The sequence below is a fragment of the Streptomyces sp. DvalAA-43 genome, assembly GCF_900091725.1.
Taxonomy (GTDB): Bacteria; Actinomycetota; Actinomycetes; order Streptomycetales; family Streptomycetaceae; genus Streptomyces; species Streptomyces pulveraceus.
Genome location: NZ_FMBW01000071.1, coordinates 56,342 through 171,684, shown reverse-complemented (window position 1 = coordinate 171,684; position 115,343 = coordinate 56,342). Strand labels below are relative to the sequence as shown.

Annotated in this window: 89 protein-coding genes, 1 tRNA gene and 1 pseudogene (2 of these 91 running past the window's edge); 52 read left to right on the top strand and 39 right to left on the bottom strand. The window is 70.2% G+C overall.

What is annotated here, in order from left to right:
• On the bottom strand, window positions 1-48 hold the beginning of the coding sequence (locus GA0115234_RS28985; RefSeq protein WP_093547597.1) for a transglycosylase domain-containing protein. The gene continues 2,235 nt to the left of window position 1, outside the view; only the first 48 of its 2,283 coding nucleotides appear in the window; the start codon lies at window positions 46-48; the stop codon falls past the left edge of the window.
• A gap of 386 nt (window positions 49-434) precedes the next feature.
• On the opposite strand from GA0115234_RS28985, the gene GA0115234_RS28975 reads away from it, so the two are divergent.
• A complete protein-coding gene (locus GA0115234_RS28975; protein ID WP_176729316.1) occupies window positions 435-785 on the top strand; it encodes a WhiB family transcriptional regulator in 351 nt (116 codons plus the stop codon).
• A gap of 13 nt (window positions 786-798) precedes the next feature.
• Here GA0115234_RS28975 and GA0115234_RS28970 read toward each other — a convergent pair whose 3' ends face one another.
• Together GA0115234_RS28970 and GA0115234_RS28965 are read right to left on the bottom strand one after the other, a co-directional pair.
• On the bottom strand, window positions 799-2,253 hold the full coding sequence (locus GA0115234_RS28970; RefSeq protein ID WP_093548289.1) for an ArsA family ATPase: 1,455 nt from the start codon (window positions 2,251-2,253) through the stop codon (window positions 799-801).
• 50 nt (window positions 2,254-2,303) lie between these two features.
• Window positions 2,304-3,290: an ArsA family ATPase gene (locus GA0115234_RS28965; RefSeq protein ID WP_093547593.1), complete on the bottom strand. Its 987-nt coding sequence runs from the start codon at window positions 3,288-3,290 to the stop codon at window positions 2,304-2,306.
• Window positions 3,291-3,373: 83 nt separating this feature from the next.
• Between GA0115234_RS28965 and GA0115234_RS28960 the strand changes: the two genes are divergently transcribed.
• The 4 genes from GA0115234_RS28960 to GA0115234_RS28945 all read left to right on the top strand — a co-directional run bounded on the left by GA0115234_RS28960 (window position 3,374) and on the right by GA0115234_RS28945 (window position 5,847).
• A complete protein-coding gene (locus GA0115234_RS28960) occupies window positions 3,374-3,532 on the top strand; it encodes a DUF4177 domain-containing protein (protein ID WP_003967454.1) in 159 nt (52 codons plus the stop codon).
• Window positions 3,532-4,002, top strand: coding sequence for a RidA family protein (locus tag GA0115234_RS28955; protein WP_093547591.1), 471 nt, complete (start codon window positions 3,532-3,534; stop codon window positions 4,000-4,002). The genes GA0115234_RS28960 and GA0115234_RS28955 overlap by 1 nt, the downstream gene beginning before the upstream one ends.
• 124 nt (window positions 4,003-4,126) lie before the next feature.
• Window positions 4,127-5,020 carry an NUDIX hydrolase gene (locus tag GA0115234_RS28950; RefSeq protein ID WP_093547589.1) on the top strand — a complete coding sequence of 298 codons (894 nt, stop codon included), beginning with the start codon at window positions 4,127-4,129 and terminating at the stop codon, window positions 5,018-5,020.
• A complete protein-coding gene (locus GA0115234_RS28945; RefSeq protein WP_093547587.1) occupies window positions 5,017-5,847 on the top strand; it encodes an MBL fold metallo-hydrolase in 831 nt (276 codons plus the stop codon). The genes GA0115234_RS28950 and GA0115234_RS28945 overlap by 4 nt, the downstream gene beginning before the upstream one ends.
• A 118-nt stretch (window positions 5,848-5,965) precedes the next feature.
• Here the strand turns inward: GA0115234_RS28945 and GA0115234_RS28940 are convergent, their stop codons facing one another.
• Entirely contained in the window at window positions 5,966-6,640 is a 675-nt protein-coding gene (locus GA0115234_RS28940; protein WP_014046869.1) for a Crp/Fnr family transcriptional regulator, read from the bottom strand.
• 313 nt (window positions 6,641-6,953) lie between these two features.
• On the opposite strand from GA0115234_RS28940, the gene nth reads away from it, so the two are divergent.
• The 3 genes from nth to GA0115234_RS28925 all read left to right on the top strand — a co-directional run bounded on the left by nth (window position 6,954) and on the right by GA0115234_RS28925 (window position 9,983).
• Window positions 6,954-7,808: an endonuclease III gene (gene nth / locus GA0115234_RS28935; RefSeq protein ID WP_370804594.1), complete on the top strand. Its 855-nt coding sequence runs from the start codon at window positions 6,954-6,956 to the stop codon at window positions 7,806-7,808.
• A gap of 93 nt (window positions 7,809-7,901) precedes the next feature.
• Window positions 7,902-8,690, top strand: coding sequence for an NUDIX hydrolase (locus GA0115234_RS28930; RefSeq protein WP_237541831.1), 789 nt, complete (start codon window positions 7,902-7,904; stop codon window positions 8,688-8,690).
• 87 nt (window positions 8,691-8,777) lie between these two features.
• Entirely contained in the window at window positions 8,778-9,983 is a 1,206-nt protein-coding gene (locus GA0115234_RS28925; RefSeq protein WP_093547583.1) for a MarP family serine protease, read from the top strand.
• Window positions 9,984-10,089: 106 nt separating this feature from the next.
• Here GA0115234_RS28925 and GA0115234_RS43850 read toward each other — a convergent pair whose 3' ends face one another.
• The 6 genes from GA0115234_RS43850 to GA0115234_RS28895 form a co-directional block, all read right to left on the bottom strand.
• Window positions 10,090-10,293 carry a hypothetical protein gene (locus tag GA0115234_RS43850; RefSeq protein ID WP_093547581.1) on the bottom strand — a complete coding sequence of 68 codons (204 nt, stop codon included), beginning with the start codon at window positions 10,291-10,293 and terminating at the stop codon, window positions 10,090-10,092.
• Between the two features lie 106 nt (window positions 10,294-10,399).
• Window positions 10,400-11,524, bottom strand: a complete 1,125-nt coding sequence (locus GA0115234_RS28915; protein WP_093547579.1) for an alpha/beta fold hydrolase — start codon at window positions 11,522-11,524, stop codon at window positions 10,400-10,402.
• Complete coding sequence (locus GA0115234_RS28910; protein WP_093547577.1) at window positions 11,521-12,054, bottom strand: phage holin family protein; 534 nt, start codon at window positions 12,052-12,054, stop codon at window positions 11,521-11,523. The genes GA0115234_RS28915 and GA0115234_RS28910 overlap by 4 nt, the downstream gene beginning before the upstream one ends.
• Window positions 12,055-12,102: 48 nt before the next feature.
• Window positions 12,103-13,512, bottom strand: coding sequence for a Na+/H+ antiporter NhaA (gene nhaA, locus GA0115234_RS28905; protein WP_093547575.1), 1,410 nt, complete (start codon window positions 13,510-13,512; stop codon window positions 12,103-12,105).
• Between the two features lie 265 nt (window positions 13,513-13,777).
• Window positions 13,778-15,775, bottom strand: a complete 1,998-nt coding sequence (gene acs, locus GA0115234_RS28900) for an acetate--CoA ligase (RefSeq protein WP_093547573.1) — start codon at window positions 15,773-15,775, stop codon at window positions 13,778-13,780.
• A gap of 181 nt (window positions 15,776-15,956) precedes the next feature.
• Window positions 15,957-18,677: a SulP family inorganic anion transporter gene (locus tag GA0115234_RS28895; RefSeq protein WP_176729301.1), complete on the bottom strand. Its 2,721-nt coding sequence runs from the start codon at window positions 18,675-18,677 to the stop codon at window positions 15,957-15,959.
• A gap of 285 nt (window positions 18,678-18,962) precedes the next feature.
• On the opposite strand from GA0115234_RS28895, the gene GA0115234_RS28890 reads away from it, so the two are divergent.
• The gene (locus GA0115234_RS28890; RefSeq protein WP_093548285.1) at window positions 18,963-20,381 is read left to right on the top strand and encodes a hypothetical protein; all 1,419 of its coding nucleotides are present in this window, start codon (window positions 18,963-18,965) and stop codon (window positions 20,379-20,381) included.
• 171 nt (window positions 20,382-20,552) lie between these two features.
• On the opposite strand, the gene GA0115234_RS28885 is transcribed toward GA0115234_RS28890, so the two are convergent.
• Complete coding sequence (locus tag GA0115234_RS28885) at window positions 20,553-21,548, bottom strand: ATP-binding protein (RefSeq protein WP_093547569.1); 996 nt, start codon at window positions 21,546-21,548, stop codon at window positions 20,553-20,555.
• Window positions 21,549-21,650: 102 nt separating this feature from the next.
• Here GA0115234_RS28885 and GA0115234_RS28880 point away from each other — a divergent pair, with 102 nt between their 5' ends.
• Window positions 21,651-22,475: an oxidoreductase gene (locus tag GA0115234_RS28880; protein WP_093547567.1), complete on the top strand. Its 825-nt coding sequence runs from the start codon at window positions 21,651-21,653 to the stop codon at window positions 22,473-22,475.
• Between the two features lie 664 nt (window positions 22,476-23,139).
• Here GA0115234_RS28880 and GA0115234_RS28875 read toward each other — a convergent pair.
• On the bottom strand, window positions 23,140-23,979 hold the full coding sequence (locus GA0115234_RS28875) for an HAD family hydrolase (RefSeq protein ID WP_093547565.1): 840 nt from the start codon (window positions 23,977-23,979) through the stop codon (window positions 23,140-23,142).
• 566 nt (window positions 23,980-24,545) lie between these two features.
• Between GA0115234_RS28875 and ssd the strand changes: the two genes are divergently transcribed.
• The 7 genes and pseudogenes from ssd to GA0115234_RS44495 all read left to right on the top strand — a co-directional run.
• Window positions 24,546-25,607 (top strand): septum site-determining protein Ssd, encoded by a 1,062-nt coding sequence (gene ssd, locus GA0115234_RS28870; protein ID WP_256088864.1) that lies wholly within the window; start codon window positions 24,546-24,548, stop codon window positions 25,605-25,607.
• Window positions 25,604-26,752 carry a TadA family conjugal transfer-associated ATPase gene (locus GA0115234_RS28865; protein WP_093547561.1) on the top strand — a complete coding sequence of 383 codons (1,149 nt, stop codon included), beginning with the start codon at window positions 25,604-25,606 and terminating at the stop codon, window positions 26,750-26,752. Before ssd ends, GA0115234_RS28865 begins: the two co-directional genes overlap by 4 nt.
• Window positions 26,749-27,630, top strand: coding sequence for a type II secretion system F family protein (locus tag GA0115234_RS28860; RefSeq protein ID WP_365609409.1), 882 nt, complete (start codon window positions 26,749-26,751; stop codon window positions 27,628-27,630). Before GA0115234_RS28865 ends, GA0115234_RS28860 begins: the two co-directional genes overlap by 4 nt.
• Window positions 27,627-28,433 carry a type II secretion system F family protein gene (locus GA0115234_RS28855; protein ID WP_093547559.1) on the top strand — a complete coding sequence of 269 codons (807 nt, stop codon included), beginning with the start codon at window positions 27,627-27,629 and terminating at the stop codon, window positions 28,431-28,433. The genes GA0115234_RS28860 and GA0115234_RS28855 overlap by 4 nt, the downstream gene beginning before the upstream one ends.
• 82 nt (window positions 28,434-28,515) lie before the next feature.
• The gene (locus GA0115234_RS28850; protein WP_237541848.1) at window positions 28,516-28,716 is read left to right on the top strand and encodes a DUF4244 domain-containing protein; all 201 of its coding nucleotides are present in this window, start codon (window positions 28,516-28,518) and stop codon (window positions 28,714-28,716) included.
• Between the two features lie 79 nt (window positions 28,717-28,795).
• The gene (locus GA0115234_RS28845; protein WP_370804592.1) at window positions 28,796-29,125 is read left to right on the top strand and encodes a TadE family type IV pilus minor pilin; all 330 of its coding nucleotides are present in this window, start codon (window positions 28,796-28,798) and stop codon (window positions 29,123-29,125) included.
• A 182-nt stretch (window positions 29,126-29,307) separates the two neighbouring features.
• A pseudogene (locus GA0115234_RS44495) lies at window positions 29,308-29,529 on the top strand (Rv3654c family TadE-like protein); the annotation flags it as partial.
• A gap of 40 nt (window positions 29,530-29,569) precedes the next feature.
• Here GA0115234_RS44495 and GA0115234_RS28835 read toward each other — a convergent pair.
• A complete protein-coding gene (locus tag GA0115234_RS28835; RefSeq protein ID WP_237541830.1) occupies window positions 29,570-32,143 on the bottom strand; it encodes a DEAD/DEAH box helicase in 2,574 nt (857 codons plus the stop codon).
• 78 nt (window positions 32,144-32,221) lie between these two features.
• Between GA0115234_RS28835 and GA0115234_RS28830 the strand changes: the two genes are divergently transcribed.
• From GA0115234_RS28830 to GA0115234_RS28775, 11 genes are all read left to right on the top strand, one after another.
• The gene (locus GA0115234_RS28830) at window positions 32,222-32,575 is read left to right on the top strand and encodes an STAS domain-containing protein (RefSeq protein ID WP_003967428.1); all 354 of its coding nucleotides are present in this window, start codon (window positions 32,222-32,224) and stop codon (window positions 32,573-32,575) included.
• Window positions 32,576-33,239: 664 nt separating this feature from the next.
• Window positions 33,240-33,722 carry an ATP-binding protein gene (locus GA0115234_RS28825; RefSeq protein WP_093547553.1) on the top strand — a complete coding sequence of 161 codons (483 nt, stop codon included), beginning with the start codon at window positions 33,240-33,242 and terminating at the stop codon, window positions 33,720-33,722.
• A gap of 397 nt (window positions 33,723-34,119) precedes the next feature.
• A complete protein-coding gene (locus tag GA0115234_RS28820) occupies window positions 34,120-36,576 on the top strand; it encodes a sodium-translocating pyrophosphatase (RefSeq protein WP_176729299.1) in 2,457 nt (818 codons plus the stop codon).
• 308 nt (window positions 36,577-36,884) lie between these two features.
• Complete coding sequence (locus GA0115234_RS28815; protein ID WP_093548277.1) at window positions 36,885-37,490, top strand: small secreted protein; 606 nt, start codon at window positions 36,885-36,887, stop codon at window positions 37,488-37,490.
• 164 nt (window positions 37,491-37,654) lie between these two features.
• A complete protein-coding gene (locus GA0115234_RS28810) occupies window positions 37,655-39,169 on the top strand; it encodes a N5-glutamine methyltransferase family protein (protein WP_093547551.1) in 1,515 nt (504 codons plus the stop codon).
• A gap of 708 nt (window positions 39,170-39,877) precedes the next feature.
• Window positions 39,878-40,075, top strand: coding sequence for a hypothetical protein (locus GA0115234_RS28805; protein WP_093547549.1), 198 nt, complete (start codon window positions 39,878-39,880; stop codon window positions 40,073-40,075).
• Window positions 40,076-40,444: 369 nt separating this feature from the next.
• Entirely contained in the window at window positions 40,445-43,318 is a 2,874-nt protein-coding gene (topA, locus tag GA0115234_RS28795; protein ID WP_093547545.1) for a type I DNA topoisomerase, read from the top strand.
• A gap of 200 nt (window positions 43,319-43,518) precedes the next feature.
• Window positions 43,519-46,677 (top strand): dTMP kinase, encoded by a 3,159-nt coding sequence (gene tmk / locus GA0115234_RS28790; protein WP_093547543.1) that lies wholly within the window; start codon window positions 43,519-43,521, stop codon window positions 46,675-46,677.
• 267 nt (window positions 46,678-46,944) lie between these two features.
• Complete coding sequence (locus GA0115234_RS28785; RefSeq protein ID WP_093547541.1) at window positions 46,945-48,150, top strand: DNA polymerase III subunit delta'; 1,206 nt, start codon at window positions 46,945-46,947, stop codon at window positions 48,148-48,150.
• 180 nt (window positions 48,151-48,330) lie between these two features.
• A complete protein-coding gene (locus GA0115234_RS28780; RefSeq protein WP_093547539.1) occupies window positions 48,331-49,875 on the top strand; it encodes an alpha/beta hydrolase in 1,545 nt (514 codons plus the stop codon).
• A gap of 130 nt (window positions 49,876-50,005) precedes the next feature.
• A tRNA-Thr gene (locus GA0115234_RS28775) sits at window positions 50,006-50,082 on the top strand.
• A 706-nt stretch (window positions 50,083-50,788) separates the two neighbouring features.
• On the opposite strand, the gene GA0115234_RS28770 is transcribed toward GA0115234_RS28775, so the two are convergent.
• The 4 genes from GA0115234_RS28770 to GA0115234_RS28755 form a co-directional block, all read right to left on the bottom strand.
• A complete protein-coding gene (locus GA0115234_RS28770) occupies window positions 50,789-51,391 on the bottom strand; it encodes a hypothetical protein (protein ID WP_093547537.1) in 603 nt (200 codons plus the stop codon).
• A 6-nt stretch (window positions 51,392-51,397) separates the two neighbouring features.
• Window positions 51,398-53,071 carry a DEAD/DEAH box helicase family protein gene (locus GA0115234_RS28765; RefSeq protein ID WP_256088841.1) on the bottom strand — a complete coding sequence of 558 codons (1,674 nt, stop codon included), beginning with the start codon at window positions 53,069-53,071 and terminating at the stop codon, window positions 51,398-51,400.
• A 4-nt stretch (window positions 53,072-53,075) separates the two neighbouring features.
• Window positions 53,076-55,481, bottom strand: a complete 2,406-nt coding sequence (locus GA0115234_RS28760; RefSeq protein ID WP_093547535.1) for an ATP-binding protein — start codon at window positions 55,479-55,481, stop codon at window positions 53,076-53,078.
• A 625-nt stretch (window positions 55,482-56,106) separates the two neighbouring features.
• Window positions 56,107-56,760 carry an Eco29kI family restriction endonuclease gene (locus GA0115234_RS28755; protein WP_093547533.1) on the bottom strand — a complete coding sequence of 218 codons (654 nt, stop codon included), beginning with the start codon at window positions 56,758-56,760 and terminating at the stop codon, window positions 56,107-56,109.
• Window positions 56,761-56,974: 214 nt separating this feature from the next.
• Here GA0115234_RS28755 and GA0115234_RS28750 point away from each other — a divergent pair, with 214 nt between their 5' ends.
• Together GA0115234_RS28750 and GA0115234_RS28745 are read left to right on the top strand one after the other, a co-directional pair.
• Window positions 56,975-58,345 (top strand): DNA cytosine methyltransferase, encoded by a 1,371-nt coding sequence (locus tag GA0115234_RS28750; protein ID WP_093547531.1) that lies wholly within the window; start codon window positions 56,975-56,977, stop codon window positions 58,343-58,345.
• Between the two features lie 4 nt (window positions 58,346-58,349).
• Window positions 58,350-59,150: a very short patch repair endonuclease gene (locus GA0115234_RS28745; protein WP_093547529.1), complete on the top strand. Its 801-nt coding sequence runs from the start codon at window positions 58,350-58,352 to the stop codon at window positions 59,148-59,150.
• A 63-nt stretch (window positions 59,151-59,213) separates the two neighbouring features.
• Here the strand turns inward: GA0115234_RS28745 and GA0115234_RS28740 are convergent, their stop codons facing one another.
• On the bottom strand, window positions 59,214-60,089 hold the full coding sequence (locus tag GA0115234_RS28740) for a hypothetical protein (RefSeq protein WP_093547527.1): 876 nt from the start codon (window positions 60,087-60,089) through the stop codon (window positions 59,214-59,216).
• Between the two features lie 109 nt (window positions 60,090-60,198).
• Between GA0115234_RS28740 and GA0115234_RS28735 the strand changes: the two genes are divergently transcribed.
• The 4 genes from GA0115234_RS28735 (at window position 60,199) to GA0115234_RS28725 (ending at window position 73,348) form a co-directional block, all read left to right on the top strand.
• Window positions 60,199-64,662 (top strand): AAA family ATPase, encoded by a 4,464-nt coding sequence (locus tag GA0115234_RS28735; protein WP_093547525.1) that lies wholly within the window; start codon window positions 60,199-60,201, stop codon window positions 64,660-64,662.
• Between the two features lie 421 nt (window positions 64,663-65,083).
• A complete protein-coding gene (locus GA0115234_RS28730; protein WP_141718498.1) occupies window positions 65,084-67,027 on the top strand; it encodes a hypothetical protein in 1,944 nt (647 codons plus the stop codon).
• Window positions 67,020-67,979 (top strand): hypothetical protein, encoded by a 960-nt coding sequence (locus tag GA0115234_RS41940; protein WP_141718497.1) that lies wholly within the window; start codon window positions 67,020-67,022, stop codon window positions 67,977-67,979. The genes GA0115234_RS28730 and GA0115234_RS41940 overlap by 8 nt, the downstream gene beginning before the upstream one ends.
• Window positions 67,976-73,348: a DEAD/DEAH box helicase gene (locus GA0115234_RS28725; protein ID WP_161275691.1), complete on the top strand. Its 5,373-nt coding sequence runs from the start codon at window positions 67,976-67,978 to the stop codon at window positions 73,346-73,348. The genes GA0115234_RS41940 and GA0115234_RS28725 overlap by 4 nt, the downstream gene beginning before the upstream one ends.
• 48 nt (window positions 73,349-73,396) lie before the next feature.
• On the opposite strand, the gene GA0115234_RS43845 is transcribed toward GA0115234_RS28725, so the two are convergent.
• From GA0115234_RS43845 to GA0115234_RS28710, 4 genes are all read right to left on the bottom strand, one after another.
• Window positions 73,397-73,681, bottom strand: coding sequence for a DUF6444 domain-containing protein (locus GA0115234_RS43845; protein ID WP_370804591.1), 285 nt, complete (start codon window positions 73,679-73,681; stop codon window positions 73,397-73,399).
• Window positions 73,682-74,402: 721 nt separating this feature from the next.
• The gene (locus GA0115234_RS28720; protein WP_093547519.1) at window positions 74,403-74,612 is read right to left on the bottom strand and encodes a hypothetical protein; all 210 of its coding nucleotides are present in this window, start codon (window positions 74,610-74,612) and stop codon (window positions 74,403-74,405) included.
• Window positions 74,613-74,635: 23 nt separating this feature from the next.
• Window positions 74,636-76,546 carry a type I restriction-modification system subunit M/S gene (locus tag GA0115234_RS28715; protein ID WP_161275690.1) on the bottom strand — a complete coding sequence of 637 codons (1,911 nt, stop codon included), beginning with the start codon at window positions 76,544-76,546 and terminating at the stop codon, window positions 74,636-74,638.
• 722 nt (window positions 76,547-77,268) lie between these two features.
• Complete coding sequence (locus tag GA0115234_RS28710; RefSeq protein WP_176729298.1) at window positions 77,269-77,949, bottom strand: phosphotransferase; 681 nt, start codon at window positions 77,947-77,949, stop codon at window positions 77,269-77,271.
• A gap of 194 nt (window positions 77,950-78,143) precedes the next feature.
• Here GA0115234_RS28710 and GA0115234_RS28705 point away from each other — a divergent pair, with 194 nt between their 5' ends.
• The 3 genes from GA0115234_RS28705 to GA0115234_RS41935 all read left to right on the top strand — a co-directional run bounded on the left by GA0115234_RS28705 (window position 78,144) and on the right by GA0115234_RS41935 (window position 81,062).
• Window positions 78,144-79,505: an alpha-lytic protease prodomain-containing protein gene (locus tag GA0115234_RS28705; protein WP_093547514.1), complete on the top strand. Its 1,362-nt coding sequence runs from the start codon at window positions 78,144-78,146 to the stop codon at window positions 79,503-79,505.
• A 232-nt stretch (window positions 79,506-79,737) separates the two neighbouring features.
• Complete coding sequence (locus GA0115234_RS28700; protein WP_093547512.1) at window positions 79,738-80,580, top strand: dioxygenase family protein; 843 nt, start codon at window positions 79,738-79,740, stop codon at window positions 80,578-80,580.
• A 263-nt stretch (window positions 80,581-80,843) separates the two neighbouring features.
• Entirely contained in the window at window positions 80,844-81,062 is a 219-nt protein-coding gene (locus tag GA0115234_RS41935) for a hypothetical protein (RefSeq protein WP_141718496.1), read from the top strand.
• Here the strand turns inward: GA0115234_RS41935 and GA0115234_RS28695 are convergent.
• The 4 genes from GA0115234_RS28695 to GA0115234_RS28680 form a co-directional block, all read right to left on the bottom strand.
• Window positions 81,025-82,719 (bottom strand): bifunctional 3'-5' exonuclease/DNA polymerase, encoded by a 1,695-nt coding sequence (locus GA0115234_RS28695; protein WP_093547510.1) that lies wholly within the window; start codon window positions 82,717-82,719, stop codon window positions 81,025-81,027. The two genes, GA0115234_RS41935 and GA0115234_RS28695, sit on opposite strands and share 38 nt — an antisense overlap.
• Before the next feature lie 186 nt (window positions 82,720-82,905).
• Window positions 82,906-83,964, bottom strand: a complete 1,059-nt coding sequence (locus tag GA0115234_RS28690) for a type III polyketide synthase (RefSeq protein ID WP_093547508.1) — start codon at window positions 83,962-83,964, stop codon at window positions 82,906-82,908.
• Window positions 83,965-84,501: 537 nt separating this feature from the next.
• Window positions 84,502-85,707 (bottom strand): cytochrome P450, encoded by a 1,206-nt coding sequence (locus GA0115234_RS28685; RefSeq protein WP_093547506.1) that lies wholly within the window; start codon window positions 85,705-85,707, stop codon window positions 84,502-84,504.
• A gap of 252 nt (window positions 85,708-85,959) precedes the next feature.
• Window positions 85,960-86,976 carry a DUF1259 domain-containing protein gene (locus GA0115234_RS28680; RefSeq protein ID WP_093547504.1) on the bottom strand — a complete coding sequence of 339 codons (1,017 nt, stop codon included), beginning with the start codon at window positions 86,974-86,976 and terminating at the stop codon, window positions 85,960-85,962.
• Between the two features lie 326 nt (window positions 86,977-87,302).
• Here GA0115234_RS28680 and GA0115234_RS28675 point away from each other — a divergent pair, with 326 nt between their 5' ends.
• Both GA0115234_RS28675 and GA0115234_RS28670 read left to right on the top strand, forming a co-directional pair.
• Complete coding sequence (locus GA0115234_RS28675; RefSeq protein WP_093547502.1) at window positions 87,303-88,505, top strand: DUF2786 domain-containing protein; 1,203 nt, start codon at window positions 87,303-87,305, stop codon at window positions 88,503-88,505.
• Between the two features lie 184 nt (window positions 88,506-88,689).
• Entirely contained in the window at window positions 88,690-90,957 is a 2,268-nt protein-coding gene (locus GA0115234_RS28670; RefSeq protein ID WP_093547500.1) for an FUSC family protein, read from the top strand.
• Window positions 90,958-90,967: 10 nt separating this feature from the next.
• On the opposite strand, the gene GA0115234_RS28665 is transcribed toward GA0115234_RS28670, so the two are convergent.
• The gene (locus tag GA0115234_RS28665) at window positions 90,968-91,450 is read right to left on the bottom strand and encodes a hypothetical protein (RefSeq protein ID WP_093547498.1); all 483 of its coding nucleotides are present in this window, start codon (window positions 91,448-91,450) and stop codon (window positions 90,968-90,970) included.
• A gap of 272 nt (window positions 91,451-91,722) precedes the next feature.
• On the opposite strand from GA0115234_RS28665, the gene GA0115234_RS28660 reads away from it, so the two are divergent.
• Window positions 91,723-91,965 (top strand): DUF397 domain-containing protein, encoded by a 243-nt coding sequence (locus GA0115234_RS28660; RefSeq protein WP_037690973.1) that lies wholly within the window; start codon window positions 91,723-91,725, stop codon window positions 91,963-91,965.
• A 90-nt stretch (window positions 91,966-92,055) separates the two neighbouring features.
• On the opposite strand, the gene GA0115234_RS28655 is transcribed toward GA0115234_RS28660, so the two are convergent.
• Complete coding sequence (locus GA0115234_RS28655; protein WP_237541829.1) at window positions 92,056-92,574, bottom strand: ATP-binding protein; 519 nt, start codon at window positions 92,572-92,574, stop codon at window positions 92,056-92,058.
• 324 nt (window positions 92,575-92,898) lie between these two features.
• Here GA0115234_RS28655 and GA0115234_RS28650 point away from each other — a divergent pair, with 324 nt between their 5' ends.
• From GA0115234_RS28650 to GA0115234_RS28635, 4 genes are all read left to right on the top strand, one after another.
• On the top strand, window positions 92,899-93,762 hold the full coding sequence (locus GA0115234_RS28650; protein ID WP_093547494.1) for a helix-turn-helix domain-containing protein: 864 nt from the start codon (window positions 92,899-92,901) through the stop codon (window positions 93,760-93,762).
• A 53-nt stretch (window positions 93,763-93,815) separates the two neighbouring features.
• Window positions 93,816-95,273: an aldehyde dehydrogenase family protein gene (locus GA0115234_RS28645; protein WP_093547492.1), complete on the top strand. Its 1,458-nt coding sequence runs from the start codon at window positions 93,816-93,818 to the stop codon at window positions 95,271-95,273.
• A 90-nt stretch (window positions 95,274-95,363) separates the two neighbouring features.
• Window positions 95,364-95,915, top strand: a complete 552-nt coding sequence (locus GA0115234_RS28640; protein WP_093547490.1) for a DinB family protein — start codon at window positions 95,364-95,366, stop codon at window positions 95,913-95,915.
• Between the two features lie 18 nt (window positions 95,916-95,933).
• Complete coding sequence (locus tag GA0115234_RS28635; RefSeq protein ID WP_093547488.1) at window positions 95,934-96,575, top strand: PadR family transcriptional regulator; 642 nt, start codon at window positions 95,934-95,936, stop codon at window positions 96,573-96,575.
• 97 nt (window positions 96,576-96,672) lie between these two features.
• Here the strand turns inward: GA0115234_RS28635 and GA0115234_RS28630 are convergent, their stop codons facing one another.
• The 3 genes from GA0115234_RS28630 to GA0115234_RS28620 all read right to left on the bottom strand — a co-directional run bounded on the left by GA0115234_RS28630 (window position 96,673) and on the right by GA0115234_RS28620 (window position 100,196).
• Complete coding sequence (locus tag GA0115234_RS28630; RefSeq protein WP_093547487.1) at window positions 96,673-98,094, bottom strand: glutamate decarboxylase; 1,422 nt, start codon at window positions 98,092-98,094, stop codon at window positions 96,673-96,675.
• 90 nt (window positions 98,095-98,184) lie between these two features.
• Window positions 98,185-98,808, bottom strand: coding sequence for an NAD(P)H:quinone oxidoreductase (gene wrbA, locus GA0115234_RS28625; protein WP_093547485.1), 624 nt, complete (start codon window positions 98,806-98,808; stop codon window positions 98,185-98,187).
• Between the two features lie 101 nt (window positions 98,809-98,909).
• On the bottom strand, window positions 98,910-100,196 hold the full coding sequence (locus GA0115234_RS28620; protein ID WP_093547484.1) for an ion channel protein: 1,287 nt from the start codon (window positions 100,194-100,196) through the stop codon (window positions 98,910-98,912).
• A 136-nt stretch (window positions 100,197-100,332) separates the two neighbouring features.
• On the opposite strand from GA0115234_RS28620, the gene GA0115234_RS28615 reads away from it, so the two are divergent.
• The gene (locus GA0115234_RS28615) at window positions 100,333-101,091 is read left to right on the top strand and encodes a MerR family transcriptional regulator (protein WP_093547482.1); all 759 of its coding nucleotides are present in this window, start codon (window positions 100,333-100,335) and stop codon (window positions 101,089-101,091) included.
• Between the two features lie 64 nt (window positions 101,092-101,155).
• Here GA0115234_RS28615 and GA0115234_RS28610 read toward each other — a convergent pair whose 3' ends face one another.
• The gene (locus GA0115234_RS28610; protein WP_093547480.1) at window positions 101,156-101,521 is read right to left on the bottom strand and encodes a YbjQ family protein; all 366 of its coding nucleotides are present in this window, start codon (window positions 101,519-101,521) and stop codon (window positions 101,156-101,158) included.
• 170 nt (window positions 101,522-101,691) lie between these two features.
• Between GA0115234_RS28610 and GA0115234_RS28605 the strand changes: the two genes are divergently transcribed.
• Window positions 101,692-102,390, top strand: coding sequence for a DedA family protein (locus GA0115234_RS28605; RefSeq protein WP_093547478.1), 699 nt, complete (start codon window positions 101,692-101,694; stop codon window positions 102,388-102,390).
• A gap of 16 nt (window positions 102,391-102,406) precedes the next feature.
• On the opposite strand, the gene GA0115234_RS28600 is transcribed toward GA0115234_RS28605, so the two are convergent.
• Window positions 102,407-104,104 (bottom strand): threonine/serine ThrE exporter family protein, encoded by a 1,698-nt coding sequence (locus tag GA0115234_RS28600; RefSeq protein ID WP_093547476.1) that lies wholly within the window; start codon window positions 104,102-104,104, stop codon window positions 102,407-102,409.
• 181 nt (window positions 104,105-104,285) lie between these two features.
• Window positions 104,286-104,780: an inorganic diphosphatase gene (locus tag GA0115234_RS28595; protein WP_093547474.1), complete on the bottom strand. Its 495-nt coding sequence runs from the start codon at window positions 104,778-104,780 to the stop codon at window positions 104,286-104,288.
• 86 nt (window positions 104,781-104,866) lie between these two features.
• Here GA0115234_RS28595 and dacB point away from each other — a divergent pair, with 86 nt between their 5' ends.
• The 6 genes from dacB (at window position 104,867) to folE (ending at window position 112,520) form a co-directional block, all read left to right on the top strand.
• Window positions 104,867-106,360 (top strand): D-alanyl-D-alanine carboxypeptidase/D-alanyl-D-alanine endopeptidase, encoded by a 1,494-nt coding sequence (dacB, locus tag GA0115234_RS28590; protein WP_256088840.1) that lies wholly within the window; start codon window positions 104,867-104,869, stop codon window positions 106,358-106,360.
• 86 nt (window positions 106,361-106,446) lie between these two features.
• Complete coding sequence (locus tag GA0115234_RS28585) at window positions 106,447-107,580, top strand: zinc-dependent metalloprotease (protein ID WP_093547472.1); 1,134 nt, start codon at window positions 106,447-106,449, stop codon at window positions 107,578-107,580.
• 198 nt (window positions 107,581-107,778) lie between these two features.
• Window positions 107,779-108,861 (top strand): tRNA lysidine(34) synthetase TilS, encoded by a 1,083-nt coding sequence (gene tilS, locus GA0115234_RS28580; RefSeq protein ID WP_093547470.1) that lies wholly within the window; start codon window positions 107,779-107,781, stop codon window positions 108,859-108,861.
• Between the two features lie 100 nt (window positions 108,862-108,961).
• Window positions 108,962-109,501 (top strand): hypoxanthine phosphoribosyltransferase, encoded by a 540-nt coding sequence (hpt, locus tag GA0115234_RS28575; protein WP_072487175.1) that lies wholly within the window; start codon window positions 108,962-108,964, stop codon window positions 109,499-109,501.
• A 228-nt stretch (window positions 109,502-109,729) separates the two neighbouring features.
• Window positions 109,730-111,760 carry an ATP-dependent zinc metalloprotease FtsH gene (ftsH, locus tag GA0115234_RS28570; RefSeq protein ID WP_093547468.1) on the top strand — a complete coding sequence of 677 codons (2,031 nt, stop codon included), beginning with the start codon at window positions 109,730-109,732 and terminating at the stop codon, window positions 111,758-111,760.
• A gap of 154 nt (window positions 111,761-111,914) precedes the next feature.
• Window positions 111,915-112,520 carry a GTP cyclohydrolase I FolE gene (folE, locus tag GA0115234_RS28565; protein ID WP_093547466.1) on the top strand — a complete coding sequence of 202 codons (606 nt, stop codon included), beginning with the start codon at window positions 111,915-111,917 and terminating at the stop codon, window positions 112,518-112,520.
• A gap of 112 nt (window positions 112,521-112,632) precedes the next feature.
• On the opposite strand, the gene GA0115234_RS28560 is transcribed toward folE, so the two are convergent.
• The 5 genes from GA0115234_RS28560 to folP all read right to left on the bottom strand — a co-directional run.
• The gene (locus GA0115234_RS28560) at window positions 112,633-113,115 is read right to left on the bottom strand and encodes a DUF3180 domain-containing protein (protein WP_093547464.1); all 483 of its coding nucleotides are present in this window, start codon (window positions 113,113-113,115) and stop codon (window positions 112,633-112,635) included.
• Window positions 113,116-113,214: 99 nt separating this feature from the next.
• On the bottom strand, window positions 113,215-113,826 hold the full coding sequence (gene folK / locus GA0115234_RS28555) for a 2-amino-4-hydroxy-6-hydroxymethyldihydropteridine diphosphokinase (RefSeq protein ID WP_093547462.1): 612 nt from the start codon (window positions 113,824-113,826) through the stop codon (window positions 113,215-113,217).
• A complete protein-coding gene (gene folB / locus GA0115234_RS28550; RefSeq protein WP_093547460.1) occupies window positions 113,823-114,182 on the bottom strand; it encodes a dihydroneopterin aldolase in 360 nt (119 codons plus the stop codon). Before folB ends, folK begins: the two co-directional genes overlap by 4 nt.
• 204 nt (window positions 114,183-114,386) lie before the next feature.
• Window positions 114,387-114,866, bottom strand: coding sequence for a nuclear transport factor 2 family protein (locus tag GA0115234_RS28545; protein ID WP_093547458.1), 480 nt, complete (start codon window positions 114,864-114,866; stop codon window positions 114,387-114,389).
• Window positions 114,863-115,343, bottom strand: partial view of a dihydropteroate synthase gene (folP, locus tag GA0115234_RS28540; RefSeq protein WP_237541846.1) — the 3' portion only. 317 nt of this gene lie beyond the right edge of the window; the window shows 481 of its 798 coding nt (coding positions 318-798); its start codon lies off the right edge, out of view; the stop codon is at window positions 114,863-114,865. Before folP ends, GA0115234_RS28545 begins: the two co-directional genes overlap by 4 nt.

The window sequence follows — 115,343 nt, the reverse complement described above, 5'->3', positions numbered from 1 at the left end:
GGCCTGCTGGGTCGTCGAGAGACCCCCGCCCGAGCGCTTCTTTGGCATGGGGGCAGCCTACGTTCTCATTCGCCGGACACACGTATATGCCTTGGCCTAAGCTGCTCTCAACTGTCACAGCAGTCCGGTTCCGTATCAACCCCCGTGCATGACCCGGCCACGAGCTCAGGCGCTCCCGAATTCACCTCGTGTGTCATTGAACGTCCGTTGTGATCCAGGTGAACTGTCCCGATTGCGACGGGATAGTCGCGTATGCCCTCGCCTCACTCCCCTGGGTGATCTGCCGCATACGCATAGTCCGTTCGGGCCATTCAAGATTGGGCCCGAAGGGGGTGTTGTGCTGTCGCCACCTTCCGTAACGTCCTCAACTGGCAGCGGTGAATATGCCGCTGCCGCCGTGGGGGAGCCTCGATTCGGGAGAGGACGGCGCCGTGATGGGCTGGGTAACCGACTGGAGTGCGCAGGCAGCCTGCCGCACTACCGATCCGGATGAACTGTTCGTACAAGGGGCAGCGCAGAACAGGGCCAAGGCGGTGTGCACCGGATGCCCGGTGCGGACCGAGTGCCTGGCCGATGCGCTGGACAATCGCGTCGAATTCGGCGTGTGGGGCGGAATGACCGAGCGGGAGCGCCGCGCACTGCTGCGCAGGCGGCCCACCGTCACGTCCTGGCGCCGGCTGCTGGAGACCGCGCGCAGCGAGTACGAGCAGTCGACGGGCATCCTGCCCGTGGCGATCGGACTGGACGACGACGAACTGCACGAGAGGTTCGCCGCGGTGGGATAGGACGAACGGGCGGCTACACGACACCGGTCGGGGCGGACCCGGTCGCGAGCCGGTCTCCGACGGCTCGAAGTCCTTCGAGGTCATGTACATCACCGGGCAGCGCGACCACCTGGGCCATGGCGACCTCGGGGTGCAGCGCGGTGAAGCGGTCGCGTGTGCGCTGTTCGCGCGCGACGACCTGCATCCGTTCGGCATGCAGTCGCAGCAGGCCTGCGGTCAGCTCCTCGACGGAAGCGGTCCCGGATGCGTCGGGAGTGCGTACCGGCGTGGGCTCGCGGTCCTCGATGTCTTCGTGCGCGGGATGGTCGGGCGTGGCGTCGGGAGTGGGGTGCGGTGTGGCACCGGGAGCGTCAGTGGCTTCGGGGGAGGCGGCCGACCGTTCGGCCCGGTCACGAAGTCCAGCCTTCCCGGCCGTCTGATCCACAATGCCGACTCCGTCAAGATTTTCTGCGGCGGTCAGGGCCTGCTCGGCGGAGAGCCGGGCGGCATCGCTGCCGTGGACCCGGTTGAGCACCAGCCCGGCCAGCGGCATCTCCTCCGCTGCCAGCCGTTCCACGAAGTACGCCGCCTCGCGCAGCGCGTCCCGCTCCGGTGTCGCGACGACGAGGAACGCCGTGCCGGGGGCCTGGAGCAATTTGTACGTGGCATCGGCCCGAGTACGGAATCCGCCGAACATGGTGTCCATCGCCGCGACGAAGGTCTGTACGTCGCGCAGGAACTGACCGCCGAGCAGTTTGCCCAGGGTGCCGGTCATCATCGACATGCCGACGTTCAGGAATTTCATCCCGGCCCGGCCGCCCATCTTCGCCGGAGCCATCAGCAGCTTGATGAACTTCCCGTCCAGGAACGAACCGAGCCGCTTCGGCGCGTCCAGGAAGTCCAGCGCGGAGCGCGACGGAGGGGTGTCGACGATGATCAGGTCCCACTCGTTGCGCGCGCGCAGCTGCCCGAGCTTCTCCATCGCCATGTACTCCTGCGTGCCCGCGAATCCGGCCGACAGGGACTGGTAGAAGGGGTTCTCCAGGATCGCGCGGGCCCGCTCGCCGTCCGCGTGCGCCTCGACGATCTCGTCGAAGGTCCGCTTCATGTCGAGCATCATGGCGTGCAGTTCCCCGGCGCCCTCGCCCTCGATGCCCGGCACCCGGCGCGGGATGTTGTCCAGCGAGTCGATGCCCATGGACTGGGCGAGCCTGCGGGCCGGGTCGATGGTGAGGACGACGACCTTGCGGCCGCGCTCGGCGGCCCGTACGCCCAGGGCCGCCGCGGTCGTGGTCTTGCCGACGCCGCCCGAACCGCAGCACACGACGATCCGGATGTCCGGGTCGTCGAGCAGTGCGTCGGTGTCCAGGGCGGGAGCGGAAGCAGGGGAGGGGGAGGCGGGCGCGTCGGCCGAAGCGGAAGCGGTCGCTTTCGTCGTGGACTGCGCTTCCGCCGAGGCTGCCGCGTTCGTCGTGGACGCCGCTTTCATCGAGGTGGCCGTACCCGTCGTCGCGGCCGTGGCCGCGTCCGTGCGCTGTGTCATGCACCCACCCCTTGTGCCGCCGCTTCGCCCACGCCCTGCTTGCGGAGCTCGGTCGCCAGCTCGTAGAGACCGGCCGGGTCCATCCCCTCGCCGATCAGCGGGAGTTCGTACCCCGGAAGCTCCAGGTCCGCGAGCACGGCGCGCTGTTCGCGCTCCAGCTCGACCCGCTGGGCGTGCTCGGCCGCCTGCTCGACCAGGGGGCGCACGAGCCCCGCGGAGCCGGTCACCCCGGCCCTGGTCAGCGCCTTGGCGATCTCCTTGCGGCGGCCGCCCGCAGCGGTGCGCAGGGTGTCCTCGTCCAGCAGATGGGGGCGCACCATGTTCACGATGACCCGGCCCACCGGCAGTTCGGCGGCCCGCAGCTCGGCGATGCCGTCCGCGGTCTCCTGGACCGGCATCTCCTCCAGCAGCGTCACCAGATGGACCGCGGTCTCGGGGGACTTGAGCACCCGCATCACGGCCTGTGCCTGATTGTGTATCGGGCCGATCCTGGCCAGCCCCGCCACCTCGTCGTTCACATTGAGGAAGCGGGTGATGCGGCCGGTGGGCGGGGCATCCATGATCACGTGGTCGTAGACGTACCGGTTCTGCTTGTCCTTGCGGCGTACGGCTTCGCAGGCCTTGCCGGTCAGCAGTACGTCCCGCACGCCGGGCGCGATCGTGGTGGCGAAGTCGATCGCGCCGAGCTTCTTGAGCGCCCGGCCCGCGCTGCCCAGCTTGTAGAACATCTGGAGGTAGTCGAGAAGGGCGCGCTCGGCGTCGATCGCGAGGGCGTACACCTCGCCGCCGCCCGGTGCGACGGCGATCTTGCGCTCCTCGTACGGGAGGGACTCCGTATCGAAGAGCTGGGCGATGCCCTGCCTGCCCTCGACCTCCACGAGGAGGGTGCGCCTGCCCTCGGTCGCGAGGGCGAGCGCGAGGGCGGCGGCGACCGTGGTCTTACCGGTACCGCCCTTGCCGCTGACGACCTGGAACCTGCTCACGTATTCGAGCCTAACCAGTCACACCGCAGGCTACGCACGAGGCTGCGCGTGCCAGGGATTACGCAGGCGTTACAGTCGGGCCCATGACCAAGTGGGAATACGCGACCGTGCCCCTTCTCGTGCACGCGACCAAGCAGATTCTGGACACCTGGGGCGAGGACGGCTGGGAGCTGGTCCAGGTCGTTCCCGGCCCGAACAACCCCGAGCAGCTCGTGGCCTACCTGAAGCGGGAGAAGGCGTAGTGGCGGGCGCCGTCGAGGCGAAGCTCGCCGAGCTCGGGCTGACGCTGCCGGACGTCGTGCCGCCGCTGGCCTCGTACCAGCCGGCCGTGCGGTCGGGGGTGTACGTGTACACCTCCGGCCAGCTGCCGATGGTGGACGGCAAGCTCGCGGTCACCGGCAAGGTCGGTGCGGAGGTCACGCCCGACGAGGCCAAGGAGCTGGCGAAGACCTGCGCGCTCAACGCGCTGGCCGCCGTGAAGTCCGTCGCGGGCGACCTGGACCGGATCGCGCGCGTGGTGAAGGTCGTGGGCTTCGTCGCCTCGGCGTCCGACTTCACCGGGCAGCCCGCCGTGATCAACGGCGCCAGCGAGCTGCTGGGCGCGGTGCTCGGCGACAAGGGCGTGCACGCGCGCAGCGCGGTGGGCGTCGCGGTGCTGCCGCTGGACGCACCGGTCGAGGTCGAGGTCCAGGTCGAGCTGGTCGGGGCCTGAGCCTTCTCACCACGTTCTCCGATCCCGTCCGGTCCTGACGACCGGGCGGGATCATCTGTGTACGGGGCATGTACGGATCCCCGCACCTCTCGAACATCGGCGCGGTTCCGGATAGCCTCCGGCCATGTCCAATGGTCAGTGGTACCCACCGGAATGGCCCGACCGGATCCGGGCACTCGCCGCAGGTGAGCTGACGGCCGCGACCCCGAAGCGGGCCGCCACCGTGATGCTGCTCCGGGACTCCGCCACTGACACCGAGGGCGGTCCCACCGTCCACATGCTGCGCCGCCGCACCTCCATGGCCTTTGCCGGAGGGGCGTACGCCTATCCGGGTGGCGGGGTCGACCCGCGCGACGACGACCGGCTCGTCGGCTGGGCCGGACCCGCGCTGGAGATCTGGGCCGAGCGGCTGGGTGTCGGGACCCCGGCCGAGGCCCAGGCCATCGTCTGCGCGGCGGTCCGTGAGACCTACGAGGAGGCGGGCGTCCTCCTCGCCGGTCCGGGCGCGGACACCGTGGTCGGCGACACCACGGGGGCCGACTGGGAGGCCGACCGGGCGGCGCTGGTCGCCCGGGAACTGTCCTTCGCCGCGTTCCTGGACCGGCGCGGTCTGGTGCTGCGCTCGGACCTGCTGGGCGCCTGGGCACGCTGGATCACTCCCGAGTTCGAGCCCCGCCGCTACGACACCTGGTTCTTCGTCGCCGCGCTCCCCGAGGGCCAGCGCACCCGCAACGCCTCCACGGAGGCCGACCGCACGGTGTGGATCGAGCCGGGCGAGGCGGCCGACGGGTACGACCGGGGCGAGCTGCTGATGATGCCGCCGACCGTGTCCACCCTGCGGGCGCTGAGGCCGTACGGGACGGCCGCCGAGGCCCTGAAGGCGGCGGAGTCCCAGGACCTCGCCCCCGTACTGGCACAGGCGCGGCTGGAGGGTGACGCGTTGGTGCTGAGCTGGCCGGGACACGATGAGTTCACCAAGCACATCCCGAGCGGCGGCGCGGGGGGTGGGGCCGGATGAGCGAGGCCGCGGCCCTTCCGGGGCAGCCGCGCGGCGGGGTCCTGTCAGGCCCCGCCACCAGCCGTGCCGTCAACGTCCTCGCGCCCAACGCCTCGCCGATGACGCTGGACGGCACCAACACCTGGATCGTCGCGGAGCCCGATTCCGATCTCGCCGTCGTCATCGACCCGGGCCCGCTGGACGACACCCACCTGCGGGCCGTCATCGACACCGCCGAGCGGGCCGGCCGCCGGATCGCGCTCACCCTCCTCACCCACGGGCACCCCGACCACGCGGAGGGCGCGGCACGGTTCGCCGAGCTGACCCGTACGAAGGTGCGCGCCCTGGACCCGGCGCTGCGGCTGGGCGACGAGGGGCTGACCGCGGGCGATGTGGTCACCACCGGTGGCCTGGAGCTGCGGGTCGTGCCGACCCCCGGGCACACCGCGGACTCGCTCTCCTTCCATCTGCCCGCCGACCGGGCGGTGCTGACGGGGGACACGATCCTCGGGCGCGGCACCACGGTCGTGGCACATCCGGACGGGCGGCTCGGCGACTACCTCGACTCGCTGCGGAGGCTGCGCTCGCTGACCGTCGACGACGGCGTGCACACGGTGCTGCCGGGGCACGGGCCGGTGCTGGACGACGCGCAGGGCGCGGTCGAGTTCTACCTCGCGCACCGCGCCCACCGGCTGGCCCAGGTGGAGACGGCGGTCGAGGCCGGGCACCGCACGGCGTCGGAGGTGGTGGCGCAGGTGTACGCGGATGTGGACCGGTCCCTGTGGCCCGCGGCGGAACTCTCGGTGCTGGCCCAGCTGGAGTACCTGGGCGAGCACGGGCTGATCTGACGCGCGCGGGAGCGCGGCGCGCGGGACGCGGTCGTACGGGGCCGGTACGCGGTCCCCGTACACGTGGAAGGCCCCGCCGCCCGGCGGGGCCTTCCACGTGCGTGAGCGGACGGTCCGGCTAGCGGGACCGCTTCGCGAGGCGCTCCACGTCCAGCAGGATCACGGCGCGCGCCTCCAGGCGCAGCCAGCCGCGTCCGGCGAAGTCGGCGAGTGCCTTGTTGACCGTCTCGCGGGAGGCGCCGACCAGCTGGGCCAGCTCTTCCTGGGTCAGGTCGTGGACGACGTGGATGCCTTCCTCCGACTGGACGCCGAAGCGGCGCGACAGGTCGAGGAGGGCGCGGGCGACGCGGCCCGGTACGTCGGAGAAGACCAGGTCGGACATCTGGTCGTTGGTCTTGCGCAGGCGGCGGGCGACGGCGCGCAGCAGGGCCGTGGCCACCTCGGGGCGGGCGTTCAGCCAGGGCTGGAGGTCGCCGTGACCGAGGCCGAGGAGCTTGACCTCGGTCAGCGCGGTCGCGGTGGCGGTGCGGGGGCCCGGGTCGAAGAGCGACAGCTCACCGATCAGCTCGCCGGGGCCGAGGACCGCCAGCATGTTCTCGCGTCCGTCGGGGGAGGTGCGGTGGAGCTTCACCTTGCCCTCGGTGACCACGTAGAGGCGGTCGCCCGGGTCGCCCTCGTGGAAGAGCGCGTCGCCGCGTGCGAGGGTCACCTCACTCATCGAGGCGCGGAGCTCCGCGGCCTGCTCATCATCGAGCGCCGCGAAAAGCGGGGCGCGCCGCAGAACGTCGTCCACGAGATTTCTCCTTGTCGGCCTGTTCAGGGAACCGTGGTCCCCATCATGCCGGACGGTAAAACAGTGCGATCAATCACAAACCAGTTTGACGCACGGGCGTGCCGAACCGTGCGGCAGGGGGCCGATTGGGGGCTGATGCACGGTGACAGGGGCAGATGTCAGTGCGTGGCCCTAGGCTGGCCGGGTGTCCAAATCGCCGGTGAGAGCGCAGGCCAAGGGGGCTGATGGGGTGTCGGAAGGCCGTGATTCCGCTGTGGGCGAACAGGGTGCGATTCGCCCGAAAAAAGCGACAAAACGTCCTGCGGGGGAGTCGGTGAAACGCCCCGCGAAGGCGAAGCCCGCGGCGTCGGCGACGACGTCGGGAGCGGGAACGGGAACGGCGCGTCCTGGCGCGGTGTGGAAGCCGGAATCGCGGCTGGCGATGGTGCGCCGCGCCCGCAGGATCAACCGCGAGCTCGCCGAGCTCTACCCGTACGCCCACCCCGAGCTGGACTTCAGGAACCCCTTCGAGCTCCTGGTCGCCACGGTCCTCTCCGCGCAGACCACCGATCTGAGGGTCAACCAGACCACCCCCGCGCTCTTCGCCGCCTACCCCACCCCCGAGGACATGGCCGCGGCCGTCCCGGAGGAGATGGAGGAGCTCATCAGGCCGACCGGGTTCTTCCGGGCCAAGACCAAGTCGCTGATAGGCCTCTCCGTGGCGCTGCGGGACAGGTTCGGCGGTGAGGTACCGGGTCGGCTCGACGATCTCGTCACGCTTCCGGGGGTCGGCCGCAAGACGGCCAATGTCGTGCTGGGCAATGCCTTCGGCGTCCCGGGGATCACCGTCGACACCCATTTCGGCCGTCTGGTCCGCCGCTGGAAGTGGACGGAGCAGGAGGACCCGGAGAAGGTCGAGGCCGAGATCGCCACGATCTTCCCCAAGAGCGAGTGGACGATGCTCTCGCACCGGGTCGTCTTCCACGGCCGCCGCATCTGCCATGCCCGCAAGCCCGCCTGCGGCGCCTGCCCGATCGCCCCGCTCTGCCCGGCGTACGGCGAGGGCGAGACGGACCCGGAGAAGGCCAGGAAGCTGCTGAAGTACGAGATGGGCGGCAGGCCGGGGCAGCGGCTGAGCCCGCCCGCGGACTACCCCGGCATGCCCGCACCGCCGCTCGGGGCCGGCTGAGACAGGGCACCGCTCGGGGCCGCCGCACTCCGCCGGCTCCGGGACGGCGGAACGAAATGTGTGACCACAGGCGTTGTGAGACGAGGGGTGCCTATGAAGACGCACGAACAGAGCACGGAAGCGGGAGCGGAAGCCGCGCCCAGGGCGGGAAACCCGGCAGCGGTCAGCCCCGCGGCGGCGGTCGCGGCGGCCGCCGCAGGCGCCGGTGAGGACGCCGCGATCGCCGTCACGACCGAGGGGCTGCCCTCCTGGCTCGACCCCGTGGCCCACGCCGCGCGGACGGTCGAGCCCGACCAGCTCAGCCGCTTCCTGCCACCGGAGAGCGGCGCCGGGCGGCAGTCCGCCGTACTCGTACTCTTCGGCGAGGGCGAGCGCGGTCCCGAACTGCTTCTCATGGAGCGGTCCGGCAGCCTGCGTTCCCATGCCGGTCAGCCGTCCTTCCCCGGCGGCTCCCTCGACCCGGAGGACGGCGACCAGGCGACGACGGGGCCGCTCAGGGCGGCCCTGCGGGAGGCCAGGGAAGAGACCGGCCTCGATCCGCACGGCGTCCAGATCTTCGGCGTGCTGCCCCGGCTCTACATCCCCGTGAGCGGCTTCGTCGTGACGCCGGTCCTCGGCTGGTGGCGCTCGCCCAGTCCGGTCGGTGTCGTCGATCCGGGTGAGACGGCCCGGGTCTTCACCGTTCCCGTGGCGGATCTCACGGATCCGGCCAACCGCGCGACCACGGTCCATCCGAGTGGCCACCGAGGCCCGGCATTTCTGGTCGAATCCGCCCTGGTGTGGGGTTTCACGGCCGGAGTGATCGACCGCATTCTGCACTTCGCGGGCTGGGAGCGCCCCTGGGACGCGGCCAAGCAGGTGCCGCTGGACTGGCGCGCATGACAGGCTGACTTCCGTGCTGCGCTGTCCGGCCCCGCCCGGACCCAGCCTGGGAACGGGCCCGGCGACGAATCTGCGAGGCTATAGACGGTGAACGTGCTGGACATCCTGCTGCTGGCCGGCGCCGTGTGGTTCGCGGTCATCGGCTACCGACAGGGGTTCGTCGTCGGCATCCTGTCGGTGATCGGGTTCCTGGGCGGCGGCCTCATTGCCGTCTATCTGCTGCCGGTCCTGTGGGACCAGCTGACGAACGGCTCCGAGGTCTCCTCGACGGCCGCTGTCGTCGCCGTCGTCATCGTGATCGTCTGCGCCTCGGTGGGCCAGGCATTCACCACCCACCTCGGCAACAAGCTCCGCCGGTACATCACGTGGTCGCCCGCGCGCGCCCTCGACGCCACCGGCGGCTCCCTGGTCAATGTCGTCGCGATGCTGCTCGTGGCCTGGCTGATCGGCTCCGCGCTGGCCGGCACCTCGCTGCCGACGCTGGGCAAGGAGGTCCGCAGTTCCTCGGTCCTGCTCGGCATCTCCCGGGTGATGCCCGCGCAGGCCTCCACCTGGTTCACGGACTTCTCCTCGGTCCTCGCGCAGAACGGCTTCCCGCAGGTCTTCAGCCCGTTCGCCAACGAGCCGATCACCGAGGTCCAGGCACCGGACCCGGCGCTGGTGGGCAGCCCCGTCGCGGCCCGCGCCAGGCAGTCCATCGTCAAGGTGGTCGGTACGGCCCCGAGCTGCGGCAAGGTTCTCGAAGGCACCGGATTCGTCTTCTCCGACCGCCGGGTGATGACCAACGCGCATGTCGTCGGCGGCGTCGACGAGCCGACCGTCCAGATCGGCGGCCAGGGCCGGCTGTACGACGCGAAGGTCGTCCTGTACGACTGGCGCCGCGACATCGCCGTGCTCGACGTGCCGGACCTCGACGCGAAGCCGCTGAAGTTCGCCGGCCCCGACCACGACGCCCGGACGGGGAACGGCGCCATCGTCGCGGGCTTCCCGGAGAACGGCTCGTACGACGTACGCGCCGCGCGCGTCCGGGGCCGTATCAACGCCAAGGGCCCGGACATCTACCACCGGGGCACCGTCCGCCGCGATGTCTACTCGCTCTACGCGATGGTCCGTCAGGGCAACTCCGGCGGACCGCTGCTGACCCCCGGCGGAGAGGTGTACGGCGTCGTCTTCGCCAAGTCGCTCGACGACCCCGCCACGGGCTACGCGCTGACGGCCGACGAGATCCGCCAGGACATCGAGCACGGTCTCTCCGCCAACCAGCAGGTCGACAGCCAGGCCTGCGCGCTCTGACCGAGGCCCTGTCCGGCAGGAGCCGGGCACGGCCCGCCGGGGCGGGGAGAGTCGAGGTGAAGTCCCGCCCGGCCGGTGAGCCTTCACCGGCCGGGCGGGATGGAGATCATCCGCGCGGATGGCGCAGCCGCGCCGAGACCCAGCGGGCCCGACGGCGCAGAATGCGCGGAATCCCGAGCCGGGGATCATGCAGAACACGCATATCGTGCACCCGGCCCTGGGGGCCGTCCCCCTCATGAGTGCTCAGACCCGCCGTGGCGGTCGAGCGTCCGTTTCGTGCTGTGTCACCGAAGTCGTGCGTCCAGCCCATACCGGGACGTCTGCCCGTGCCTCATGGTCGGTAATCGCCCATCCGTCAGCCAATTGGCCTATGCGCCGGGCAATTGGCTGTTCGTCGGACAACTGTGCCCTTACCCCTACCGGTCGGGCTCGGGATCCTTGAGCCAACTGATGAGTTCGGCCGAGAAGCCGGCCGGATCCTCCTCGTGGGGGAAGTGCCCCAGACCGTCGAAAAGTCGCCAGCGGTACGGCGCTTCGACGTACTCGCCGGACCCGGCCGCGCTGCGCGTACGGATCGCTGGATCGAGTGAACCGTGCAGATGCAGCGTCGGTACCCGCACCGGCAGTTTCATCCGCCGGTTGAACTGGATTCCGTCCGGGCGGGCGAGGGAGCGCACCATCCAGCGGTACGGCTCGATCGAGCAGTGCGCCGTCGAGGGGATGCACATCGCGCGCCGGTAGACGTCCACCGTCGCGTCGTCGGGGAAGTCCGGGGTCCGGGGTCCGGCCCATTCGCGGATCAGTCGGCCGACCAACGCGGCGTCGTCCGCGACGAGCTGACGCTCCGGCACCCACGGGCGCTGGAAGCCCCAGACGTACGAGCCGGCCCGGGACTGTGCGAAGTCGGAGAGCATCGAGGAGCGCCAGCGGCGCGGGTGCGGCATCGAGGAGACCACGAGCCGGCGCACCAGCTTCGGTCGCATCACCGCGGCCGTCCAGGCGAGGTAGCCGCCCAGGTCGTGGCCGACCAGCGCCGCGTCCGGTTCGCCCAGCGAGCGGATCACGCCGGTGATGTCGAGCGCCAGGTTGGCGGGGTCGTAACCCCGGGGCGTACGGTCGCTGCCGCCGACCCCGCGCAGATCCATCGCGACGGCCCGGAAACCGGCGTCGGCCAGCGCGGTGAGCTGATGGCGCCAGGTCCACCAGAACTGCGGGAAGCCGTGCAGCAGCAGCACCAGCGGCCCCTCGCCGAGCTCGGCGATATGGAAGCGGGCGCCGTTGGCCGCCACGTCCCGGTGGGTCCACGGCCCCTCGATCCGCACGGGCCCGCCGGAGCCGGCCGGGGTGGTCGAGCCGTCCGGGAACGTCGGGCCCGGAGCGGCCGAGTCGTGCGACCCCGTCCGTTCCGTCCGTCCCGCCCGGTCGCCCGAGCCTGTCCGGCCGTCCCTGCCCGCAGGATCCGCCCGGCCTTCCGGGCCTGCGGGGTCTTCCGGGCCTACGGGGCCTACGGGGCCGAATGCGCTGGAATCGGGGACCGTCATGTGGACGAGCGTGCCACAGCGGAGGCCTTGTCCTGGACCGGAGCCTTCTCCATGGCCTTGCCCGCCAACGTGCTGCCCGAGACGGCCGGACGGCTCGTTCCCGCCCTGACGGCGGGCCGCGGGTGCGGCTTGACGCCCTGCAGCACGGCCGCCGTCTGCTTCGCCGAGGCGATGGACTTCTCCGGCGGCTTCAGCTTCCTGAACTTGAGCCAGCCGATCAGCCCCAGCAGGGCGGCCAGGAGGAAGAACCCGCCGGCCACGATCAGGAACGACCATGCCAGGCCCAGACCCAGGTTGTGGATCCCGTAGGCGGCCGCGAAGCTCAGCATCGGCATCATGAACAGAAGCAGCACGGCCGCGACGATCATCGCCACGCTGCCGATCGCCCCGCGCTTGACGTCCTGCCGTACCTCGGCCTTGGCCAGGGCGATCTCGTCGTGCACCAGTGCGGACATCTCGGCCGTCGCCGCGGCGACCAGCTGCCCGAGACTGCGGTCGGCGCTGCCCGCGTTGTTGCCGGGGTCGCTCATCCCTGACTCCCTCTCCTGCTTCTGCTGCTCAACACATCTGGTGTCAGATCATGCCGGACTGTCCGGCTCACTGCGCGCTGCCCCCGCCTGTTCGGCAAGGCGGCGGTGCTCGGCCGCCTTCTTCTCGTGGATCGCGGCCATCCTCAGGTGGTACTCCGGATCGTCCTGCTCGTAGACGTCGGGTACCCCGTCCTCGTCCTCGTCGAGCTCCTCCGCCTCGTACAGCGCCCGGTATCTGCGTACCCGGAGTTTGAGCAGGACACAGGCGAGCACGGCGGCCGTCAGGGAACCGATCAGCACGGCGGCCTTGATCTCGTTGATCATGTCCTCGTTGCCGACGAAGGCCAGCTCACCGATGAGCAGCGAGACGGTGAAGCCGATTCCGGCGAGCGTGGCGACCGCGAAGACATCCGCCCAGGCCAGGTCCTTGTTCAGCTCCGCCTTGGTGAAGCGGGTGGCCAGCCAGGTACCGCCGAAGATGCCTATCGCCTTGCCGACGACGAGGCCCAGGACGACACCGAGCGTCTCGGGCCGGGTGAAGACGTCCGCCAGCGCGCCGCCGGAGAGGGAGACACCGGCCGAGAAGAGGGCGAACAGCGGTACGGCGACACCGGCCGACAGCGGGCGGATCAGGTGCTCGATGTGCTCGCCGGGGGAGTGGGTCTCGCCCTCCCGACGCGTGCAGCGGAGCATCAGGCCCATGGCGACACCGGCGATGGTGGCGTGGATGCCGCTGTTGTACATCAGGCCCCAGATGACCAGGGCGAGCGGCAGGTAGATGTACCAGCCGCGCACATTCCTGCGCAGCAGCAGATAGAAGACGGCGAGGCCGATGAAGGCGCCGATGAGCGCCATGAAATCGATCTGCTCGGTGAAGAAGACCGCGATGATCAGGATCGCGAAGAGGTCGTCGACGACGGCGAGGGTCAGCAGGAAGGCGCGCAGGGCGTTCGGCAGCGAGGTGCCGATGACCGCGAGTACGGCGAGCGCGAAGGCGATGTCGGTGGCGGTGGGGACGGCCCAGCCGTCCGTCGAACCTCCGCCGACCACGTTCACCAGGGTGTAGACGAGCGCCGGAACCGCCATTCCGCACAGTGCGGCGACGACCGGGAGGGCGGCCGCCTTGGGGTCGCGCAGCTCGCCCGCGACCAGTTCCCGCTTGAGCTCGACGCCCGCGACGAAGAAGAAGACCGCGAGCAGGCCGTCGGCCGCCCAGTGCGCCACGGAGAGGTTGAGGCCCAGCGACTTTGGCCCGAAGTGGAAGTCGCTGACGGACGCGTAACTGGAACCGAAGGTGTTCGCCCACACCAGGGCGGCCACAGCGGCGACCAGCAGGATGACGCCGCCGACGGTCTCGGTGCGCAGGGCGTCGGCGAGGTAGTTCCGCTCGGGGAGGGAGAGCCGTCCGAGAAAGGTGCGGCGGGAGGGAGGTGCGGGGGCAGGGGTGGGCGCGGCCACGAGTGAAGACCTCCGGGTCGGTACGGCAGCGATGGCATGGCTGATGCACTTGCCGACCAGACTTCCCGGCACCCCTGTCAAGTTTTCTTATTGCTTTGTTGACGCAGCTGCCACTGTACCCGGGGTGCTCTGAGCTGTATCCGGTCTCGGGGCGGTATCCGGTGATCTTCACTTTAAATGCCCGAGGGGCATCCGGCGCGTTGCCGGATGCCCCTCGGGGACGTACGTACTGCTGCTCGCTGGTGCCAGCTCTCGGGTGCTGCGATCAGTCCTCGGAGGAGGACGACGGCAGCTGGGTCTGGATGAGGTCCATCACCGAGGAGTCGGTGAGGGTCGTGACATCGCCCAGCTCGCGGTTCTCGGCGACGTCGCGCAGCAGACGGCGCATGATCTTGCCCGAGCGGGTCTTCGGCAGCTCGGCGACCGGCAGGATCCGCTTCGGCTTGGCGATCGGGCCGAGGGTGGCACCGACGTGGTTGCGCAGTTCGGCGACGAGCTCGTCGGAGGACTCGGCCGTACCGCGCAGGATCACGAAGGCGACGATGGACTGGCCGGTCGTCTCATCGGCGGCACCGACCACGGCCGCCTCGGCGACCGAGGGGTGCGACACGAGCGCCGACTCGACCTCGGTGGTCGAGATGTTGTGCCCGGACACGAGCATCACGTCGTCGACCCGGCCGAGCAGCCAGATGTCGCCGTCCTCGTCCTTCTTGGCGCCGTCGCCCGCGAAGTACTTGCCCTGGAAGCGCGACCAGTAGGTGTCGATGAAGCGCTGGTCGTCGCCCCAGATGGTGCGGAGCATCGACGGCCACGGCTCGGTGAGGACGAGGTAGCCGCCCCCGCCGTTCGGAACCTCGTTGGCCTCGTCGTCGACGACCGTGGCCGCGATGCCGGGCAGGGCGCGCTGGGCGCTGCCCGGCTTGGTCTCCGTCACACCGGGCAGCGGCGCGATCATCATCGCGCCGGTCTCGGTCTGCCACCAGGTGTCCACGATCGGGCACTTGTCGGCGCCGATGTGCTTGCGGTACCACATCCACGCCTCGGGGTTGATCGGCTCACCGACCGAACCGAGGACCCGGAGACTGCTCAGGTCGAACTTGGCGGGGATGTCGTCACCCCACTTCATGAACGTGCGGATCGCGGTCGGCGCGGTGTAGAGGATCGTCACGCCGTACTTCTGCACGATCTCCCAGAAACGCCCCTGGTGCGGGGAGTCGGGCGTGCCCTCGTACATGACCTGCGTCGCGCCGTTGGCCAGCGGGCCGTAGACGATGTACGAGTGGCCGGTCACCCAGCCGATGTCGGCGGTGCACCAGAAGACATCGGTCTCCGGCTTGAGGTCGAAGACCGCGTGGTGGGTGTATGCCGCCTGGGTCAGGTAGCCGCCGGAGGTGTGCAGGATGCCCTTCGGCTTCCCCGTCGTGCCGGAGGTGTAGAGGATGAAGAGCGGCTGCTCCGCCTCGAAGGCCTCGGGGGTGTGCTCGGCGGACTGCCGGCCGGTGATCTCGTGCCACCAGACGTCACGGCCCTCGGTCCACGCGGTGTCCTGGCCGGTGCGCTGGACCACGAGGACGTGCTCGACGCTGTCGATGCGCGAGACGGCGTCGTCCACGGCGGGCTTGAGCGCGGACGGCTTGCCACGGCGGTAACCGCCGTCGGCGGTGATGACGACCTTGGCGTCCGCGTCCTGGATGCGGGCGGCGATGGCGTCGGCGGAGAAGCCGCCGAAGACCACCGAGTGCGCGGCGCCGATGCGGGCGCAGGCCAGCATCGCGATGGCGGCCTCGGGGATCATCGGCAGATAGACGGCGACCCGGTCGCCCTTGCCGACACCGAGCTCGGTGAGGGCGTTGGCGGCCCGGGAGACCTCGTCCTTGAGCTGTGCGTAGGTGATGGCGCGGCTGTCGCCGGGCTCGCCCTCGAAGTGGATGGCGACCCGGTCGCCGTTGCCGGCCTCGACGTGGCGGTCCACGCAGTTGTACGCGACGTTGAGCTTGCCGTCCGCGAACCACTTCGCGAAGGGCGGGTTGCTCCAGTCGAGCGTCTCGGTCGGCTCCGTGGCCCAGGTCAGGCGACGGGCCTGCTCGGCCCAGAAGCCCAGCCGGTCCGCCTCGGCCTGCTCGTACGCCTCCGCTTTGACGTTGGCGTTGGCGGCCAGCTCGGCAGGCGGAGCGAATTTCCGCTCTTCCCGAAGCAGGTTGGCCAGGCTTTCGTTGCTCACGACTTCTCCCAGTCCCAGGGTGTCCGTTGTGTCCCGGGGCATAGCTCATCAGGCCAAAGGCCGGGTGACAAGTGTCTGCCCGGAATTGGTTTAGACCTGTGTCTCGTGTATGGAGACACGGGTCCCGCCCTCCGCACGCGGTGCGGCGCGATGCCGGGCAGCGCGGTGCGGTGCAGTGCGGGGGCAGGACCACAAGGTCTCACGGACCCGGGGCGAGGGCGGTTCAGACTCCGGCGCGTTCCAACTCGCCGGAGCCTGCGGGATCGCCGGGGCCCACACGGTCGAAGACCTCGTCGAGCTCCAGCCCGCTGCTCGCCCCCTCGGTCAGGAGATAGGCCTGTGCCTCGCCGACATGGAAGTACATGCCGTGCAGCCGGAGCGTACCTTCGGCGAGCCGTCGCGCCACCGATTCGTGTGCCCGCAGATGGTCCAGCTGCTGCACCACATTGGTGAGGCAGAGCTGCTCCAGCGCATCGGTCGGCAGCCGTCCGGAGATCCGGGCCCAGGCGTGATGCCGGGATGCCATCCGCTCAAGGCTCGGCAGCCCATGTCTCAGCCACCGCCACAGGGACGTCGGCGGAGTCTGCGGGTCCGGTTTGGCGCCGAGCAGCGCCTGCATCGCACCGCAGCCGGAGTGTCCGCAGACGGTGATGGACTCCACCTTCAGTACGTCCACCGCGTACTCGATCGCCGCACCGACCGAGTCGTCACCCGACTCGGCGTTCGGCAGGGGCACCAGATTGCCGATGTTCCGCACGGTGAACAGGTCACCCGGACCGCTTGCCGTGATCATGCTGGTGACCAGGCGGGAGTCCGCGCAGGTGATGAACAGCTGGGACGGCCGTTGGCCCTCGGCGGCCAGGCGGGCCAGCTCCTCGCGCACCAAGGGAGCGGTGTTGCGCTGGAACGAGCTCAGGCCGCTGATCAGCCGATTGCCTCCGGCCGGGCGGGTGGCCTCGGCGGGTGGGCCGGCCGTGCGGGCGGGGGAGCGGTGGAGCGAGGGGGCCGGGTCCCGGCCCGGAGCGACGTCCGGGGAAGGGGCCGAGCCGGGGGTGGAGGCGGGCGCGGGAGTGGGGGTGAGGGCGTCGTGGGGCATGTCGTGGGGTGTCCCGATGGGGTCGGTCACGGGGCGGGCGTCGGTGAAGGGGATGCCGGGGCCATGACCGGCTTCGGGCGTACGGCCGGGCTCGTCGTGGCAGTGGTGGTTGCGCCAGGGCGTCCAGGGGCGGCAGCAGGAGTGCGCCGCCGAGGCGGGCTCGGCGATCCTGCCGCCGGACCTGCCGGTGAACACGATCCTGCCGCCGTGGGCGGCCTGGGCAGTGCTCCAGTCCTGGATCGCCTCGTACGCCGCATGGTCCATGAAGAAGCCGTCCAGCTCGACGACGGCGTTCCCGCCCTGGGGCAGCTGGCCGAGCGTACGGCTGAGCCGGGGCACCGCGAGGAACGTCAACTGTCCTCGTACGACGACCAGATGCTCGCCGCCCTGATCGGTGACCGTGATCCTGGTCCGGGCCAGCCGGTGAAGGGCGACCGCCACCGCCACCGCGATGCCGATCGTCACGCCCTTGAGCACGCCGAAGAGGACCACGCCGGTGATCGTCGCCCCGTACACCAGGAATTCGCGGTGCTTATGGACGTTGCGGATATGGGCGAGGTTCACCATCTGGATGCCGACCATCATCACCAGCGCGGCGAGCGCGGCCAACGGGATCCACTCCAGCACGGTGACCAGCAGCCCGGTGGCGAGCAGCACCCAGACGCCGTGCAGCACGGTGGAGGCGCGCCCCTGCGCCCCGGCGCGTACGTTCGCCGAACTGCGCACCGCGCCGCCGGACACGGCCAGCCCGCCCACCAGCCCGGACAAGGTGTTGGCGATGCCCTGGGCGCGCAGCTCGCGATCGAGATCGGCGCGTCTGACAGGGGGCGTGGGTGGGGAGGGCGGCGAGGGTGATGCGGACGGTGTGGGTGAGGTCGGTGTGGTGGGTACTCCGGGTGATGCGGGTGATGCGGCCGGAGGAGGGGGCGCGGCCGAGGTCCGAGCCGAGGGGGAGTGCGAAGGCGCGGCCGACAGCTTGTCCACGGCCATCGCGGCGAGCAGCGACTCCAGGCTGGCCACCAGCATCACCGTGAATACGGCGGTGGCCAGGGCGAGTACGGGGCCGTGCGGCATCTCCGGCAGGACGTGCGCGCGCCAGGACGGCAGGTCGACCCGGGCGATTCCGGGAGCGGCGAGCGTGGCCACCGTCGTAGCGGTCACCACCGCGACCAGGGCGGCCGGGACCCGTCGCGCCCCGCTGCCGATCCGGCCCGGAATCCGTGGCCACAGGACCAGGACGGTGATGGTCAGCACGCCGATGAGCGGAGCTGCCGGACTCAACCGTCCCAACTGGTCCGGCAGGGCGAGGGCGTTGGCGACGGCGGAGCTCTGCGGGGAGCCGCCGAGCACGATGTGCAGCTGGGCGAGCGCGATGGCCACGCCGATGCCGGCGAGGGTGCCGTGGACGATGGCGGGGCTGACGGCGAGGGCGCTGCGCGCCGCCCGCAGCGAGCCCAGCAGGATCTGAAGGAGCCCGGCGCCGATGGTGATCGCGCAGGTGGTGCGCCAGCCGTAGACCTGGATCAACTCGGCTGTGACCACGGTCAGCCCGGCGGACGGGCCGCTGACCTGGAGGGGGGTGCCGCCGAGCAGTCCGGCGACAATGCCGCCGATCGCGGCGGAGATGAGGCCGGCTTGCAACGGGGCGTCCATGGCGACGGCGAGGCCGAGCGACATGGGGACGGCGAGCAGGAAGACTGTGATCGATGCGGACACATCGGCGCCCGCGATGCGGAATCGTCCACCGCGCGGTGGCGGCGGGCTGTGTGGTCGTTTGACTCCCGAAGCGCGTGGTGGGCGCGAGCTACGGGATGTGCGGTTATGGCGAGTGGGGACGCAAGCAGACATGTTCCCGTCTCCTCCGGGGCAGCGCGGTCGCGGATTGTGGGGACGCGGCCGTGGGTCACGGCGTGCAGCGGCGGGATTTCTCAACTCTCAGTAAATAGATCGTAATGGAGAGTAAAGATCTGTGTCCATGCTTGGGGTCAAATGACCTGGTTGACCACCCATTCAAGTGAATAAGCATCTTTTCATTCGGCCTGTTGTGCTGATCCGGCGGAGCCGTGTGCGAACTTGGCCGCGCCGTGTCGGCACTTCAACGCAAATTACCTGCAAGGAAGAGGTGGGCGGATGATGGCCGCCACGACGAGAGTCGCCGCGAGGAGAGTCGTGGCGAAGAGGTGCATCGCGAAGAGGGCCGCCGCGGGCCGGGTCGTCCTCGGCGTCGTGGCCGTCGCGCTGACCGCGGGGGTGGCCGGCTGCTCCTCCGGTTCGGGGACCGGCCGCGGAGCCGGAGGATCGGGTGCGGCGAAGCCGGTTTCCGGGGCGAAGAAGAAGGCCCCGCGAGCCGCGCCCAAGAGTATCTTCCGGCTCATCGGTGACGGTTCCACCGCCTTCACCGGTGGACAGCCGAAGCAGCCGGTGGCCAAGCGCCTCGCACCCGGTCGGAAGCCCCCGCAGTTCGTGGTGTTCTCCTGGGACGGTGCGGGTGAGGACAGCCAGAAGCTGTTCTCGCACTTCCGCGAGGTCGGCAAGAAGTACCACGCGAACATGACGTACTTCCTCAGTGGCGTGTACATGCTCCCGGAGAACAAGCGGGAGCTCTACGACCCGCCGAAGCACAACGCCGGCAGCTCCGACATCGGCTTCAACGACACCGAGGGAATCCGGAACACCATCACCCAGGTGCGCGGGGCCTGGGAGGACGGCAACGAGATCGGCACCCACTTCAACGGCCACTTCTGCGGTCCCGAGGGCGGCGGCACCTGGTCCGTCGAGCAGTGGAAGAGCGAGATCGGCCAGGCCAAGTCCTTCGTGAAGCACTGGAAGACCAACGACCCCGGTCTCGACGGGGAGAAGCCGCTTCCGTTCGACTACGACAAGGAGCTCATCGGCGGTCGCACCCCCTGCCTGGAAGGGCGGAAGAACATGGTGGCCGCAGCGCGGACGATGGGCTTCCGCTACGACTCCAGCGGGGTCGACAACCAGGTCTGGCCGAAGAAGAAGGCCGGAGTCTGGGACCTCTCGATGCAACTGGTCCCCGTACCGGGCCGCGATTTCGAGACGCTCTCGATGGACTACAACTTCATGTTCAGCCAGTCCGGTACCACGACGCAGGGCGACCCGGACATGCACGAGTACTGGGGCAACCAGATGCGCGACGGCCTGCTCCAGGCCTTCGGCCGCTCGTACGACGGAAACCGCGCCCCGCTGATCATCGGCAACCACTTCGAGTCCTGGAACGGCGGCACCTATATGCGCGCCGTCGAGGACACCATCGCGACGGTCTGCACCAAGAAGGGTGTGCGCTGCGTGTCCTTCCGGCAGCTGGCCGACTGGCTGGACGTGCAGGACCCGGAGACGCTGGCGAAGCTCGGCACCCTCGATGTCGGCCAGGCACCCGAGAAGGGCTGGACCGCGTTCCTCGGCGGAGTGGGGGCTTCCGGGGTCGGTCGGACAGCGGGGGCCGACCAGGCCCACGCGGGGTCCGGCGCGGACACGGCCGGTCACAAGCCCGGCAGTCCCGGCCCGATGGCCGCGCCAGGTCGCTGAGCCGTGCGGCCTTCGGCCCTGGCCGACGCGTCATCCGCCGGGCGGGCCGGGCAGCGGGGCCGCGCGTCGAGCACCGGACGGGGCCGCAACGGCGAGCCCGTCCGGCGCTCCACGACGCAGTGGCAATGACTCCCGCACGGAGCGCGGAAGCCCTCCGGGGGCGCCCAGGGATCAGGCGGGCTGAGCGGCGCCGTCCTGCGCGTACTGCTCGTCGAGGACGAAGGCGGGGTCGACCTGGGCAGCCAGATCGGCGCCCGTCTTCTCGTTGCCCCAGCTCTCCGCGTTCTTCAGATGGAAGTGCACCATCTGCCGGGTGTAGCGCCCCCAGTCCCGCTGCTCGTAGGAATCCTCCGCGGCGTTCTGCAGCGCCTGCAGAGCCATCCGGTTGTCCGCCTCCAGCAGCTCGAAGCGGTGGGGGCGGCCCTTCTCCATCGCCCGTACCCAGTCGGAGTGCCCGACGCTGACCAGCAGGTCTTCGCCCACCTCGGCGCGCAGGAACTCCAGATCGTCCTCGCCCTGCACCTTGTTGCCGATGACCTTCAGCGCGACCCCGAAGTCCCGCGCGTACTCCTTGTACTGGCGGTAGACCGAGACGCCCTTGCGGGTCGGTTCGGCGACCAGGAACGTCATGTCGAAGCGGGTGAACATCCCCGAGGCGAAGGAGTCCGAACCCGCTGTCATGTCGACGACGACATAGTCGTCGGGGCCGTCGACGAGATGGTTGAGGCAGAGCTCGACCGCGCCGACCTTGGAGTGGTAGCAGGCCACGCCCAGATCCGACTCGGTGAACGGCCCGGTGGCCATCAGCCGGATCTCCCCGTCGTCGAGCCGGACCGTGCGGGCGCACGCGTCGTAGATCGGGTTGTCCTCGCGGACCCGCAGCAGCCGGGAGCCCTCGCCGGGCGGAGTCGTCTTGATCATCGTCTCGCTGGAGGAGATACGGGGATTGCTGCCGCGCAGATACTCCTTGATCAGAGGCAGGTGCGCTCCCATGGCGGGCAGCGCGGCGGCTTCCTGGTCGTCGAGGCCGAGCGCGGCCCCGAGGTGTTGGTTGATGTCGGCGTCCACCGCGACGACATGGGCTTCATTGGCTGCGAGGTGGCGGATGAAGAGCGAGGACAGCGTCGTCTTGCCGCTGCCGCCCTTCCCTACGAAAGCGATCTTCATGTTCACCTAGGGTAGTGGTGCGATCGCGGTCCGCTGTTGCACTTCGTGAAGAAGGCCACTCACGGGCGGTATCGGCGCAGGGGGCGCGTAGCCTCGCTACTTATGAGTACGACTGCCTCTGATCCGCTCTCCGCCCTCGGCGCCCTGCCGGGTGTCGCCGATGCGGTGGACTCCGTACGCAAGGCCGTCGACCGGGTCTACGGTCACCGCGTCATGCGGCGCCGCAGCAATGAGGTGACCGCGGAAGCGGCACTGCGCGGCGCCCGTGGCTCGGCGGCGTTGTCGGGCGCCGACTGGAATCTGGAGGAGGTGCGCCGACGCACCGACTTCAGCGGTGACGGTGAGGCGCATGTGATCGGGGCGGCTCTGAGGCTGACCGCCGAAGCGGGGCAACTGCTCTCCATCTGGCGGCAGTCACCGCTGCGGGTGCTGGCACGGCTGCATCTGGTCGCGGCCGGCGGGGCGGCGCCCGACGATGCGGTCGGCCGGCCGAGGCTGGCGGGTGAGCCGGTGGACGAGCCGTTGATCGAGGCGCCGCTGCCGGATGCCGACGAGGTGGCGGGGCGGCTGGAAGGGCTCTCCGGGCTGATTCTCTCGGGCACTTCGGCGCCCGCGCTGGTGACGGCGGCGGTCGTGCACGGTGAACTGCTGGCCCTGCGCCCGTTCGGCTCGTACAACGGCCTCGTCGCACGGACCGCCGAGCGGATCGTGTTGATCGGGAGCGGACTCGATCCCAAATCGATCTGCCCCGCCGAGGTGGGCCATGCAGAACAGGGGCGGGCGGCGTACGTCGCGGCGTTCGAGGGCTATCTGTCGGGGACGCCGGACGGGATGGCGGCCTGGATCGCGCACTGCGGACGCTCCGTGGAGCTGGGCGTCAGGGAGTCGACGGCGGTGTGCGAGGCGCTGCAGCGTGGAGCCGCGTAACAGGCGACGGGTCTGACTCCTGCGGCAAGTCCAGCCGGATCACTGAGGGGGCAGTGATGTCGGGCCGGTGCCGTGTGTGTCGAGGTATGCACTGAGGTGTGCATGGGGCTTGCGCCGAGGTATGGGTGGGGCTTCCGCCGAGGTGTGGGTGGGGCGTGCGTTTCTGTAAATCCACCGAAGTAACTTCATTGCGGTAACTTCGGCGAATTGTCGCCATCGCACCGTCTTTGTCGTGCGCTCTTTGCCGGGCAGTCTTCGTCGCGCCGCCTTCATCGCGTCGATCTCACTGCCAGACAAAAGGGTTGCGGCGGTACCGTTTTCGGTACCGCCGCTGGCATGTCCACCCAGTTACCATGCGTCCTCGGTATTTGCCCATCAGGCCGGGATGCTTTGCCCGTTTCCTGGTGCGGCTGGCCCGTAATCGACGGGTCGACGTCGCGTGGGTGCTCGGTTTTCATGCTTGGTCCGTGGGGCCGTCTCTGCGTTACAGGTAATCCTCTCGGATGTCCTTGGTCTCGCGGGCCGTTGAGTCCTTTGTACTCCAGAGCCGAGGTGAGCGGTAGTGCTGGCCCCACTTCTTTACTTTTAGGTTCAATTACGGGCGAGTTGGATAATTCCGACACCGGCCGTGCCGGAGTGCGCCGACCGCCGTCCAGGGTGTGCGTCAGGCGGAGCCCGCGGCGGCGCGGCGGCGGGAGGTGTACCAGACCAGTCCCGCCGTGACGGCGGCCGCGCCCACGGCTGCCGCCGCGACCAGTGCCGGACGCGGTGGCAGCGAGAACGCGGGCAGTCGCTGCTTGAGCCGGACCGGTCGGTCGAAGACGAGAATCGGCCACTCGCGCAGCGTCGCTTCACGGCGCAGCGCGCGATCGGGATTGACCGCGTGCGGGTGGCCGACCGACTCCAGCATCGGGACATCCGTGGCGGAGTCGCTGTAGGCGTAGCAGCGTGAGAGGTCGTACCCCTCCGACACCGCGAGAGCCCTGATCGCCTCGGCCTTGGTCGGCCCGTATGCGTAGTACTCGACTTCACCGGTGAAGCAGCCGTCGTCGCCGACGACCATTCGGGTGGCGACGACCCGGTCGGCGCCGAGCAGTTCGCCGATCGGTTCGACGACCTCGGCGCCCGAGGTCGAAACGATCACCACATCGCGACCGGCGGTGTGATGCTCCTCGATGAGCGTCGCGGCCTCGTCGTAGATGATGGGGTCGATCAGATCGTGCAGGGTCTCGGCGACGATTTCCTTCACCTGCTGGACGTTCCAGCCCTTGCAGAGTGCGGAGAGATATTCCCGCATCCGCTCCATCTGGTCGTGATCTGCACCCCCGGCAAGGAACACGAACTGTGCGTACGCGGTGCGCAGTACAGCGCGGCGGTTGATCAGTCCGCCTTGGTAGAAGGACTTGCTGAAGGTCAGCGTCGAAGACTTCGCAATGACCGTCTTGTCCAGGTCAAAGAAGGCGGCTGTGCGCGGCAAGAAGCGGTTTTCCACAAGGCAGAGCATAGGGGGACACCATTCGGCGTAAACTCTGGCGCGTGGGTTTGCCTGAGAAGGCTCTCGGGTACACCATGGAAGTCACGGATCGTTCGCGACCGTGCTAACCCGGTCCGGCTCCTCCCCCCCCCGAGTCGGCCGTGGGGACGACCCCCGCTCTCCCCCCCGGCGGGGGTCGTCGCATGTCCGGACGCGTTTCTGTCGTTCGGAATCAAGCATTCTGTCTCCATCCCGGCCGTGACGGCCCACTCCTCGCGCGGCCTCCATCACTCTGACTCGTCACAGTGTGTAGCGGAAGTGCTGCGCTCCGGAAGTCGCTGGTATGGGCGACGGAGTTATTCACAACGGTGGAGTTGTCCACAGTTTTCGAGCAAGATCCACACGATTTCCCGAACCGCTGCACGGTGATTCCAGCCGCGAAGTCCGCGGGTTGTGGAATCGCCGATCCCGGAACGCTCCGAGATCACCGCGAACCGCGATGAAGGTGCAGTGAGAAGGGGGCGGAGATCGTGGCCGAGTCCATCGCACGTGATCCCCTGCCGGCCGCCGGAGCGCGGCGGGGCGGACCGCTGATCGTGACCGAGGACGTGGAACTGCTCGATGATCTGCTGCGGCTGTGCGCGGCAGCCGGAGCGGAACCGGAAGTTCATCACTCGCTGCCCGAAAACAGGGGCAGTTGGGAGCAGGCTCCGATGGTTCTCGTGGGCGACGATGCCGCCCAGCGGTGCCGAGGGGCGGTGCGCAGACGGGGTGTGATGCTCGTAGGCCGGGACCGGGACGCCCCGGACGTCTGGCGCCGCGCTGTGGAGATCGGGGCCGAATACGTGCTGAGGCTGCCCGATTCGGAGAGCTGGCTCGTCGACCAGATCGCCAACGCGGCGGAAGGCGTGGGCCGGCCGGCGCTCACCGTGGGGGTGATCGGCGGCCGGGGCGGCTCGGGTGCGTCCACACTGGCCTGTGCCCTCGCGGTGACCGCGGCCAGGGCCGGGCGGCGGACCATGCTGATCGACGGTGACCCGCTCGGCGGCGGCATCGATGTGCTGCTCGGTGGCGAACGGGCCGAGGGGATGCGATGGCCGGATTTCGCCCATTCCAAGGGGCGGGTCGGCGGGGGAGCACTGGAGGAATCGCTGCCGGCGCTGCACGGGCTGCGGGTGCTCAGCTGGGGCCGCGACGACTGGGTGGTCATCCCGCCGCAGGCCATGCAGGCCGTGCTGGCCGCCGCACGTCGGCTCGGCGGGGTGGTGGTCGTCGATCTGCCGCGCCGGGTCGACGAATCGGTGGCCGAGGCGCTTGCGCAGCTGGATCTCGGGCTGCTGGTGGTTCCGGGTGAGCTCCGCGCGGTCGCGGCGGCGAAGCGCGTGGCGTCGATGGCCGGGATGATCCTTGACGACCTGCGGGTGGTCGCACGCGGGCCGTACGCGGCGGGCCTCGACGAACGGTGGGTGGCGCAGGCACTGGGGCTGCCGCTCGCCGGTGAACTCCCGCTCGACGCCGGGCTGCTGGCCGCTCAGGACGGCGGTGCGCCGCCGGGTGGCAGCGCGCGCGGTCCACTGGCCAGGTTCTGCACGGCGTTCTGGGAGCGGGCACTCGCACCGGAGGGCGCGGGGGGCCGCGCCGGTGGAGGTGCGTCATGACGGAGACGCTGCTCGACGCCGTACGGCAGCGGCTCGCGCAGAGCGGCACGGCGCCGACGCCGGCCGGGGTCGCGGCCGCGCTGCGGGCCCAGGGGCGGCTGCTCGGGGACGCCGAAGTGCTCGGAGTGGCCGATGAGCTGCGGGGCGAGCTGGTCGGGACCGGGGTGCTGGAGCCGCTGCTCGCCGATCCGGTGGTGACGGATGTGCTGGTCTCGGGGCCGGACCGGGTGTGGGTGGACCGGGGCGGCGGTCTCGAACTCACCGGGGTGACCTTCGCGGACGCCGCCGCGGTGCGCAGGCTGGCCCAGCGGCTGGCCGCCGTGGCGGGGCGACGGCTGGACGACGCCCGCCCCTGGGTGGACGCGAGACTGCCGGACGGCACCCGCATGCATGCCGTGCTGCCGCCGGTGTCCGTCGGCTCGACGTGCCTCTCGCTGCGGGTGGTGCGCCCCAGGGCCTTCTCGCTGGCGGAGCTGGTCGCGGCGGGGACCGTGCCGCCGGGCGGTGACCGGATGCTGCGGGCCCTGGTGGAAGCCCGGGTCTCGTATCTGATCAGTGGCGGGACGGGAGCCGGGAAGACGACCCTGCTGTCGAGTCTGCTGGGTGCGGTCGGGGAGCGGGAGCGGATCGTACTCGCCGAGGACTCCGCGGAGTTGCGGCCGGACCATCCCCATGTGGTGCGCCTGGAGTCGCGCCCCGCCAACCAGGAGGGAGCGGGGCGCGTGACGCTCAGGGACCTGGTGCGGCAGGCGCTGCGGATGCGGCCCGACCGGCTGGTGGTCGGAGAGGTACGAGGCGCCGAGGTCACCGAGCTCCTGGCCGCGCTGAACACCGGCCACGAAGGCGGTTGCGGGACGGTCCACGCCAACGCCGCCGAGCATGTACCGGCCCGTCTGGAGGCGCTGGGGACGGCGGCGGGGCTGGACCGGACGGCGCTCCACAGCCAGTTGGCGGCCGCCCTGTCGGTGGTGGTCCATCTGGTGCGGGACCGGGCCGGGCAGCGGCGGATCGCCGAGGTGCAGGTTCTGGAGCGGGACGCGGCGGGGCTGGTGGTGACCGTGCCCGCGCTGCGCTGGGGCGCCGACGGATTCGTACGGGAGCGGGGCTGGGAGAGGCTGCGGTCGCTGATCGGGCGTGCGTGGTGACCGGGGGCGCGCCGACGGGTCTGTCGGTGGGGGCGAGCTCGGCGGTGGCCCTGTGCGTCGGGGTGGCCGCCTGGCTGGTGATGGCGCAGGACCATGGGCGGCGCAGGGCCCGGGTGCTGTTCGTCGAAGGGGCGGTCCGGTCGCCGTTGCGGGTGCGCAGGGAGACGGCCGGGGCGTGGGTACGGGAGCGGTTGGGGGAGCGGCGGGAGTGGCTCTGCCTTCCGGTGGCACTGGTCGTCGCCGTGCTGGGGAAGTCGGTGCTGCCGCTGCTGGCCGGTGCGGTGGCGGTGCCGCTGGTGCGGCGGTGGCTGCGGAGGCGGGTCCGGGGCAAGGAGCGGGAACGCCGGGCGGCCGGGGTGGTCGCGCTGTGCGCCGCGGTCGTGGGTGAGCTGCGGGCCGGGCACGAACCGGGTCAGGCGTTGCTCGTCGCCGTCCGTGGCACGGGGGTGATGGGGTCGGCGGAGGCCGGGGTGTCCGCCGCGGCGCGATTCGGTGGCGACGTGCCGGGGGCGCTCGGGCAGGCGGCACGGGAGCCGGGGCTGGACGGGCTCGCCGGGGTCGCGGCCTGCTGGCGCGTGGCGGTCGATGGTGGGGCTGGACTCGCGGCGGGCCTGGACCGCCTGGAGGGTGCGTTGCGGGCCGAGCAGCGCAGACGGGAGGAGTTGCGGGCCCAACTGGCAGGCGCCTGGTCGACGGTGGCCGTGCTGGCGCTGCTCCCGGTGCTGGGCCTGGGGCTGGGGGCGGCGCTTGGGGCCGATCCTTTACGGGTGCTGTTGCACACCCCGGCCGGACTGGTCTGCCTGGCGACGGGCGGGCTGCTGGAGGCGGCCGGACTTGGCTGGGCCGCCCGGATCGTACGGGCGGGGGAGGAACCATGAGCGCGGTGGCCGGCGAAGCCGTCCACCAGGTGGCGGCGGCGTGCGCGGCGGTGAGTGCGGTCGTCTGCTCGGCGCTTGCCCTGGCAGGGCTGCGACGGAGGCGGGCGGTGCGCCGCCGGGGCGCGGCGCTGCTGGCGATCGGCTTGCGGAAGCGCCGGCGCGCGGCCGGACGTGGACAACGGGCACCCGGCGTCCGGACGAAGGAATTGGTCGCACCACTGGGCGCCGTGGCGGCGGGCTGGGTCCTGATCGGCGGCCTGCCGGGGTGCGTGGCAGGGCTGGCCGGGGCGTACGGCGCCTGGCGGTGGCAACGGACCCGACGCGGACCCGAATCGGGGGCCGGACTCGCGGAGATGACGGAGGCCGCACGGCAGCTCCCGCTGGCGGCTGACCTGTTGGCGGCCTGCGTCTCCGCCGGAGCCGGGCCCCTGGAGGCGGCGGAGGCGGTGGGGGAGTCGCTCGGCGGACCGGTCGGCAGGGGACTGGCACGGACGGCCATGGAGATCCGCCTCGGTGATGAACCCTCGGCGGCCTGGGGGCGGTTCGGGGAGATACCGGGTGCTCGTGCGCTGGCCCGCTGCCTGGACCGGGCGGGCTCGACCGGGGCTCCGGCGGCGGAGCCGGTGGCACGGCTGGCAGAGGCGATGCGGGCCGAGCGTGCGAGTGCGGCCGTGGCGCGGGCCCAGCGGGCGGGCGTGGCGGTGACCGCCCCCGTCGGGCTCTGCTTTCTGCCCGCGTTCCTGGCGGTCGGGGTGGCGCCGGTGGTGATCGGTCTGGCGACCGGACTGCTTTACACCGGATGACCGAAAAGCATGAGTAAAAATCCATTCAGTATGAATTAAGGGTTCCAAGGGGAATCCGATGGAGAATTCCACGGGGGTCGGAATGATGCAGCGAATCAAGGACTGGGTGCGGGGCATGGCGCGTCGAGTCCGGTCGGACAACGGGATGACGACATCCGAATACGCGGTGGGGACGATCGCGGCCTGCGCGTTCGCGGCGGTGCTCTACAAAGTGGTCACCAGCCAGCCGGTCATGTCCGCATTGCAGTCACTGTTGAAGGACGCGCTCGATGCGAAGTTCTGAGAGCGGTCCCGCGGCGAGTGCCGGAGGCCGTTCGCGTACCGGGGGCGGGAGAGCCGGGAGCGGAAGGGACCGGGGCGCGGTGACGGCGGAAGCAGCCATGGCGATTCCGGTGCTGGCGGTGTTCGCCCTGGCGCTGGTCTGGGCGCTGATGGCCGCCTCCGCCCAGATCCGGTGTGTGGACGCGGCGAGGGCCGGGGCGAGGGCGGCGGCCCGTTCCGAGCCGGAGCCGCAGGCGCTGGAGGCCGCCCGTTCGGCGGCACCCGACGGGTCCGAAGTGGCGATGGAACGGACCGGGGAGCTGTGGCGGGTACGTGTGGCGGCGTCGATGCCGGGGCCGGGCCCGCTGGCCCTGACGCTTCACGCGGAGGCGGCGGCGCTGGCCGAGGACACGGTGGGGGTGACGCGGTGAGTGGGACGGGTGAGCGGAGACGCGTGGGCGTCCTCACACGGTCGCGTACGGCCGTCCTCGTAAGGCGGCTGAGTGCGGCGACCCTTCTGCGGCTGGGTACGGCGGCGCTTGTGCGGCTACGCGGGGGCAAGGGGTCGCCGGATACGGAGGGGGACAGGGGGCTGGCCACGGTGTGGGTGGCGATGACCACGGCCACGTTGTGCGCGGTGTTCGCGGTGGTGCTGGCTCTCGGGCAGGTGGTGGTCGTCCGGCACCGGGCGGGGGGTGCGGCGGACCTGGCGGCCCTGGCCGCAGCCGATCGGGCCCTGCAAGGGCCTGGGAAGGCGTGCGGGGTCGCCGAGAAGGTGGCCGCGGCGCAGGGGGCCGTGGTGGTCCGGTGTGCGGTGCTCGGGGAGATCGCCGATGTGACGGCCCGGGTGGGTTTCGGGCCGTACGAACCGGTGGTCAGGTCCAGGGCCGGCCCTCCGGCGGCTGTTCCAGGCCCTCCCGAGCCGCTTCCGCCTCCGCTTCCGCCGGTTCAGGCTCCGCCGACGTCTCCTTCGGCTTCGCCTCCTTCGGTTCCCCCGGGTCCGGGGGTGCGGATCGCAGGAGTTCGGTGAGGAGGCGCACGGCGCCGCGCTTGTGCAGTGGTTCGTTGCCGTTGCCGCACTTGGGGGACTGGACGCAGGACGGGCAGCCCGCCTCGCATTCGCAGGACGCGATCGCCTGGCGGGTCGCGGCCAGCCAGGCACGGGCGGTGTGGAAGGCCCGCTCGGCGAATCCGGCACCGCCCGGGTGGCCGTCGTACACGAAGACCGTGGGCAGCAGGGTGTCCGGGTGCAGGGGCACGGAGACGCCGCCGATGTCCCACCGGTCGCAGGTGGCGAAGAGCGGCAGCATCCCGATCGACGCGTGCTCCGCGGCGTGCAGGGCGCCGCCCAGGATCTCCGGGTTGATGCGGGCGGCGTCGAGCTGGTCCTCGGTGACCGTCCACCAGACGGCACGGGTGCGCAGAGTGCGGGGCGGCAGGTCCAGCTTGGTCTCGCCGAGGACCTCGCCGGTGATCAGCCTGCGACGCAGGAAGGAGACGACCTGGCTGGTGACCTCGACCGAGCCGTAGCAGAGCCGCCCGTCACCCCACGGGATCTCGGTGTCGGTCTCCAGGACGGCGATGGAGGTGGTGTCGCGCGCGGTGGTCGAGTACGGCGGGACGGCCTCCTCGACCAGGGCCACCGAATCCTTCAGATCCAGTTTCCGGACCAGGTAGGTGCGGCCCTGATGGAGGTGGACGGCGCCCTCGTGGACGGCGGTGTGCGCGGCCGACTCGTCGACGGTGCCCAGCAGCCTGCCGGTGCCCTCCTCGACGATCTGGACGGGGCGGCCGCCCTCGCCACGGATGTCGGTGAGATCGGCGGCGCGCTCGCGGCGGGTCCAGTGCCAGCCCGACGCCCGTTTACGCAGCAGTTTCGCGGCTTCCAGCTGCGGCAGCAGTTCCGCCACGGCCGGGCCGAAGAGCTCCAGGTCCGCCTCGGTGAGAGGGAGCTCCGAGGCGGCGGCACACAGATGGGGGGCGAGGACGTACGGATTGTCCGGGTCGAGGACGGTCGACTCCACGGGCTGCTGGAACAGCGCCTCGGGATGGTGGACGAGGAAGGTGTCCAGCGGGTCGTCGCGAGCCACCAGGATGGCCAGGGCGCCCTGGCCGGAGCGCCCGGCACGGCCCGCCTGCTGCCACAGCGACGCCCTGGTGCCCGGGTAGCCGGCTATGACGACGGCATCCAGGCCGGAGACGTCGATGCCGAGTTCGAGGGCGGTGGTGGCGGCCAGCCCGAGCAGCTGCCCGGAGTGCAGGGCGCGTTCCAGGGCGCGGCGTTCCTCGGGGAGGTAGCCCCCGCGGTAGGCGGCGACCCGGGCGGGCAGGGAGCGGTCCACCTCGGCGAGGCGCTCCTTCGCGATGACGGAGATCAGCTCGGCGCCGCGCCGGGAGCGTACGAAGGCGACCGAGCGGACGCCCTGGACGATGAGATCGGTGAGGAGGTCGGCGGTCTCGGCGGTGGCGGTACGCCGGACCGGGGCGCCCTTCTCGCCGTGCAGGTCGGTCAGGGGCGGCTCCCACAGTGCGAAGACCAGCTCGCCGCGGGGCGAGGAGTCGTCGGCGACCTCCTTGACCGGGAGACCGGTGAGGCGGCCGGCCGCGACGGAGGGCTCCGCCGCGGTGGCGGAGGCGAGGAGGAAGACCGGATCGGCGCCGTAACGGGCGCAGAGGCGGCGGAGCCGGCGCACCACCTGGGCGACATGGGAGCCGAAGACGCCGCGGTAGGTGTGGCACTCGTCGATGACGACGAAGCGCAGGGCGCGCAGGAAGGAGGACCAGCGGGGGTGGGACGGGAGTATCCCGCGGTGCAGCATGTCGGGGTTGGTCAGGACGTAGTTGGCGTACTGGCGCACCCACTCGCGTTCCTCGACCGGTGTGTCGCCGTCGTAGACCGCGGGCCTGACGGCGTTGCCGAGCGGTGCCGCGAGCTGCTTCACGGCACGCCTCTGGTCGGCGGCCAGGGCCTTGGTGGGGGCCAGGTACAGCGCGGTGGCGCCGCGGCCGTTCGGGGCCTCGGAGCCGTCGAGCAGCGCGCTGAGGACCGGGGCGAGGTAGGCGAGCGACTTGCCGGACGCCGTGCCGGTGGCGATGACCACGGATTCGCCGTCCAGGGCGTGCTCGGCGGCGGCCGACTGGTGTGCCCACGGATGTTCGATTCCGGCCTTCTGGATCGCGGCGATGACTTCTGGCCGGATGCGATCGGGCCAGATGGCATGGGTTCCCGCACGCGGGGGCAAGTGCTCCGTATGAGTGATGCGCGCGGACCGGCCCGCCACTGCGGCGAGCCGGTCGAGGACCATGGCGGGAGAGTGACTGGTGTCGCTGTTCCCGGGTGGTCGACTGGGGCGGTGATTCTTGGCCATCGGCACCGAGTGTGTCACTGGCGTGACGGACAATGGTCCCAAGGCGTCGTGCATGGCTGCCGGTAAGTGATTGAATGCCATCGCGGCTGGCGATCCGTTCCCTGGCTCCGCCGGGGAGACCGAGGGGCGACCGCTCGATAGCAAGGTGCTGGAGGATCCGTGGACCTGTCCTTGTCGACTCGCAATGTGTCCGGCCCTGGTGGCGACCGTACGGTCGTCGAGGTCGGTGGCGAGATTGATGTGTATACCGCGCCCAAGCTGCGCGAGCAGTTGGTCGAGTTGGTGAATGACGGCAGCTACCACCTGGTTGTCGACATGGAAGGCGTCGACTTCCTCGACTCCACCGGCCTCGGCGTGCTCGTGGGTGGCCTGAAGCGTGTCCGGGCCCATGAGGGCTCGCTGCGCCTGGTCTGCAACCAGGAGCGCATTCTCAAGATCTTCCGGATCACTGGTCTGACCAAGGTGTTCCCGATTCACACCACGGTCGACGAGGCCGTGGCGGCCACCGACTGACGGTCGGCCCGCGGCCGGGCCGGCCGCAGGCCGGTTCGGCGCTCGGTCGGCGCACCAGCCGCCCGCCAGGCGGCCGGTGCGACGTGGCTGTGCCTGGTGGCCGATTGCCGTAGGCAGGCCGATCGGCCTGCCGGGCATCGACCGGTCGGGCGATCGGAGGCCGGGGAGCCGGGTGACCGGCGCCCTGAGTGGCCGGACGGTCGGCCGGACGGACCGGGTGGTGTTCGACGGGATGTCGGCCAGTCGTTCGGCGAGCCGTTCGGCGGCCGGCTGGCCCGAGGGTCGTCGTCCGGCCACCGTGAGCAGGGTGCGCCCGGCAGTCGGGCCGTCCGCTGGTCGGTTTATCCGTCGGCAACTCGGCAGGCCGGTGGCCGGTGGCCGCATGCCGGCCGTACGCCGGTCGGCTGTACGTCTGTACGCCGGTTCAGGTGGGCGGCTGTACGGCGGTCCTCGGCGGTCGGTGACGAGATCGGCGAGCCGAGGGGTTCGATCGATGGGACCGGCTGCCGGATCGTCGGTTCCGGAAGAAGACCCATCGCGGGTCCCGGAAGAAGACCCGAAGAGGACTTGAAGAAGAGCCGGAGAAGTCCGGAAGAAGAGCAGGGACGATGGGCAGTGTGCCCGGACCCCTGGGATGCACGCCCGTACGTCTGAGGGGGATTGCATGACCACCGTTGAACTCCGCTTCAGCGCCCAGCCCGAACACGTCAGGACGGCCCGCCTCGTGGCAGCCGCCGTGGCGCGCCGGGCAGGGGTTGACGAAGCCGTGCTCGACGAGGTCAGACTCGCTGTCGGCGAGGCCTGCAGCCGCGCGGTCGGGCTGCACCGCAGCCATGGCATCACCGCTCCCGTCTCCGTCGTCCTGATCGAGGAGGAGAAGTCCTTCTCCGTCGAGGTCGGCGACGAGGTGCCCGGACCGGGGGCCGACCCCGCTCTCGGCGGGCCCGTCGGAGCCTCCGCGACACGCGGCGCCACGCCCGGCGGGGGGCTCGACGAGCCGGATCATGAGAGTGACGCCGATGGCGAGGACGAGATGGGACTCGCGGTCATCAGCGGCCTCGTCGATGATGTGGAAGTCAGATCGGGAGCCAATGGCGGAGTGATCCGCATGAGCTGGCCGAAGACGCCCGTGACCGTGCTGCCGTAGCGATGTCTGCCCTTGCCCCCGGCTTCCCGTGCCCCTTGCTCCCCCTGCTTCCCTTGGTCCGCTGAGGCGCCACGGATGTGCTGGGGCGGCCCGGGTGCGCTGGGCGGCCCGCCCTGGAAACCGCCGTCCCGCCGGGACCCCTCCCCGACTCATTTCCTGATCTGCCTTTGAGGCCCTGCTGAGCAGGGCCTTTTTCATTTATTCCTGATCATTTATGCGTGATCAATGATCTACGGAAAATGTGCCTGCCCCATTACTGCATTTGGGTCGATCGAGGGCCTCGATCATTTACCGATCGACCGGTGAAGGTCAATTACATTTACCGCGCACTGTTTTGATCGGCTCCCGCTCCCTACAATCCGTCCACGTCTTGAGCGCTGAGCGTCAAGGAGGACGTATGGCGGAGTTCTTCAACATCCCACTGGCAGGACCGGCGCAAGAATCCGCATTTTCCGCACCTTCGGGCCGATCCACTTCTCTGGCGGCCGCGGTCCTCACCGATGACAATCGCGTCATCGTGATCGTCATCGCGGTCGTCGCCGTCGCCGCACTGGTCGTCGCCAGGTTGCTGGTGCGCCAGGTGCTGGCGGCCGGCGAGGGAACCGACCGCATGAAGGAGATCGCGGCCGCCGTCCAGGAAGGCGCGAATGCCTATCTGGCCCGGCAGTTGCGCACCGTCGGCATCTTTGCCGTCGTGGTCTTCTTCCTGCTTCTGCTGCTACCGGCCGACAACTGGTCGCAGCGCGCGGGCCGTTCGTTGTTCTTCCTGGTGGGTGCGCTTTTCTCGGCGGCCACCGGATACATCGGGATGCGGCTTGCCGTACGGAGCAATGTCCGTGTGGCCGCTGCTGCGCGTGAGGCCACTCCCACGGAAGGCGAGCCGGAAAAGGATCTCACCGCCGTTTCGCACAAGGCGATGAAGATCGCTTTTCGTACCGGTGGCGTGGTCGGCATGATCACCGTGGGCCTCGGCCTGCTCGGTGCGTCCTGTGTCGTGCTCGTCTATGCCGCCGATGCCCCGAAGGTGCTGGAGGGCTTCGGCCTCGGTGCCGCGCTGATCGCCATGTTCATGAGGGTCGGTGGCGGCATCTTCACCAAGGCGGCGGACGTCGGCGCCGACCTCGTCGGCAAGGTCGAGCAGGGCATCCCGGAGGACGATCCCCGCAATGCGGCCACCATCGCCGACAACGTGGGCGACAACGTCGGTGACTGCGCCGGAATGGCGGCCGACCTCTTCGAGTCGTACGCCGTGACGCTCGTCGCCGCGCTCATCCTCGGCAAGGCCGCCTTCGGCGACTCCGGACTGGCCTTCCCGCTGATCGTTCCGGCGATCGGCGTGATCACCGCGATGATCGGCATCTTCGCGGTCGCCCCGCGGCGCGCCGACCGCAGCGGAATGACCGCCATCAACCGCGGGTTCTTCGTCTCCGCGGTGATCTCGCTGGCGCTGGTGGCCGTGGCCGTCTTCGTCTACCTGCCGTCCTCGTACGCGGATCTGGACGGCGTCACCGACAGGGCCATCACCTCGCACGGCGGCGACCCGCGGGTCTTCGCCCTGGTCGCCGTGGCCATCGGCATCGTGCTGGCCGCCCTGATCCAGCAGTTGACCGGCTACTTCACCGAGACCGGCCGACGCCCTGTCAGGGACATCGGCAAGTCCTCGCTGACCGGTCCGGCCACGGTCGTACTCGCCGGTATCTCGATCGGTCTGGAGTCCGCCGTCTACACGGCGCTGCTGATCGGTCTGGGTGTCTACGGGGCGTTCCTGCTCGGCGGAACGTCGATCATGCTGGCGCTCTTCGCGGTGGCCCTGGCGGGGACCGGGCTGCTCACCACCGTCGGTGTCATCGTCGCCATGGACACCTTCGGCCCGGTCTCGGACAACGCGCAGGGCATCGCCGAGATGTCCGGTGATGTCACGGGCGCCGGTGCGCAGGTCCTCACCGACCTGGACGCCGTCGGCAACACCACCAAGGCCATCACCAAGGGCATCGCCATCGCCACCGCCGTGCTGGCGGCGTCGGCGCTCTTCGGTTCGTACCGCGACGCGATCGCCACGGCGGTCGACGACGTGGGGGCCAAGGCCGGGGAGATGACGCTCAGCCTGGACATCTCGCAGCCCAACAACCTGGTGGGCCTGATTCTCGGCGCCGCGGTCGTCTTCCTCTTCGCCGGCCTTGCGATCAACGCGGTGTCGCGGTCGGCCGGGGCCGTGGTCTACGAGGTGCGGCGGCAGTTCCGCGAGCATCCCGGGATCATGGATTACAGCGAGAAGCCGGAGTACGGGCGCGTCGTCGACATCTGCACCAAGGACGCCCTGCGCGAACTCGCCACGCCCGGCCTGCTGGCCGTCCTGGCGCCCATCGCCGTCGGGTTCACGCTCGGTGTCGGAGCGCTCGGTTCCTATCTCGCGGGCGCCATCGGCACCGGCACCCTGATGGCGGTCTTCCTCGCCAACTCCGGTGGCGCGTGGGACAACGCCAAGAAGCTCGTCGAGGACGGCCATTACGGCGGCAAGGGCAGCGAGGCCCATGCCGCGACCGTCATCGGCGACACGGTCGGTGACCCGTTCAAGGACACGGCGGGTCCGGCGATCAACCCTCTGCTCAAGGTGATGAACCTGGTCGCCCTGCTCATCGCCCCGGCGGTGGTGCAGTTCAGCTACGGGCAGGACGCGAGCGCCGGTGTGCGGACGGTGGTGGCGGTGCTCGCCGCCGCGGTCATCGTCGGCGCGGTCTACGTGTCCAAGCGGCGCGGGATCGCCGTGGGCGACGGGGAGGACTCCGGGGACGGGGACGGGGACGGGGGCGAGGACGGAGAAGGGCACAGGCCGTCCCAGGCCGCTGTTTCGTGAAGCCGGGGCCAGGCACTGAAGCCTGACCGGCACCGGTCCAGTGGCTGGGCGGGCGGCGCATTCTGATGTGCCGCCCGCCCGGTCGCACCTCGACAGCAACCGGCGGCCGCCGCCGACGCGTACGCCGATCGTGTATCTACTCGTTCAGGTGTTCCAGGATGTGGAGGGCTGTGTGGGTGAGTTGTATCTCCCTCATTTCCCTTGGTGCAAATGGCTGCAAATGGCCACTCATCGGATGCCTGGCACCCGGATGGAGGCCGCTCGCCGTGTAAGTTCCGGGGCCGAGAGCCTTGGAAGGGACCGATCCGGTGAACAAGAAGCTTGCGGCCGCGCTGTCCGGCGGTGCGGTACTGGTACTGACGCTGTCGGGCTGCAGCAGCGATGACAACAGCGACAAGGTGAACGACTGGGCCAAGAAGGTCTGCGACCAGGTCCAGCCCCAGCTCCAGAAGATCGCGAACGCCAACGCCGCCATCCAGCAGCAGACCGCGGACAACAGCAAGCCCGCCGACGTCCAGAAGACCGACTCGGCAGCCTTCCAGCAGATCTCGCAGGCGTACAAGGCACTGGGCGCGGCAGTCGACTCCGCGGGCCCCCCGCCGGTCGACGGCGGCGAGACCACGCAGAAGGAGGCCGTGAAGGAGCTCGACGCGTCCTCCGTGTCGTACGCGAACCTTCAGAAGAAGGTCGACGCACTGGAGACGAAGGACCAGGGGAAGTTCGCCGATGGGCTCAAGAGCATCGCGGACGAGCTGAACAAGATCAGCACCAGTGGTGACGAGGCGCTGAAGAAGCTTCAGTCCGGCGAGGTCGGTACCGCGATGGCGAAGCAGAAGGGCTGCCAGAAGCCGACGGCCTCGGTGCCGCCGAACACCGCCACGTCACCGACCGCCTCGCCCAGCAAGAAGTCCTGACCGTCCTGGTCGGCGATGATCGGCAACAAGTCGTGACCGGGCGGCAGCCGCGGATGTCGTGATGTGCGGCCGGTCGCGCCGTCGGCACGTCGCACGGACGGCCCGGCCGCCCCGATGGGTGCCGGGCCGCTGCCGTTGTCAGTGGGAGCGGCCACAATGGGTGGGTGAGTACGACCAGTCTCCCCGTGCCCGACCGTTCGCCCCGGCTCCGCGAAGCCCTGCTTGCCGCCGCCTTCACCGCCGACGGGCTCCTCGACCTGCTCGGTGCGCCCGCCTATGCCGCGCTCGCCCGCAGCGAGACGGTCCCGGCGCTGCGCGCCACCCGGGGCGATTCCCCGCTCGACACGCTGGTGCGCCTCTTCCTGCTCCAGCACCCCGTTCCGTACGAGCAGGCGCGTGCCGCGCTCCCGCTGGCCGAATGCGTCGAGGACGGCTGGGTGACCCGCGTCGGTGACGAGGTGCGGGCCACGGTCGACGTGCGGCCGTACAGCGGCCCCGAGGGGCAGGACTGGTACATCGTCTCCGACCTGGGCTGTGCGGTCGGTGGCGCGGGTGGCATCGGTTCGCGCGAGGAGGGCGTGGTCCTGGGTGTCGGAGGGGCGTCCACCACGCTCGCCGGGATCACCGTCCGTACGCCTGTCGCCTCGGCGCTCGATATCGGTACGGGCTCCGGCATCCAGGCGCTGCACGCCTCGCAGCACGCCACCCGGGTCACGGCCACCGACCTCAACCCCCGTGCGCTGGGCTTCACCCGGCTGACGCTCGCGCTGTCCGGCGCCGCCCCGGCCGAGCTGCGCCAGGGCTCGCTGTACGAGCCGGTCGGCGCCGAGACGTACGACCTGATCGTCTCCAACCCCCCGTTCGTCATCTCGCCCGGCGCCCGCCTCACCTACCGCGACGGCGGCATGGGCGGCGACGACCTGTGCCGGACCCTGGTGCAGCAGACGGGCGACCGGCTGAACGAGGGCGGATTCGCCCACTTCCTCGCCAACTGGCAGCACGTGGAGGGCGAGGAGTGGCAGAGCCGACTGGGTTCCTGGGTCCCGCACGGCTGTGACGCCTGGATCGTGCAGCGCGAGGTCCAGGACGTGACGCAGTACGTGGAGCTGTGGCTGCGCGACAGCGGCGACCACCGTACGGACCCCGCGGAGTACGCCGCGCGGTACGACGCCTGGCTGGACGAGTTCGAGGCCCACAAGACCAAGGGCGTCGGCTTCGGCTGGATCACCCTGCGCAAGTCCGCCGCGGCCGCCGCCGGTCATCCGTCCGTCGTCATCGAGGAGTGGCCGCACGCGGTGGAGCAGCCGCTCGGACCGGCGGTCGAGGCCCACTTCGCCCGTCAGGACTACCTCCGCGAGCAGGACGACGCGGCGCTCCTGGCCGGGCACTTCACCCTGGCCGCCGAGGTCGTGCAGGAGCAGGTCGGCCTGCCCGGCGCGGAGGACCCGGAGCATGTGGTACTCCGTCAGAACCGGGGCATGCGGCGGGCGACGAAGGTGGATGCCGTCGGCGCCGGCTTCGCGGGCGTCTGCGACGGGAGCCTGCCCGCGGGCCGGATCCTGGACGCGATCGCCCAGTTGATGAACGAGGACCCGGTACTGCTGCGCGACCGGACGCCGCAGGCGATCCGGCTGCTGGTCGAGGAGGGCTTCCTGGAACCGGCCCCTCCGGCCAGCTGACCGCGCCTGTCCGACCGCACCGGACTGGTCGGACTGACCGGCCTGACCGGCCTGGCCGGACCGCTCAGGCCGGTGCGTGCCGGCCTGTTCGGTTCGGTCCGCGCTGTGTTGTCCGGCCTGTTCGGTCGCGTCGCCTGGCTCGTTCGGTTCGCCCCGCCTGTTCGTCCGCTTTCGGTCCGGGCTGCCCGACCGAGCCGTACCGGTGGGGCCGGGCTGCCCGACCGGCCCGTGCCGTCCGCCTCGGTCCGGCAGGGCGGGGCCGGTGGCGTCGCAGGTCTTTCCGGCGGGCTCCGTTCTCGTTCAGGTGCCTACCGCCGTAAGTAAGGAAGGGCCTCGCCATCAGCGGCTTCGGGCTCGCACCGCCGACGCGTCGTGGAGCCCGCGGATTCCGGATGGCGCTCCGGCAGGTGCTTCGGGGCGGTGCTCCGGACAGTGCTCGCGGTGGCCCTCCGGCGGTTCGTGGGTCCGGTCCACGCCCGGTCCGCTTCGGTCCGCGTCCGGCTCACATCCGGTCCGCGCCCGGTCCGCATCCGGATCCGGCCCCCGCCCAAGGCGTCCGCCAGGCACATCCGCCCGGGTTCGTGAGCCGGAGGCGGGCGAATCCGGCCATTCACCCGGGGTTCGCATCGGCGACGCCCTGGGGTGGCAGCCTCCCCCTGACCGGACGGCACCCGCCCCGGCCGGACAGGGACAGGGAGGCGCACGGGCATGGAGAGCGGACCTGCGGTCTTCGCCGGAACGGCGTTCGCGTTGTTCGGCGCCGCGCTGCTGCTGTGGACGGGAGCGCGCGTGCTGCACCGCGCTCCGGTGGCGCACGGTGTGAGTCCCGTCGCCTCCGCCGTGCTCGCCACTGTGTTCGGCGTACTTTTTCTCGTCCTCGGCGTGTGGTGCTTCACCCGTATCTGATCCGCCTCTGATCCACTTCCCACCGGACCGGTCCGGACCCCTCAGGCCGCGGCGGACCCCGGACGGCGGCGGACAGCGGCGGCCAGTGGCCGGGAACACGCCCGGACCGCGAGCGGCCCGCCCCCGACGCCCGCGCCGCCGCAAACAGCACCCTGAAACCCGCAGGCAGCGGCCGCGCACAGGGCGTACCGGGCGGTCCGGGCGGCAGGAATGGCGGAAGTCGGGTTACCGTTCGAGTGGCCGTTGCGGGCTTTTGCCGTTTGACACGGGGGCGGGTTGTACCGTCACACTCCGCAGCGACAGCACCGTCGGCAGCGTCATCGCGCTGCCCGGATGCCCACCGAGCGTCGACCGGAGAGAAGAGCGAAGTTGTCCCCGACCAGCGAGACCGCACAGGGCGGCCGCCGACTCGTCATCGTCGAGTCGCCTGCCAAGGCGAAGACGATCAAGGGCTACCTCGGCCCCGGATACGTCGTCGAGGCGAGCGTCGGGCACATCCGCGACCTGCCGAACGGCGCCGCAGAGGTTCCGGACGAGTACACCGGCGAGGTCCGTCGGCTCGGCGTCGACGTCGAGCATGACTTCCAGCCCGTCTATGTCGTCAACGCGGACAAGAAAGCGCAGGTCAGGAAGCTCAAGCAGCTGCTGGCCGAGTCCGACGAACTCTTCCTCGCCACCGATGAGGACCGCGAGGGCGAAGCCATCGCGTGGCACCTGCAGGAAGTCCTGAAGCCCAAGGTCCCGGTCCACCGGATGGTGTTCCACGAGATCACCAAGGACGCGATCCGGGCCGCCGTCGCCAACCCGCGCGAGCTCAACCAGCGCATGGTCGACGCCCAGGAGACCCGCCGTATCCTCGACCGCCTCTACGGCTACGAGGTCTCGCCGGTCCTGTGGAAGAAGGTCATGCCGCGCCTGTCGGCCGGCCGCGTCCAGTCCGTGGCGACCCGTCTCGTCGTCGAACGGGAGCGCGAGCGCATCGCCTTCCGCTCCGCCGAGTACTGGGACCTCACCGGCACCTTCGCCACCGGTCGCTCCGGTGACGCCTCCGACCCGTCGACCCTCGTCGCCCGCCTCAGCGCGGTCGACGGCCGCCGTATCGCCCAGGGTCGCGACTTCGGTCCGGACGGGCAGCTGAAGCCCGGCTCCGCCCAGGTCCTGCACCTGGACGAGACGAACGCCCGCGCCCTGGCCGCCGCGCTCGCCGACGCCACGTTCGCCGTGCGGTCCGTCGAGTCGAAGCCGTACCGCCGCTCCCCGTACGCCCCGTTCCGTACGACGACCCTCCAGCAGGAGGCGAGCCGGAAGCTGGGCTTCGGGGCCAAGGCCACCATGCAGGTCGCGCAGAAGCTGTACGAGAACGGCTTCATCACCTATATGCGTACCGACTCCACGACCCTCTCGGACACCGCGGTCTCCGCGGCCCGTGCGCAGGTCACGCAGCTGTACGGCGCCGACTACCTGCCGGACAAGCCGCGCACGTACGCCGGGAAGGTCAAGAACGCGCAGGAGGCGCACGAGGCGATCCGCCCCTCCGGCGACCGCTTCCGCACCCCTGCCGAGACCGGTCTGACCGGTGACCAGTTCCGGCTCTACGAGCTGATCTGGAAGCGGACCGTCGCCTCCCAGATGAAGGACGCGGTCGGCAACTCGGTCACCGTCAAGATCGGCGGCCGGGCGAGCGACGGCCGGGACGCCGAGTTCTCCGCGTCCGGCAAGACGATCACCTTCCACGGCTTCATGAAGGCGTACGTCGAGGGCGCCGACGACCCGAACGCCGAGCTCGACGACCGCGAGCGGCGCCTCCCGCAGGTGGCCGAGGGCGACGCGCTGTCCGCCGAGGAGATCTCGGTCGACGGCCACGCCACCAAGCCGCCGGCCCGCTACACCGAGGCCTCGCTGGTCAAGGAGCTCGAAGAGCGCGAGATCGGCCGCCCGTCGACGTACGCGTCGATCATCGGCACGATCCTGGACCGCGGCTACGTCTTCAAGAAGGGCACGGCGCTCGTTCCCTCGTTCCTCTCCTTCGCCGTGGTCAACCTGCTGGAGAAGCACTTCGGCCGGCTCGTCGACTACGACTTCACCGCGAAGATGGAGGACGACCTCGACCGCATCGCGCGCGGCGAGGCCCAGTCCGTGCCGTGGCTCAAGCGCTTCTACTTCGGTGCGGGTGCCGGCGACACGACCGGCGCGGGCGCGGCCTCCGACGCGGGCAACGGCGACGGCGACCACCTCGGCGGTCTGAAGGAGCTCGTCACCGACCTCGGTGCGATCGACGCACGGGAGATCTCCTCCTTCCCCGTCGGCAACGACATCAAGCTCCGGGTCGGCCGCTACGGCCCGTACATCGAGCGCGGTGAGAAGGACTCCGAGGGCCACCAGCGCGCGGACGTGCCGGAGGACCTGGCGCCCGACGAGCTGTCCGTGGAGTACGCGGAGGAGCTGCTGGCCAAGCCGAGCGGCGACTTCGAGCTCGGCGCGGACCCGGTCAGCGGGAACCAGATCATCGCCAGGGACGGCCGCTACGGTCCGTACGTCACCGAGGTGCTGCCCGAGGGCACCCCGAAGACCGGCAAGAACGCGGTGAAGCCCCGGACCGCCTCGCTCTTCAAGTCCATGTCCCTGGACACGGTGACGCTGGCGGACGCGCTCAAGCTGATGTCGCTGCCGCGCGTCGTCGGCGAGGACGCCGAGGGTGTCGAGATCACCGCGCAGAACGGCCGCTACGGCCCGTACCTGAAGAAGGGCACGGACTCGCGTTCGCTCACCTCCGAGGACCAGCTGTTCGACATCACCCTCGAAGAGGCCCTCGCGATCTACGCCCAGCCCAAGCAGCGCGGCCGGGCCGCCGCCAAGCCGCCGCTGAAGGAACTGGGCACCGACCCGGTGAGCGGGGCTCCGGTCGTGGTCAAGGACGGCCGCTTCGGCGCGTACGTCACCGACGGTGAGACGAACGCGACGCTGCGGACCGGCGACAGCGTCGAGGACATCACCCCGGAGCGCGGCTACGAGCTGCTCGCCGAGAAGCGCGCCAAGGGGCCCGCCAAGAAGAAGACGGCGAAGAAGGCCCCGGCCAAGAAGACCGCGGCGACCGCGAAGAAGACCGCGGCCAAGAAGACCACGACGGCCAAGAAGACCGCCGCGAAGAAGACGACGGCCGCCAAGAAGACGACGACGGCCAAGACGACCACCAAGAAGACGACCGCGGCGAAGAAGACGGCCGCGGCGTCCGTGGAGGACTGAGCGGCGTCCTTGGAGGACTGGGCGGTACGCGTCTGAGTGCGCCTTACGCCGTACGCCGGAGGGGGCCGGGTGATTCCGGTCCCCTCCGGCGTTTTCGGGAGGGTCCGGGGCCGGGGCGTGGGGAGGGCCGGAACGGCTGGTGCGGGCGTATGTTCGGACGGGGCCTCCGGGGACCCCGCCGCTCCGGATAGGCTGGGCGGATGACGCGAGCCGAGCAGCCAACGGTCGTGAGCCCCACCTCCGACACACTTGCCGCAGACTCACGCGAGCGCGCCGTACGAGCCCTGTTGCGTGTTCCCCCGCTGAAGCGGTTGTGGAGCGCGCAGCTCGTCGGCAGTACCGGCGATGCACTCGCCCTTCTCGTGCTGGTGCTGATGTCGCTGCAAGCGGCGGTCCTGGAGGGCTCATTCGGAGCCGGGTACCGAGGCGCGGCCTTTGCCGTAGCCGCGGTGTTCGGTGCCCGGATCCTTGCCACCCTGCTCTTCGGAGCCGTACTCCTCGGGCCGCTGACGACGCTCACCGCGCCCGGAGGACCGCTGGACCGGCGGTGGCTGATGATCGGGACGGACGGGCTGCGGCTCGCGCTGCTGGTCGTCGCACCGCTGTGGATCGACTGGATGCCGGACAAGGCACTCATGATGATCCTCATCACCGTCTTCGTCGTCGGCGCGGCCGAACGCCTGTGGACGGTCGCCAAGGACGGTGCGGCCCCCGCGCTGCTGCCCGGCCCGCCCCCCGAGGGCGCCGCGGTACGCCCGCTGCCCGACCACCTCGACGCACTGCGCCGGCTCTCCATCCGTACCGACTTCGCCGCGATCCCGGTCGCGGCGGTCGTCCTGCTGATCGCCACCCTCGTCGGCAACCTGCTGGGCTCGGGCCTGGAGTGGTTCTCGATCCACCAGGCGGCCCTCGGCTCGTACGTCGCGGCCGGGCTCTTCTCGGCGTCGATCTCCACCCTGTACTTCCTGGAACTGCCCGGTACGCAGACCCCCCGCCCGCGCTCGCCTCTGGAGGGCCTGCGACGGCCGTCGGCCGGCGGCGGACCCGGCAAGGGCCGCACCGGAGCCGTCCCGCTGATCGTCGGCGCCTCGGCCGCGATCGCCGGGGCCATCGCCGCGGCCGCCGCGGTCTCGGTGCTGCACGCCGCCGACCTGGGCGGCGGACCCGCCACCTTCGCGCTGCTGATCCTCGCCCTGACCGGTGGCACGGGCGTCGGCATCCGGACCGCGGAGAAGGTGCTCCCCACCCTCTCGCGGCGCCGACTGCTCGCCCTGGCCACCGCCGTCACCGGCATCGCGCTGCTCGCCATGGGCCTCGTGCCGGACACGGCGACCGTGCTGATGCTCACGGTGCTCGCCGGTTACGCCGCGGGCGTCGCCGCCCACACCGGTCATGTCCTGGTCGACCAGGAGACCGAGGAGTTCCGCCGGGCCAGGACCACCGAGCACCTCCAGGCCGTCGTACGGGTCCTCATCGCGGTCGGCGCGCTCGCGGGCCCGCTGTTGGCCGCCGCGATCGGCGCCCACCGGCTGGGCTCGGGCGACTTCGTCTTCGAGCACGGTGGAGCGGCCTTCGCCCTGATGCTGATCGGCGCCCTGCTGCTGCCGGTCGCCGTGATCGTCCTCGCCAAGACGGACGACCGCTCCGGAGTGCCGCTGCGCCGCGATCTGCGTGAGGCGCTGCGCGGGGGCGACCCGGCGGTCGCCCCCGCCGCGACCGGATTCTTCATCGCCCTGGAGGGCGGCGACGGCGCGGGCAAGTCCACCCAGGTCGAGGCGCTCGCCGAGTGGATCCGCGCCAAGGGCCACGAGGTCGTCGTCACCCGCGAGCCGGGCGCGACGCCGGTCGGCAAGCGGCTGCGCTCGATCCTGCTGGACGTCTCGTCGGCCGGCCTGTCCAACCGGGCCGAGGCGCTGCTGTACGCCGCCGACCGCGCCGAGCACGTCGACTCGGTCGTCCGCCCGGCGCTGGAGCGCGGCGCGATCGTCATCTCCGACCGCTACATCGACTCGTCCGTGGCCTACCAGGGCGCGGGCCGCGACCTTTCCCCGACCGAGATCGCCCGGATCTCGCGCTGGGCGACGAGCGGGCTGGTCCCGCATCTGACGGTGCTGCTGGACGTCGATCCGGAGACCGCGAGGGAACGGTTCACCGAGGCCCCCGACCGGCTGGAGTCCGAGCCGCCGGAGTTCCACGCCCGGGTGCGGTCCGGCTTCCTGACGCTGGCCGCGGCCGACCCGACCCGCTACCTGATCGTGGACGCGGGCCAGGACCCGGAGTCGATCACCACGGTCGTACGTCACCGGCTCGACCGGCTCCTCCCGCTCTCCGAGGCCGAGATCAAGGCCCAGGAGGAGGCGCGCAAGGCCGCCGAGGAGGAGGCCAGGCGCAAGGCCGAGGAAGAGGCGGCCCGCAAGGCCGAGGAGGAGCGGCTGGAGCGCGAGCGACAGGAACAGCTCGCCAAGCTCCGCGCCGAGGAGGAGGAGCGCAAGGCCCGCGAGCTGGAGGAAGCCCGCAGGCGCGAGGCCGAACGACAGGCGGAGGAGGCCCGGCAGCGGGCCGAGGAAGCCCGCCGGGTGGCCGAGGAGGAGCGGGCCAGGCGCGAGGCCGAGGAAGCGGCCCGCGAGGCCGAACAGGCCAGGCTGCGCAGGCAGGCCGAGGAGGAGGCGCGGCTGCGCAAGGAGGCCGAGGCCCTGCGGCTGGAGAAGCAGCGCAAGGCCGAGGAGGCGCTGTTGCGGTCCGAGGAGGCCCGCAGGCGCGCTGAGGCCGAGGCCGCCGCCGCGGCGGAGAAGGCCCGTGCGGAGGCCGCTGCCGCGGCGTCCGTGCCGGAGAACGAGATCACGGTGCCGACGCCGATCGTCAACCCGAACGACGTGACGCAGCAGGTGCCCGCGCCGGACGGCTCGTCCTCGTCCACGTCCTCGTCCTCCGACGAGGCCGAGACGGCGATGATCCCCAAGATCCAGGACCGGTCCGACCGGGCCGGTGCGGCGGACGAGACGACGGTCCTTCCTCAGGTGCGGGACATCCGGGACGCGAATCCGGCGGACCGGGTTCCCCGGGGCATCTTCCGCGACGAGCGCCCGGCGGGCTCCGCGGCGGAGAGCGAGAACGAGCGCACCCGCGAGCTTCCGCAGATCGACGATCCGCACGCGGGCGCCCCGCGACCGGCCCAGAACCACTGGGACGGCCAGGAGCACCAGGAGCGCCCCGCCCGCCGTCCCCGTCCCGACTGGGCCGAGGAGACCCCGCTGGACGACCTGCCGACGCTGGCGGACGAGCTGCTGGGCGACCACCGCGACCAGCACGACGACGGGGACCCGGGCCGCTCGGGCCGGGGACGCCGCCCGCGCCGCTGATCCGTGACGGCTGTCGGGGGGTGGGTGGTCGGTCGTGGGCTGGCCCGGTCCGGCCCGGCAGTCGGGCCGGTCCGGGCCAGGCCACGACCGGCAGCTCGACAGCCTTGTTGCCGGGATTGTCAGACCCGTCCCCCACAATGGGAGTCGGATCGAGGAAGCCGGATCAGCAGCCAGTAGCTAGTGGCCAGTAGCCAGTGACATCGGAGCTGCGCGGCGGCACCGTACGACGGCCGCGCGGCGCGCACACCACCGGAAGGGCGGTGACTCATGACCGTATGGGACGACCTGGTCGGCCAGGACCGGGTGCAGGAGCAGCTCGGCGCCGCCGCCCGGGACGCCGATGCGCTGGTCACCGCCCACTCCGCGGGCGAGCCGGTCCCGACGGGGTCGAAGATGACCCATGCCTGGCTGTTCACGGGGCCGCCGGGCTCCGGCCGTTCCACCGCCGCCCGTGCCTTCGCCGCCGCCCTCCAGTGCACCAGCCCCGACCGCGCCCTGGGCGGCGCACCCGGCTGCGGATTCTGCGACGGCTGCCACACCAGCCTCATCGGCACCCACGCCGACGTCGAGGTGGTCCGTACGGATCTGCTCTCCATCGGTGTGAAGGAGACCCGCGAGCTGGTTCGCCGCGCCCAGCTCTCCCCGGCCGTCGGCCGCTGGCAGGTCATCGTCCTGGAGGACGCCGACCGCCTCACCGAAGGCGCGGGGAACGTACTGCTGAAGGCGGTCGAGGAGCCCGCGCCCCGCACGGTGTGGCTGCTCTGCGCGCCCTCCCTCGAAGACGTGCTGCCCACCATCCGCTCCCGCTGCCGCCACCTCACGCTGCGCACGCCCCCGGTGGACGCGGTCGCCGACGTCCTGATCCGGCGTGACGGCATCGATCCGGAGCGGGCCGCGTCCGCCGCACGGGCCACCCAGGGCCACATCGGCAGGGCCCGCCGCCTCGCGACCGACGAGCGGGCCCGCTCGCGCCGCGCCGCCGTGCTCAAGCTCCCGTTGCGGGTGGAGGACATCGGGGGTTGCCTCAAGGCCGCCCAGGAGCTGATCGACACCGCCACCGATGACGCCAAGCAGGTCTCCGAGGAGGTCGACGTCAAGGAGACGGAGGAGATGAAGGCCGCGCTCGGTGCCGCCGCCGGGGGACGGCTGCCGCGTGGTACCGCCGGGGTGATGAAGGAGCTGGAGGACAGGCAGAAACGCCGCAAGACGCGTACGCAGCGCGACAGCCTCGATCTCGCGCTCACCGACCTGACCGGCTTCTACCGTGATGTGCTGGCCATCCAGCTGGGCTCGGGGATCGCCATCGCCAATGCCGACGCACAGGACGCCCTCGACCGCATCGCCCGTTCGTCCACGCCCGAGCGTACCCTTCGCCGGATAGAGGCGGTGATCGCCTGCCGTCGGGCGCTGGACCGCAACGTGGCGCCGCTGCTCGCGGTGGAGGCGATGACGATGGCGCTGCGCGCGGGCTGACACGACCCGTTCCGGGCCGGCCCGTCTTCGGCCGGTCCGTTCCTGGTTCGTCCGTTCGTGGCCGGTCACCCGCGCTCGACCCGCGCCCGACCCGTTCACGATCGCTCATTCATGATCGTTCATTCACCCGTATGGGGAGCGAATCGGGGCGAACCATGGCATGGCGACTACGCTCCGGGCATGGACACCAGGCGCTCGCTCCACATCCTCGCCACCACGCTCGGAACCGCCGGCCTGCTCATCTCCGGCTGTACCAGCGGCAGTTCGACGAACACGTCGTCGTCCGCGTCCTCCGCCGCGTCCGCACCGGCCGTCCCCGCAGGGCTCAAGCCGTACTACGCGCAGCAACTGAAGTGGCGGGACTGCGGTGTCGAGGGGTTCCAGTGCACGACGATGAAGGCGCCACTGGACTACAAGAAACCGGACGGCACCAAGATCAACCTGGCCGTCTCCCGCAAGAAGGCCACCGGCCCCGGCAAGCGGATCGGCTCCCTCCTGGTGAACCCGGGCGGGCCCGGCGGCTCGGCCGTCGAATACCTCCAGAGCTACGCGGCGCTCGGCTACCCGGCCCAGGTCCGCGCCCGCTACGACATGGTCGCCGTCGACCCTCGCGGAGTGGCCCGCAGCGAGCCCGTCGTCTGCCTCACCGGTCCGCAGATGGACAGCTACACCGAGGTCGACCAGACCCCGGACGACACCCGCGAGGTCACCGAGCTGACCGATGCGTTCAAGGAGCTCGCCGACGGCTGCGAGAAGCACTCCGGCGAGATCCTGCCCCATGTCTCCACCGTCGAGACCGCCCGCGACATGGACATGCTGCGATCCCTGCTCGGCGACGAGAAGCTGAACTACGTCGGGGCGTCGTACGGCACCTTCCTCGGCGCGACGTACGCCGGCCTCTTCCCCGCCCGGGTCGGCCGGCTGGTCCTCGACGGTGCGATGGACCCGTCGCTCGACGCCCTCACCCTGAACCGCGACCAGACCGCCGGTTTCGAGACCGGGTTCCAGGCCTTCGCCGCCGACTGCGTGAAGAAGAAGAACTGCCCGCTCGGCACCACCTCGACCGCCGATGCCGCCGCCCGCATGAAGCGGCTCTTCACCGACCTCGACGCCCGGCCGATCGCCACCGGCGAATCCCGCAGGCTCACCGAATCCCTGGCCACCACGGGGGTCATCGCCGCCATGTACGACGAGTCGGCCTGGCCCCAGCTCCGCGAGGCCCTCGCCGCCGCGCAGAAGGGCGACGGCTCCGGCCTGCTCGCCCTGTCGGACAGCTACTACGAACGCCGGCCGAACGGCACGTACGCCAACCTCATGTTCGCCAACGCGGCCGTGAACTGCCTGGACCAGCCGCCCGCCTTCGCCGACGCCAAGGCCGCCGCCCGTGCCGTTCCCAGCTTCGAGAAGGCGTCCCCGGTCTTCGGCAAGTCCTTCGCCTGGGCCGCCCTGAACTGCGCCGACTGGCCGGTCCCGCCCACGGGCCACCCCCACCGCATCGAGGCGAAGGGTGCGGCCCCGATCGTCGTGGTCGGCACGACCCGTGACCCGGCCACCCCGTACAAGTGGGCCCAGTCCCTGGCCGGCCAGCTCTCCTCCGGCACCCTCCTCACCTACCGGGGCGACGGCCACACGGCGTACGGCCGCGGCAGCGAGTGCATCGACACGGCGATCAACACCTACCTCCTGGAGGGCACCCCACCGACCAAGGACGAGAAGTGCTCCTGACCACCCGGCCTCCCCACCTACCTCCCCACTGACCTGCGAAAACGGCGCGGAACGAGGCTGGTACGGAGCACCCCCGGAAACTGTGTAGACTTGGCGACGCTGCTGATCGCACCATAGTGCGACAGGGCGTGCCGCCTTAGCTCAGTTGGCCAGAGCAACGCACTCGTAATGCGTAGGTCTCGGGTTCGAATCCCGAAGGCGGCTCCAAGGTAAACCGCAGGCCAGACCTCTGGCCTGCGGTTTCTTCGTTTTCTTGACCTTGGAATGCGGGCCAGTCGAGCACCTTGGGCCTACGCATTGCAATGCGTAGGCCCAAGGTCGGCAGCCCGTGGTGATTTCTTCTTGTAAGTCTGTGACCCGGCCTTTTGCTGCTTCCTGCGGCTTCACCTCGACCAGTTTGGGGCGGTGCGGTGGCCATTTGGTGGCCGAGCGTGCGGCCACCGTGCTGAACGGCTCCTGGCCAGCCGTGTAAGCAGAGGTGCACTGGGCGGCGGTTGTTGTGGGATCTCTACGATCGCGCTCGTGCAGTCCGCTACAAGGTTCCTCAAGTAGTGACAATCGATCCGATCCCGACAGTCGTCGGCGTCAGCGGTGCAGCCTTGGGGCCCCGTGGTTCGAGCGGCGGACTGGGCACGCAGTTTCTGCTCGATGCGGACGAGTCGGTGAATACGGGCCGGGTCTCCTAAACAGCACCCTGGCGTTCAACTTCACCGACGCCGATACCTGCCGAGCGCTTGGCAAGAGCCAGGATTCGCGCCGTCCTCGGTAGGAGTGTCCAGGGACGTTCGCCCTGAGTCGGCGGCCTCGGAGCCCTTCTCCTTGAGCCTGCGATGGGACCGCTGTCGGCGCCTTCCTGTGCTTGATCAGCGCACGTGTCCTGCTCGCCAGCGCGGTGAAGCACTGCCGAGAAAGGTCAGTATGGAGAGACGCGCGTCAGCCTCAGTGTGGTGTGTATCAGCTCAAGCCCTGCTACCCCTGCGACATGGCGCTGCCTTGCCTGCTCCCCTTCGCTGAGTCGCTGCCCTTGAGTCAGCCCGATGATGAGGAGAGGCTCAGGGCGATCGTCCACCTTGGCGTTGATGCCGGCCCAGACGAGGTCCTGGAGGTTCTGAGGTGGTGCCCACATCATGAGCCGCTCGTCGGAGCCGGGCCCCTTGACGACACACTGGGTGGGCTTGATCCCTAGCGTGTCGAGGTTGGCGCGCCAGTCCAGGCCGAGAACCTGCTGGGCGATCTGATCGGCCGTCGGGTAACGGCGGGAAGCGTACTTCGCGTTGGGGCCGATGCCGTTGCGGACCCGGGGTAGTTCCTTCACCGGCCCGTCCTTGATCCACACCCGGACCTTCTCCCGGGGAATGAACCGGGCCAGCTTGTCACCGATCAATGGGTCATTGACCCATCGTTCGTAACACCGTGAGCGCTCACGTGAGGACAACCCGTCCCAGTCGAGCTCCTCGATCTGGCGGTAGACCTCGGAGAGGACCTCCCCCCGGATCTCCTCGTCGATCTCGCTCATCCGGGTTTAACCTCCAAAAACGGCGGGGTTGGGGAACTGCAAACGACTCTCGTCGAGCGCGGTCTCCAGGCTGGCCGCGTCCTTGATCCATTCACGCATCAGGCTCTCGGCGCGCTGGTCCGCGAACTCGAAGCTGGTGCCGCGCTGCGTCAGCCGCAGGATTTCCAGCTCGTCCTCCGCGACCTGTTGGCGAATGTTCATGATGGCCGCGACGCGACGGATGTCGCTGACGAAGTCCAGAACCTCCACGTGCGTCTTCCCGGTGCGCAACCTCAAGCCTCTCCCAAGCTGTTGCACGAAGATCCTACGGCTGTGCGTGACTCGCGCGAAGCAGAGGATGTTGACGTCTGGAACGTCGACTCCCTCGTTAAGGATGTCGACCGCCGTGAGGATCGGCGTCTGCCCGCTGCGGAAGCGCATCAGCCGCGCCTGCCGCTCGCGCCGGTCCAGTCGGGCGTGGACCGCGAGCGCTCCGCGCCACTGGGGGACTTCTCCGAGCAGGGCGGCCATCTGCTCGGCGTGCTCGACGGTGCGGCAGAACACGATCGCACGCGGCTGGGGTGTTCGCTCCCAGACGGCCATGAGTTGTTCGCGGACGGCCTCGTCCCGTTCGGGTAGGAAGAGGCGAGCGTTCAGGTCCTTGATTGAGTAGCTGTGCTCGCTGGCTGAGCGGACGAAGTCCCAGTCGATGCTGTCGGCGTAGAGCCTGTACCGCACTTCGGACAGGTAGCCGAGTCGCATGCCGTCCTCAATGCCGAGAGTGAAGCTCGGCTCGCCGAACCGATGGCGAATGTCGAAGCGGTCGCCCCGCCACGGCGTCGCCGTCACTCCGAATTGGCGGCTGGCAGAGAGGACGTCGAGCAGCTCGGCGAGCTGCCCGTCCTCGGCCACGTGGTGGGCCTCATCGACCATCACCAGAGCGGGCCTGTAGCCGGCCCGCGCGTAACCGAGGCCACTCGCCACAGTGGCGCACGTCACCCCTCGCAGGTCGTCGGGGCGGTGATCTCCGGTCAGGAGTTGCGTGCGGACGTCCTTGGGCAGGTGCTGCCAGAGCGCGCGTTCCAGCTGGTCCACCAGGTCCTTGGCCGGGGCGACGACCAGGACCTTGTCGCGGGGATTCTGACTGAGATGATGAGCGATCACCTCGCCGCCGACCACCGTCTTCCCCAGGCCGGTGGCCAGCACGAGCAGCGCGCGGTCCGAGCTGTCGAGGTCGGCGAGGACGGCCTGGAGCGCCTGCTCCTGGTAAGCCCGCAGGGTATGGGGCGGAAGGCGCCGGGCAGCGAACCCGTCGTCCGCGTACAAGTCCATGAGTTCGTGACCAGACCACAGCTCCACGCGCATCCCGGCTGCCGCGAGACTCTCGCGGCGCTTGCGGGTGGTAGGTCCGAAGCGGCTGTTCGTCACGACTACGGCGTGGTCCGCGCCGTAGTAAGCCTTGGCGTGGAGCACCTCGTCGATCGCGCCGGACGGCACGGCCGCCCCCGCTTTCCACTTCGCTTGGAAGACCCAGCGCTTTCCCTCCCGGAGCGCGAGGATGTCCCCTCCTTGGTCGTAGGACCCGTCGATGTTGACCACGTCGGTGAAACCCAGGTGGAGCGCGAGGCGCTCCACCTGGCGAGTGAATCCCGACGGCCCAAGGGCGCGAAGGAAATCCGGGGCCATGAAGGAGGTCGTCACAGATTCACTCCGAGCGGACGATGTTGTGGTCGAGCATGTCGAAGGTGATCCTGGCCAGCGCCAGCTCCAGCCGGGTCTTCGTCCCCGGTTCGGCCAGGAACTCACTCACGACCTCAAGCGGTCGCACAGCTTGCGCGACCTGGCGGTCCTTGATCTCGTTGTCCGACCAGCCGACCCAGGAGGTCTTGAACACCGCGCCGTCGAGGAAATCGCCCGGGAAAACTCGTACGAGCGCCGCGATGCCGGCCGTGTCGAGGTACGCCACGAACGCGCCCTCCTTGACCACCGTCGGCCAGTCGAGGGAGGCGTCGGCCCGACCCGCTTCACGCTCGGCGCGGAGGCGAGCGTCCTCAGGGAGGGCAGCCCACAACTCGGCTGCCTTCAGCGGGACGATCGGCTCCATCAGGCCCTGGACTCGGCCGGTCATGGCCTCGGCCCTCTCACGCAGCGCGGACTCGGTGACCCGCTGGTCCGGAAACTGCCGGGTGACGTCAGCGAGGACCGCCGTCACCTTCTGCCCATCGGGTTCGAAGGCGTGTAGCGTCTGCGCGATCTCCACCAGCGCGTAGTCGCGCGGGTCGCGCCCGTACTCCCGGAACACCGGGTGCTCGCTGTAGACGTAGACCTCCAGGCTGGTTCCGCGCCCCATCCGGGCTAGGGAAGGAACCTGACGTTCCTGATCATCAAGGAGGGGCACGTGGGTATCAAAGACCGTCACGATCCGCCGCCCCAAGCGAGGAAGGCTCACCTCGCCCGCGAGGTCGAACAGCCGGGTCGAGTCAGCACGGTACCGGGCGAACCGCTGCTCCTCCGTCTCCACCGGCTGTGGCTCGGGCTCAGCCACGGGAGGGACGGGCTGCGCCTCACTGTCGGCATCCGTCTGGCCCCCAGCGCCCAGAGGAGTCAAGCCTGTGCGCCCGGACAACGAGCCGCGAGGCCCTGTGGCGCCGGGGGACGGCCTCGGTGCTCGGCCACCGTTATCGCGAGCCTCGTCGTGGGCGAGTACGGCCGTGAACCAGATCTCGTCCGAGAGGTACTCGGCCTGGCCAGCGTGGAACTTCGCGCCCCAGTCGCGGGCCGCCTCGTGCGTCGCCTTGCTTCCGTCGCCAGGGATGAGGCAATCCGTGCCGGGGCGGTTCTCCTGATACCCCTTGAAGATCTCGCCGAGGTGGGAGGTGTTTGGCGGGTAGCCAAGCGCGGCGGCCTTCTTCGGGCGCATCGGGCCCTCACCTCGCAGGGCTGTCACCGCGTACCGCCACTCGCGGCTCTCACGGTTGAAGTCCAGCTTCTGATAGCCCACCGGAACATGGTCGAGGTGGATCTCGCCTACGATGCGTCCCTGGTTGGCCGGAACCTCCACCGGGTACTCCGGGACGAGGGTGCCGTCGTCCGGGTTCTCCCACGAGAACAAAGAGCGGTCCCCGACCCGGATCTTCCTGCCGTTGCGAAGGAAGTCGATGCCGAAGTCGCTCTCGTGAAGGTACCGCTGGACGCCGATCCAGCCGTGGATACGTCGCTCGCGCAGCTGCAGGTCTTCGCTCTCGCACTGAACGCAACGGTCGAACTCGAGGTCCGGGTTCTGCCAGTGACCACAGTCCATGCAGGCGAGGGCGGGCGCCAGACGGACGTCCACGGGTTTGATCGCCGGGATCTCGCGGCCCTGCCTGGTGACTGTTCGTGATGCCGACCATACGCAGGGGAGCCGGGGCGACACGTTCTTGCCGTTGACCTTGAGCTTGAAGCCGCGCCCAGCCATGGGGCCGTCGGGGACTCCGGGCACGGGGTTCTCACTACGGAGCAGGTAGGAGTACACGCGTCCGAGGTCGGCGCGGATCGCCGCGTGCCGACGGGGGCGCTTGAGGTCTTCGGCGATCTCGTCCCGGAGGCGGCGGACGACGACCTCCGTGCCGTGCAGCGCGGGATCGTCCTTCGGCTCACGGCGAAGAGGCGACTTGTAGCTGTCGTTGCGGGCGAGCCGTCGCAGGTCGATCTCCACAACCAGCCAGTCGGGGTCTCCCGCGCGGGTCGTCCGTACCTGGGTCAGATTCCCAAGCCGCGCGGTGGCGATGTTGAAGCCCATGCCGAACAGCCCCAGGCTGCCGTAGCGGCGCTTGCCGCTGTAGCCGGCTCGGAGCGCGTTCTGGAGCATTTCGCGGCTCATGCCGCGGCCGTTGTCGATCACACTGACGAAGAGGTCCTCGTCGGTCGGCTTCGGAAGGGTGATCCATACCTCCCGGGGCTCCCCGCGCGTGAGGTCCGGGTCGGTCAGGAAGTCGTCGAAAGAGTTGTCGATCAGCTCGGCCATGCACTGCCAGGGCTTGTAGGGGATGTCCCCCAACGCCTCCAGCAACTGCGGCGAGGGCGTGAGGTCGATCTCCTCAAGAGGCGCCCGCTCGGCGTCGGTCGACAAAGTGCTCCTCCTCGATAGAACCGCCAGCGTGGTCCAGCGGGTATCTGTCAGCTCAACAGAGACTTACACCACGGCACTGACATTCGGGGACGGTTCCCCTTCTTGATCCGGGCAGCCAGAGGGAGCGCGGTGGCGATGAGGCGCCTCGTCCACCGGGGAGCCGAGGACAAGCCCTCACCACCATGGCGACCGCTGGGCCGCGCATCGTGTCTGGTGAGCCGGGTTCGATTTAGTGCCCACCTCATGAGGCGCATCCAGCACCAAGCGCCTGGTCAGCGGTCCGGTGATCACGCGAACGGCGTTGCCGAGCCTCGAATTCGCGGCACTGGTAGGGCCCCTTGACAGGGGAGAGAACCCGGGGCGGAGGCGCCGCTCGACCCGGGGCCTCTTGCTGCCACGCCTGAGGGGCGTTGGGGGGCCTCGTACGGGCCGCGTCAGCCCGAGGCCGCGGCTGGGGCACCCCGCAGATGGTGCGGAGCCAGTCTGGGGACAGCAGCCAGATACAGGCGCAAAGGCGGCACGAGCTGGGCGACCTTCTCTGCGGCGTCGCGGGCGAGATCATCCAGGGCGGCCTCGTGGCTCGGAGCCCATCTCAACCGTTGATCACCGCCGAAGAGTGCCCCTCTCAGGGGGCGTCGAGGTCCAGGAACGTCTCGGTGCTCGGGTGCAACCACGGAAGAGCGTCGTATCCGTCGACCCGCCGCTCGATGTGTGCCTTGACCTCCGAGACGAGGGCTTCGACGTCATGGACGACGCCCCCGTGGGTGCGTCGGCGTCCATCGTGCACTGTGTCCCACTTACTCTTCCGGCTCTGCCGGGTCGTCGCCCCCTGCTCCTTGCTGCCGAACCCGGTGAGGATGCTGTTCCACACCGGCTGGTAGCCGACGCGTAGGCCGTTCTCACCCAGATTCGCGTGTACGTCCGGCAGCAGCAGCGCCCGGAAGCGGAACTCATCGATGGGGAGGCCGCCTTCGATGATCGAGATTCGGTGCTGTTTGAGGCGGCTGTGGAGAGGAAACCGCTCCCGGACCCTTGCCCCGGTGGCGCTGTTGCTGGTGGCTTGCCCTACGTACACGGGGATCTGAAGGCCCGCCAGAGGCAGGTACAGGGCTACGGTGACCCCACGGTAGTAGAGCGCGTACAGCCCGGATCCTTCGAATCTAGGGATCTCCGTAGTCATGGAAACCAAGGGCTGGCGCTCGAAGGTCTCGCAGACGGTGTTCGCGATTTTCTCGGTCGACAGCGGGTCGAACGATGCGGGCGTGTACTCGGAGGGCATGGCTTCCTGATCTACAAGGGCGTGTCTGTGGCGGCGGGGCCGTCGCTGCTCTGGCGTGGCTGTGAACTGAGCTCGCAGCCTTCAGCGCCGAAAGACAATCGCCCTGCTCTTTGTGGTGATGGATCACCACGAACCCTATGGTCTTGCTCACTCTCTAGCGACTCATTCGAGTGAAACGGCCCCATGATCACCAACTCCGCGGTATAGTTCTCGGATGGTTGACCAGCCTAAAAAGACGAAAAAGCCACGGACTAGCGTCGAGCTGTTCGCAGGCGGGGGCGGCCTTGCCATGGCGGTCCACCAGGCGGGCTTCCGCCCGCTCCTGTTCAACGAGTTCAACAAGCGCGCGTGCGAGACGCTCGTGGCGAGCGCCCGGAAGACGCTGGGCGTGGACGGGATCGAGCGCGCCGAGGATACGAAGCCCGAGCCCCCCAGGCCGGGGCGGCCCGCGCCGCTCTACCCTGGGGACGTCCGGGACCTTGACATGACGGCGTTCCAGGGGAAGGTGGATGTCCTGGCCGGCGGCCCGCCGTGCCAGCCATTCAGCGCCGGCGGCGTCGCCAAGGGCGACGAGGACAAGCGCAACATGTTCCCGGCCATGTTCAAGGCCGTCCGTGAGATCCGGCCCAAGGCTGTCATCTGCGAGAACGTCCGCGGTCTGCGGCGGCCCTCGTTCGCGGACTACTTCCAGTACATCCAGAACGAACTGACGCTCCCCTTCGAGAAGCGGGACGACGAGGTCAGCTGGGAATCGCACAATGAGCACCTGAAGGGCATCATCGGCGGGCTCTCCGAGAACGACACCGATCCCGACCACTACAAGGTCGTGATGGTGCCGGTGAACGCGGCGGACTACGGGGTGCCCCAGATCCGTAACCGCATCGTGCTCGTGGCTTTCCGCGCCGATATTCCGGTCGATATCGAAGCATTCGAGAAGTACGTCAACACGCCTCAGTTCTCGGACACGGCCCTGTGGCGCTCGATGCTCGACGAGGACGGGCCGTACTGGCGGCGCCACTCGGACGTGCCTCCGCAAGCGAAAGAACGGGCGCGTGCGTGGGCTCGGGCCAAGCTGCCGAAGCCGACCAAGGAAGAAGACCCCAAGATCAGGCCATGGCGCACGCTGCGTGACGCCATACAGGGCTACGGCACCGATGCCAAACTCCCGGCGCTCCCGCCGGTGGAGCTCAGCCGCCTCGACGAGAAGTTCGACTTCGGAAAGGGGATCGACGTCGTCGACCACATCGGCTGGCCGGGCGCGCGTATTTACCAGGGGCACACACCGAACGAGCTCGACAAGCCCGCCAAGACAGTCAAGGCCGGCGTACACGGCGTGCCCGGTGGAGAGTCCGTGGTGCTGCTCGACAGCGGCTACGCGGACCGCGCATCACCGGACGGATGGACGCATCATCACCGCTACATGACGGTTCGGGAGGCAGCTCGGGTGATGACATTCCCCGATGAATGGCTGGGCTCCGGCCCCCGCGGAGAGCAGATGCGCCAGCTCGGCAATGCCGTCCCAGTCGTTATGGGTGAGTTCTTCGCCAACGCCGTCGCAGACGCGCTCTCAGCGGCTGGACACTGAGGTCATGCAGGAGCACGGGGTCGGGGGGCACTGGAAAGAACAACTCCCCCCGGAGCGGGCGTACAAGCGGCGTGCTGGTGCCGTGGCACCAGCGGTGGAGCAGGACCGTGCGGCCGGAGGACGCGCCCGACGCAATGTCGCGCTAGGGGACGGCCGCTTCGCGCGCGCTTCGATCAGCTTGCGGTTGTACCGGCGGACGCGGCGCATCCGCGCGTATCTGCGCTGGTCGAAGGATGGCAAGACTCACGAGAGGTACGTCTGCGAGGTTGAGCACGCGTCCAGAGGCGAGAATCTGGCGGAGGCGTGGCAACGCGCAAAGGACAGAGGACTGTTGGCGCTGGAGACACTCCCGCCGGAGTCGACTGCCTCCTCGCCTGCGGTCCGGGCTGTCATGAGTGCCAACCGTGGCAAGGACACTGGACCCGAGTTGGCTTTGCGGAGGCTCCTCTTTAAGCGCGGACTGCGCTATCGAGTCAACGCCAGGCCGCTCGTTGAGATCCGCCGCAAGGCGGACTTGGTCTTTCCCGGTGACCGCGTCGCGGTTTTCGTGGATGGCTGCTTCTGGCATGGCTGCCCCGACCACTATCGTCCGGCCGTCAAGAACGCGGACTTCTGGCGCCAGAAGATCGACGGCAACCGAGCCAGGGACGCTGAGACCAACGAGAAGTTGCTCGCAGCGGGGTGGAGGGTGATCCGAGTCTGGGAGCACGAAGATCCGGCCCGGGCCGCAGGCGAGATTGAGCAACTGCTCCGGCGGTCGCGAGCCTCCGGAGCCCGGCGGGACGCTACAGCGGCCGGTCGTTGAGCAGGTCTGTGATTGCGCCCTCCAGACGGCGGGCGCGGTCCCCGGGTGAAGGATGGCGCCTGTTCAGGCAATACCTGCCTTGGCAATGGCCTCGGCGAGCGCTGGCTTGTCGAGGTAGCGGTGGACGTCGTGGGAGGGCGGGAACGCGCCGTTGTTCACCTCGATGTCTGTGACACCTACCGCGAGGTGGGACAGGCCGACGCATCCGGTCACGAAGTCCTTCGAGGCGTACAGGTTCGTCCACTCCACGCCGACGGGGACCGTGAGCCGCTCGCCCTCCGAGTGGATGCCCTTGCGGCCGGCCAGCCAGCCCAGCGGGGATCCGCACGTCACCAGCATGGTCACGTACGGGGCCTCACCGCGACTGAGCATGTCGTAGACCACCACACTGCCCAGGGAGTGGGCGACGACCATGCGCGCGCCCGTCTCGGTCAGGGCCTCGGCGACCGCTGCACGTACGAGGACGGCCGTCTCCTCCTTGTGCAGGTAGGTGTGGGCCTCGCGGACGAACCACAGGAGGCGGCCCGTCACTCCCTTGCCCATCTTCCGGTCCACGGCCTGGATCCGGCGCACGATCCGGGTTGTGAGTGGGCCTTCCCCGAGGGTCAGGCCCGCCTCGGGCGATTCCTCCTCAACGGCGGAGGGAGCGTAGGCGGCCAGTGCCCTGAGGATGAAGTCCTCTTCCTCCTCATCGATGGGCCTGTCATCCGACAGGAGCCCCGCCCCCGGGCCGCCGAGTCGTACATGCCGGGTGGGTGTCTGCGGGAAAACTTCTTGGTAAGACGGGACGGTGACCACGGCCCCGACCTCAGCCCCGCTGGCCGGAGCAGCAGCTAGCGTCTCGTCGATCGTCGCCTGCCAGCTGGCACTCAACCCTGCCGTCGTCGCGTCCGAGCCCTGCTTGATTCCGTGCACCCCGACGATCTGTAGCGCGCCCATGCTTCCCCCGTTCGCCGTCCTCTGACTGCCAGTTGGCTGATCGTAGCCAGCGTCCGCGACGGTCCGTACAGCCCGGGTTAGGCTGACGTCGCCGAGCGGGGGGAACGGATTGAGCGCGGAAGAACTGGACGGCATCGTCCGCAGGCGGCTGGTTGTCATCGCAGTCGACGGCTACGAGGACGGGCAAGAAGGCTTCAAAGAGGGCATCGCCGCCCAGGTGGAACGGATCACCGGGTGGCTGGCGGATCCTGAACTCGGGGACGACCGGCGCTTCGAGGTGGTGCGGGCGGAATACTCGCTGCGGTCCGTGGACGATCTGCGCGCCTTCCTACACGGCCAGAACCTGGCAGCGGCCAGCTACAAGGAAGCCGTCGTCGTCTACATCACCGGCCACGGGATGCGCCGCCTCGCGCAGCGCCACTACCTGATGCTTCCGAAGACGGAAAAAGAACGGCTGCTGGCGACCGCGTTCCCCACGAGTGAGCTCATTAGCGCGGTCCTGGACAGCCAGTCCGAGCACGTCATGGTGCTCGTCGACTCGTGCCACTCCGGTACCCTCCGCGCCGAGCTCGGCAGCCTGTTCCAGGACCTGTCCGATGAACGCCACAGACACAAGGGAACCGCCGTCATCACCGCCGGCGACCACTTCGAGAAGCCTCTGGTGGGCTCCTTCACCCGGCGCGTCGCCCTGGCCTGCGAGCGGATGCGGGACGAGGCCTCCGGCTACACCAGCTCCCACCTGTCGTTCGCGGAGTGGGAGCAGCTCCTGCACCAGGTGGGCCTGAACGAAGAGGGCGTGGAGAAGGAGCTGGTCAGCGCCGAGTGGATCGTGCCTCACTCGCCGGGCCGCGCCCGGAGCGCCTGCCTGCCCAACCCGCGCTACAAGCCGTTGGAGAGTGCGACGAGTCCGGCGCTGCGTCAGCTCATGCTGGGTTCCGGCTCGCTGGAGGAGTTCTGGCTGGAGCGGGCCTCGGGACGGGCCGGGGCTGACGATCCCGGATGGTACTTCAGCGGGCGGGCCGAGCCGATGGCGCGCGTGGTCGACTTCGTCCGCGAGGGCGCTGGTGTTCTCGTGGTGACCGGAGCCGCAGGCTCGGGAAAGTCGGCTCTCCTGGCGCGGCTGGTGACCCTGGCCGACGCGGGCTTCGAGGCCGACCCGAAGTACACGGCCGTGATGGCGAGCATCCCGGACAGGTTGCGACCGGGCCCCGGCGCCGTCGACGTCGCCGTCCTGGCCCGGAACAAAACCGCGCGGGTGGTGGTCGAAGAGCTGCTCTCCGCGCTCGGCGGCGCTCCCGACGGCCGCGAACTCCCCTTGCAGACCCTGCTACGTCTGCTGGCCGAGCGGTCTTCCTCCGGCGCCGCCAGCCCCGTCAATGTCGTCATCGACGCACTGGACGAGGCCGAGGACCCGCTCGCCTGCGTAGGCGACCTCATCGTCCCGCTGTCCCGGCTGACCACCGCCGACGGCACCGAACGGGCCGTCCGCCTCGTGATCGGCGTCCGCAGCTCCCCCACCACCTTGTACTCGTCCGGAACGGCCCTGCACGACGAATGGGCCGACCATCTGCTCCGAAAGCTGGCCGACGCACTGCGCACGGAGGACGCGGCCGTACAGATTCTGCGCACTGACGGCCCCGACTGCTCCGCTGACATCGCCGTCTACACCGCCACCCTGCTGTGCGCCCCGCAGTCCAGCCCGTATCACGGGGCGCCGGAGGCCGCCGAGGCGGCAGCACGCCACATCGCGGAAGCGGTCGCGCCTTCCTTCCTCGACGCCCGGATCGCCGCCGACCAGCTGAGGACGGCTGTGGTCCGCCAGAACCTCGACGAGGCGGGCTGGCTGAGGCGCCTCGCCGACGGCACCACCGGCCTCCTGCGCGAGGATGTTCAGGCGGTAGCCACCGCTACGGGAGTCAGCGCCGGCCTGCTGGTCACCGCGTTGCGCGCGACGGCTTTCGCACCGGGGGCCGGACTGCCGTGGGCGGAGGTCTGGCCTGCCGTCACGGCCGCGCTGGCCTCCGCAGCGTACGGTCCGGGCTACGCTGACCTTGACGCGGCCGACCACGTGATCCGCACGCTCCGATCCGGCCGTCTCACCGGCTACCTCGCCACCGCCGAAGAGGATGCCCGTATCGTCTACCGCCCCGTGCACCAGCGGCTGACCGACCTACTGCTGACCGGCCACGACTGGCGTCCGGCCCCAGCGGCGACTGTGGACGGGCCTCGCACGCACACGGCGGCGCAGGTCGCCATCACTCGCGCCCTCGCAGGGCTGGTGGAGCGCGCCCGGCCGCACCTGGCGCATCCGTACGTCCGCAGGCACTTCCTGCACCACGCGGCAGCCGGCGGCCTCCTGACCGACCGTGAGGTGCCGTTGGATCTCCTCGCCCAGGAGACCTCCGGGACCCTGCGTGCCCGCCTCGCGCTGCCCCTTCCCGCCGGGGATCCTGAGCGGCGGAACCTGACGGCGGCGGCCCTGATCGAGCCGTACGCCGATGCCAGCACCGACAACGCCTCGCGTTTGGGCAGCATCGCCTTCCACCGCGGCGTACGGGGACCCGGCGGGACGGACGAAATGTGGGCCAGCACCCTGGGCGGCCTGCCCGTGAGGCCGGCTTGGGGGCGGTGGGCAGCGCGCGTGAACGTACTGGCGCCCGCGCCGGGGCAGACGAACGCCCTATGTGTGGTGCCGACGCTGGACGGGCGCCAGCTGGTCGCCGTCGCGGCAGAGGCCGGTGGTGTCCGGATCTGGGATGCCAGGACGGGCCAACATGTCGCGGACCTGGACACGGGGCCGGTGCACCGCCTACGCACCATCCTGGCGACCGGCGGGCGCACCTTCCTGGTCACGCTGGGGCAGCATGATGTGTGGATCTACGACCCGGTCTCCGGGCAGCCCATCGCGCAGACGCCGCTTCCCCGCACCCATGACGTGCATGTCCTGGCAGATGGTCCCGCGTTGTGGAGGCTGTGCGTCCTGACCAGCCGCGGTGCCTTCGTGTGGAGGCCGCGCGCGAACAAGCTGTTCGAGGCTCCCGGGTTCCCGCACGACATCACCCGGGAGTACGACCGCGGACGGGCGTCTTTCCTCCGGCTGACGGCGGTGGTCCGCCGGAGGAGCGGCGAGGCCCTGGTCGCCGTCTGCTGCGAGGACGGAATCCGTCTGTGGGACCCGGTGTCGGGCATGACAGTGGGGCCTTCCTTCGGAGGCGGTCAGGTGTCGGGCGTGGTGGGTGTCGCCCGGCCGGACAACGCTGACGACGACCTGCTGATCGCCGAGTCCCCCAATCCCCTGGTACCCCTGCAAGTGTGGAACCCCTTCACCGCTCAGCCGGTGGCGCGTACCCGGGAAGGCGGCAGCACGGCGGTGGCGGGACCCGAAGGGACGGCATTCGCCTACGTCGCACGCGGCCGCCTCGTGCTGCAGGGCGTCGGCACGGATTCAGCCCGTTCGTTCGATGCTGACATCAAGTCCGTGGACGCCCTCGCGGTCCTTGAAGATCCCGCCGGTCCGCGAGTAGTGTCGGCTGGTCCGCAGGGCATCAGGATCTGGGATCCTGGCTTCGACGGGCCGCTCTACGAGGACGGGTTGACGGAGTCGGTGTACCGGGGACCCTCGTTGGAGCAGCACCGGCGGCGTGCACCCACGTGGTCCGTGTGCAGGTCGCTTCTGTCCGCCACCGGTGGAGATGTCCTCGTCCTCGCCACCCGAAGCGGGCTCGACGTCCACAGCGCCACGACGGGAACACTGCTGAAGCGCATCGGGACCGGGCTCGTCAGTCAGGTCCTGCCGCTCGTCCCCGCTGGGACACGAGTGGCAGTCAGCGACCCGAAGGGCGACCTGTCCATTTGGGATCTCATCTCGGGACAGATGGTGATGACGAGTCGGAAGGATCTGTCCCGGTCCATCCTGTCCTCATGCGTCGCCTGGACGGCCGCAGGCCTGCCGATGTCCGTTTCCATGGGTGCCACGGGCCACATCAGAGACCTCACATCAGTTGTCCTGGACCCCGAGGCCGAGCAGTCCACCGCGAGTACGGTCCCGCTCAGCGCCGAAATCGGCGAATCCCCCGTCCAGCTGCTGGGAGCCCTGCCTCCCTCGTCCTCCGGCGATGTCGTCGTCGTGGCGGGCGTCGGCCAGGAGGTCGTGCTCATCGAAGTGGCATCGGGACGCCGTACCGGTGCGCTGCCGCGCTGGGACCACAGAGGGGGGCACGGCAGCGTCTTGTACATCCTGCAGGGCGATGGCGACCCGCTCCTGGTGATGTCGAACGGGACACACATCGGTGTCTGGGACGTGGCCACCCGGACCCGGATCACCGCCTGGGAGTCCCAGGACACCTTCGCCCTGACCGGCCTGCCCGCACCCGACGACCGCACGCTGCTCGTCTCAGGAGGCGCCAGCGGTGTCCGGATCTGGGACCCGAGGACGGGCCACCTCGTCCACACCGTCCTGACCGGCGCCCCGGTCCACGGCATCGCCATGGGCGAAGGGCCCTCGGGCATCGTGCTCCACCTGTACGGCCCTGCGGGCCTGGCGACCCTGTCGGTCGACGTCAGGCTTCTGTGACGGGCCGTTGACTGGATGCACCTCTCAAGGGTGGCGTGACTTCTTGCTGACGGCCGAGCCGGAAAGCCAGAGCTAAGGAAATCCTCCTATCATCCATCGGCGCGGTGACATCCGCAGGCCTTTTGAACAATCACAAAGCAGCCTGGCGTCACCTCCCACCCAGAAACCCGGTAACTATGAACCGACAGCTGCGAGGTGATAAATCTGTGGCGTGCTGTCTGCTCATCAGCATGATTTCGTGAGGTGGGGGGCTGTTCATGCACGTGCGCAAGGTTGTTGTGCTGCCTGCGCGAAGCCGGGCGGCAGGTTCAGCCGCCGGGGCCAGCCCCCGTCACGGAGCAGGCCGATGAGTGCGCGGTCCGGCAATCACCCTTCGAGTTACTGGGCTGCATTCGAATGGTGGCAGGCCCGCCTGGCCAGTGTGTTCTTCGGCGAGCACCGGAGGGGTACTCCGGTCCTTTTCTTCATCGACAAAGCAGAGCTACTCACCCTCCGGGGGGAAGATGAGGTCGAAGAGCTCGGCACCGCAGTGAGCTCCGCACTCGCCTGGCACGGGAACCCGTACACGCCAGTCGTCGACCGCTGCCGAACCTGGAGGCTTGGGAAGCGCGAGGATCCACCCCCCTGCCTGCCGCTCCTCGCGGCGACAGTCCTGGCAGCTGCAAACATGCGGCGGAACGAACGGGGAGTCGGGGCTCCCGCGTACTACGCGCGCCTCGCTGAAGTGCTCCAGCCCCCCTGGGGCGGCGATCGGCACCGGAAGCCACTTGAGAACTACTACAGCGCCGTCGTTGACCAGTGGGGCTACCTGGACGAATGGCTCCGGGAGCAGGCCGGGGGGCGTGGTCTCAGCACGATCAAAGAGAACCCCACGCTCCGGAAGATTGGCTACGCCCAGTCCCAGGCGCTGGTCAGGGCCTCCGATCACACGGCCCTGATCCGGTTCTTCGAGGCATCCCATGTGTCCCCCGGGCAGCCGGCGGACGGTGCGTGGCTGCTGGAGAAGCTCAAGGGGTGGAGCGTCATCAACCCAAAGGGCCTGTCCCAGAGGCTTCGCCAGGCGCTTGATTCCCAGACCGAGAGCCGTCTCCTGGAGCCTTTGCTGGCCACGCTGCTGGAGGGCTGGGACGGGACCGCCGCGCACGGCTGTATCGACGGTGGCCTGCTCCCCGTGTCCCTGCGCGTGGTGCTCGAAGAGGACTTCATGGGGTGGGAGGTGCGCTGGCACGCGGAGGCCGTGGGCGGCGTGGCCCGCGACTCCCTCCAGCACCCCGGCGGAACGCTGGAACTCGCTTCGGGTGCCTCGGATCAGGCGTACGCGCTCTCAGGGGCGATACCCGTTGTGGCACAGGCTCTCCAGCACGGGTTCACCGCACGAGGGGCGAAGACGGCCGTACGGATCGAACGTGGCCGCGATGTCCTGGCCCTGCGCGAAGACCCGGTCGCCGGAGGCTGGACGGATACGGACGTGCTGACCGTCTTCGAGCCCTACACATTCCTGTTCACCAAATCCGGCCAGAGTCGGCTTCAGAGGCTCCTGACTGATACGGGCCATCGGTGGTACCAGCCTGGAGCCGCCCCGCTTCAGGGCTGGCACATCACTCCCGAGCTGCAGTTCACCGACGAGTCGGTGCTGACAGCCGCTCTGTCACGATCCGGTATTCAGAACATCCGCCATGTCCCGGGCCACCGACTGAGCCTGCGCAACGGACTGCGCGTGCAGAAGGAATGGAACCACCGTTCGCTGTTCCTGCTGGGCGGGGAGCCCGATGTGATGGTTCCCCAGGAGTTCCGCGAGCCCGGACTGGTCACTCTGGACGGTCAGCCCCTGCTCGTCCCCGCCGACGGCCTGGTGGTGTTGCGCGGTAAAGACTTGGCTCCAGGCCGACACGTGCTCACCGCCGGCGGCGCGGAGGCTGACTTCTACCTGGATCAGGGGGCGGAGCCCCAGGCAGGCCATCCGGTTGGCTCTGCTTCCGGTACGCCCTCCGGCAGCGTTACCGTCCCGCTGGACGGAGACGCGCGCTTCCTTACGGCGCGAGGACACTTCCTCACTATCCGGCGTCCGCAGGAGCCCGCGTGGTGGAAGGATCGCGCCCCGGTCCTCGGTGGCGGCGGGATAGCACGCGTACCCGTCCCTCCCGAGGCCGTGTGGCTGGTGGTCATTTCCGCGACCGGGGCACCTGCCGTCACGTTGCTGCGGTCACAGGATCCGGACTTCGGAACCCTGAGCCGGGCCGCCAAGGACTTCTGGAGCAAGATCGCTCTGTTCGGCCTGACAGGGGCCCCCCACGCCACCTTGTGGAAGCGCTACAGGGAAGCCGCCCTGAGTCAGTTCCCGCGAGGGGGATTCACGCGTGTTTGAGCCGGACTTCTTCATTTCCTGGATGGCGGAGCAAGGCACCGGATCCCTTCGCACGCTCATCCGTGACGCGTCATGGGCCAGCGGCCACGAGAGGAAGCCCGTCACCCAGTGGCTCAGCCGCATCGAGGCGCTCGGCATCGTCACCATCGACTGGCGCGGCGACCAGTGGCGCACGAACCCCTGCGAGGTCACCGACCTGCCCGGGAACACCCAGACCGCCGTGCTCACCGGCGCCCGGCCCACCGACCCGGACTTCTACAGGAAGCACGGGGCGGTGGCCATGCCGCAACAGCATGAGCAGTCCGGGATACCGCTGCCAGCGGCCCTGTGGCTGCAGTACACGGAGCCGTCCCGCCTCCACGAGTTCGCCGCGGTTGTCAGCGCTACGGTCGTCCCTTGCGCGGCTGAGTCTGCTTCCCGGTCCCTCAGCGCGTTCGCCCCGGGGACGGAGATGGCTCCACCGGCACCCGACAACGTGGCCGAACTGCTCGATCCCCTCACCGGCCGGTTCCGCCCCGTGGGTCTCCTCGGCCGCAGGCCCGTACCCGGCCTGTACAAGTACAAGCAGTTCGGCCGGATGGACCGCTACGCGCTCCTGTGCGAGCCTCCCCGCCAGGCGGCGCCGGGCCTCCATACCCGCGTCCTTCCCCCGGAGCGGACCTGGCATAGCGTCGACCGCAGGGCCGGCATCCACCACGCCCTCCGTCCGTCAGTACTCCCCCTGCGGTGGAAGGCTGATCATCCCGTTCGGGGGCAGGCAGGACGCAATGCTCTGGGACGCCTGACCGCCGATCGCAAGACTTCCCTGCCCTTGGCTCAGGAACGCACAGCCGTCCTATGCACAGGGCTCGCGAGCCTGCGTACGGCGAACACGGAGCACTACGACGGAGTCCCCTTCTTCATCGCCGAGCGCATCGCCCACACTCTGCACCGCCGCCTGGAGACCGCATGAGCATGCCCCTGTCTGGCCTGGACGCCTTCGCCACGCACAAAGCCCTGGTCGACGCCTACCTGCGCTACTACGACACCGCCTTCCGGCTCCGCGACGACGCCCTCCAGGCCGAGCGCCGGGCCCTGCTCGATCAGCCCGGCGGTGTCTTCGCCGACCCGTTCGTCGAGCTCCGGCCCGAGTACGGCCTCACAGGGCACAGCATCGCCGAGTCGGCCAAGGCCGCCGGCGCCCCCGCCGAACTGGCGGGATTCGCCGAGCGCGGGCTCTTCGAGGAGGGCATGCAGCTCTACACCCACCAGGAACGGGCTCTGGCGAGCACGATGGCCGCCGGGCGGAACGCGGTGATCACTGCGGGCACCGGATCCGGGAAGACCGAAGCGTTCCTCCTGCCCATTCTGGCCGATCTGCTGCGCGAGTCAGTGGATTGGAAGGGGGCCCCCGCCGTACTCAACCGGTGGTGGGAGCGGGCTTCTACGGACTACCGCCCGCAGCGGGAGGGCGAGACCGGGCACGCCCCCGCAGTCCGGGCGATGATCCTCTACCCGATGAACGCACTCGTCGACGACCAGCTCGTCAGGCTCAGGCGCGCCCTGGACAGCGACCTGGTCCGCGAGTGGCTTGAAGAGCACCGGCAGGGCCACCGCTTCTACTTCGGGCGCTTCACCGGCAGCACCCCCGTCACCGGAGGCCCGGACCAGCGCTTCGCCGTCGACGAGCTACGCACCTACCTAAAGACCACCGCCGCCCGCAGCGAGCGAGCCCGCAAGGCCGCCGAGGAGAGTGGCAAGGAGGACGTTCGCTACTTCGCCCCCCGCCTGGACGGAGCGGAGATGCGCAGCCGGTGGGACATGTACCACGCGTCCCCCGACATCTTGATCACGAACTACTCCATGCTCAACGTGATGCTCCAGCGCAGCCGCGACGAGGACTTCTTCCGCAGCACGGAACAGTGGCTGGACTCGTACGACGACGCCCGGTTCACCCTGGTGTTGGACGAGCTCCACATGTACCGCGGGACGCAGGGCACCGAGACCGCGTACCTGATCCGCAATCTCGTGCACCGGCTCGGCCTGAGCCGACGCCCCGAGAAGCTCCGCATCCTCGCCGCATCCGCCTCGCTGGACGAGACCCGCGATACGGACCGCCTCTTCCTCCAGGAGTTCTTCGCCGCGGACGAAGGCTCCTTCCACTTCATCCCCGGAGAGGCCGCGCCCCGCGCCCAGGGCCCCGAGAACATCTCCGCGGCGGCCGCCCAGCTGGCGGAGTACTCCCGTACGAAACCCGATCCAGTTGAGGCCGCCCAGCTGCTCGCCACGACCCGCGCGGCGGACGCGCTGGCCAGCGCGCTTGGCGCCGGATCGAGCGCGCCCTCCGCCCCGTCGATGGCCGCCGCCTCCCTAGCCAGGAAGCTCTTCCCTGCCAACAGCAAGGAGGAAGCCGACCTGGCCCTGCACGGCACGGCGACCGCCATCCGCGCTGCGGCGGCTGCCGGAGCCAGTAGTCTGCCCCGGATCCGTATCCACCTCTTCTTCCGCAACGTCGCGGGAATGTGGGCCTGCACCGACCGCCAGTGCCCTGAGGTTCCCACCCCGCTCATGCACTCCGAACGATTCGTCGGCAGGATCTACTCCGTCCCGCGCGCGTCCTGCGACTGCGGCGCCCGTGTCCTGGAGCTGCTCTACTGCCAGTCCTGTGGTGAGGCGATGTTCGGCGGCTACGCCCCTCAGAACGCCACCGGAGGCAATCTCTTCAATTCTGTCCTGCTCCCCGACAGCCCCGACCTCTCCCGGGTTCCCGACCAGACGGGCAAGGAGCGCACGGCGGCCAACTACGTCGTCTATTGGCCGTCCACGAAGCCCCAGCGCGCTGACGACGACGCCGAGTGGAGCGCGGACAAGGGCAGTGTCACCTTCGCCTTCCGGCGCAGCGTCTACGATCCGGCCAGCGGACACCTGCGCAACCGGGAAGCCGGTTTCACCGGCTGGACCTTCCACGTAAGCACTCCTGCAGACAAGAAGACCGGCCAGTCCAGGCTCGCCCTCTCCTCCCTCCCGCCCTTCCCCACCCGCAGCCCCTGCTGCGGAGCCGACTGGGAGCGCCGCTACGCCAAGGACCGCACGCGCAGGCCCATCACGGACCCCGTACGGCTGACCTCGCCCGTACGGACGATGAGGACCGGTTTCGAGAAGATCAACCAGGTGCTGTCGGACGAGCTGGCTGAGCAGTTCACCGACCCCGCCGAACGCAAGCTGATCGTCTTCACCGACAGTCGGCAGGACGCCGCGAAGCTCTCTGCGGGCATGGAGCTGCGCCACTACCAGGACCTCGTCCGTCTCCTCGCCCTGGACGAACTCGGAAAGTCCGCCGCCATCGCCGAGGACGTCGCCGCCGTCCGTGATGCGGGAGGAGCACAGTCGCCAGACATTGCCGACGCCATCGAGCGCCTCCGCACGCGGAACAAGAACGATCTGAGTGCCCTGCGTCTGGCACTGATGGACGGCGACGAACACGCCGCAGCCGCGGCGGGAGAACGGCTCTCCTCCCCTCCGACGCTCGACTCCCTGGCCAAGGTGCACGTCAACACGCGTTTGCTCTCCCTGGGAGTCAACCCCGCCGGCCCAAAACCGAGTGTGCAGCGTGTCCAGAACCAGCCCTGGCACGAGCTCTTCGACTGGGAGCAGCAGCCTCCCGCACTCCAGGCGAACACCTCGGACGCGGCGCAGGCCGCCCTCAGCTCTGAAGACGGCCTCCTGGAGAACACCCTCGAAGCCTTGTTCTCCGGCGCTGGCCGCGACATCGAGTCGCTCGGCCTGGGCTCGGTCACCCCTGCGCCAGCCACACCGGACCGCGACGGCCTCGGCCGAGCGAGCCTTCGGATCCTCGCCGAACTCCGCCGCTTCACCAGTCTCCGCGAAGGCAGGGACAAGCCCCCGCCACGGCTCAAGGAATTCTGGGCAGGCGTCGCCGAACGTCAGGGCATGCATCCCGACGACGTACAGGCTGCGGCGGAAGCCGCCTGGGGCAGCGGCACCGTACGCGACTACCTCATCGACCCGAGGAAGACGGCTGTACAGCCCTCTCCTGGCCACTCCTGGACGTGCACCCACTGCGGACGCCGTCACCTCACGCCGAGCGCCGGAACCTGCACGCGGTGCCGCAGCCAGCTCCTCACCCATTCGGCGCCCGACGCAAACCCCGAGGCGAGCGACTACTACGCCTGGAAGGCCGCCAGCGGCCGCGCCGCCTTCCGCCTGAACTGCGCCGAGCTGACGGGGCAGACCGATCGCCTCGATGCCCAGTCACGCCAGGCCCGCTTCCAGCAGGTCTTCCTCAACGACCCGCCTGAGGTTCCGCTCGTGCACGGGATCGACCTTCTGTCGGTCACCACCACGATGGAAGCCGGCGTAGACATCGGGCCGCTCTCCGCAGTCCTGATGGCCAACATGCCGCCGAGCCGCTTCAACTACCAGCAGCGGGTCGGACGCGCGGGCCGCCGCTCCTCTCCCGTGGCGGCCGCCCTCACGGTCTGCCGGGGACGCAGCCACGACGAGCACTATTTCGCGAACCCGTCGTCCATCACCAACGACCCCACGCCCCCGCCCTATCTCACCCTCGAGCGTCCGGAGATCCTGGAACGGGCCATGGCCGCCGAGGTTCTGCGCCTCGCGTTCCGCGGCCTCGACACCCATGGCGGCTCGGGCAGCGTGCACGGCGAGTTCGGCAAGGCCAGGGACTGGGCTGCCGCCCTGCCTGACGTACGGGACTGGCTCGACCAGCAGAGCAGCGTTCTGGCCGCGACGGCACAGGCCCTCACCGCCTTCACCCCGCTCCAGTCCGCCGACCTCCTCGGAAGCCAGTGGCGGGAAAAGCTGCTGCGCCGCATCACCGAGGTGGCCGCTATGCCCGCAGGCGCCGAGGAGCTCAGCGAGCGGCTGGCGCATGCGGGCGTGCTGCCCATGTTCGGCTTCCCGACCCGCGTCCGGCAGCTCTACCTGGACGTCCCGCAGAAGAGGTTCCCGTGGCCGCCCGGCAACACCATCGACCGTGACATTGCCATGTCCGTCTCACAGTTCGCACCGGGCAGCGAGGTGGTCAAGGACGGCAAGGTTTACACCGTCACCGGCATCACCGATTTCGAGCCCATGCCCAGGGGCGTGAGGCCCGTCGCGGAACCACTGGAACACCCCCGGATCGTGGGCCTGTGCCGCGTCTGCAACCACGTCGAGAAGACGCCGTCCAGCAGCGAGGGCACCTGCCCGACCTGCGAGGCCGACGACTACGACGTCGTTGACCTGCGGGAACCCGCCGGGTTCCGGGCCAGTGCTCCGCGCGACTTCGACGGGGTCTTCGCCTGGACTCCGAACACGGTCTCGTCCCGGGCAGCCGCGAACCTCTTGACCCTCCGCTTCGCCTCCTGGGAGGAAGCACACGTCTACTCCGGACCGGGCGAGCGGTACATCATCAACGACAACAACGGCGACCTGTTCTCATTGCGCCGCGCAGCGGGCCCCTGGGGTGGGTACCTCGCCACAGGAATGAACACCGGCGACCAGCAGCAGGTGGCCCTGGGTGCCGTCCTGCCCACGGACTTCTTCTTCCTCGGCCCGGTTTCCGCTGTCGACGAGGCTCACAGCTACCGGCTCAACCTCACCCCTACTGCCCCCGCCTACGGCGGCGACATCAGCCAGGGCAGGCGGGCCGCCTGGTACTCGCTCGCGTTCCTCCTGCGCAGCGCTGCCGCCCAGTTCCTCGATGTCGGCCGACAGGAACTGCTGGCCGGAATCCACGCCGGACCGCACCCAGACGGCCCTGTCGCCTACGCCTTCCTGGCCGATGCCCTGGAGAACGGTGCGGGCTTCAGCACGCACCTCGGCAGCCCGCAGGTGATCGCCGAGTTCATGCAGGCCGTCCATACCTACCTGGACGCGCTGAGGCAGACCGAGCACGCGGGAATCTGCACCTCCTCGTGCCCCCGCTGCCTGCGCGACTACTCGAACATGGCCTACCACTCCCTACTCGATTGGCGGCTCGCCGGTGACCTGCTGACTGTCCTGTCAGGCGGTCTCGCCAGCACCTCCGCCGACCGCGCCCGCCGGTCCCTGACCGGCCTCCAGAAGATGTTGAAGGGCACCCTCCTCAACGGGGATCTGCCCGGATTGGCCTTCGCCTCGGGCGGGGGCCTGCGCCACGCCGTGGTGGCGAAGCATCCGCTCCACATGTGCGAAATGGACGCGGTGAGCACCGACCTCCAGCCCGCGCTGGATGCCGCGCTTGAGTACACGCAAGACGCGGGTCGGATCGTCGTCGCAGACTGGTTCACCTTGGAGAAGAGCCCCATGCAGATCATCGAGCAGCTCCAGGGACTCTGAACGGTCCAGTTCCGCACATCATGCACGCAGCGGACGGGGGCGCCCCTCTCATCGGGGGAACCTCACTCGGTCATTGTCGCCAGCCCCGGGCTGACGGTCCCTCTTGCGTCTGCTCCTGGGTGCCGCCTTCTTCTCCGGCCGCCCGAAATTGTCCGACGAGGGCGGCATCGAGGAGTTGCCCGAGTTGAGGCCAAGACGCCGCTCCAGCTCCGACAGCCGCGCGGTCAACCGCTCATTGGCCGCTGCCAACTCCTCGGATAGGGTGACTGTAGGAGTGCGACAAAGCAGCTTCCAGGTCACGCCGAGCCCACTGCGACCGGTCTCGGTGGCCATTCGGTGGCCGGACGCCTTTGGACGTTGCATCACGGGGTGGCACCGGTCAACATGTTGGACGTGCTCTGATCAGGCAGAACATCACCGGGCAGCACGACGAGGCACCACGCAACACGATCGCTCATGGTCTCGTAATGCGTAGGTCTCGGGTTCGAATCCCGAAGGCGGCTCTGTGGAAGCCTCAGGACTCACTCGCCGTGACCTGGGGCTTTTGCTTTTTGCGTGGTCACTCGGCGTATGGGGTGACGGAGGCTCCGAGACTTCTTGTCCGAGCGGTGCGTGAGCGGAGGGGCGGAGAGGCTCTGTCGGCCACATCGGAGGGGCAAAAGCCTTACACACGGGAGCAACGCGGTAGGTGTCGGGTTCGAATCCCGAAGGTGGCTCTGCTGAAACCTCAGGTCGGGGATATTTCTGACCTGAGGTTTCTTGTTCCGGTTGTCCTGCTATCTAACCTAATTGGGCCGCGTGAGCGATGCGTGAGCGAACTGATCGGTGCTGTTGGACCAGGCGTCACGGCGCAGCGGACACTGGCCAGGTAGGGCTGGATGGAACGCGATCGCTGATCACTGCCCAGCATGATCTGGCTAGCCCCGTAACGCGTAGGCCTCGGGTTCGAATCCCTAAGGCGGTTCCGAGAAGGACCGGGTCAGAAAGTATCTGCCCCGGTCCTTTCTTGTGTGCTCGCAGTGCTCGGGCTTCCCCGGCCGCAGTAGCTGCCCTGTTATCGCCGCAGGTACTGCAGCACGGTGAGACCGAGACCCATGACCGTGGCGCATGCGGTGCCAGAGGCGGCGAGGGAACCGGCGATGCCGATGCCGATGGTGTGCATGAGGATCCCCGTGGTCTGGCCGACGCATGTAGAGAAGAGGACGACGATGAGTACCAGGAGAAGGCGCGCGGGCTGGGGCGTGGTCTGGTTGCCGGTGTTCATGGGCTGGTTTTCCTTCTCGTGCTTCAGCGGGCGGGGGCGAACAGGTAGGCGGCCATCAGCGTGCGGGCTTCGGCGGCTTTGGCAGCCAGCTCACGGTGGGCGCGGACCTGGTGGTCCTGGGCGTGGAGGAGCGCCACGATGTGCAGCTGGACCGGAAGCGGCGGAAGGGCGACCTCGATGCTGCGGAGCACATCGGTGGAGACCGAAGGGACGGCAGTGGACGCCGCACGGTCCCTGATCCGGTTCATCACCTCGTCCTGGCCCAGGGCGAGGTGCAGGAACTCGGGCACGATCTGGTCTGTGTGAACACAGCGGATTCGGGCCACGTTGCCGCTCATCAGGAAGCCGCTCTGGTCGGGTTGTACGAGCGCGGGCCGGCGGGCGGCCCCTGCGCGGGCGAGAACGATGTCGCCACCGAGCAGGCGATGTTTCTGGTGGAGTTCGACGAGCTGTTCACTGACGAGCCGTTCGGCATCGGGCATGATGCGGCCTTCCCGGAGCTGCCGGGGAAATACGGCCTGTATCTCGCGGGGTTCGGTGGAATGCCGGGCGTAGGCATGGTTGAACTTGGCGCCCGCCTGGACGTCACAGAACTCACCCAGGGGCACGGAACACCAGGTCGCGTCGCGGAGTGAGGCGTATGAAGCATCCTGGGTGTGTACGCCTGCCATCTGGTCTGCGTACCTGCAGCGGTCGGTCAACAGGTTCACCTCGGCGAGCTGCCGACGCACGGAGGTACGAGATGCTTCCGGGGCGTCCGGTCGGATGTGGTCGCGTGGGTTGAGCGAGTAGTCGGGTGCTGAGGCGCTCAGCACGGTGGAGTCGACCAAGGCGTACGGAAGTGAGGGTTCCGCCCCCTCGCTCGCGGCACGGTACGCCGCGAGCACGGCCTGTACGTCGGTCTCTTCCAGTACGCGTCGGCCGCCGGTCTGCCGGCCGAGGTGCTGAGCGTCGAGGAAGAGCACGCGGTCGCACTTGTCGGATGGGTGGCGGAGGAGCCACAGCATCACGGGGACCTTGGTCGAGGTGAACAACCGGTCGGGGAGCGCGATCGCGGCCTCGAACACACCGCTCAGCAGTATTTGCCCACGGATTTCGCGTTCGGCCCGGTTGAGGGAGTTCCCCGCCTTGCTCGGCATGACGACAACGGCCCGACCGCCCTCTTCGAGCTGCTCGATGCAGTGCTGGAGGTAGGCGTACGTGGCCACCTCGTGCGGAGGAGGACCATAGGGCCACGAACCGATTCGTCGCTGCGGGGTGTCCCGGTCGACCCTCGTGTTGAACGGCGGGTTGGTCAGCACGAGGTCCGCCTTGCCCGGCGTACTCGCGCGGTCACGCCAGGGTTCGAGAGCCGTGCACCGGATCGAGGGGGAAACGGCCCCGATCAGGGCCAGCCGGAGCACGGCCAGGAGCAGCGTCGCCTGAACGGCGGCCCGTCCGCGGAACGTGAGCCGGGAAGGCAGGGCGGCCGGGAACTCGCCTCCACGCAGATAGGGGTCGTACGCGGTGCGCGGATTTCCGGGGTGGCTCGCAAGAGCCAGGGCCGCGCCCAGTTCGGCCACGCCTCGGGGAGTGAAGAAGTGACGCGCCTGAGGGCGGACCAGGGATTCGTACTGAGCGATCACGTCGTGGACGATGTCGTCGGGGGTCTGCTCGACAGCACGCATGAGGTCTCGCAGTTCGTCGCACGAGAGGAACCGCAGGCCGTCGAACGAGGGGGTGACCGTCACGTTGTACCGGGCCCGTCGCAGCACCTGTTCCGTCCGGATCCGGATCTCCTCCAGTAGCACCAGGCTCGTGGTGCTTCGTTCCTCCGCCCTCGCACGTAGGCGCCCCCACGGGCTGTTTCCGCGCAGCAGCAGGAGCGCGAGGAGCAGAGCGGTGAAGTCGAGGAGCCGCTCGGGGTGTTCGGCCTTCACCGGCAAGGCACGCATGAACGCGAGGATGTGCTGCTTTCCGGAGTGTGGTGTGTTCTTCCCCGCACGGCCCTGCCGAGCGGGGCGGTCCGGACTGTGCGGTGCTGCTGGGCGCTGTTCATCGCTCTGCGTGCTCGGCAGCCCGTGAGATTTACGCAGCCGTGCGCCGTAGGTGGCGTCGTCGCCCTCTTCGGACGTTCGGCAGCGGGCGGGTACGAGACGCTGGTCGAACCAGTGGACGACTTGTTCCGGGTCGTAATAGTCCGTATCCCCTACGCGGATGGGCTGGGGAGCGTCCTTCGGGGACCGGCTTCTCATCCGGGTGAGACTGGCGCGGTTCATCCCGAGCCGCTCTGTGAGCTCTTTGCTGGACAGCAGCCCATGGACGTCTACCTTGCGTTCGGCAGGACTCTGCATCGTTTCCCTACCCCTTCGGTAACTTGCGTGCTGGTGATCCCTGGTGAGGGGAAGTTAGCGAGTCCGGGCCAGGAGACGCAGGTGCGTACTCCGATGGATCATCTGTGATGACGAGGGGAAACAAGGCTCGTCGAGTGCCATCCCATGTCTATGACCTGCATGTTTTAGTTCATCGCAAGCGAGAATCGCTGACAAGGGGTTGTCATGTGGAGTTCTCTGATTTCTCTGTCCGAAGAAGTTGACTCGCTAACCCGGCGGTGCGGTACGGGACGGGATGGGCCGGGGTATGAATCCCTGGTCGTCCACCTGCCGGAATCGCAGGCTCAGGCGGTCAGTTCCGTGACCAAGGACGCCGCCCGGCCGATGAGGGCCACCTCGTGCGGGCTCATCGTCGGATTGGCGGCCCGGCGCGTGGCCGCCTCGGCGAGGTGGGGGGCGGGGATGCCGCCGGACGCGGAGAGGTGCGGCACCAGGGCGTCCAGCAGGGCGCGGGCACCCGCCGACGCGGGGGACCGGGGGTCGACCGCGACCTGAGCCAGGATCAGGGACGACATGGCGCGGTCCTCTGCCGGTGCGCCCTCCGTGGTGTTGCTCCAGTCGATCACCACCGGGCCCCGGTCCGTCAGCATCACATTGCCCGGGTGCAGGTCGAGGTGGAGGATCCGGTCCTCGGGGTGCGGGGAGAGCCGGGCCGGGACGGTGTGCAGCTCGGCGAGGAGACCGGCCAGCAGGGCGCCCGCGTCGGCCGCCGACAGGGCGCCGCTCAGCAGGGAGTCCAGCATCGTCGGGCCGGTCAGCCGTTGCAGCACCAGGTCGCAGGGTGGTGTCGAGGCGTCCCGGGGGCCCAGACGAGGGACCGGGTAGCCGTGTGCGCCGAGGTAGGACATGACCATCCATTCGGGAGTGGCGTCCATGCCGTCGCGGTATCGCCGCAGGACCCACTTCTCATCGAGTGCGTACACATCGGCTGATCGTCCGGCTCCCAGCAGCTCACCTATTCGCATGGGGCGAACCTACGGGGATCGGTGGCAGATGTGGATGTCCGCGGCCCGACTGCGCGGCGGGCGGCCCGTCGTCGCCGGTCGGGGACCCCATAACGTGAAGTGAGGGGGCGGACGGGATCTCCTGGGGATGACGTGTACGCGGCTACCTTGGCGGCAATTCCCCCGAAGTCAAGGAGAGTTCCGTGGAGAGATCCATGCTCCGCAGACGCGCCCTGGCCGCGTGTACCGCCACCGTCGCCGTCGGTGTGCTCGCGCTGGCAGGCCTGACCGGCAACGCGTCCGCCGATCCGGCTCCCCATCTCCGCACCCCCACCGCCACGGGCGCCGAGCAGCTCTCGCCCGGTCTGCTGGCGGCCATGCGACGCGACCTCGGGCTGACCGCCGCCGAGGCGCGCAGCCGGATCGGCCACGAGACCCGGGCGGCGGTCGTCGCCGCGGGGCTGAAGCGCTCCCTCGGCGCCGATTTCGCCGGTGCCCGGGTGAGCGGTGACGACGCGGCCCTGACCGTGGCCACCACCGACGTCGCGGATGCCGCCCGGATCCGCGAGGCCGGTGCCAGGCCCGTCGTCGTCGAGCACAGTCAGGCCGAACTCGACTCGGCCAAGGCCGCGTTGGACCGGGTGGCGCTGCACCGGGCACCGAAGGGCGTGCCCGTCTGGTACGTCGATGTGGCAAGCAACCGGGTCGTCCTGGAGGCCGCCCGCGCCTCGGCCGCCGACGCGTTCCTCGCCGGTGCGGGGGTGCCGCGTGAGGTGGTGGCGGTGCGTCAAGCGGGGGCCGCGCCGCGTACGTTCACGGATCTGCGGGGCGGTGACGCGTACTACATGAACGGCTCGGGGCGCTGCTCCATCGGCTTCCCGGTCAAGCGGGGCAGCAGCCAGTCCGGCTTCGTCAGCGCCGGTCACTGCGGAACGCCCGGGGTCAGCACCAGCGGCTACAACCAGCAGGCGCAGGGCTCCTTCCAGGGCTCCACCTTCCCCGGCCGCGACTACTCCTGGGTCGCCACCAACACCAGCTGGACGCCGCGCGCCCTGGTGAACGGTTACGGCCAGGGCGATGTGACGGTCACCGGGTCCACCGAGGCGCTGGAAGGGGCGTCGGTCTGCCGCTCCGGCTCGACGACCGGCTGGCACTGCGGGACGGTCCAGCAGCGCAACACCAGCGTCACGTACCAGGAAGGCACCGTCTCCGGGGTCACCCGCACCAATGTGTGCGCCGAACCCGGTGACTCCGGCGGGTCGTTCATCTCCGGCAGCCAGGCACAGGGCGTCACCTCCGGTGGCTCCGGCAACTGCTCCCAGGGCGGGACGACGTACTTCCAGCCGGTGAACCCGGCGCTCCAGGCGTACGGGCTCACGCTGGTCACCAACGGCACCCCGACCGACCCGCCCACCGACCCGCCGACCGAACCGGGCGGCAGCTGGGCGGCGGGCACGACGTACGCCGCGGGTGATGTCGTGACGTACGGCTCCGACAGCTACCGCTGCCTCCAGCCGCACCAGGCGCAGGCCGGCTGGACGCCGCCGAACGTGCCGGCCCTCTGGGAACGCATCTGAGGGCTGTCCCGCAGCGAGTCCGGTGGCCCCTTGCAGCTCCGGTCGCCCCTGTGGCGCCGGTGGTTCCGGCGGCTTCGGTGAGGCCGCCACGTCGACCGCGCCCGCCCGGCTTCCGCCCCGGCCTCCCGGCCGGGCGGCGCGCACCCGGCCCCAGCTCCCCGCGCTCTGTTCCTGCTCCCTGCTCCCTGCTCTGTGTCATGCACGTGCCCTTCCCCCACCCGAGGAATCAGCCATGACCCCAGAACCGACCGAAGGCTCCGGCGGCGACCGCCGGATCAGCCGCAAGACACTGCTCAAGGCGGCCCTCGTCGCCGGCACCGTACCGCTGCTCGCGGGCGGTGGCGTCGCGCTGGCCCGCGATGCCGGTACCGGCGGCAGGCCCGTGGCCCCCACGCCGAACTGCGACGACGGCGACGGCCCGACCCACGACCAGATCGAGGGGCCCTACTTCAAGCCCAACTCCCCGCTCCGTACGAGCCTGGTGACCGACAGCACGCCCGGCGTCCGGCTGACCGTGAGCGGCTATGTCTTCGGGCGGGCCTGCAAGCCCATCTCCGGAGTGCTGCTGGACTTCTGGCAGGCCGACACCAACGGCGCGTACGACATGAGCGGATTCGCCTTCCGCGGCCACCAGTTCAGCGATCAGTCGGGGGCCTTCAGCCTGACCACGATCGTGCCGGGGCTGTACCCGGGGCGTACCCGCCACATCCACGTCAAGGTCCAGGCGCCCGGCTCGGGCATCCTGACCACCCAGCTGTACTTCCCCGGCGAGCCGCGCAACAACACCGACTCCCTCTTCGACCCGGCGCTCCTGATGAACGTCCGGGACGCCGGTTCGGCGAAGCAGGGGACCTTCGACTTCGTCCTCGACGTCGCCCAGAGTCCGACCGATCCGCCCACCGACCCCACGGACCCGCCGACCGACCCGCCCGGCTCCACCTGGGCGGCCGGAACGCTCTACAGCGCGGGAGACCGCGTCACGTACGGCGGGGTCGCGTACCGCTGTCTGCAGGCGCACTCGGCCATGGCCGGCTGGGAACCGCCGAACGTCCCCGCGCTGTGGGAACGCGGGTAGACACGCAGCACAGCGGGGGCGTACCCCGCAGCGCGGGCGTGCCCCGGAGCGTTCCCTCGCGGGGCACGCGCCGCGCCGGGTCCGGGCTGGACGTGCTTCCGGCCCGGACCCCTGCCCGCCGCACGGCTCCCGGCCCCTCCCAGCTCCCGGCCCCTCCCGGTTCCCGGCAGGGGCCGGGAGGCGTGCGGCGGAGTAGCCTGGAGGCATACGGCTCCAGGTGAGCCGCCCGGATCGGCCTGCGCATCGAAGGGGGCCGGTATCGCATGGAAACCCTGGTCACTGTCGTGGTCGTCCTCGCGATGATCGCGATCGCGGCGTACGTCATTCATCTGCTCAATGCCCGGCACCGCCATCAGCATCTGCGCCCGGCGCACTACGACCACGGGCTGGCCGGGTTCGGCGAAGGGCCGGGCGCCGGTCCGGGGCCGGCGCCGGACAAGGGCCTCACTTCGCATCCGAATAGCGCTCCACCACCGCCGTAGTGAACGGAAAACGCACCGGCGTCTCACCGAAGGCGGTCCGCCCGGCCAGCTCGCCGGCCGCCCGGATCGCCGCCACCACGGCCTGGGCCTCCTCCTGGGGGCAGTGCACGATCACCTCGTCGTGCTGGAAGAAGACCAGCTCCGCCCGGAGCCCGGCGGTGTGGAGCGAGCGGCGCAGGGCGGCCAGGAGCAGCAGCGCCCAGTCGGCCGCGCTGCCCTGCACCACGAAGTTGCGGGTGAAGCGGCCGCGCGCGCGGGCGTTCGACGATGCGTAGCCGGGGGTGAACCCGTCGTCGCCGGGGGGCGGTTCGAGGCTCTCCTGCGGGATGCCGGCTTCCTCGCCCGCCCCGCTTCCCACGGCGGGAGGACTGGTCCGGCCCAGCCACGTCCGTACGAGGCGGCCTTCCTCGCCCGCCTTCGCGGCATCGTCGACATAGGCCACGGCCAGCGGGAATCTGCGCCGCAGAGCGGCCAGGTTCTTCAGGCCGTCGCCCGAGGTCTGGCCGTAGACCGCGCCCAGCAGCGCGAGCTTGGCGTGGTCCCGGTCGCCGTGGAACGCCCGGTCCGACAGCGCCGTGTACAGATCGCCGTCATGGCCCGCCACCTCCATCAGGCCGCGGTCGCGGGAGATCGCGGCGAGGACCCGGGGCTCCATCTGGTCGGCGTCCGCGACGACCAGGCGCCAGCCCTCGTCGGCGACGACCGCCTGCCGTATCACCTTGGGGATCTGGAGCGCCCCGCCGCCGTTGGTCGTCCAGCGGCCGCTGACCGTGCCGCCCGGCAGGTACTCGGGGCGGAAGCGGCCGTCGCGCACCCAGTCCTGGAGCCAGCCCCAGCCGTGCGCCGTCCAGATCCGGTACAGCTTCTTGTACTGGATGAGGGGGTCCACCGCCGGGTGGTCCAGCTCCGCCAACTCCCAGCGGCGGGTGGACTTCACCTTGATCCCGGCCTGCGCGAAGGCCTTCACCACGTCTGCCGGGAGATCGGGGCGGACCCGTCTGCCGAAGGCGGCCGAGACCTCGTCGGCCAGCTCGGCCAGCTTCCGGGGCTCGCCGCCGCCCGCGTACCGCTCGCCGAGCAGATCGTGGAGGACGTCCCGGTGGACGTCGGCGCGCCAGGGCAGACCGGATCTGTTCAGCTCGGCGGCGACCAGCATGCCGGCCGATTCGGAGGCCGTGAGCAGGCGCATTCTGTCCGGGTGCTCGGTGGTGTCGTGGCGGCGGAGCTGGTCGGCGTAGACGCGGAGGAGGTCGTCGAAGGGCAGCTGGGTGCCGGACGGGGGCTCGAACAGCGAGGACTGCGAGCCGGGCTCCGCCGAGCGGGGCGGCGGATCGGGGGGTACGGGGGCGTTGCTCAGGCGGGCGTGGGCGGCGGCCGCGGAGCGGGGCTCGCCGAGGCGGCCCTCATGGGCGAGGAGGAGGGATTCGGCGGCCTCGATGTCGTAGCAGCGGTCGACATGGACGCCGGCCGTGAGCAGGCGCGGGTAGATCTCGGCGGTGGACCGCCACACCCAGCGGGTGACGTCGGGGCGGGAGCGGACCGCCGCCACGAGGTCGGCCTCGGCCACGACCGGGGCGGCGGGCAGGCCGGTGGGGGCCAGCGGCGCGAGGAGGGCGCCGCCGGTCTCCGTCATGGCCAGAGCCCACCGTTCGGTCATGCCTTCGAGTCTGGCACCCGGCACTGACAACGAGCCTCGGCGCGCGGGACGGGCGCGGACGGCGGGCGGGGGAGGCCCGCCCCCGGCCCGCGGACGCCGGGGAGGGCGCCGGGACCGGGGGAGGGGAGAGGGGAAAAGAGGTGTGGAGATGTGGGGCGGGAGGCTGAGGGGCGGGAGCGGGTGGGATCAGGACTCCGATTCGGAGGTCCAGGTGCCCAGGGAGATCTCGGCGGTGATGCCGGGGCCGAAGCCGGCCATCAGGCCGCGGTGGCCGTCGAGTGCTGATGCCTCGTCGAACATCCGGCCCAGGGCGTCGAGCACCACGGCGCTGGCTATGTTGCCGTACTCGGTGAGCGTGGCGCGGCTGAAGCGGAATGCCTCGGGCGGCACGTCCAGGAAGTGACTCAGGTCGTCCAGGATGCGCGGGCCGCCCGCGTGGATGATGTAGAAGTCCATCTTGCCGGCGTTCCACTGGTTCTCCTCGGCGACCGCTTCCAGGGCCGGTGCGAGGGGTTCCATGGTGCCGGGCACCCGCTTGTCGAGCTGGAAGTGGAATCCGGTGGACCGGACCGCGTAGGAGATCCAGTCCTCGGTGGCCGGGATGATGTACGAGCCGTTGCGTTCCAGGCGGACTCCCGTGCCGCCGCTGCCCCGGAGCACGACGGCGGCTATGCCGTCGCCGAAGAGCCCGTTGGACAGCAGCGATCCCACACCCAGGTCGGTGGGCTGGTAGCACAGCGAGCAGAACTCGCAGGCCACGATGAGCACATTGGCGTCGGGGTACGCCGTGCAGAAGTCGTGGGCCCGGTTGACGGCGGCACCGCCCGCGGCGCAGCCGAGCTGTGCGATCGGCAGCTGCCGGGTCTCCGGCCGGAAGCCCATCTCGCCGATGAGCCACGCGGACGCCGGCGGCATCATGAAGCCGGTGCAGGAGACGTAGACGATCAAGTCGATCTGCCGCGGCTCCAGTTCGGCCTGGTCGAGCGCCCGGCGCACCACCGCGGGCACCCGGGCCTTGGTCTGTTCCTCGTAGGTCACGCTGCGGGCGTCGAAGCCCGGGTGCTGCAACACCTTGTCGATCGGCTGGATCAGATGTCGTTTCTGCACCCCGGTGTGTTCGATCAGGCGCAGCACCAGGTCGATCTGCGGATGGTCGCCGTGCAACCGTTGGGCCAGTTCGAGGGTTTCCTCGTTGGTGATGACGTACTCGGGAACCTCGATGGCCGGCTTGCAGAGAACCGCCATGGAACTCCTCCTAGCGGACATGATTCACACGGCCGGGCCCGAAGGATCACGGGGCGTTCGCCTGCCGGAGACGGCCACCACGGCTCCGTGCACGCGGCATCGCGTGGAGCTGGAGCGCTGGTGTATTCCGGTGCTTGCCGGGCCAGGTATCCCCTGGAACGGGCGCGGTCGGGCCGACCGTCGAAGAGTGAGTTCCAGCCGTTCGTGGGCGGAAGCGGCTCCGCCACGGCTGGGGTGGCCGTCGGAATCACGCTACGGCAGGCGGATCGGGGCCGCACGTCGAGCGTGCGTGGACGTGCGCTCCACCAGCAGCGCCGAGGCCGTGCGGCGCGGCGGGGCGGCGGGGCCGCGGGCCCGGAACGCTTCGGGGCGTCCGGCGCCCCGAAGCGTTCCGGGTTGCTGTCGGCCCCGGGCCGACGCATCATCGAGGACGGCCCGTCGTCGGCCACGGCCACGACGGGTGAGCCACCCGTGATGGGCGGATCGGCCGCCCCCTGGATCACCAGGCGACGGCCGGACCACCGGCCGACGGGCAGATCACCAGTTGACGGGCAGTTCGAGGGGATAGCGCCAGATCGACGTCTTGTTCCAGAGGATTTCCTCGGCCGGTGCCGCCAGCTTCAGGGCGGGGAAGCGCTTCAGCAGCGTTCCGATGGCGACCTCCAGCTCGGTGGCCGCGAGCGGGGCACCGAGGCAGTGGTGCCCGCCCCACCCGAAGGTCATGTGGGACGGCCCCTGCCGCTCCAGGTCCAGCTCGTCGGGACGGTCGAACTTCCGGCCGTCGCGGTTGGCCGTCAGATAGGAGACGTGCACGATGTCCCCCTCCCGGATCTGTACGCCGCTCAGCTCCACGTCCTCGGTGGCGACCCGGGGGATGCCGACGCCCTTGCGGAAGGGGATGAAGCGCAGCAGCTCCTCGATGGCCTGCGGGAGCATGTCGGGCCGCTCGCGCACCATGGCGAGCTCGTCGGGCCTGGTGAGCAGCGCGTAGGAGATGTTCCCGATCTGGTACGTGGTGGTGTCCTGGCCGGTGATCAGCAGGACCATGGCCATCACGGTCAGTTCCTGGTCGTTGAGGATCTCGTCCCCGTCGCGGGCGGTGGCCAGTGCGCTGATCAGGTCGTCGCCCGGGTTGGCGCGCCGCTCGGCGGTCAACGTCTCGAAGTACGCGCGGAGATCGGCCTTCGCGCGTACCGCGGCGTCCTTGTTCTCGACGGTGGTGTCCATCATGGTCCGGGCGTGGGCGCGCAGTTGGGCGCGGTCCGACTCCGGAATGTCGAGGACCTCGCAGATGGTGGTCAGGGGCAGGGGGGCCGCCAGGTGCTCGAACAGGTCGGCGGGGGCGCCGTGCTCCTCCATGCGGTCCAGCAGCTCGTCGACCACGTGCTGGGTGCGTACCCGCATGCGCTCCATGTGGCGGGGTGCGAAGCCCTTGGAGATCAGGCTGCGCAGCCGGCTGCTGCCCGGCGGGTCCATCACGTTGATCGCTTCGTCCTGAACGATCGGCTCGGGGGTCATGCGCGGGAAGTTCCGGCCGATGATGGCGCTGCGGCTGAAGCGCCGGTCGGTGGTCACCGTACGCACGTCGTCGTAACCGGTGACGAGCCATGCCTCGCCGTCGCCGTGCGGGAGGCGGATGCGGGAGACGGGGGACTCGTTCATCAAGTGCCTGAGCACCGGGTCGAATTCGAGGGCCTCGGCGTAGTCGAACGGGCAGTGCCGTGCGCCGGCGACTGGTTCCATGCGGAGCTCCAGAGGGGGATCTGACGGGTGGTTCCTGGCAGGTGCGGGCTGGACGGGGACATGGGTGCCCGATCGTCCCCGGGGCCACGCGCCGGTCCGGGCCGATTGGTCCATATGCAGAACGGATTCGACGGCGCCGGTCGCTGGACCGGCGCAATACGGCCCGGCGCCATACGGTCCGGCGACCGGCGCGGGCCCGGCGACCTGGCGGCCGGTACGGGCCCGGCGACCTGGCGGCCGGTGCGGCCGCTCTCAGCCGTTCGGTACGACGTCGGTCGCGTCCAGCGCCGGACGCAGCGCGCGGGCGAGCCGGACACCGTCGCCCACGGCCCAGAAGTGGGTGAAGAACAGGCGGGGGTCCTCCGCCAGATGGTGGTTGTGCAGCTCGACGAGCTTGATCCCGCCGCGCCGCAGCGCGCTCAGCACGTGCGGGACCTCGTCGGCGCGCATGACGCAGTCGCCGCTGACCGCGGCCCGGCCGCCGCCCAGGGGCTGGAAGTTGAAGGCACTGGTCGCCCCCAGGCCGGGCGGCAGGATCAGATGGCCGTCCGTGATGGTCTCGCGGCGGACGAAGACGACCTTGTAGAGCCCGTCCTCGGTGGTCCCCTCGGTGCCCAGCGCCGCCGCCATCCCGGCGATGTCCAGGTCGACCGGGTCCGACCGCTGCGGCGGGACCGCGGGCGGGGTGCCGGTGCGGTCGAATCCCGCCATCAGTCCGCGGGCCAGGGCCGCCGCGTCGTGGCCGTGGCCGTGGACATGGGTCCACCAGAGGTCGGGGGTCTGGGCGAGCAGGTGCTTGTGGAGCGCGGTCTGTTCGATGCCGTGTGCCTGCCACGCGTCGATCACCCGCTGGAGCTCGTGCTCGGTGACCACCACGTCGCCCATGATCATCGTGGAGCCGTCGGCGTAGCGGACGAAGGCCACGTGCGTGCCCAGCGCGAGCCCCGCCGATACGACCACGCCGTCGGAGACCACGTGGAGGTCCCGCCGGGGAAAGCCCGTGTGGTAGATGGTGTCGCGCAGCATGTTGCCGCGGCGGCCCAGCACCTTCGTCACCTCCGCCCAGTCCGCCGGGGTGGTCGGCACCGGCTCGAACCGCTTCCCGTGCGCCGCCCCGGCCATTCCGGTGGGCCGGGGCCGGGGCCGGGGCCGGGCGGCGGCGGGGCCCGCCGAGGTCAGCACCGGCGCGAGCGCGGCGGCGGTCAGTACGCGGCGTCGCGATGGGATCGCCCGTGCGGTTGTGTCCTGCTGTCCGTTCTCGGTCACCATGTGATCGCCTCCATGGCGCGATGAAAGCATGCGAAATCCTGACAAAAGAAGGAAAGCGGATACATCGTCAGCGGGTGGGGCCGGATGGGTTACCGGATGGAGTGGACGCCTTGTCCGGCATGGGGCGGGGCGGTCGCGCCGGATGCGCTGTCCGGGCGAGGTCCGTGCGGTCGTGCCTGACGCGCTGCCGGGGCGGGGGTCGCGGCCTCGGGAGTCGTGCAGCAGTTCGATATCCACAGGGTGTGGACAAGTGGTCCGGTGGGCGGCCTCCGCCGTGGGCATCCTCAGCCGCGGGCGGCCCGCGCCGCCCTGCATACCCTGACCTCATGGAACCGGTGATCGACCAGGCATTCGCGGCAGCCCTCTACTCGGACGGCGACGCCGGTCTCGACACCGGGGCCTCCCTCCTCGCCGCCGACCCGGCGGCCGACGCGGAACTGTTCCGGCGCGGCGAGGAGTTCGTCCGCCGGGCCTGGGAACGCGGCTGGCAGCCCGCCGATGTCGTACGCCTCGTCCGCCGCGAGCTGGACGAGACCGCGGCCTGCCTCGCCGCCGGGCTGATCACCTCGGAGACCGCGCGGTACGAGCCGCTTCCGCCCCGCTGGCGGTCCCAGCTCGACGGGCTCCCCGCCGCGCCGCTCCGGAACCGGCCGGACCGTTTCTCCTACGCCGGTGCCGTTCTCGGCCTGTACCGGCTGCTGCTCCGGCTCCCCGCCATCGAACCGGTCGGGCCCCCGCCCGGCGCCCTTCCGCACGGGCTCCGGCTGCCGCCCGCACACGACGAGCCCCGGATGCTGACCCGGATCCGCGCCCTGCTCGCCAAGGCGGAGGCGACCGGTTTCCCCGAGGAGGCGGAGGCCCTCACCACCAAGGCGCAGGAGCTGATGGCCCGGCACTCCATCGACGAGGCCCTGCTCGCCGCCCGTACCCACAGCGCGGAGGCGCCGGGGGCGTGCCGGATCGGGGTCGACGCGCCGTACGAGACGGCGAAGGCGATCCTGCTCGACGCGGTGGCCGGTGCCAACCGCTGCCGTGCGGTGTGGAACAGCGACCTCGGCTTCTCCACGGTGGTCGGCTTCGAGCCGGACCTGGACGCCGTCGAGCTGCTGTACACCTCCCTGCTGGTCCAGGGCACGGTGGCGATGACGAAGGCGGAGGCGGGCCAGCGGGCCGGCGGACGCAAGCGGACCAAGACGTTCCGACAGTCCTTCCTGATGGCGTACGCCCAGCGGCTGGGCAGCCGGCTGGCCGCCGACACCGCCCGCGTCACCGCGGCCGCCGAGGCCGGTTCGGGCGCCGGAACGGGCGCCGGAACGGCGGGTTCCGGCGCCCCCGATCTGCTCCCGGTGCTCGCCGCCCGCGACATGGCCGTCACGGACACCGCCGAGCGGATGTTCCCCGAGACCACGACCACCCGGGTCCGGGGCGCCACGGACCTGGACGGCTGGACCCATGGAACGGCGGCGGCGGACCGGGCGCGGATGGGCGGCAACGGCCCGGAGCTCCACGGCCGACGCGGCAACCGCTGAGCGCAACCGCGGGAACTGCCGAGCGCAACCGCGGGAACTGCCGAGCGCAACCGTGGACGGCCACCGCGGCAACCACTGAGCACTGCCGCCGGTGGCCGACGAGGCGGTCGGCGGAGCGCTGCCGCCCCGGGTCGACGTCCGACAAGTCGGGCGAATCGGTAATTCTTCCGGTTAGGCTCTGCGCATGAGCTGGCTCCGGGCGCTGAAGGAGACCGCCCTCTCGGGGCTCTCGATCGAGCGGCGGCGTCTCGAACCGCTCATCGCGATCCGTGGCGCGGCCGGTCTCGCGCTCGTCCTCGGGATCAGCCTCGCGTTCTTCGGGCCCGTGGTCGCCGCGAGCTCCGCGTTCGGCGCGTTCCAGGCGGCGATCGCCACCTTCCAGCGCAGCTGGCGCCCCCGGCCCGTGCTCGCCCTGGTCTCCGGTGCGAGCCTCGCCGTGTCGACGTTCCTCGGCTATCTCACCGGCTCCCGGCTGCCGCTCTTCCTCGCCCTGCTGGTGCTCTGGACGTTCGTCGCGGGCCTGGCCTGGGCGGCGGGGCCGACCGCCGGGATCATCGCGGCGTCGAACGTGGCGATCATGCTGGTCACGGTCACCCTGCCCACCTCCGTCGCGAACTCGGCCGTGCACGCCGGGATGATCCTGTTCGGCGGAGTGGTGCAGGCGGCGCTGATCGTCCTGTTCCCGGTACGCAGATGGGGAGCCCAGCGCGACGCCCTCGCCGACGCGCTGGCCGCCGAGGCCGACTACGCCCGGCGGCTGCGCCACGACCCGCTCGCGCCCTTCGATCCGGTGCCGCTGATGACGGCCCGCAGCGCGGCCGCGGTCACCCCGCGTCAGGCCCGCCGCCGCCCGCCCGAGCTGCGCGGCTCCCGAGGGGTGGCCGAACGGATCAGACCGGTGCTCGCCTCGCTCGCCGACCCCTCGCTGGGCGTGCCGCCCGAAGGGCCGGAACGGGAACGGGTACGCGAGCTGCTCGCCGCCGCCGGATCGGTGCTCGACTCGGCGGCCCGCGCCATCCGGCACGGCGATCCGGTCGTGCTCGCCCCGTCCGCCGTGGCCACGCTGAAGACCCCGGACACCGGAACGCTGCTCACCGGCCCGCCACTGCGTGCCGCCGACCGGCTCGGCGCCCTGCTCTCCGACGTCATCGAGACGGCCGAGGGCGAGGGCACGAAGGAACAGGAGGCCAGGGCCGAGGAGGCCGCCGAGGCCATCAAGACCCCTGCGGACGGAACGACACCCGCCCCGCACCGCCGCCGCCCCACCCTGCTGCGGCTGGTCCCCGTCGTCGCGCAGGCGATGCGCGCGGAGCTGCGTCCGGGCTCACCGATCCTGCGGCATGCCGTCCGGGTCTCCGCCGTCGCGGCCGTCGGCTACCTCATCGGCACCGCACTGCCGCTCGGCCACGGCTACTGGGCGCCCATGGCCGCCGTCATGGTGATGCGGCCGGAGTTCTCCCAGACGTACGCGCGGTCCGTGGCCCGGTTCGGCGGCACGATCGTCGGCGTCTCGCTCGCCACCGCGATCGGTCAGACCACCCACCCCGGTGTGACCCCGGCCGCGATGCTCTCCGTGCTCTGCGCCCTGCTGATGTACCTGCTGATGCGCACCGGGTACGTGGTCGGCCAGGCCTGCGTCTCGGCCTATGTCGTCTTCCTTCTCGGCATGGCGGGCGACGACTGGTCGCAGACCGTGCTCGAACGGGTCTTCCTCACCCTCGCGGGCGGCCTCCTCGCGATGATCTCGTACGCCCTCTACCCGGCCTGGGAGACACCGAGGCTCCGCGGCAGGCTCGGCGACTGGCTGAAGGCGGACGGGCGGTACGCCGCCTCGGTCGTCGACCAGTACGCCGAACCGGCCGAGCGCGGTCACGACGACGTGCGGTCCGCGCTGCTCGACACCCGCGAGGCCCGCGTCGCCTGGCAGGAGGCGCTGGCCACCGCCCAGCACGAACCGGTGCGCAACCGCGGTCTCTCCCGTGCCGCCGCCGACGACACCCAGCACGCGCTCGCCCAGCTCGGCCGGGCCGCGATGCTGCTGGAGGCCCATCTGCCGGGCGGCGGCGCCACCCCCGTACCGGACGCGGCACGTCTGGCCGACGCGCTGCGCCGGGCCACCGAGCAGGGCGCGAAGGCGGTACGGGAACGGCGCGTACCGGACTGGACCGAGGTGCGCGAGGCCCTGGCGGAGTGGGACGCGCGGCAGCGCGCGCAGGAGGAGGGGGAGGGAGAGGCGGACACGGGCGAGAGGGAGGCGGACCCCTATGTACGGGAAGGGGCCCACCTCCTCCTCGAAGCCCTGGAGGAGTTCTCCCAGGGGCTGGACGGGAAGCCGGTGTCGAAATCGAAGCCGAAGGCAGAGCCGAAATCGGAGCCGGAGCCGAAGCCGGAGCCGAAATCGGATCCGGAGTCGGAGCCGGACTCGAACCAGCCCGGGAAGCAGGCGGGGTGACGGGCCGCGGTCAGGGAGTCGGCAGGCCCTTCAGGTCCGGCAGCCCGGACGGCAGCGCACCCGGTTCGGTCTTGGCCAGGGTGTCCTTGACCCCGCTGCCCCAGGACACCACGACGGTCTTGCCGTCATTGGACTCGACGGACCCCGCGGTGCGGTCGTCGCCGCCGTCGACGCACTTCAGCGTGAGCGTCACCTTGTCCGCGTCCTGTACGGTGCCCGTGCAGGCGTGCTGCTCGGTGATGAGTACCGCCTTCCCCGACGCCACCGACAGAATGACCGCCTTGCCATCGGTCTTTCCGGCCCAACCGCCTTCCAGCGCAGCCGCGTTGGTTCCGGAGCCGCTGTCGCCACCGGAGGCCGGGGCGGACCGTTCCGCGCCGGAGCCGCTGTCCGGGGTGTCGCTCTTCCCGCTGTCACTGCTGCAGCCGGTCAGTGCCGCCGCGGTGAGGATTCCAGTGGCGATCACGACGCCGGTATGCATGAGTCTGCGCATCTGTAATTCCCCCTTGTCACCGAAAGACCGGGCCAAGTTATCAGCGCGATACGACGGGATGGGGAGCTCGAACGAGGGTAGACGGAGCCAAAACGGCGTCCTGTGCGTCTGTCATACGGAGAAACGTGTCCGCGATACGGAGAAAGCTGTAATCGTGAGAACACCCCGCGTGCACGTGCATCCGCGCATGCATCTGCGCATGCAGGGAAATTTGAACAGAGCTATGATCCGAGACAGTTGACACTTGCACCTTGCAACTCGGGGAGCGTCCTGTGCACCACGTGTACAACGGCATGGCGGCCACAGAGCTTCGCGGAGTCGTCTGGCAGAAGAGCAGACACAGCAACTCCCAGGGTTCCTGCGTGGAGTTCGCGAAACTGCCCGACGGAGATGTGGCGATGCGGAATTCGCGCCACCCCGACGGGCCGGCGCTGGTCTATACGCCGGCCGAGATAGAGGCGTTGCTGCTCGGGGTGAAGGACGGCGAGTTCGACCACCTCATAGCGGGCGGCTGATCCCGTCCCACGCGCCGTCGCCCGGCTGCCCCGATCCCGCGCACCGTCGCCCGGCCCTGACCGCCGGCCGCCTCGTCGCGGCCGCGCGGGTCACCTGCAGTCGGAGAGCCGGAACAGCGCCCAGACCACCTTGCCGCGCGAGGACGACGGAGCGCCGGGGTTCTCTCCCTCCGGGACGGGGTGCCAGCCCCATGAGTCGCTGAAGGACTCCACGAGGAAGAGGCCGCGGCCGGATTCGGCGCAGTCCGGTGCCTCGGAGGCGATCGGGCTCTCCTTGCTGGGGTCGCGCACGGCGCACACCAGGCGCGAGCTCCAGCGCATCAAGTGCAGCCGCACGGGCGGGTCCTGGGACTCCGGCGCGGCACCGTCCGAGGGCAAGGCGTGCCGCAGGGCGTTGGTGACGAGTTCGGAGACCACCAGCGCGACATCGTCGAAGCGCTCGGCCAGACCCCATCCGTCCAGCGTCGTCCGGGTGAACCGCCGTGCTCCGCCCACCGCTTCGTAACGGGCGGGCAGGGTGCAGGTCGCCGATCCGGAGACGGCTGAGGGATCGATGGGTGGAAGCCCCTGCCGTAACGGCGCGAGCATCGTCGATCCATTCGTCCCCATGCGAGGCACTCCCGGGATTCGCGGCTGTATCGGTACTGCGGGGGTACAGCGGCACAACACGAACGAGCACGCAGGTGCGCGAGCCCCATGGTTCCCAATGCGTGGGGCAGATGCAAGGGCAGATGCACGTGCACGCGCCGGACCTGTCCGAACCCGTGCCGGTTCTTGGTCATTTCTTCCTGTGTGTATTTTCGAGGCCTTCTGGAAGGCTTCTCATTTCCGTAATCGAATGAGTACGGGCTGAAGCGTTTTGATGGCAGAATCCGGCACTTGGGGTTCAGGGGGAGCCCCGGTGTCCAGGAAGCGAAGGGGAGGACCGGACCAGTGGCGGCAGGCGAGTCGAGTGGATCGGTGGTGCGGCGCATCCTGCTGGGCTCGCAGCTCAGGAGGCTGCGTGACGCGCGCGGCATCACCCGTGAGGCGGCCGGCTACTCCATCCGGGCCTCCGAATCGAAGATCAGCCGCATGGAGTTGGGACGGGTGAGCTTCAAGGCCAGGGACGTCGAGGACCTGCTCACGCTCTACGGGGTCACGGACGAGGCGGAGCGCGACGCACTGCTCGGCCTGGCCCGGGAGGCCAACGTGGCGGGCTGGTGGCACAGTTACGGAGATGTGCTGCCCGGCTGGTTCCAGACGTACATCGGACTGGAGGGAGCGGCATCGCTCATCCGGGTGTACGAAGTCCAGTTCATCCACGGCCTGTTGCAGACCGAGGCCTACGCGCACGCGGTCGTCGCCCGGGGCATGGGCGCCGCGCCCGCCGTCGAGATCGACCGCCGGGTGGCGCTCCGGCTGGAGCGCCAGAAGGCCCTGGTATCCGAACGCGCACCTCACTTCCACGCCGTACTGGACGAGGCGGCGCTGCGGCGGCCGTACGGCGACCGTGAAGTGATGCGCGCACAATTGCGGCATCTGATCGAAATGTCTGAACAGCCCAACGTCACCCTCCAAGTGATGCCCTTCAGTTTTGGCGGCCATGCCGGGGAGGGTGGTTCCTTTACGATGCTGCGATTCCCGGAATCCGATCTGTCGGACATTGTCTATTTGGAGCAGCTGACAAGTGCCCTCTATCTGGACAAGGCCGAGGATGTCGCGCAGTACGAAAAGGCCATGACGCGACTGCACGAGGACAGCCCGGGTCCCGAGGAGAGCCGCGATCTGCTCCGTGGTCTACTCCAACTCACCTGAATCGTCAGTACGATGACGGTTCGACGGAGTCTGCACCTGAGTTAAGGGATCGCATGTCCTTCTTCTACGAGCTGGCCGACCAATACATCGACGGTGAGTGGCGGACCGGAACCGGCTCGTGGGACATCATCGATTTCAACCCCTACAACGGGGAGAAACTCGCCGCGATCACCATCGCGACCGCGCAGGAGGTCGACCTGGCCTACCGCGCCGCCGAGCGCGCCCAGCGCTCCTGGGCCGCCACCGGGCCGTACGAGCGCCGCGCGGTCCTGGAACGCGCGCTGCGGATCACCGGGGAACTGCACGACGACATCGTCGACGCGATCATCGACGAGCTGGGCGGCACCCGCGTCAAGGCGGAGTACGAGGTCCGGGTCGCCGAGGAATTCCTGCGCGACGCGATCCATCGGGCGCTGCGCCCGCCGGGCAGCATCCTGCCCTCCCCGGTGGACGGCAAGGAGAACCGCCTCTACCGCCTGCCCGTCGGTGTCATCGGGGTGATCAGCCCCTTCAACTTCCCCTTCCTGGTGGCGATGAAGTCGATCGCGCCGGCCCTGGCGCTCGGCAACGCGGTCGTCGTCAAGCCCAATCAGAACGCCCCTATCGTCGGCGGCACGCTGATCGCGAAGATCTTCGAGGACGCCGGGCTGCCCGCCGGGCTGCTCAACATCCTGATCACCGATGTCGCCGAGATCGGGGACGCGTTCATCGAGCACCCGGTCCCCCGGGTGATCTCGTTCGCGGGCTCGGACCGGGTCGGCCGCCGGGTCGGTGCCGTCGCGGCCGGGCACTTCAAGCGGACGATCCTCGAACTCAGCGGCAACAGCGCCCTGGTGGTGCTGGAGGACGCGGACATCGACTACGCGGTCGACGCGGCCGTCTTCAGCCGCTTCGTCTACCAGGGGCAGGTCTGCATGGCCGCCAACCGCATCCTGGTGGACCGCCGCGTGGAGCGGGAGTTCACCGAGAAGTTCGCCGCCCGGGTGGCCGCGCTGAGGACGGGCGACCCGCGCGACCCGGAGACCCGGATCGGGCCGGTCATCAACACCTTCCAGGCCGACGCCCTGACCGCCCTGGTCGGCCAGGCGATCGCCGAGGGGGCCACCGCGCTCGTCCACGGCCGGACCCGGGGCAACCTCGTGGAGCCGACCGTGCTCGCCGGGCTCCCCGAGGACTCCCCGCTGCTGTCCCAGGAGATATTCGGCCCGGTGGCGCTGCTGGTGACGTTCGACGGCGAGGACGACGCCGTACGGATCGCCAACGACACCCCGTACGGGCTGAGCGGCGCCGTGCACACCCGCAGCGTCGAGCGCGGGGTGCGGTTCGCGCGGCGCGTGGTCAGCGGGATGTTCCACGTCAACGACTCCACCGTCCAGGACGATCCGCTGGTGGCCTTCGGCGGCGAGAAGTCCTCCGGGATCGGCCGGCTGAACGGCGAGGCGACCGTGGACGCCTTCACCACCCAGAGGTGGATCTCCATCCAGCACGGCCGGAGCGCGTTCCCCTTCTGATGCCGTGAGTTGAGGACCGGAGCTGACCGCAAGGGTCCGTAGCTTGGTCGGTGTCAGGAAGAACCGGCACGGATCATCAAGGCGGACACCATGGTCACTCACGTTCCCGCGGAAACCCCCGGCGACGAGCGCGGAATGCTCCTCTCCTTCGTGGAGGCCCAGCGCGGCGCGATCCGGCGCTCCCTGATCGGACTGACCGAGGAGCAGGCGGCGAGCCGCCCCAGCGCCAGTGAACTCTCCCTCTCCGGGCTGCTCAAGCACGTGGCCGAGACCGAGCTGAACTGGCTGCGGATGGCCCAGCAGCGGCCCAACGAGTTCGCCCGCACCGAGGAGACCTGGGCGGACAGCTTCCGTCTGGTCGGCGACGAGACGGTGGCGCAGATGCTGGAGCTCTGGGGCGGCGTCGCGGCCGAGACCGAGAAGTTCATCCGCTCGGTGCCCGACCTGGGCGACACCTTCCCGTTGCCCGAGGCGCCCTGGTTCCCGGCGGGGGAGCGGGTCTCGATGCGGTGGCTACTGGCCCATCTCGTCGAGGAGACCGCCCGGCACGCCGGGCACGCCGACATCATCCGGGAGACCCTGGACGGCCGGACCGCGTTCGAGCTGGTCGCCGAGGCGGGGGGCTACTCTAATCAAAGTTGAATAGAAAGGGTGCGTGACATGTCCGCGATCCGGCTGCTGGTCCTCTGCGCCGTGCGTCAGCACGGCCGGGCGCACGGCTATCAGGTCCGCAACGACCTGGAGTACTGGGGTGCGCACGAGTGGTCCAACGCCAAGCCCGGGTCGGTCTATCACGCACTGAAGCAGATGGCGAAGCAGGGCCTGCTGGTCGCCCACGAGACGGCCCCGAGCACCGCGGGCGGCCCGCCCCGTACCGAGTACGAGATCACCGGGCGGGGCGAGGAGGAGTACTTCACGCTGCTGCGCGCGGCGCTGACCTCGTACGACCAGAAGCCGGACGTGCTGTCGGCGGCCCTCGGCGGAATCGTCGACCTGGAGCGGTCCGAGGCGGTCGCGCTGCTCAGGGAGCGGGTCGCCGGTCTCGCGGCCTGGCGGGCCACGGTCACCGAGCACTACATCCCGGAGGCCGGGCCCGAGTCCGTCGGCCACATCGGCGAGATCATGAACCTGTGGGTCCACTCGGCGGACGCCGGGGCCGAGTGGACGCGCGGGCTGATCGCCCGCATCGAGGGCGGGGCGTACACCTTCGCGGGGGAGGGCGAGCCCTTCGTCGGAGTGCTCGCCGAGGGACAGAAGAACCCGTACGCGACGGGGGTCCCGGACCCCGGCGACGCGGACTGACCCGGCGTCGGCCGCGGGCCGGCGGTGGAAGGCCGTCACCCGGCGTCGGCCCGCCCCGCTCAGTGGTGGAAGGCCGTCACCGGGCGTCGGCCGCAGGTCAGTGGTGGAAGGAGGTCGCCGGCTGTCGGTCCTGGCTCAGCGGGTGCGGCTGGCGGCGCAGGTCGGGGAGGACCAGCCCGATGTCCTCCAGCAGCAGTTCGGCGAGGTCCGACGAGAAGCCGTTGCGGCACACCACCCGCAGTACCGCCAGGTCCTGCCGGTTGGCGGGGAAGGTGTACGCGGGCACCCGCCAGCCCTGTTCGCGCAACCGGCGCGACACGTCGAAGACGTCGTACGCCGTCACGTCCGGCCCGGTCGTCAGCGCGAAGACGGGCAGCTGGTCGCCCCGGGTGAGGAGCCGGAAGTCGCCGATCGCCTCGATCCGTTCCGCGAGACCCCGGGCCACGTCCCGGGACGCCTGCTGGACGGCCCGGTAGCCGTCCCGGCCCAGCCGCAGGAAGGTGTAGTACTGCGCCACCACCTGGGCGCCGGGCCGGGAGAAGTTCAGCGCGAAGGTCGGCATGTCGCCGCCCAGGTAGTTGACCCGGAACACCAGCTCCTCGGGCAGCTCGGCGGGCGTGCGCCACAGCACCCAGCCGACGCCCGGGTAGACCAGGCCGTACTTGTGTCCGGAGGTGTTGATGGAGGACACCCTCGGCAGCCGGAAGTCCCACACCAGGTCCTCGTCCAGGAACGGCGCCACCATCGCCCCGGAGGCCCCGTCGACATGGACGGGGATGTCGAGGCCGGTGCGTTCCTGGAGGGCGTCGAGAGCGGCGCAGAGCTCGGCGACCGGTTCGTACGAGCCGTCGAAGGTGGAGCCGAGGATCCCGACGACCCCGATGGTGTTCTCGTCGCAGAGGTCCACCGCGGCCTGCGGGTCGAGGTGGAAGCGCTCGCCCTCCATCGGGATCAGCCGCGGCTCGACCTCCCAGAAGTTGCAGAACTTGTCCCAGCAGACCTGCACATTGATGCCCATGACCAGGTTCGGCCGGGCGGCCGGGTAGCGGTCGGCGTTCCTGGCCGACCAGCGGCGCTTCAGCGCCAGCCCCGCGAGCATGCAGGCCTCGCTGGAGCCGGTCGTCGAACAGCCCACGACGGCCGAGGGATCGGGGGCGTTCCAGAGGTCGGCGAGCATCGCCACGCAGCGCCGCTCCAGCTCGGCCGTGCGCGGGTACTCGTCCTTGTCGATCATGTTCTTGTCGCGGCACTCGCCCATCAGCACCCCGGCCTGCGGCTCCATCCAGGTGGTGACGAAGGTGGCGAGGTTGAGCCGTGAGTTGCCGTCGAGCATCAGCTCGTCATGGACCAGTCCGTACGCGGTCGACGGCGGCATCGGTCCGTCGGGCAGCCGGTGCCGGGGCGGCGCCGACTCCATGCCGGCGACCGGGTCGGCCTCCCCGTAGAACGGATTGAGGGCGAGCTTCCGGCGGGCTGCGGACGGTTCCGTGTTCGGGGACTGACCCTTGTGGAGAGGCATCGGCGGGCGGCCCTTCTCGGCTCTCGGCGGTCGTGTGCGGCGCGCGGCGGTGCGGTGGGTGTGCGGTGCTCCGGTCGGTGTGCGGTGCCGTCAGTTCTCGGCGGCCAGGCCGTCCTTGATGGCCCGGGTGAACTTCACGACCCGCTCGGCCTGGACGCGGGCCGCGGTCAGGGTCTGCTCGCCGACCGGGATGTCGCCCTGGCCGGCCACGTGCGAGGTGCCGTACGGATTGCCGTCGGTGAACTTCGACGGGTCGGTGTAGCCGGGGGCGACCAGGATGCCGCCGAAGTGGTGGACCGTGTGGTAGAGCGCGAGCAGCGTGGACTCCTGGCCGCCGTGCGCGGTGCTGGTGGAGGTGAAGCCGCTGTAGACCTTGTCCGCGAGGTGGCCCGCCTGCCAGAGTCCGCCGAGGGTGTCGAGGAACTGCTTGAGCTGGGCCGTCACATTGCCGAACCGGGTCGGTGTCCCGAGGATCACGGCGTCCGCCCAGATCATGTCGTCGGGCGAGGCCTCGGCGATGTCGGCGGTGGCCTTCGCGTTGGCCGCCCAGGCCGGGTTGGAGTCGATGGCCGCCTGCGGGGCGAGTTCGCGCGCCTTGCGCAGCCGCACCTCGGCGCCGGCCTTCTCGGCGTACTGCGCCATGGCCTTGGCGATCGTGGCGACGGTTCCGGTCGACGAGTAGTAGATGACGGCGACGTTGACGGGCGTGGGCATCGTGGAGACCTCCGACGGATCTGGCGGGACGAATCCATACGGATGCGACGATACGGAAGCACCGGGCATCCGGCGCGCCGGGCGGCGGGACCGGCCGCGGCTCACCTCAGTGGCGTACCGTCCTCGCGCAGCTGCATCTGCGGCCGCCCGGTCACCAGCAGCCAGGCGGGCAGCGAGGCGACGCACAGCAGCGGGAGCACGGCCGCGTCGCCGACCAGCACCGCCGCGGTGAACAGGCTCAGCCAGCCCTGCCGGGTGATGGCCAGCAGGATCCCCAGCACTCCGCAGGTCACCGCCAGTGCCACCGGAACCGACGGGACCAGGGCATGGGCGCAGAGCCCCAGCGCGACCCCCACGAAGACGGCGGGGAAGATCCGCCCGCCCCGGAAGCCGCAGCTCGCCGCGATCACCAGCGCGGCCGTCTTCACCACGGCCATCACCGCGAACTGCCCCGCCGACCAGCCGCTCGGATCGGCGGCCAGCTCCTTCACCTCGTCGAGCCCCTTGAACAGGGTGAGATGGCCGCCCAGCGCGCCCAGCAGGCCGAGCAGCAGCCCGCCCGCGGTCAGGGCGGGGACCGGGTGCTTCAGGCCCCGGAAGAGCCGGTGCGCATACGGGAACGCGTACACCGCCAGCATGCCGAGCACCGCCCCCGCCAGGGCGATCACCACCGAGGAGAGCAGGTCGCCCCAGTGCGGGTGGGTGTAGGACGGCAGGGACAGGTCGAAGCTGGGGTGGGCCAGCAGCGTCATGGTGAGCGCCCCCGCGGTGCCCGCCGCGAGCGGGCCGAAGAGGCGGTCCCAGAGCGCGCCCGGTCCGGCCCGGGAGGCGAGGGCCTCGGAGAGGATCAGCGCGGCGGCGACCGGGGTGCCGAAGAGCGCCCCGATGGTGCCGGCCGCGGCCAGGGAGAGCCAGAGCTCCGCCGGTGTCCCGGGCGCGAGCCGTCGGCCGAGCCAGAAGGCCAGCGCGATGTTGACGGCCGTGATCGGGTTCTCCGGACCGAGGCTGATCCCGCCCGCCAGGGTGAGGACCGTGACGAGCAGCAGCCCCGGGATCACGCCCGGCGGCAGCGGTGGGTCGACCAGCCCGGTGGTCGCCGGATCGGGGCCCGCGTGACCGGGCACCGCCCGGATCAGCAGCCCGACCACCAGCCCGCTCGCGGTGAGCGTCACGATCATCCAGAGCGAGGAGTACCCACTGATGGAGAGCGCGTCGGGGAGCGTCTGCCACAGCACGTCCTGGAGCCGCTCGGCGAGCAGGCTGACGCCGAGCAGGACGAGGGCGCAGAGGACCCCGATGGCCAGGGCGGGCACGATGACGGGCAGCAGCCGGCGTACGGGGGTGGACTCGGGAGCGGGTCCGGTGAGGGCGGAGGATTCGGTGGCCATCGGCTCACCATAACGGCGTAAAAGGAACATAACCCCCCGAATGGCGCCGAAGGGGGTGGCCCTTCGGGCTTGCACCTCACGTCACGTCAGGACCGAGGCTCGGGACGTACCCGATCGCGGAAGGGAGCGGGGAGCCATGGAGTACCCCGTGGGACAGGTCGCCGGATTCGCCGGAGTCACGGTGCGCACCCTGCATCACTACGACGGCATCGGACTGCTCTCGCCCAGCGGGCGCAGCCGGGCCGGGCACCGCCGTTACGACGACGGCGATCTCGACCGGCTCCAGCAGATCCTGTTCTACCGGGAGCTCGGCTTCCCGCTCGAAGAGATCGCGGTACTGCTCGACGATCCGCGGGCGGACCCGCAGGAGCATCTGCGGCGCCAGCATCAACTGCTCTCCGACCGGATCGCCGAGCTGCGAAGGATGGCCGAAGCCGTCGAGACAGCCATGGAGGCACGGAAGATGGGCATCAACCTCACACCCGAGGAGAAGTTCGAGGTCTTCGGGGGCAAGGACCCCGAGGAGCACGCGGAGGAGGCCGAAGCCCGCTGGGGCGGCACCGCCGAATACGCCGAGTCGCAGCGCCGGGCCGCCCGGTACACCAAGGACGACTGGAAGCGGATGCAGGCGGAGGTCGCCGAATGGAGCGCCGCCTACGACGCGCTGATGGCGGACGGGGAGCCGGCCACCGGTGAGCGGGCGATGGACCTGGCCGAGGCCCACCGGCTCCACATCGGCACATGGTTCTACGAGTGCACCGCCGAGATGCACCGGGGACTCGGCGAGATGTATGTGTCCGACGAGCGGTTCCGCGCGTTCTACGACTCGATGCGGCCGGGGCTGGCCGAGCATCTGCGGGACGCGATAGACGCCAACGCCCGACGCCTGGCGTGACCGCCGCAGGGGCGGGGGCGGCCGGATGACCGCGCCCCGCCCCCGCCCCCGCGGCCGTGCCCGCTCAGCTCCTGCTGATCACGACCGCCGTTCCGTACGCGCACACCTCCGTGCCCACGTCGGCCGCCTCGGTCACGTCGAAGCGCATCATCAGCACCGCGTTGGCGCCCCGGGCCTTCGCCTGCTCGACGAGCCGTTCCATCGCCTGGTTGCGGGTCTGGACGAGGGTCTTGGTCAGCCCCTTCAGCTCGCCGCCGATCATGGACTTCAGTCCGGCGCCGATCTGGCTGCCCAGATGCCGGGAGCGGACCGTGAGGCCGAACACCTCCCCGATCACCTGGGTCACCTGGTGGCCCGGTACGTCGTTCGTGGTGACGACCAGGACGTCCGACCGGTCCGTCTGTCCGCCGCCGTAATCCTCAATGCCCATCGTGTGGCACCTCCTGGGGACAGCTTTGTCCCGGTTGATCCGGAGTGCATCCCCGGCCGGCCCGGTGTGCGTGCTCGTGGGGGCCCTCTGGAACCCGGGGACGTCATCCCACGTTGATAGCTTTGGGCGGCCACGCAGCCGCCATCGATCGATCCAGGAGCCCCGGACCCTTGAATACGCTTGCGCTCGGCCCGAGCTGGCTGGACCCGGACTATCTGATCAACACCTTCGGACTCCCCGGCGTCCTCCTGATCGTCTTCGCCGAGTCCGGACTGCTGATCGGCTTCTTCCTCCCCGGCGACTCGCTCCTGTTCACCACGGGCCTCCTGGTGACCACGAACCAGCTGGACAGCCCGCTCTGGCTGGTCTGCCTCCTGGTGGCGCTGGCCGCGATCATCGGCGACCAGGTCGGCTATCTCTTCGGCCGCAAGGTCGGCCCCTCGCTCTTCAGCCGCCCGGACTCCCGCCTCTTCAAGCAGGAGAACGTCGAGAAGGCGCACGAATTCTTCGAGAAGTACGGACCGAAGTCGCTGATCCTGGCCCGCTTCGTCCCCGTGGTGCGTACGTTCACCCCGATCATCGCCGGTGTGAGCCGGATGAACTACCGCTCGTTCATCGTCTTCAACATCATCGGCGGAGTGCTCTGGGGTGTCGGCGTCACGCTGCTCGGCTCGGCCCTCGGCAAGATCGACTTCGTCCACGAGAACATCGAGGCGATGCTCATCCTGATCGTGCTCATCTCGGTGGTGCCGATCGGGATCGAGTTCCTGCGGGCCCGCTCCAAGTCGAAGAAGGAGGCGGCGGCCGCCGGTGCCGAGGGCAGCCCCGGCCCGTCCTCGGGCCAGCGCGGCCGCCACGCCAAGCGCTGACGACCGGACCCTGCCCTCAGAAGCCGCGCGTCCGCTTGGCCGCGCGGCGGTTGGCCCCGCCGACGGCTCCCGGCACCCGCATGAAGAGCCGGGAGATCTCGCTCCCCAGATTCACCCCGATCGCGATGGCCAGCGCCGTGGCCACCGCGGTCGACAGCGAGGCGAGCCCGGCGTTCACCCTGCCCTGTGCCACGGCCAGCAGACCGAAATACGTGGCCGAACCGGGCAGCAGCGGCCCGATCGCCGCCGTGATGAACGGCAACGACGAGGTGTACCGGTAGCGCGAGAACAGCTGCCCGAACAGACCCACCAGACCGGCCGCCGTCGCCGTCGCCGCCACCGCCGAGATATGGCCGGTACGGGCCATCGCCCCGTAGATCACCCAGGCCACACCGCCGTTCAGGGTCACCGCCAGCACGGTCGACCGGTCCTGCTGGAGCAGGATCGCGAAGGCGAAACAGAGCGCCATCGACGCCAGGATCTGCACCACCGGCCGGTCATGGGCGACGAACCTGGCCTCGGGGTTCAGCTGGGCGCCCAGCTGGAGCCCCAGATAGAGCACCAGCAGCACACCGACGACGATGCCGATGAACAGGTACATGACTTCGAGCAGCCGTGCCGCGGCGGTGATGTAGAAACCGGTCAGCCCGTCCTGCACACCCGCCACCAGGGCCCGCCCCGGCAGCAGCGCGAACAGCCCACCGGTGATGACCGCGGAGGGCCGTACGTCCGACCAGTGGGTGAGGGTCAGCGCCACCCCCATGGCGGCCGGCGGCATCGCCGCGGCCACGAACTGGTAGAACTCCGGCAGCCCCCGCCCGGCACACAGCCAGGCGAGCCGGTCGCCGAGCATCGCGCCGACCGCCGCCACCAGGAACACCAGCGGACCACCACCGAGCAGCACCGACGCAGCCCCCGCGAGACCGCCGGCGGCCAGCGTCAGCACCCAGCCGGAGTACGGGTGCCGGTTGCGCCGGATCTCCGCCAGCCGCCGGTAGGCCTCCTCCAGCGAGACCTCGACGTCCTCGGTGGTGATGTCGTCGATCAGCCGGAAGACGGCGGCCAGTCGGGTGTAGTCGGTGGCACGGCGGCGTACCGTACGGCTCGCCGTCACCGGGTCGTCGACCAGCGACGGCTGGTGCGAGATCGACAGCAGGGTGAAGGTGACCGTCGGCTCGCAGCGGTCCAGGCCGTAGCTGCGGGTCACGGCGAACATGGCCGCCTCGACGTCCTCGGCGCCCTCGCCGCCGGCCAGCAGCAGCTCCCCGATGCGCAGCGTCAGGTCGAGCACGCGCGGCACCGCGGGCCCCGTCTCGTCCGGCTTCTGCACCGGCTCGGGCGCCGGACGCTCGGCGACCGGCATCCGCAGCATCGTGCGCATCCGGTCCTGCCAGGGGGCCTCCTTGGTCAGCCGGATCATCGGGCTGCCATGGGCCGGGGTGAAGGCGGGCGGCGAGTGCTGGGCACTGTACGTGCGCGGCGGGGCGAAGGCGGAGCCGATCGTGTCCGAGCCCGTTCCGGACCCCGAAGCGGAATCCGCTCCCGGCCCCTGGGGCTCGTTCGCCAGACCGGCCGGAATGGAGAATTCCGACGTCGGATGGTCGTCCTCGGGCGCGGCCGTGTGCCGCTCCACGCCGGCCGGCGGGACAAAGGCGCTGCGCGCCTCGTCGGACTGGGGCTTCTGGTCCTCAGGACCGCCCTGTTCCGCCACCACTCGACCTCGCTCCTCGTCGGCTGCGCGCCGTCGGCCGCGCTCGTGCCCAGTATGGGCACGGATGCGAGGAGGCCTGCCCGCGGGCCGGGCGAACATGCGGAACGGGCGGCACTCCCCGGAAGGAGTACCGCCCGTTCCCGGCCCGGAACCGTACAAACGGAACCGGATCACGACCCTCGGGTCAGTGCGCGCCGCCCTGCGCCTCAAGGCGCTTGTAGGAGGCCTCGATCTCGGCCTCGGCCTCGGCGCGGCCGACCCAGTCGGCACCCTCGACGGACTTGCCGGGCTCCAGGTCCTTGTAGACCTCGAAGAAGTGCTGGATCTCCAGACGGTCGAACTCCGACACGTGGTGGATGTCGCGCAGGTGCTCCACCCGGGGGTCGGAGGCCGGCACGCACAGCAGCTTGTCGTCGCCGCCGGCCTCGTCGGTCATCCGGAACATGCCGATGGCGCGGCACTTGATGAGGCAGCCGGGGAAGGTCGGCTCCTCCAGGATGACCAGCGCGTCCAGCGGGTCGCCGTCCTCGCCGAGGGTGTTCTCGACGTAGCCGTAGTCCGCCGGGTAGCTGGTCGAGGTGAAGAGTCGACGGTCCAGACGGATCCGGCCGGTCTCGTGATCCACCTCGTACTTGTTCCGCGAACCCTTCGGGATCTCGATAACGACGTCGAACTCCACGGGTGGCTCCTCCATGATCAACACATACGACTGGTGATTAAGTGTCCCCCACGCAGATGTGTGCTCGCGAAAGGGGCTGGTCAACGGTGGACGAGCCGGGGAAGAGACCGTCGGTCAACCCGCTGGACAAGCTGATCGGGCTCGCCCGCCGGGGCGGCACGATCAGGTTGAAGGGGCTGAACGACCGGCAGTTCACCGCCGTCTCCGCCGGCCTCGGACTGGTGATCGCGGCCGGCGTCGTCCTTGCCGCCGGCCCCTGGGACTCGGGTCAGCGTAAGGCCGAGGCGGACTGGGCCGCCGCCCGGAACGGTACAGGTGGCGCACATCACGAACCCGCCGGGCCGGATACCGCGCCCAGCGCCCCGCCCGTGCTCGCCGCGCTCTCCGCCGCCGTCGACAACTCCGCCCCGGACGCCCGCACCGCCCCCGACGGCGCGGCCGACACCCTGCGCGCCGCCCTCGGCCCGCTGCTCAAGGACCCCGCGCTCGGCACCCGGCCCGCCGCGGTCGTCATCGACACCGCCAGCGGCGAGCGGCTGTACGGCCGGGGCGCCGGTGCGCCCATGACGCCCGCCTCCACCGTCAAGATCGCCACCGCGGTCGCCGCCCTGAGCGCCCTCGGCCCCGACCACCGCGTCCCCACGACCGTCCGGGCGTCCGCCGACTTCCGCGGCCTCGTCCTGGTCGGCGGCGGCGACCCCACCCTCGACAAGGCCGCCCTGCGCCGGATGGCCACCGACACCGCCCGCGCCCTCAAGGAACGCGGCGTCGACAAGGTCCGCCTCGGGTACGACACCTCCCGCTACTCCGGACCGGCCCGGCACCCGATCGGCCCCAACGAGAACATCGCGCCCGTCAGCGCCCTGATGACCGACGAGGGCAGGCTCGACAGCACCGACAGCGGACCCGCCCCGCGCAGCGACGACCCGGCCGGTGACACCGCCCGCACCTTCGCGAAGTTCCTCGACGACGCCGGGATCGCCACCGGGGCGGACCCGAAGCCCGGCCGCCCGGCCACCGGGTCCCGGAAGGTCGCCGAACACCGCTCGGCCCCGCTCTCCGCCCTGGTCGAACGGGCCCTGACCAACAGCGACAACGACATCGCCGAGGCACTCGCCCGGCAGACCGCCCTCGCCGCGGGCGAACCCGCCGACTTCGACGGCGGCCGACGGGCCGTCACCGCCCGGCTCCGCACGCTCCACCTGCCGCTGACCGGCGCGAACTTCGCCGACGGCAGCGGACTGAACCGCAAGGACAAGGTCACCGCCGGACTGCTGGCCGGTCTCCTCGCCCGTGCGGCCGATCCGGACCACCCCGAACTGCGCCCCGTCCTCACCGGCCTCCCCGTCGCCGGATTCAGCGGCACGCTCAGCGACCGCTTCACCGGGAAGTCCGCGGGCACCGGCCTGATCCGCGCCAAGACCGGCACCCTCACCGGCGTGAACACCCTCGCGGGCACGGTCGTCGACCGGAAGGGCCGACTGCTCGCCTTCGCCTTCCTGGCGTCCGGCACGACCTCCCCGTCCGAGGCCCAGTCCGCCCTCGACACCCTCGCCACCACCCTCGGCACCGTCCGGTGACGGGCGGCGGGCAGCCCCCGCCGCCCGCCCCCACCGAGCCGGTCAACACCGCACCGCGGACGGACCCGAGCACGTACGGTTGACGCATGACGAGCATCGGTGGTGCCGAGATGGTCGACTGGAATCTCGCGGTCGCGACCGCGACCCGACTTGTCCGGCCGGGGCCGGAGATCAGCCGCGAGGAGGCCCGCGAGGTCGTCGCGGAGCTGCGCCGGCATGCGAAGGCCGCGGAGGAGCACGTCCGTTCCTTCACCCGGATGATCCCGGAGGGGACCGAGCCGGAGGACACCCCGGTCCTGGTCGTGGACCGGGCCGGCTGGATCAAGGCCAATGTCGCGGGCTTCCGCGAACTGCTCCGCCCGCTGCTCGGCAAGATGCAGGACCGGCGACCGGGCGGCCCCGGCGGCGCGGTGCTCGGCGCGGTCGGCGGCAAGGTGACCGGCGTCGAGGTGGGGATGCTGCTGTCGTTCCTGGCCTCCCGGGTCCTCGGCCAGTACGAGACCTTCGCCCCGGCCACCCGCGAGCTCCCGGCCTCGGCGAACGGCGGTGGCAGGCTCCTGCTCGTCGCCCCGAACATCGTGCACGTCGAACGCGAACTGGAGGTCGACCCGCACGACTTCCGGCTCTGGGTCGCGCTCCACGAGGAGACCCACCGCACCCAGTTCACCGGAGTGCCCTGGCTCCGCGACCACCTCCAGGGCGAGATCCAGTCATTCCTCGACGAGACCGACGTCGACCCGATGACCCTGCTGGAACGGCTCCGCGAAGCCGCCCAGTCCCTGGCCGGGGGCCGCCCCGAGGGCGAGGACGGCGAGGACGGCGGCCGCAGCCTGGTCGAACTCGTCCAGACGCCCGCCCAGCGCGAGATCCTCGGCCGGCTCACCGCCGTGATGTCCCTGCTCGAAGGCCACGCCGACTACGTGATGGACGGCGTCGGCCCCGAGGTCGTCTCCTCCGTCGGCGAGATCCGGGAGAAGTTCCAGCAGCGCAGGGCCCGCGGCGCGGGCCGCCTCGACCAGGCGCTGCGCAAACTCCTCGGCCTCGACGCCAAGCTGCGTCAGTACCGCGACGGCGAACGATTCGTCCGGGCCGTGGTCGACGAGGTCGGCATGGACGGCTTCAACCGCGTCTGGACCTCGCCGAACACCCTGCCCACCAAGGCGGAGATCGAGAAGCCCGCGGACTGGATCGCGAGGGTGCACCGTAAGGCAGAGTCCTGATCGCGGCCGCCCCGACGGCGGGCGACAGGACGAGAACGCGCCGGTAATCACCCATCCGAGGGACCGTAGGGGCATGGGAAGGCGTGCAATGCTCGATGGACGGCTTGCCTCTGTCACCATCGACGCACTCTGAGTGACGGCACACTCCCCGTCCGCCACTTCGAGGCACCTCACCGAACTCCACGAAGGGCACCGGACATGGGTCCCCATCCTGCGGTCGCGGCGATACGCCTGGCGGTCCGCCGCGTACTCCACGACGTCCTCACCGAACACACCCGAAGCGCCGACCACTCCCGGCGCACCCCGCACCCCGAGCTCGCCGAAGCCGGTGCGGGCAGGCAGCGCGCCGCACTTCCCGAGCGCCCCGACACCCCGCTGGTGCTGGTGGCCTGCTCCGGCGGCGCCGACTCCATGGCCCTCGCCTCCGCCCTCGCCTTCGAGGCCCCCAAACTCGACGTCCGGGCCGGCGGGATCACCGTCGACCACGGCCTCCAGGACGGCTCCGACACCCGGGCCGCCGAGGTCGCCGACCGCCTCGCCGCCCTGCGCCTCGACCCGGTCGAGGCCGTCGCCGTGCGGGTCGGCCACGAGGGCGGACCCGAGGCCGCGGCCCGCGACGCCCGCTACGCCGCCCTGGACGCGGCGGCCGAACGGCACGGCGCCGCCGCCGTCCTGCTCGGACACACCCGTGACGACCAGGCGGAGACGGTGCTGCTCGGCCTCGCCCGCGGCTCCGGCATCCGCTCCCTCTCCGGCATGGCCGCCGCGTCCGGACCGGCCGGCCGCTACCGCCGCCCCTTCCTCCAGCTCGACCGGCAGACCGCCCGCAAGGCCTGCCTCGTCCAGTCCCTGCCCGTCTGGGACGACCCGCACAACATCGACCCCGCCTACACCCGCTCCCGGCTGCGCCACGAGGGCCTGCCCGCCCTGGAGAAGGCGCTGGGCAAGGGCGTCGTCGAGGCCCTGGCCCGTACCGCCCAGCTCTCCCGCGACGACGCCGACGCACTGGACACCTGGGCCGCCGAGGCCGACAGCGCCGTACGGGACGACGCGGGCCGTCTGGAGTGCGCCAAGCTGTACGCGCTGCCGCCCGCCGTGCGCCGCAGGGTCCTGCGCCGGGCCGCCATGGCGGCGGGCTCCCCGGCCGGTTCGCTCTTCGCCCGGCACATCGAGGAAGTCGACCGTCTGATCACCGGCTGGCGCGGCCAGCGGGCCATCAACCTGCCGGGCCGCGTCGAAGCCATGCGTCAGGGTGGCAGACTGGTCATTCGGCAGAGCTGAAGCACAAGCGGCTGACATGCAGGCGAGCGGCCGCGCAGGTACGGGGCGACACCCCCGGACCGGGCAGGCAGAGAAAGAGACGCGGGTGAACGAGAAGGACATGGGCACCGACCTTCAGTCGGTGCTCCTCACCAAGGAAGAGATCGACGCGAAGCTCGTCGAGCTGGCCGCGAAGATCGACGCGGAGTACGCGGGCAAGGACCTGCTCATCGTCGGCGTCCTCAAGGGCGCAGTGATGGTGATGGCGGACCTGGCGCGCGCGCTGTCCACCCCCGTCACCATGGACTGGATGGCCGTCTCGTCGTACGGCGCGGGCACCCAGTCCTCCGGAGTGGTCCGGATCCTCAAGGACCTGGACACCGACATCAAGGGCAAGCACGTCCTGATCGTCGAGGACATCATCGACTCGGGCCTGACCCTGTCGTGGCTGATGTCGAACCTCGGCTCGCGCGAGCCCGCCTCCCTGGAGATCTGCACCCTGCTGCGCAAGCCGGACGCGGCCAAGGTCGCGCTCGACTGCAAGTGGGTCGGTTTCGACATCCCCAACGAATTCGTCGTGGGCTACGGCCTCGACTACGCCGAGAAGTACCGCAACCTCCCCTTCGTCGGAACGCTCGCCCCGCACGTCTACGGGGGCTGACCTCCACCCGGGCCCTTCGCCCGGCCTTCCGGGGCGCCCGGACCGACCGGGGCCGACGGCGGGGAACCTTTCACCGGATCCCCGCCGTTGAGCCCTCGAAGGCGGGTTTTGACAGACGTCCCCGGCGGTCGCGGGTGACAATGCTGGGGTACCGTCCGAAGAACAGTCTTTTCTCACAGCAGCATTTACCTACGGGCAGGAGGGACGGGGCGGCTTCGCCCCGTATGGATGGACGTGAAGCGATACTTCCGTGGGCCGGTCATGTGGATCGTGCTGGCCGTCCTCGCCGTGGTCGTGTTGATGACAGTCGTCGGCTCGTCGGGCGGCTACAAATCGGTGGACACCGGCAAGGTGATCCAGGCGATCAGCAAGGACCAGGTGGCGCAGGCCAAGCTGACCACCGGTGACGAACAGATCATCAAGATCGAGTTGAAGAAGGGCCAGAAGCTCTCGGGCGAGTCCGGCACCAAGTTCCAGGCGAGCTACATCGGCGACCAGGGCGTCCAGCTCGCGGACACCCTCCAGCAGAAGTTCGAGAGCGGCAAGATCGACGACGGCTACACGGTCTCTCCGTCGAAGCAGTCCCCGTTCATCTCGATCCTCCTCTCGCTGCTGCCCTTCGTCCTGATCGTGGTCGTCTTCCTGTTCCTGATGAATCAGATGCAGGGCGGCGGCTCCCGGGTCATGCAGTTCGGGAAGTCCAAGGCCAAGCTGATCACCAAGGACACCCCGAAGACGACGTTCGCCGATGTGGCGGGGTCGGACGAGGCCGTCGAGGAGCTCCAGGAGATCAAGGAGTTCCTCCAGGAGCCGGCGAAGTTCCAGGCCGTCGGCGCCAAGATCCCCAAGGGTGTCCTGCTGTACGGGCCTCCCGGTACGGGCAAGACCCTGCTCGCACGCGCCGTCGCCGGCGAGGCGGGCGTCCCGTTCTACTCGATCTCGGGTTCCGACTTCGTCGAGATGTTCGTCGGTGTCGGTGCCAGCCGGGTCCGTGACCTCTTCGAGCAGGCCAAGGCGAACGCCCCGGCGATCGTCTTCGTCGACGAGATCGACGCCGTGGGCCGGCACCGCGGTGCCGGTATGGGCGGCGGGCACGACGAGCGCGAGCAGACGCTGAACCAGCTGCTCGTCGAGATGGACGGCTTCGACGTGAAGGGCGGCGTCATCCTGATCGCCGCCACGAACCGGCCGGACATCCTCGACCCGGCGCTGCTGCGTCCGGGCCGTTTCGACCGGCAGATCGCGGTCGACCGGCCGGACATGCTGGGCCGCCTGGAGATCCTCAAGGTGCACCAGAAGGGCAAGCCGGTCGCGAAGGACGTCGACCTCGGCGCCGTCGCCCGCCGTACGCCCGGCTTCACCGGTGCCGACCTGTCGAACGTGCTGAACGAAGCGGCGCTCCTCACGGCACGCGCCGATCTGAAGCTGATCGACAACAAGATGCTCGACGAGGCCATCGACCGCGTCGTGGCGGGCCCGCAGAAGCGGACCCGGATCATGTCCGAGAAGGAGAAGAAGATCACCGCGTACCACGAGGGCGGACACGCCCTGGTCGCGGCGGCTTCCCCCCAGGCGGACCCGGTCCACAAGATCACGATCCTCTCCCGCGGCCGCGCCCTCGGTTACACGATGGTGCTCCCGGAGGAGGACAAGTACTCCACGACGCGCAACGAGATGCTCGACCAGCTGGCCTACATGCTGGGCGGGCGCGCGGCCGAGGAGCTGGTCTTCCACGACCCGACCACCGGCGCTGCGAACGACATCGAGAAGGCCACCGCAACGGCCCGCGCGATGGTCACGCAGTACGGCATGACGGAGCGGCTCGGCGCGATCAAGTTCGGCGGCGACAACACCGAGCCCTTCGTGGGCCGGGAGATGGGCCACCAGCGCGACTACTCGGAAGAGGTCGCGGCCCTCGTCGACGAGGAGGTCAAGAAGCTCATCGAGACCGCCCACAACGACGCGTGGGAGATCCTCGTCGAGAACCGCGACGTGCTGGACAACCTCGTTCTCCAGCTCCTGGAGAAGGAGACGCTGGGCAAGGAGGAGATCGCCGAGATCTTCGCCCCGATCGTGAAGCGCCCGGCCCGTCCGGCGTGGACCGGTTCGGCCCGGCGCACCCCGTCCACGCGTCCTCCGGTGCTCTCGCCCAAGGAGCTCGCCCTCACCAACGGCGCCACCACGGCGAACGGCTCGGCCGTCCCCACGGACACCGTCCCGGCCACCGAGGTCGTCCCGGAGGACCGCCCCGAGAGCTGACCCCGTTCTCCCCGGTGTGGCCCCTTTCACGGGGGTCCCACCGGGCCCGGAATGGAAGCCGCGCCCCCACAGGTTCTAGCCTGTGGGGGCGCGGCTCTTTCGTACGCTCGTGCGGAGGTATGCGCAGGTGACAGCTCAGAGGAACGAGGCACAGATGACCGACCCGGTGACGTTGGACGGCCAGGGTTCGATCGGCGAGTTCGACGAGAAGAGGGCCGAGGCCGCCGTACGCGAACTCCTCATCGCGGTGGGCGAGGACCCGGACCGCGAGGGCCTGCGCGAGACGCCGGGGCGGGTGGCGCGGGCGTACAAGGAGATATTCGCGGGCCTCCACCAGGAGCCCGAGGACGTCCTGACGACCACGTTCGACCTCGGTCACGACGAGATGGTGCTGGTCAAGGACATCGAAGTATTCAGTACCTGTGAACATCACCTGGTGCCGTTCAGGGGCGTCGCGCACGTCGGGTACATCCCGGCCACCAGCGGAAAGATCACCGGCCTCTCCAAGCTGGCCCGGCTGGTCGATGTCTACGCCCGGCGTCCGCAGGTCCAGGAGCGGCTCACCACACAGATCGCCGAGTCCCTGATGGAGATCCTTGAGCCGCGCGGGGTCATCGTCGTCGTCGAGTGCGAGCACATGTGCATGTCGATGCGCGGGATCCGCAAGCCCGGGGCGAAGACGCTGACCTCGGCGGTGCGCGGACAGCTCCGTGACCCCGCGACGCGTGCCGAGGCCATGAGCCTGATCATGGCGCGCTGAACTCCCGCGCCGAACCCCCGCGGAGCCGCGTGACCGGGCTCGGTGGCCGAGGCGTGTGGAGTCCCGTCGTCCGCCCGCGGGCCGGGCGGACGCTGCGGACGGCTCCTGGGCCCTACGCGGCCGCCGAGCTCTTGTCCTTGTCCTCGTCCTCAGGGAGCTTGCAGATGCGCTCCAGCCAGAGGGCGGCGGCGACCACCGCGATGCCGGCCAGGACCGAGAAGCCCGCGTAGATCGCCTGGTCGCGGCGGGCCGGGATGTCGAGGGAGCCGAGCAGGAAGACGCCGGTGCCGCCGTACATGCCGGAGACCAGGGAGACGACCAGGGCGCTGGCCTGGCCGAAGACGACGGCGCGGGCGGCCATCAGTGGTTCGACGCCCTTGGCTCCCGGCCGGCGCTCGCGCTGGGCGCGCAGCCGGGCACGGATGGAGAGCGCCGTCGCCAGCAGGATGACGGCGATCACGGCGAGCACGATCGGCGCGGCGAGGGGAACGCTCGGCAGGCTGCCGCGGGAGTCCCAGAGGCGGGCGCCGCCCCAGGAGAGCACCCCGGCCGCGGCGAAGAGGCCGACCAGTACCCCGAGCCTGAGTTGCTTCACCGCGTGGTCCGCCCTTCGCCGCCAGTCATCCGTGTCGCCGGTGATCCGTGTCGTCCGTGGTCGCCGTTGCCGGTGATCCGTTTCCGCTGAGCCTAACGACTACTCGGGCAGACGGAGTTCCAGATCGGCCCGGGGCAGCACGCCGTCCCGGCCGACCCCGGTCAGCAGCTCCGTGACGGGCCCGGCGCCGGGCAGCTGGGCCCCGGGGTCGATGTCGTGCCACGGGGCGAGGACGAAGGCCCGCTCATGGGCCCTGGGGTGGGGGAGGATCAGCGCCGGGTCGTCGGAGACGACGTCCGCGTACGCCACGATGTCGACGTCGATGGTGCGCGGGCCCCAGCGCTCCTCGCGGACCCGGTCGAAGGCCTCCTCGATGGCCTGGCCGCGCTCCAGGAGGGAGGACGGGGGGAGCGTCGTCTTCACGACGATCACCGCGTTGAAGTACGAGGGCTGGGAGCCGGGGGCGACGCCCCAGGGCTCCGTCTCGTACACCGGGGAGACGGCCTTGACCCGCAGGCCCGGGGTGTCCTCCAGGGCGTCGATGGCGCCCTGGAGGGTCTCCAGGCGGTTGCCGAGGTTGGAGCCCAGGGAGATCACGGCACGCTTGGGGTTGGAGAGGGTGATGTCCGCGGCGTCGACCTGCTCGACCACGGAGGCGGGGACCGGCTGTACGGTCGGGTCGCTCTGCCCTTCGGTGGAAAACGCGGTCATACTCGGCTCCGGGTGATGGTGATGGTCACATCGTCGAAGGGGACGGTGATCGGCGCGTCGGGCTTGTGCACCACGACCTCCACCTCCTCGACTCCTTCGTGCTTGAGACACTGCTGGGCGATGCGCTCCGCGAGCGTTTCGATCAGATCGACGGGCTCGCCCTGCACCACCTCGACGACCTCCTCGGCGACGACGCCGTAGTGCACGGTCTTCGTCAGGTCGTCGGCGGCCGCCGCGGGACGGGTGTCCAGGCCGAGCACCAGGTCCACGATGAAGGTCTGGCCCTCTTCCCGTTCCCGGGGGAAGACGCCATGGTGCCCACGGGCCTTGAGGCCGCGCAGCGCGACACGATCCACGCGAATCACTCCTGCTGTCGTTGGTCGTAGAGACACGGGGCCGCGTGCGGACGGCGAGGTGCGCTCTCTTCCGAATCTACCTGCGAGCACCGACAGTGCTCGCCCGCGGGGGCCTCGGACCCGGCCTCACGGACTGGTAGCCGCGTATACCCGCACTGTCCGGATCCAACCCCCTACCGGGGGCACGACCGCTCGACCGCCTGGTCAGGAAGGGGTCTCCTCGTCCTCTTCGTCGCCGGTCTCGGTCAGTACGGGCGAGCCGTGGTGGGACCAGAGCTTCCAGCCGTCGGGTGTGCGCCGGAACACATTGGTGGCCACGACGAGTTGGCCGACCAGCGGTCCGAGGGCGTTGCCGTCCTCCGCGGGGCCGCCGCTGAGGATGTTCTCCGTGCAGGTCACCAGCGCGGTGTCGCCGGTCATGGAGACCCCGACGTCGGTCAGGAAGAACTGGATGTACTCGGTGTTCGCCATGATCAGCGCGTAGCTGCGCAGCACCTCGCCGCGGCCGGTCAGCACCGGCCAGCCCGGGTGGACGCAGGAGACGGTGAGGTCCTCGCCCGGCAGCCAGAGCCCGGAGAGCTCCTCGAAGTCGCCGCGCTCCATCGCCTCGTAGAAGGCGGTGTTGGCCTGCTCGACGGCCGCGATGTCGGCGGCCGCCTCCGCGTGCTCGTCGCGCCCGGTCACGCGGCTCCCTCGACGGCGCGGGCGACCCGTACGGCGTCGGCCGTGGCCCGTACCTCGTGGACCCGGACGGCCCAGGCGCCCGCGTGGGCGGAGAGCGCGGAGATCGCCGCGGTGGCGGCGTCGCGTTCGCGGGCGGGCGGTGGCGCCGCGCCGTCACCGGCCAGCACATGGCCGAGGAACCGCTTGCGGGAGGCGGCGACCAGCAGCGGGCGGCCCAGGGCGCGCAGCTCGTCGAGGTGGGCGACCAGGGCGAGGTCGTGGCCGGCGTCCTTGGCGAAGCCGAGGCCGGGGTCGATGACGATCCGTTCCGGGGCGACACCGCCCGCCACCACGGCGTCCATCCGCTCCCGCAGCTCCCGGACGACCTCGGCGACGACGTCCCCGTACACCGCCCGGCTGTTCATGGACTCGCTGAAGCCGCGCCAGTGCATCACGACGAAGGGGGCTCCGGCCGCGGCGACGACCGGCACCATGTCC

What these genes read in the sequence shown, in the direction of transcription:
- GA0115234_RS28685 (WP_093547506.1), bottom strand. Translation starts at nt 85,707, where the DNA reads ATGGAACCAGTCGCCGGCGCACGGCACTGCCCGTTCGACTACGCCGAG.
- GA0115234_RS28755 (WP_093547533.1), bottom strand. Translation starts at nt 56,760, where the DNA reads ATGCCCTCCGAGTACACGCCCGCATCGTTCGACCCGCTGTCGACCGAG.
- GA0115234_RS28750 (WP_093547531.1), top strand. Translation starts at nt 56,975, where the DNA reads ATGGTTGACCAGCCTAAAAAGACGAAAAAGCCACGGACTAGCGTCGAG.
- GA0115234_RS28615 (WP_093547482.1), top strand. Translation starts at nt 100,333, where the DNA reads ATGGAGTACCCCGTGGGACAGGTCGCCGGATTCGCCGGAGTCACGGTG.
- GA0115234_RS28805 (WP_093547549.1), top strand. Translation starts at nt 39,878, where the DNA reads ATGGAGAGCGGACCTGCGGTCTTCGCCGGAACGGCGTTCGCGTTGTTC.
- GA0115234_RS28680 (WP_093547504.1), bottom strand. Translation starts at nt 86,976, where the DNA reads ATGGTGACCGAGAACGGACAGCAGGACACAACCGCACGGGCGATCCCA.
- GA0115234_RS28855 (WP_093547559.1), top strand. Translation starts at nt 27,627, where the DNA reads ATGAGCGCGGTGGCCGGCGAAGCCGTCCACCAGGTGGCGGCGGCGTGC.
- GA0115234_RS28770 (WP_093547537.1), bottom strand. Translation starts at nt 51,391, where the DNA reads ATGAGCGAGATCGACGAGGAGATCCGGGGGGAGGTCCTCTCCGAGGTC.
- GA0115234_RS28585 (WP_093547472.1), top strand. Translation starts at nt 106,447, where the DNA reads ATGACGAGCATCGGTGGTGCCGAGATGGTCGACTGGAATCTCGCGGTC.
- GA0115234_RS28670 (WP_093547500.1), top strand. Translation starts at nt 88,690, where the DNA reads ATGAGCTGGCTCCGGGCGCTGAAGGAGACCGCCCTCTCGGGGCTCTCG.
- GA0115234_RS43845 (WP_370804591.1), bottom strand. Translation starts at nt 73,681, where the DNA reads ATGGCCACCGAGACCGGTCGCAGTGGGCTCGGCGTGACCTGGAAGCTG.
- GA0115234_RS28780 (WP_093547539.1), top strand. Translation starts at nt 48,331, where the DNA reads ATGGACACCAGGCGCTCGCTCCACATCCTCGCCACCACGCTCGGAACC.
- tmk (WP_093547543.1), top strand. Translation starts at nt 43,519, where the DNA reads ATGACGCGAGCCGAGCAGCCAACGGTCGTGAGCCCCACCTCCGACACA.
- GA0115234_RS28745 (WP_093547529.1), top strand. Translation starts at nt 58,350, where the DNA reads ATGCAGGAGCACGGGGTCGGGGGGCACTGGAAAGAACAACTCCCCCCG.
- GA0115234_RS28890 (WP_093548285.1), top strand. Translation starts at nt 18,963, where the DNA reads ATGGCCGCCACGACGAGAGTCGCCGCGAGGAGAGTCGTGGCGAAGAGG.
- GA0115234_RS28850 (WP_237541848.1), top strand. Translation starts at nt 28,516, where the DNA reads ATGATGCAGCGAATCAAGGACTGGGTGCGGGGCATGGCGCGTCGAGTC.
- GA0115234_RS28885 (WP_093547569.1), bottom strand. Translation starts at nt 21,548, where the DNA reads ATGAAGATCGCTTTCGTAGGGAAGGGCGGCAGCGGCAAGACGACGCTG.
- GA0115234_RS28960 (WP_003967454.1), top strand. Translation starts at nt 3,374, where the DNA reads ATGACCAAGTGGGAATACGCGACCGTGCCCCTTCTCGTGCACGCGACC.
- GA0115234_RS28945 (WP_093547587.1), top strand. Translation starts at nt 5,017, where the DNA reads ATGAGCGAGGCCGCGGCCCTTCCGGGGCAGCCGCGCGGCGGGGTCCTG.
- GA0115234_RS28710 (WP_176729298.1), bottom strand. Translation starts at nt 77,949, where the DNA reads ATGCGAATAGGTGAGCTGCTGGGAGCCGGACGATCAGCCGATGTGTAC.
- GA0115234_RS28630 (WP_093547487.1), bottom strand. Translation starts at nt 98,094, where the DNA reads ATGCCTCTCCACAAGGGTCAGTCCCCGAACACGGAACCGTCCGCAGCC.
- GA0115234_RS28655 (WP_237541829.1), bottom strand. Translation starts at nt 92,574, where the DNA reads ATGGGGACGAATGGATCGACGATGCTCGCGCCGTTACGGCAGGGGCTT.
- GA0115234_RS28610 (WP_093547480.1), bottom strand. Translation starts at nt 101,521, where the DNA reads ATGGGCATTGAGGATTACGGCGGCGGACAGACGGACCGGTCGGACGTC.
- GA0115234_RS28910 (WP_093547577.1), bottom strand. Translation starts at nt 12,054, where the DNA reads ATGAGCGACCCCGGCAACAACGCGGGCAGCGCCGACCGCAGTCTCGGG.
- GA0115234_RS28695 (WP_093547510.1), bottom strand. Translation starts at nt 82,719, where the DNA reads ATGACCGAACGGTGGGCTCTGGCCATGACGGAGACCGGCGGCGCCCTC.
- GA0115234_RS28720 (WP_093547519.1), bottom strand. Translation starts at nt 74,612, where the DNA reads ATGAACACCGGCAACCAGACCACGCCCCAGCCCGCGCGCCTTCTCCTG.
- ftsH (WP_093547468.1), top strand. Translation starts at nt 109,730, where the DNA reads ATGGACGTGAAGCGATACTTCCGTGGGCCGGTCATGTGGATCGTGCTG.
- GA0115234_RS28675 (WP_093547502.1), top strand. Translation starts at nt 87,303, where the DNA reads ATGGAACCGGTGATCGACCAGGCATTCGCGGCAGCCCTCTACTCGGAC.
- GA0115234_RS28895 (WP_176729301.1), bottom strand. Translation starts at nt 18,677, where the DNA reads ATGTCTGCTTGCGTCCCCACTCGCCATAACCGCACATCCCGTAGCTCG.
- GA0115234_RS28930 (WP_237541831.1), top strand. Translation starts at nt 7,902, where the DNA reads ATGAAGACGCACGAACAGAGCACGGAAGCGGGAGCGGAAGCCGCGCCC.
- GA0115234_RS28950 (WP_093547589.1), top strand. Translation starts at nt 4,127, where the DNA reads ATGTCCAATGGTCAGTGGTACCCACCGGAATGGCCCGACCGGATCCGG.
- GA0115234_RS28690 (WP_093547508.1), bottom strand. Translation starts at nt 83,964, where the DNA reads ATGGCGGTTCTCTGCAAGCCGGCCATCGAGGTTCCCGAGTACGTCATC.
- GA0115234_RS28620 (WP_093547484.1), bottom strand. Translation starts at nt 100,196, where the DNA reads ATGGCCACCGAATCCTCCGCCCTCACCGGACCCGCTCCCGAGTCCACC.
- folK (WP_093547462.1), bottom strand. Translation starts at nt 113,826, where the DNA reads ATGACCGCGTTTTCCACCGAAGGGCAGAGCGACCCGACCGTACAGCCG.
- GA0115234_RS28705 (WP_093547514.1), top strand. Translation starts at nt 78,144, where the DNA reads ATGCTCCGCAGACGCGCCCTGGCCGCGTGTACCGCCACCGTCGCCGTC.
- GA0115234_RS28725 (WP_161275691.1), top strand. Translation starts at nt 67,976, where the DNA reads ATGAGCATGCCCCTGTCTGGCCTGGACGCCTTCGCCACGCACAAAGCC.
- wrbA (WP_093547485.1), bottom strand. Translation starts at nt 98,808, where the DNA reads ATGCCCACGCCCGTCAACGTCGCCGTCATCTACTACTCGTCGACCGGA.
- GA0115234_RS28785 (WP_093547541.1), top strand. Translation starts at nt 46,945, where the DNA reads ATGACCGTATGGGACGACCTGGTCGGCCAGGACCGGGTGCAGGAGCAG.
- GA0115234_RS28820 (WP_176729299.1), top strand. Translation starts at nt 34,120, where the DNA reads ATGGCGGAGTTCTTCAACATCCCACTGGCAGGACCGGCGCAAGAATCC.
- GA0115234_RS28645 (WP_093547492.1), top strand. Translation starts at nt 93,816, where the DNA reads ATGTCCTTCTTCTACGAGCTGGCCGACCAATACATCGACGGTGAGTGG.
- GA0115234_RS28640 (WP_093547490.1), top strand. Translation starts at nt 95,364, where the DNA reads ATGGTCACTCACGTTCCCGCGGAAACCCCCGGCGACGAGCGCGGAATG.
- GA0115234_RS28715 (WP_161275690.1), bottom strand. Translation starts at nt 76,546, where the DNA reads ATGCGTGCCTTGCCGGTGAAGGCCGAACACCCCGAGCGGCTCCTCGAC.
- GA0115234_RS43850 (WP_093547581.1), bottom strand. Translation starts at nt 10,293, where the DNA reads ATGGGCTGGACGCACGACTTCGGTGACACAGCACGAAACGGACGCTCG.
- folE (WP_093547466.1), top strand. Translation starts at nt 111,915, where the DNA reads ATGACCGACCCGGTGACGTTGGACGGCCAGGGTTCGATCGGCGAGTTC.
- GA0115234_RS28915 (WP_093547579.1), bottom strand. Translation starts at nt 11,524, where the DNA reads ATGACGGTCCCCGATTCCAGCGCATTCGGCCCCGTAGGCCCCGTAGGC.
- tilS (WP_093547470.1), top strand. Translation starts at nt 107,779, where the DNA reads ATGGGTCCCCATCCTGCGGTCGCGGCGATACGCCTGGCGGTCCGCCGC.
- GA0115234_RS28875 (WP_093547565.1), bottom strand. Translation starts at nt 23,979, where the DNA reads ATGCTCTGCCTTGTGGAAAACCGCTTCTTGCCGCGCACAGCCGCCTTC.
- GA0115234_RS28665 (WP_093547498.1), bottom strand. Translation starts at nt 91,450, where the DNA reads ATGCGCAGACTCATGCATACCGGCGTCGTGATCGCCACTGGAATCCTC.
- GA0115234_RS28825 (WP_093547553.1), top strand. Translation starts at nt 33,240, where the DNA reads ATGACCACCGTTGAACTCCGCTTCAGCGCCCAGCCCGAACACGTCAGG.
- hpt (WP_072487175.1), top strand. Translation starts at nt 108,962, where the DNA reads ATGGGCACCGACCTTCAGTCGGTGCTCCTCACCAAGGAAGAGATCGAC.
- GA0115234_RS28970 (WP_093548289.1), bottom strand. Translation starts at nt 2,253, where the DNA reads ATGAAAGCGGCGTCCACGACGAACGCGGCAGCCTCGGCGGAAGCGCAG.
- GA0115234_RS28700 (WP_093547512.1), top strand. Translation starts at nt 79,738, where the DNA reads ATGACCCCAGAACCGACCGAAGGCTCCGGCGGCGACCGCCGGATCAGC.
- GA0115234_RS28835 (WP_237541830.1), bottom strand. Translation starts at nt 32,143, where the DNA reads ATGGCATTCAATCACTTACCGGCAGCCATGCACGACGCCTTGGGACCA.
- acs (WP_093547573.1), bottom strand. Translation starts at nt 15,775, where the DNA reads ATGCCCCGGGACACAACGGACACCCTGGGACTGGGAGAAGTCGTGAGC.
- GA0115234_RS28880 (WP_093547567.1), top strand. Translation starts at nt 21,651, where the DNA reads ATGAGTACGACTGCCTCTGATCCGCTCTCCGCCCTCGGCGCCCTGCCG.
- GA0115234_RS28740 (WP_093547527.1), bottom strand. Translation starts at nt 60,089, where the DNA reads ATGGGCGCGCTACAGATCGTCGGGGTGCACGGAATCAAGCAGGGCTCG.
- GA0115234_RS28975 (WP_176729316.1), top strand. Translation starts at nt 435, where the DNA reads ATGGGCTGGGTAACCGACTGGAGTGCGCAGGCAGCCTGCCGCACTACC.
- GA0115234_RS41935 (WP_141718496.1), top strand. Translation starts at nt 80,844, where the DNA reads ATGGAAACCCTGGTCACTGTCGTGGTCGTCCTCGCGATGATCGCGATC.
- GA0115234_RS28865 (WP_093547561.1), top strand. Translation starts at nt 25,604, where the DNA reads ATGACGGAGACGCTGCTCGACGCCGTACGGCAGCGGCTCGCGCAGAGC.
- GA0115234_RS28635 (WP_093547488.1), top strand. Translation starts at nt 95,934, where the DNA reads ATGTCCGCGATCCGGCTGCTGGTCCTCTGCGCCGTGCGTCAGCACGGC.